Source organism: Streptomyces achromogenes (assembly GCF_030816715.1).
In the GTDB taxonomy this organism is placed as follows: domain Bacteria; phylum Actinomycetota; class Actinomycetes; order Streptomycetales; family Streptomycetaceae; genus Streptomyces; species Streptomyces achromogenes_A.
Genome location: NZ_JAUSYH010000001.1, coordinates 3,376,170 through 3,489,662, shown reverse-complemented (window position 1 = coordinate 3,489,662; position 113,493 = coordinate 3,376,170). Strand labels below are relative to the sequence as shown.

94 protein-coding genes, 3 tRNA genes, 1 other RNA gene and 6 pseudogenes (1 of these 104 cut by a window edge) are annotated in these 113,493 nt (G+C 71.5%); 68 read left to right on the top strand and 36 right to left on the bottom strand.

The window, feature by feature from the left end:
• The first annotated feature begins 7 nt into the window (after nucleotides 1-7).
• The 13 genes from ssrA to QF032_RS15595 all read left to right on the top strand — a co-directional run bounded on the left by ssrA (nucleotide 8) and on the right by QF032_RS15595 (nucleotide 17,525).
• Nucleotides 8-396: a transfer-messenger RNA gene (gene ssrA / locus QF032_RS15655) on the top strand.
• A gap of 730 nt (nucleotides 397-1,126) precedes the next feature.
• On the top strand, nucleotides 1,127-1,942 hold the full coding sequence (locus QF032_RS15650) for a hypothetical protein (protein WP_307056256.1): 816 nt from the start codon (nucleotides 1,127-1,129) through the stop codon (nucleotides 1,940-1,942).
• A gap of 736 nt (nucleotides 1,943-2,678) precedes the next feature.
• Complete coding sequence (locus QF032_RS15645; protein ID WP_307056255.1) at nucleotides 2,679-4,817, top strand: polysaccharide deacetylase family protein; 2,139 nt, start codon at nucleotides 2,679-2,681, stop codon at nucleotides 4,815-4,817.
• Nucleotides 4,814-6,163, top strand: a complete 1,350-nt coding sequence (locus QF032_RS15640; RefSeq protein WP_307056254.1) for an acyltransferase family protein — start codon at nucleotides 4,814-4,816, stop codon at nucleotides 6,161-6,163. Before QF032_RS15645 ends, QF032_RS15640 begins: the two co-directional genes overlap by 4 nt.
• A 213-nt stretch (nucleotides 6,164-6,376) precedes the next feature.
• Nucleotides 6,377-7,408 carry a hypothetical protein gene (locus QF032_RS15635; RefSeq protein ID WP_307060273.1) on the top strand — a complete coding sequence of 344 codons (1,032 nt, stop codon included), beginning with the start codon at nucleotides 6,377-6,379 and terminating at the stop codon, nucleotides 7,406-7,408.
• Between the two features lie 160 nt (nucleotides 7,409-7,568).
• The gene (locus QF032_RS15630) at nucleotides 7,569-8,963 is read left to right on the top strand and encodes a nitrate/nitrite transporter (protein ID WP_307043373.1); all 1,395 of its coding nucleotides are present in this window, start codon (nucleotides 7,569-7,571) and stop codon (nucleotides 8,961-8,963) included.
• A gap of 100 nt (nucleotides 8,964-9,063) precedes the next feature.
• Nucleotides 9,064-10,239, top strand: coding sequence for a uroporphyrinogen-III synthase (locus QF032_RS15625; protein WP_307056253.1), 1,176 nt, complete (start codon nucleotides 9,064-9,066; stop codon nucleotides 10,237-10,239).
• Nucleotides 10,240-10,364: 125 nt separating this feature from the next.
• The gene (locus QF032_RS15620) at nucleotides 10,365-10,961 is read left to right on the top strand and encodes a CGNR zinc finger domain-containing protein (RefSeq protein WP_307043369.1); all 597 of its coding nucleotides are present in this window, start codon (nucleotides 10,365-10,367) and stop codon (nucleotides 10,959-10,961) included.
• Nucleotides 10,962-11,344: 383 nt separating this feature from the next.
• Nucleotides 11,345-11,866 (top strand): sigma-70 family RNA polymerase sigma factor, encoded by a 522-nt coding sequence (locus QF032_RS15615; RefSeq protein WP_010039908.1) that lies wholly within the window; start codon nucleotides 11,345-11,347, stop codon nucleotides 11,864-11,866.
• Between the two features lie 50 nt (nucleotides 11,867-11,916).
• Nucleotides 11,917-12,699 carry an anti-sigma factor family protein gene (locus QF032_RS15610; protein WP_307043368.1) on the top strand — a complete coding sequence of 261 codons (783 nt, stop codon included), beginning with the start codon at nucleotides 11,917-11,919 and terminating at the stop codon, nucleotides 12,697-12,699.
• Between the two features lie 69 nt (nucleotides 12,700-12,768).
• Nucleotides 12,769-15,183: a HelD family protein gene (locus QF032_RS15605; protein WP_307043366.1), complete on the top strand. Its 2,415-nt coding sequence runs from the start codon at nucleotides 12,769-12,771 to the stop codon at nucleotides 15,181-15,183.
• A gap of 330 nt (nucleotides 15,184-15,513) precedes the next feature.
• A complete protein-coding gene (locus tag QF032_RS15600) occupies nucleotides 15,514-16,932 on the top strand; it encodes an NAD-dependent malic enzyme (protein ID WP_306951988.1) in 1,419 nt (472 codons plus the stop codon).
• A 311-nt stretch (nucleotides 16,933-17,243) separates the two neighbouring features.
• Nucleotides 17,244-17,525: an HU family DNA-binding protein gene (locus tag QF032_RS15595; RefSeq protein WP_007382399.1), complete on the top strand. Its 282-nt coding sequence runs from the start codon at nucleotides 17,244-17,246 to the stop codon at nucleotides 17,523-17,525.
• Between the two features lie 116 nt (nucleotides 17,526-17,641).
• On the opposite strand, the gene murA is transcribed toward QF032_RS15595, so the two are convergent.
• The gene (murA, locus tag QF032_RS15590; protein ID WP_306951990.1) at nucleotides 17,642-18,988 is read right to left on the bottom strand and encodes a UDP-N-acetylglucosamine 1-carboxyvinyltransferase; all 1,347 of its coding nucleotides are present in this window, start codon (nucleotides 18,986-18,988) and stop codon (nucleotides 17,642-17,644) included.
• Between the two features lie 344 nt (nucleotides 18,989-19,332).
• On the opposite strand from murA, the gene QF032_RS15585 reads away from it, so the two are divergent.
• From QF032_RS15585 to QF032_RS15550, 8 genes are all read left to right on the top strand, one after another.
• Complete coding sequence (locus QF032_RS15585; protein WP_307043364.1) at nucleotides 19,333-19,905, top strand: YqgE/AlgH family protein; 573 nt, start codon at nucleotides 19,333-19,335, stop codon at nucleotides 19,903-19,905.
• A 42-nt stretch (nucleotides 19,906-19,947) separates the two neighbouring features.
• Nucleotides 19,948-20,247, top strand: a complete 300-nt coding sequence (locus QF032_RS15580) for a DUF3039 domain-containing protein (RefSeq protein ID WP_069773379.1) — start codon at nucleotides 19,948-19,950, stop codon at nucleotides 20,245-20,247.
• 247 nt (nucleotides 20,248-20,494) lie between these two features.
• Nucleotides 20,495-22,114: a beta-N-acetylhexosaminidase gene (locus tag QF032_RS15575; RefSeq protein ID WP_307060271.1), complete on the top strand. Its 1,620-nt coding sequence runs from the start codon at nucleotides 20,495-20,497 to the stop codon at nucleotides 22,112-22,114.
• A 247-nt stretch (nucleotides 22,115-22,361) separates the two neighbouring features.
• Nucleotides 22,362-23,255: an FAD binding domain-containing protein gene (locus tag QF032_RS15570; protein ID WP_306951996.1), complete on the top strand. Its 894-nt coding sequence runs from the start codon at nucleotides 22,362-22,364 to the stop codon at nucleotides 23,253-23,255.
• Complete coding sequence (locus QF032_RS15565; RefSeq protein ID WP_307056252.1) at nucleotides 23,252-25,030, top strand: 2Fe-2S iron-sulfur cluster-binding protein; 1,779 nt, start codon at nucleotides 23,252-23,254, stop codon at nucleotides 25,028-25,030. The genes QF032_RS15570 and QF032_RS15565 overlap by 4 nt, the downstream gene beginning before the upstream one ends.
• Nucleotides 25,027-27,336 (top strand): xanthine dehydrogenase family protein molybdopterin-binding subunit, encoded by a 2,310-nt coding sequence (locus QF032_RS15560; RefSeq protein WP_307056251.1) that lies wholly within the window; start codon nucleotides 25,027-25,029, stop codon nucleotides 27,334-27,336. The genes QF032_RS15565 and QF032_RS15560 overlap by 4 nt, the downstream gene beginning before the upstream one ends.
• The gene (locus tag QF032_RS15555) at nucleotides 27,333-27,518 is read left to right on the top strand and encodes a hypothetical protein (RefSeq protein ID WP_307056250.1); all 186 of its coding nucleotides are present in this window, start codon (nucleotides 27,333-27,335) and stop codon (nucleotides 27,516-27,518) included. The genes QF032_RS15560 and QF032_RS15555 overlap by 4 nt, the downstream gene beginning before the upstream one ends.
• Nucleotides 27,519-27,782: 264 nt before the next feature.
• Entirely contained in the window at nucleotides 27,783-28,913 is a 1,131-nt protein-coding gene (locus QF032_RS15550; RefSeq protein ID WP_307056249.1) for an SUKH-4 family immunity protein, read from the top strand.
• Nucleotides 28,914-29,078: 165 nt separating this feature from the next.
• Here the strand turns inward: QF032_RS15550 and QF032_RS15545 are convergent, their stop codons facing one another.
• Nucleotides 29,079-32,441, bottom strand: coding sequence for an alpha-L-rhamnosidase-related protein (locus QF032_RS15545; RefSeq protein ID WP_307056248.1), 3,363 nt, complete (start codon nucleotides 32,439-32,441; stop codon nucleotides 29,079-29,081).
• 329 nt (nucleotides 32,442-32,770) lie between these two features.
• Between QF032_RS15545 and QF032_RS15540 the strand changes: the two are divergent.
• The 3 genes and pseudogenes from QF032_RS15540 to QF032_RS15530 all read left to right on the top strand — a co-directional run.
• Nucleotides 32,771-33,028 (top strand): annotated as a pseudogene (locus tag QF032_RS15540) (DUF3631 domain-containing protein); the annotation flags it as partial.
• Nucleotides 33,029-33,196: 168 nt separating this feature from the next.
• Nucleotides 33,197-33,415 carry an excisionase family DNA-binding protein gene (locus QF032_RS15535; RefSeq protein ID WP_307043354.1) on the top strand — a complete coding sequence of 73 codons (219 nt, stop codon included), beginning with the start codon at nucleotides 33,197-33,199 and terminating at the stop codon, nucleotides 33,413-33,415.
• Nucleotides 33,416-33,497: 82 nt separating this feature from the next.
• A pseudogene (locus QF032_RS15530) lies at nucleotides 33,498-34,740 on the top strand (tyrosine-type recombinase/integrase); the annotation flags it as partial.
• Between the two features lie 81 nt (nucleotides 34,741-34,821).
• Here QF032_RS15530 and QF032_RS15525 read toward each other — a convergent pair.
• Together QF032_RS15525 and QF032_RS15520 are read right to left on the bottom strand one after the other, a co-directional pair.
• A complete protein-coding gene (locus QF032_RS15525; RefSeq protein WP_307056247.1) occupies nucleotides 34,822-35,691 on the bottom strand; it encodes a hypothetical protein in 870 nt (289 codons plus the stop codon).
• 986 nt (nucleotides 35,692-36,677) lie between these two features.
• A tRNA-Cys gene (locus tag QF032_RS15520) sits at nucleotides 36,678-36,749 on the bottom strand.
• A gap of 248 nt (nucleotides 36,750-36,997) precedes the next feature.
• Here QF032_RS15520 and QF032_RS15515 point away from each other — a divergent pair.
• The 4 genes from QF032_RS15515 to QF032_RS15500 all read left to right on the top strand — a co-directional run bounded on the left by QF032_RS15515 (nucleotide 36,998) and on the right by QF032_RS15500 (nucleotide 42,555).
• Complete coding sequence (locus QF032_RS15515; RefSeq protein ID WP_307056246.1) at nucleotides 36,998-38,455, top strand: MFS transporter; 1,458 nt, start codon at nucleotides 36,998-37,000, stop codon at nucleotides 38,453-38,455.
• A 220-nt stretch (nucleotides 38,456-38,675) separates the two neighbouring features.
• Entirely contained in the window at nucleotides 38,676-40,472 is a 1,797-nt protein-coding gene (locus tag QF032_RS15510; RefSeq protein WP_307043348.1) for a DEAD/DEAH box helicase, read from the top strand.
• 436 nt (nucleotides 40,473-40,908) lie between these two features.
• Nucleotides 40,909-41,559: an IclR family transcriptional regulator gene (locus tag QF032_RS15505; protein ID WP_307043346.1), complete on the top strand. Its 651-nt coding sequence runs from the start codon at nucleotides 40,909-40,911 to the stop codon at nucleotides 41,557-41,559.
• A gap of 204 nt (nucleotides 41,560-41,763) precedes the next feature.
• Nucleotides 41,764-42,555 carry a YlbL family protein gene (locus tag QF032_RS15500; protein ID WP_307056245.1) on the top strand — a complete coding sequence of 264 codons (792 nt, stop codon included), beginning with the start codon at nucleotides 41,764-41,766 and terminating at the stop codon, nucleotides 42,553-42,555.
• A 44-nt stretch (nucleotides 42,556-42,599) separates the two neighbouring features.
• On the opposite strand, the gene QF032_RS15495 is transcribed toward QF032_RS15500, so the two are convergent.
• Nucleotides 42,600-43,121, bottom strand: coding sequence for an Lrp/AsnC family transcriptional regulator (locus QF032_RS15495; protein WP_307043342.1), 522 nt, complete (start codon nucleotides 43,119-43,121; stop codon nucleotides 42,600-42,602).
• Between the two features lie 126 nt (nucleotides 43,122-43,247).
• On the opposite strand from QF032_RS15495, the gene hppD reads away from it, so the two are divergent.
• Nucleotides 43,248-44,393 (top strand): 4-hydroxyphenylpyruvate dioxygenase, encoded by a 1,146-nt coding sequence (gene hppD, locus QF032_RS15490; protein ID WP_307056244.1) that lies wholly within the window; start codon nucleotides 43,248-43,250, stop codon nucleotides 44,391-44,393.
• 129 nt (nucleotides 44,394-44,522) lie between these two features.
• On the opposite strand, the gene QF032_RS15485 is transcribed toward hppD, so the two are convergent.
• Nucleotides 44,523-46,094 (bottom strand): tetratricopeptide repeat protein, encoded by a 1,572-nt coding sequence (locus tag QF032_RS15485; RefSeq protein WP_307043336.1) that lies wholly within the window; start codon nucleotides 46,092-46,094, stop codon nucleotides 44,523-44,525.
• 92 nt (nucleotides 46,095-46,186) lie between these two features.
• Between QF032_RS15485 and QF032_RS15480 the strand changes: the two genes are divergently transcribed.
• Nucleotides 46,187-47,620, top strand: coding sequence for an FAD-binding oxidoreductase (locus QF032_RS15480; RefSeq protein ID WP_373430346.1), 1,434 nt, complete (start codon nucleotides 46,187-46,189; stop codon nucleotides 47,618-47,620).
• A gap of 45 nt (nucleotides 47,621-47,665) precedes the next feature.
• Here the strand turns inward: QF032_RS15480 and QF032_RS15475 are convergent, their stop codons facing one another.
• A complete protein-coding gene (locus QF032_RS15475) occupies nucleotides 47,666-48,142 on the bottom strand; it encodes an SsgA family sporulation/cell division regulator (protein WP_307043332.1) in 477 nt (158 codons plus the stop codon).
• A gap of 310 nt (nucleotides 48,143-48,452) precedes the next feature.
• Between QF032_RS15475 and QF032_RS15470 the strand changes: the two genes are divergently transcribed.
• The gene (locus tag QF032_RS15470; RefSeq protein WP_307056242.1) at nucleotides 48,453-50,096 is read left to right on the top strand and encodes an RDD family protein; all 1,644 of its coding nucleotides are present in this window, start codon (nucleotides 48,453-48,455) and stop codon (nucleotides 50,094-50,096) included.
• An 80-nt stretch (nucleotides 50,097-50,176) separates the two neighbouring features.
• Nucleotides 50,177-50,887, top strand: coding sequence for an RDD family protein (locus QF032_RS15465; RefSeq protein ID WP_307056241.1), 711 nt, complete (start codon nucleotides 50,177-50,179; stop codon nucleotides 50,885-50,887).
• Between the two features lie 131 nt (nucleotides 50,888-51,018).
• Here QF032_RS15465 and QF032_RS15460 read toward each other — a convergent pair whose 3' ends face one another.
• Nucleotides 51,019-51,354, bottom strand: a complete 336-nt coding sequence (locus QF032_RS15460) for a hypothetical protein (protein WP_307043329.1) — start codon at nucleotides 51,352-51,354, stop codon at nucleotides 51,019-51,021.
• A 365-nt stretch (nucleotides 51,355-51,719) separates the two neighbouring features.
• Between QF032_RS15460 and QF032_RS15455 the strand changes: the two genes are divergently transcribed.
• Both QF032_RS15455 and QF032_RS15450 read left to right on the top strand, forming a co-directional pair.
• The gene (locus QF032_RS15455; protein ID WP_266718197.1) at nucleotides 51,720-54,071 is read left to right on the top strand and encodes an immune inhibitor A domain-containing protein; all 2,352 of its coding nucleotides are present in this window, start codon (nucleotides 51,720-51,722) and stop codon (nucleotides 54,069-54,071) included.
• Nucleotides 54,072-54,264: 193 nt separating this feature from the next.
• The gene (locus QF032_RS15450) at nucleotides 54,265-54,621 is read left to right on the top strand and encodes a hypothetical protein (RefSeq protein ID WP_307056240.1); all 357 of its coding nucleotides are present in this window, start codon (nucleotides 54,265-54,267) and stop codon (nucleotides 54,619-54,621) included.
• A 29-nt stretch (nucleotides 54,622-54,650) separates the two neighbouring features.
• Here the strand turns inward: QF032_RS15450 and QF032_RS15445 are convergent, their stop codons facing one another.
• The 4 genes from QF032_RS15445 to clpS all read right to left on the bottom strand — a co-directional run bounded on the left by QF032_RS15445 (nucleotide 54,651) and on the right by clpS (nucleotide 57,962).
• Complete coding sequence (locus QF032_RS15445) at nucleotides 54,651-55,073, bottom strand: M67 family metallopeptidase (protein ID WP_306952033.1); 423 nt, start codon at nucleotides 55,071-55,073, stop codon at nucleotides 54,651-54,653.
• A 152-nt stretch (nucleotides 55,074-55,225) separates the two neighbouring features.
• A complete protein-coding gene (locus tag QF032_RS15440; protein WP_307056239.1) occupies nucleotides 55,226-56,659 on the bottom strand; it encodes an amino acid permease in 1,434 nt (477 codons plus the stop codon).
• 365 nt (nucleotides 56,660-57,024) lie between these two features.
• Nucleotides 57,025-57,633, bottom strand: a complete 609-nt coding sequence (locus QF032_RS15435) for a DUF2017 domain-containing protein (RefSeq protein ID WP_306952037.1) — start codon at nucleotides 57,631-57,633, stop codon at nucleotides 57,025-57,027.
• Nucleotides 57,634-57,644: 11 nt separating this feature from the next.
• On the bottom strand, nucleotides 57,645-57,962 hold the full coding sequence (gene clpS, locus QF032_RS15430; protein WP_057574446.1) for an ATP-dependent Clp protease adapter ClpS: 318 nt from the start codon (nucleotides 57,960-57,962) through the stop codon (nucleotides 57,645-57,647).
• 56 nt (nucleotides 57,963-58,018) lie between these two features.
• Here clpS and QF032_RS15425 point away from each other — a divergent pair, with 56 nt between their 5' ends.
• From QF032_RS15425 to QF032_RS15405, 5 genes are all read left to right on the top strand, one after another.
• Entirely contained in the window at nucleotides 58,019-59,365 is a 1,347-nt protein-coding gene (locus QF032_RS15425) for a nicotinate phosphoribosyltransferase (RefSeq protein WP_307056238.1), read from the top strand.
• A gap of 150 nt (nucleotides 59,366-59,515) precedes the next feature.
• A complete protein-coding gene (locus tag QF032_RS15420) occupies nucleotides 59,516-60,100 on the top strand; it encodes an isochorismatase family protein (RefSeq protein ID WP_306952041.1) in 585 nt (194 codons plus the stop codon).
• Between the two features lie 177 nt (nucleotides 60,101-60,277).
• Nucleotides 60,278-60,373 (top strand): winged helix-turn-helix domain-containing protein, encoded by a 96-nt coding sequence (locus QF032_RS15415; protein ID WP_216825713.1) that lies wholly within the window; start codon nucleotides 60,278-60,280, stop codon nucleotides 60,371-60,373.
• 89 nt (nucleotides 60,374-60,462) lie between these two features.
• A complete protein-coding gene (locus tag QF032_RS15410) occupies nucleotides 60,463-60,741 on the top strand; it encodes a MoaD/ThiS family protein (RefSeq protein WP_057574449.1) in 279 nt (92 codons plus the stop codon).
• 16 nt (nucleotides 60,742-60,757) lie between these two features.
• On the top strand, nucleotides 60,758-61,708 hold the full coding sequence (locus tag QF032_RS15405) for a PLP-dependent cysteine synthase family protein (protein WP_107443741.1): 951 nt from the start codon (nucleotides 60,758-60,760) through the stop codon (nucleotides 61,706-61,708).
• 213 nt (nucleotides 61,709-61,921) lie between these two features.
• Here QF032_RS15405 and QF032_RS15400 read toward each other — a convergent pair whose 3' ends face one another.
• Nucleotides 61,922-62,446, bottom strand: a complete 525-nt coding sequence (locus QF032_RS15400) for a type II toxin-antitoxin system PemK/MazF family toxin (protein WP_307056237.1) — start codon at nucleotides 62,444-62,446, stop codon at nucleotides 61,922-61,924.
• Between the two features lie 260 nt (nucleotides 62,447-62,706).
• Between QF032_RS15400 and QF032_RS15395 the strand changes: the two genes are divergently transcribed.
• Nucleotides 62,707-63,459: an MBL fold metallo-hydrolase gene (locus QF032_RS15395; RefSeq protein ID WP_306952049.1), complete on the top strand. Its 753-nt coding sequence runs from the start codon at nucleotides 62,707-62,709 to the stop codon at nucleotides 63,457-63,459.
• 88 nt (nucleotides 63,460-63,547) lie between these two features.
• Here the strand turns inward: QF032_RS15395 and QF032_RS15390 are convergent, their stop codons facing one another.
• On the bottom strand, nucleotides 63,548-64,855 hold the full coding sequence (locus tag QF032_RS15390; protein WP_307043321.1) for a PTS transporter subunit EIIC: 1,308 nt from the start codon (nucleotides 64,853-64,855) through the stop codon (nucleotides 63,548-63,550).
• A gap of 225 nt (nucleotides 64,856-65,080) precedes the next feature.
• Nucleotides 65,081-66,379 (bottom strand): PTS transporter subunit EIIC, encoded by a 1,299-nt coding sequence (locus tag QF032_RS15385; RefSeq protein WP_307043320.1) that lies wholly within the window; start codon nucleotides 66,377-66,379, stop codon nucleotides 65,081-65,083.
• Nucleotides 66,380-66,569: 190 nt separating this feature from the next.
• Here QF032_RS15385 and QF032_RS15380 point away from each other — a divergent pair, with 190 nt between their 5' ends.
• On the top strand, nucleotides 66,570-66,803 hold the full coding sequence (locus tag QF032_RS15380) for a PTS glucose/sucrose transporter subunit IIB (RefSeq protein ID WP_306952052.1): 234 nt from the start codon (nucleotides 66,570-66,572) through the stop codon (nucleotides 66,801-66,803).
• A gap of 35 nt (nucleotides 66,804-66,838) precedes the next feature.
• On the opposite strand, the pseudogene QF032_RS15375 reads toward QF032_RS15380, so the two are convergent.
• A pseudogene (locus tag QF032_RS15375) lies at nucleotides 66,839-67,468 on the bottom strand (RNA-guided endonuclease InsQ/TnpB family protein); the annotation flags it as partial.
• A gap of 351 nt (nucleotides 67,469-67,819) precedes the next feature.
• On the opposite strand from QF032_RS15375, the gene rph reads away from it, so the two are divergent.
• The 3 genes from rph (at nucleotide 67,820) to rdgB (ending at nucleotide 69,726) form a co-directional block, all read left to right on the top strand.
• Nucleotides 67,820-68,557, top strand: coding sequence for a ribonuclease PH (gene rph / locus QF032_RS15370; RefSeq protein WP_307043318.1), 738 nt, complete (start codon nucleotides 67,820-67,822; stop codon nucleotides 68,555-68,557).
• Nucleotides 68,558-68,669: 112 nt separating this feature from the next.
• Nucleotides 68,670-69,086 carry a hypothetical protein gene (locus QF032_RS15365; protein WP_307056236.1) on the top strand — a complete coding sequence of 139 codons (417 nt, stop codon included), beginning with the start codon at nucleotides 68,670-68,672 and terminating at the stop codon, nucleotides 69,084-69,086.
• A gap of 37 nt (nucleotides 69,087-69,123) precedes the next feature.
• Nucleotides 69,124-69,726 carry an RdgB/HAM1 family non-canonical purine NTP pyrophosphatase gene (rdgB, locus tag QF032_RS15360; protein WP_307056235.1) on the top strand — a complete coding sequence of 201 codons (603 nt, stop codon included), beginning with the start codon at nucleotides 69,124-69,126 and terminating at the stop codon, nucleotides 69,724-69,726.
• Between the two features lie 55 nt (nucleotides 69,727-69,781).
• On the opposite strand, the gene QF032_RS15355 is transcribed toward rdgB, so the two are convergent.
• The 3 genes and pseudogenes from QF032_RS15355 to bcp all read right to left on the bottom strand — a co-directional run bounded on the left by QF032_RS15355 (nucleotide 69,782) and on the right by bcp (nucleotide 70,680).
• Nucleotides 69,782-69,864: transfer RNA gene (locus tag QF032_RS15355), tRNA-Leu, on the bottom strand.
• Nucleotides 69,864-70,145, bottom strand: a pseudogene (locus QF032_RS15350) (HNH endonuclease); the annotation flags it as partial. The pseudogene QF032_RS15350 and the gene QF032_RS15355, both read right to left, overlap by 1 nt.
• Nucleotides 70,146-70,212: 67 nt before the next feature.
• The gene (gene bcp, locus QF032_RS15345) at nucleotides 70,213-70,680 is read right to left on the bottom strand and encodes a thioredoxin-dependent thiol peroxidase (protein WP_307056234.1); all 468 of its coding nucleotides are present in this window, start codon (nucleotides 70,678-70,680) and stop codon (nucleotides 70,213-70,215) included.
• Between the two features lie 93 nt (nucleotides 70,681-70,773).
• On the opposite strand from bcp, the gene QF032_RS15340 reads away from it, so the two are divergent.
• Entirely contained in the window at nucleotides 70,774-71,103 is a 330-nt protein-coding gene (locus QF032_RS15340; RefSeq protein ID WP_057574459.1) for a DUF3618 domain-containing protein, read from the top strand.
• A gap of 148 nt (nucleotides 71,104-71,251) precedes the next feature.
• A complete protein-coding gene (locus tag QF032_RS15335) occupies nucleotides 71,252-71,554 on the top strand; it encodes a GroES family chaperonin (RefSeq protein ID WP_373430472.1) in 303 nt (100 codons plus the stop codon).
• A gap of 121 nt (nucleotides 71,555-71,675) precedes the next feature.
• On the opposite strand, the gene QF032_RS15330 is transcribed toward QF032_RS15335, so the two are convergent.
• Entirely contained in the window at nucleotides 71,676-74,102 is a 2,427-nt protein-coding gene (locus QF032_RS15330) for a transglycosylase domain-containing protein (RefSeq protein ID WP_307056233.1), read from the bottom strand.
• 312 nt (nucleotides 74,103-74,414) lie between these two features.
• Between QF032_RS15330 and QF032_RS15325 the strand changes: the two genes are divergently transcribed.
• The 4 genes from QF032_RS15325 to QF032_RS15310 all read left to right on the top strand — a co-directional run bounded on the left by QF032_RS15325 (nucleotide 74,415) and on the right by QF032_RS15310 (nucleotide 77,948).
• Nucleotides 74,415-75,131, top strand: a complete 717-nt coding sequence (locus tag QF032_RS15325) for an ABC transporter permease (protein WP_307056232.1) — start codon at nucleotides 74,415-74,417, stop codon at nucleotides 75,129-75,131.
• 157 nt (nucleotides 75,132-75,288) lie between these two features.
• Nucleotides 75,289-76,053 carry an ABC transporter permease gene (locus QF032_RS15320; RefSeq protein WP_307050110.1) on the top strand — a complete coding sequence of 255 codons (765 nt, stop codon included), beginning with the start codon at nucleotides 75,289-75,291 and terminating at the stop codon, nucleotides 76,051-76,053.
• Nucleotides 76,011-77,108: an ABC transporter ATP-binding protein gene (locus QF032_RS15315; protein WP_373430345.1), complete on the top strand. Its 1,098-nt coding sequence runs from the start codon at nucleotides 76,011-76,013 to the stop codon at nucleotides 77,106-77,108. The genes QF032_RS15320 and QF032_RS15315 overlap by 43 nt, the downstream gene beginning before the upstream one ends.
• Nucleotides 77,109-77,117: 9 nt before the next feature.
• The gene (locus QF032_RS15310; RefSeq protein ID WP_307056230.1) at nucleotides 77,118-77,948 is read left to right on the top strand and encodes a DUF1707 SHOCT-like domain-containing protein; all 831 of its coding nucleotides are present in this window, start codon (nucleotides 77,118-77,120) and stop codon (nucleotides 77,946-77,948) included.
• 222 nt (nucleotides 77,949-78,170) lie between these two features.
• On the opposite strand, the gene QF032_RS15305 is transcribed toward QF032_RS15310, so the two are convergent.
• Complete coding sequence (locus QF032_RS15305; protein WP_307056229.1) at nucleotides 78,171-79,529, bottom strand: SGNH/GDSL hydrolase family protein; 1,359 nt, start codon at nucleotides 79,527-79,529, stop codon at nucleotides 78,171-78,173.
• A gap of 185 nt (nucleotides 79,530-79,714) precedes the next feature.
• Here QF032_RS15305 and QF032_RS15300 point away from each other — a divergent pair, with 185 nt between their 5' ends.
• Both QF032_RS15300 and QF032_RS15295 read left to right on the top strand, forming a co-directional pair.
• Nucleotides 79,715-81,076, top strand: coding sequence for a DUF445 domain-containing protein (locus QF032_RS15300; RefSeq protein WP_373430344.1), 1,362 nt, complete (start codon nucleotides 79,715-79,717; stop codon nucleotides 81,074-81,076).
• A 65-nt stretch (nucleotides 81,077-81,141) separates the two neighbouring features.
• Nucleotides 81,142-82,665 (top strand): MFS transporter, encoded by a 1,524-nt coding sequence (locus QF032_RS15295; protein ID WP_307043299.1) that lies wholly within the window; start codon nucleotides 81,142-81,144, stop codon nucleotides 82,663-82,665.
• A gap of 116 nt (nucleotides 82,666-82,781) precedes the next feature.
• Here QF032_RS15295 and QF032_RS15290 read toward each other — a convergent pair whose 3' ends face one another.
• Nucleotides 82,782-84,329: an alginate lyase family protein gene (locus QF032_RS15290; RefSeq protein ID WP_307056227.1), complete on the bottom strand. Its 1,548-nt coding sequence runs from the start codon at nucleotides 84,327-84,329 to the stop codon at nucleotides 82,782-82,784.
• 195 nt (nucleotides 84,330-84,524) lie between these two features.
• Between QF032_RS15290 and QF032_RS15285 the strand changes: the two genes are divergently transcribed.
• Nucleotides 84,525-85,583, top strand: coding sequence for a hypothetical protein (locus QF032_RS15285; protein WP_307056226.1), 1,059 nt, complete (start codon nucleotides 84,525-84,527; stop codon nucleotides 85,581-85,583).
• A 158-nt stretch (nucleotides 85,584-85,741) separates the two neighbouring features.
• Here the strand turns inward: QF032_RS15285 and QF032_RS15280 are convergent, their stop codons facing one another.
• A complete protein-coding gene (locus QF032_RS15280) occupies nucleotides 85,742-86,044 on the bottom strand; it encodes a hypothetical protein (RefSeq protein WP_307056225.1) in 303 nt (100 codons plus the stop codon).
• Between the two features lie 112 nt (nucleotides 86,045-86,156).
• On the opposite strand from QF032_RS15280, the gene QF032_RS15275 reads away from it, so the two are divergent.
• Nucleotides 86,157-87,020 (top strand): alpha/beta fold hydrolase, encoded by an 864-nt coding sequence (locus tag QF032_RS15275; RefSeq protein ID WP_307056224.1) that lies wholly within the window; start codon nucleotides 86,157-86,159, stop codon nucleotides 87,018-87,020.
• A gap of 335 nt (nucleotides 87,021-87,355) precedes the next feature.
• Here QF032_RS15275 and QF032_RS15270 read toward each other — a convergent pair whose 3' ends face one another.
• The 4 genes from QF032_RS15270 to QF032_RS15255 all read right to left on the bottom strand — a co-directional run bounded on the left by QF032_RS15270 (nucleotide 87,356) and on the right by QF032_RS15255 (nucleotide 90,375).
• Nucleotides 87,356-88,447, bottom strand: a complete 1,092-nt coding sequence (locus QF032_RS15270; protein ID WP_307056223.1) for a CU044_5270 family protein — start codon at nucleotides 88,445-88,447, stop codon at nucleotides 87,356-87,358.
• Nucleotides 88,444-89,088, bottom strand: a complete 645-nt coding sequence (locus QF032_RS15265; protein ID WP_307060268.1) for an RNA polymerase sigma factor — start codon at nucleotides 89,086-89,088, stop codon at nucleotides 88,444-88,446. The genes QF032_RS15270 and QF032_RS15265 overlap by 4 nt, the downstream gene beginning before the upstream one ends.
• A gap of 244 nt (nucleotides 89,089-89,332) precedes the next feature.
• On the bottom strand, nucleotides 89,333-89,530 hold the full coding sequence (locus tag QF032_RS15260; protein WP_307056222.1) for a DUF397 domain-containing protein: 198 nt from the start codon (nucleotides 89,528-89,530) through the stop codon (nucleotides 89,333-89,335).
• Nucleotides 89,530-90,375, bottom strand: a complete 846-nt coding sequence (locus QF032_RS15255; protein ID WP_307056221.1) for a helix-turn-helix domain-containing protein — start codon at nucleotides 90,373-90,375, stop codon at nucleotides 89,530-89,532. The genes QF032_RS15260 and QF032_RS15255 overlap by 1 nt, the downstream gene beginning before the upstream one ends.
• Before the next feature lie 200 nt (nucleotides 90,376-90,575).
• Here QF032_RS15255 and QF032_RS15250 point away from each other — a divergent pair, with 200 nt between their 5' ends.
• A complete protein-coding gene (locus QF032_RS15250; protein ID WP_307056220.1) occupies nucleotides 90,576-91,238 on the top strand; it encodes an ATP-binding protein in 663 nt (220 codons plus the stop codon).
• An 11-nt stretch (nucleotides 91,239-91,249) separates the two neighbouring features.
• On the opposite strand, the gene QF032_RS15245 is transcribed toward QF032_RS15250, so the two are convergent.
• A complete protein-coding gene (locus QF032_RS15245) occupies nucleotides 91,250-94,327 on the bottom strand; it encodes a DUF3427 domain-containing protein (RefSeq protein ID WP_307060266.1) in 3,078 nt (1,025 codons plus the stop codon).
• A 255-nt stretch (nucleotides 94,328-94,582) separates the two neighbouring features.
• Between QF032_RS15245 and QF032_RS15240 the strand changes: the two are divergent.
• Nucleotides 94,583-95,180: pseudogene (locus QF032_RS15240) on the top strand (SDR family NAD(P)-dependent oxidoreductase); the annotation flags it as partial.
• A gap of 168 nt (nucleotides 95,181-95,348) precedes the next feature.
• Here the strand turns inward: QF032_RS15240 and QF032_RS15235 are convergent.
• The gene (locus tag QF032_RS15235) at nucleotides 95,349-96,377 is read right to left on the bottom strand and encodes a hypothetical protein (RefSeq protein ID WP_307056219.1); all 1,029 of its coding nucleotides are present in this window, start codon (nucleotides 96,375-96,377) and stop codon (nucleotides 95,349-95,351) included.
• A gap of 97 nt (nucleotides 96,378-96,474) precedes the next feature.
• Nucleotides 96,475-97,950 carry a glycoside hydrolase gene (locus QF032_RS15230; protein WP_307043259.1) on the bottom strand — a complete coding sequence of 492 codons (1,476 nt, stop codon included), beginning with the start codon at nucleotides 97,948-97,950 and terminating at the stop codon, nucleotides 96,475-96,477.
• 273 nt (nucleotides 97,951-98,223) lie between these two features.
• Here QF032_RS15230 and QF032_RS15225 point away from each other — a divergent pair, with 273 nt between their 5' ends.
• A complete protein-coding gene (locus QF032_RS15225; RefSeq protein ID WP_307056218.1) occupies nucleotides 98,224-99,078 on the top strand; it encodes a class E sortase in 855 nt (284 codons plus the stop codon).
• A 138-nt stretch (nucleotides 99,079-99,216) separates the two neighbouring features.
• On the opposite strand, the pseudogene QF032_RS15220 reads toward QF032_RS15225, so the two are convergent.
• From QF032_RS15220 to QF032_RS15210, 3 genes and pseudogenes are all read right to left on the bottom strand, one after another.
• Nucleotides 99,217-99,900: pseudogene (locus QF032_RS15220) on the bottom strand (DUF817 domain-containing protein); the annotation flags it as partial.
• Between the two features lie 164 nt (nucleotides 99,901-100,064).
• On the bottom strand, nucleotides 100,065-100,448 hold the full coding sequence (locus QF032_RS15215; RefSeq protein ID WP_307043253.1) for a GntR family transcriptional regulator: 384 nt from the start codon (nucleotides 100,446-100,448) through the stop codon (nucleotides 100,065-100,067).
• Nucleotides 100,441-101,199: a hypothetical protein gene (locus tag QF032_RS15210; protein WP_307043252.1), complete on the bottom strand. Its 759-nt coding sequence runs from the start codon at nucleotides 101,197-101,199 to the stop codon at nucleotides 100,441-100,443. The genes QF032_RS15215 and QF032_RS15210 overlap by 8 nt, the downstream gene beginning before the upstream one ends.
• A gap of 247 nt (nucleotides 101,200-101,446) precedes the next feature.
• Here QF032_RS15210 and QF032_RS15205 point away from each other — a divergent pair, with 247 nt between their 5' ends.
• The 3 genes from QF032_RS15205 to QF032_RS15195 all read left to right on the top strand — a co-directional run bounded on the left by QF032_RS15205 (nucleotide 101,447) and on the right by QF032_RS15195 (nucleotide 103,556).
• The gene (locus QF032_RS15205) at nucleotides 101,447-101,764 is read left to right on the top strand and encodes a DUF6412 domain-containing protein (protein WP_306952109.1); all 318 of its coding nucleotides are present in this window, start codon (nucleotides 101,447-101,449) and stop codon (nucleotides 101,762-101,764) included.
• A gap of 96 nt (nucleotides 101,765-101,860) precedes the next feature.
• Nucleotides 101,861-102,559 (top strand): YidC/Oxa1 family membrane protein insertase, encoded by a 699-nt coding sequence (locus QF032_RS15200; RefSeq protein WP_307056217.1) that lies wholly within the window; start codon nucleotides 101,861-101,863, stop codon nucleotides 102,557-102,559.
• A gap of 139 nt (nucleotides 102,560-102,698) precedes the next feature.
• Nucleotides 102,699-103,556: a fumarylacetoacetate hydrolase family protein gene (locus QF032_RS15195; protein WP_307043248.1), complete on the top strand. Its 858-nt coding sequence runs from the start codon at nucleotides 102,699-102,701 to the stop codon at nucleotides 103,554-103,556.
• Nucleotides 103,557-103,703: 147 nt separating this feature from the next.
• Here QF032_RS15195 and QF032_RS15190 read toward each other — a convergent pair whose 3' ends face one another.
• Nucleotides 103,704-104,210, bottom strand: coding sequence for a heme-degrading domain-containing protein (locus QF032_RS15190; RefSeq protein ID WP_307043246.1), 507 nt, complete (start codon nucleotides 104,208-104,210; stop codon nucleotides 103,704-103,706).
• Nucleotides 104,210-105,298: a Gfo/Idh/MocA family protein gene (locus QF032_RS15185; RefSeq protein ID WP_307043243.1), complete on the bottom strand. Its 1,089-nt coding sequence runs from the start codon at nucleotides 105,296-105,298 to the stop codon at nucleotides 104,210-104,212. The genes QF032_RS15190 and QF032_RS15185 overlap by 1 nt, the downstream gene beginning before the upstream one ends.
• Nucleotides 105,299-105,354: 56 nt before the next feature.
• On the opposite strand from QF032_RS15185, the gene QF032_RS15180 reads away from it, so the two are divergent.
• From QF032_RS15180 to QF032_RS15160, 5 genes are all read left to right on the top strand, one after another.
• Nucleotides 105,355-106,461 (top strand): ROK family transcriptional regulator, encoded by a 1,107-nt coding sequence (locus QF032_RS15180; RefSeq protein ID WP_307056216.1) that lies wholly within the window; start codon nucleotides 105,355-105,357, stop codon nucleotides 106,459-106,461.
• A gap of 530 nt (nucleotides 106,462-106,991) precedes the next feature.
• Complete coding sequence (locus tag QF032_RS15175; protein WP_307060264.1) at nucleotides 106,992-107,885, top strand: hypothetical protein; 894 nt, start codon at nucleotides 106,992-106,994, stop codon at nucleotides 107,883-107,885.
• 124 nt (nucleotides 107,886-108,009) lie between these two features.
• On the top strand, nucleotides 108,010-108,789 hold the full coding sequence (locus QF032_RS15170) for an HAD-IIA family hydrolase (RefSeq protein ID WP_057574482.1): 780 nt from the start codon (nucleotides 108,010-108,012) through the stop codon (nucleotides 108,787-108,789).
• Between the two features lie 104 nt (nucleotides 108,790-108,893).
• Entirely contained in the window at nucleotides 108,894-109,508 is a 615-nt protein-coding gene (locus QF032_RS15165; RefSeq protein ID WP_307043238.1) for a hypothetical protein, read from the top strand.
• Between the two features lie 3 nt (nucleotides 109,509-109,511).
• Nucleotides 109,512-110,183, top strand: a complete 672-nt coding sequence (locus QF032_RS15160; RefSeq protein ID WP_307043236.1) for a class F sortase — start codon at nucleotides 109,512-109,514, stop codon at nucleotides 110,181-110,183.
• A 70-nt stretch (nucleotides 110,184-110,253) separates the two neighbouring features.
• Here QF032_RS15160 and QF032_RS15155 read toward each other — a convergent pair.
• Nucleotides 110,254-110,327 (bottom strand) — tRNA-Lys (locus QF032_RS15155).
• A 190-nt stretch (nucleotides 110,328-110,517) separates the two neighbouring features.
• Between QF032_RS15155 and QF032_RS15150 the strand changes: the two genes are divergently transcribed.
• The 3 genes from QF032_RS15150 to QF032_RS15140 form a co-directional block, all read left to right on the top strand.
• The gene (locus QF032_RS15150; RefSeq protein ID WP_307043235.1) at nucleotides 110,518-111,969 is read left to right on the top strand and encodes a peptidoglycan-binding protein; all 1,452 of its coding nucleotides are present in this window, start codon (nucleotides 110,518-110,520) and stop codon (nucleotides 111,967-111,969) included.
• Between the two features lie 244 nt (nucleotides 111,970-112,213).
• A complete protein-coding gene (locus QF032_RS15145) occupies nucleotides 112,214-113,320 on the top strand; it encodes an SPFH domain-containing protein (protein WP_307056215.1) in 1,107 nt (368 codons plus the stop codon).
• A 124-nt stretch (nucleotides 113,321-113,444) separates the two neighbouring features.
• Nucleotides 113,445-113,493, top strand: partial view of a lytic polysaccharide monooxygenase auxiliary activity family 9 protein gene (locus QF032_RS15140; protein WP_306952120.1) — the 5' portion only. 557 nt of this gene lie beyond the right edge of the window; 49 of the gene's 606 nt are visible here — the first part of the coding sequence; the start codon lies at nucleotides 113,445-113,447; its stop codon lies beyond the right edge, outside the window.

The following is a 113,493-nucleotide window of genomic DNA, read 5'->3' as shown; positions in this document are numbered from 1 at the left end:
TCAACATGGGGATGATCGGTTTCGACAGCGACTGTTGAAGCAGGGGAAGCGTGTCGAGGAAGCGGCAATGATCTCGTAAACCATATGTCGCAAAAAATAATCGCCAATACCAAGAGCGATTCCCAGTCCTACGCCCTCGCTGCCTAATAAGCAGTGAGTGTAGGACCCTTAATGGGTGTCAGCCCGGAAGTGTTCCCGATCCGGATCCTGGCATAATCTAGGGGACTAAACCATTGCGCCCGGTCACGGGGTGCGATGGGAAATCAAACAGTGACTGGGCCCGTCGGCGACTTGTTCGCGTGATCACCGGGGCCGAGAAAATCACAGCGAACTGCACACGGAGAAGCCCTGATTCTGCACCGTTGGACGCGGGTTCGATTCCCGCCATCTCCACTTCATCCCATGTGACATGAAGACCCCGCTCCCTCAGGGAGCGGGGTCTTTTTGCGTGCGGCCGCGCCTGGCGCCCCGGCCTCGACCCCAGCCCCTGCGGCAGCAGCTGTCGGCGCATCCAGGCACCGACGATCGGTTGGTGGCGGTGCGCGGTCAGAAAAGCAGGCAATCCGACATCCATCAAGGTGTACTTTCCGGCCATGCCTGGAGGGGTGCCCCGGTGCGCGCTTCCGTCCGGCCCCTTCGCCCCCTCCCGTCACCGGTGTGACGAAGGGGCTGGTCTCCCCGGCGCTCGCCGCCGGCCTGTGCCGTGCCCGCCGGTTCCCAGGCGCCGGAACGCCGCGCCGACAGCCCGTGCGGGTATGGAAACCAGCCATAGGCATGGGCATGACTTGTGTCCATAAATGACACAACGCGAATGCCGGGCCCATGCCTGCGCTAGGTTCGTGGATCTGAGCGCAATGGGATAAAAGGGGCGCGAGGGCTGGGTGGGGGCCTGGTTCCGTCGACGTGGGCTCGGGGTCGTAGGCGCACCCGGAACAGTTCTGTGGGGGGTAGTGCACACGTGACGAATTGGCGAGAAGAAGCCCAACCGAAGTGGCCCGAGGCCGCATTCCCGACGAGGGACGTGCCGGTCACGGGGGCGGGATCGGCAGGATCTCGGAGCGCTCCCGGGCTCGGGGGGCAGGCCCTGACGCCGACGGCGGGAGGCGGCGGAGGACACGGCTCGCTCATGGACGTACCGCGTGAGAACGGCCTCCCGCCGGCCCCGGCCGTTGCGGACAGGGCGCCCGCAAGCGAACGCCCGATCGATCTCCGGGACCCCTGGGGCGAGAAGCCCGGCGGTCCGGACGGGGAGGGCGCCGATCCCGGCGAGGTGACCGTGCAGCTCGATCCGCTCAAGCAGGGGCGGCCGGACGGCACCGATGCCGCCGGTGACGTCCCGGTCTTCGTCGACGAGTCCGGTCGCCGCAGCCGGACGTTCCGCCGCATCGGCATCTTCGTGGGCATCGCCTGCGGGGCGTACGCCGTCGTCATCGTGGCCGCACTGCTCTCCGGCAACGCCGGCGCGCCCTGGCTGCCGGTACCGGTGCCGGGCCAGGCCGACGACAAGCCGGCGGCCGGCGAGGTGGACAGCTCCTCGGCGCCCGACGACTCCGCCTCCCCGGGTCCCGGGGCGCCGGATTCCGTGCGTCCCGGCGGAACGGGAGCCACGGCTTCCGGGTCCGCCGCCGCACCGGGCAGGCCGGGGGCGAGCAAGGGGCCGGGCGCCTCGGGGAGCGCCGCGCCGACCGGTGCGGCCTCCGCGGCGGTCCGACCCTCGGCGAGCGGGGCCGTCCGGCCCACCGCCGGCCCGACGGCCACCGGGTCCCCGGCGTCGGGTCCGAGCGGCCCGGTGATCGCGCCGCCGGCGTCCACGCCACCGCCTCCGGCCTCCACACCCGCCGAATCCCCCTCGCCGGTCTCGTCCGCGTCCCCGGCCGGCGGAGCCTCCACCACCGTGGCCGGCGGCCCCGCGGAACCGGCCACCTCGCCCCCGGCAGCCTGACAGCCCCGTGAGCACCGCCGCCCGCCGGCGTGCGGGCGGGGCGGAGCCCCGCGGGGAGCGGCGGCCGGAGCCTGAGCGCGGACCCGGGGCAAGGGCGGGAGCGGCGGTCCTGTCCCGCGCGACCGAGGGTTGTGCCGGCCTGGCGTGCCCGGGTCCGGCGCGGCCGCGACGATCCCGCCCGGCCGACTCCCGTCGGCTCCTCATCACCCGCTCGCCCCGTGCCACCACCCGGGGCCCTTCGTCCCTCCCGCTTCCCGCCGTCCGCCGGCGCCCGCAAGCAGTCCCGCTCCGTCCGGCTTTCCGTGTCCGTCCGGCGTCCGCCGCCCGTTCCGCGTCCCGGCCGGCCGTTCGGCCGCCCGCAGTCTGTGCCGCTTCTCGCTCCCGCCTTCCCGCTCCCGTTTCTCGCCGCGCGCCCGGGCCCGGTCGTCCGACCCGGCCGTCAGGCCGGCGCGGCCCGATACCGCCGCCCGGCGGGGCGGCGCGAAACCCTCGTCCGACTCTCGTCCCCGGAGAACCAGCTCTCATGGCACCACACACCAGCCGGCGTTCGGCCCGACAATCCGCCGTCAGGCATTCCGCGCACGCGTCGGGCGGCCGGACCGCCTCCGTCGCCGCCTCACCCGGAGGTGAGCCGGGCGGTGGTCGAAAGGCCGGCCGGCGGTCCGGCGCACGGCGCGGCCGGGCCGCCGGCGGCCCCGCGCACGGTGCTGCCCCGCCGTCCGGACGGCGCCGTCTGATGCCGCCCCTCAGGCTGCGCCGGCTGCTGCCGCTGCTCGTGCTCGTCGCGATGATGGCGATGCTGATGCTGCGCGGCTATGTGCACAGCGAGATCCTCGCCGACCACCGCATCCGCCCCGAGGCGGCCGCCCGCACGGTGCCCGAGAAGATCCTCGACGGCGGCCCGGTCGTCGACACCCGCGGCGGACAGGAGACCAGCCTGCAGGTGCCGGACCACCGGATCGTGCTCACCTTCGACGACGGGCCCGACCCCACGTGGACCCCCGAAGTCCTGGACGTCCTGAAGAAGCACCACGTGCACGCCGTCTTCTTCATCACCGGCACCATGGCCTCCCGTTACCCCGACCTGGTCCGGCGGATGGTGGACGAGGGCCACGAGATCGGCCTGCACACCTTCAACCACCCCGACCTCTCCTACCAGTCGAAGAAGCGCATCGACTGGGAGCTCACCCAGAACCAGCTGGCCCTGGCGGGCGCCGCCGGCATCCGGACCTCCCTCTTCCGGCCGCCGTACTCCTCCAGCGCGGACGCCCTCGACGACGACTCCTGGCCGGTCACCCGTTATGTCGGGACGCGCGGCTACCTCACGGTCTTCACCACCGCCGACAGCGAGGACTGGCGGCGGCCGGGCGTGCGGCAGATCGTCCGCAACGCCACGCCCAAGGACGGAAAGGGCGCCATCGTCCTGATGCACGACTCCGGCGGCGACCGCCGGCAGACCGTCCAGGCCCTCGACGTCTACCTCCCCGAACTCAAGGCGAAGGGCTACGCGTTCGAGAACCTCACCGAGGCCCTGAAGGCGCCCAGCGCGCACACCCCGGTCACCGGGACCGACCTGTGGAAGGGCAAGGCCTGGGTCTTCCTGGTCGGGGCCTCCGACGACATGACCGCCGTCCTGGTCGTCGGTCTCGCCGTCATCGGCGTCCTGGTCTTCGCCCGTTTCGGGCTGATGCTGCTGCTCTCCGCGATCCACACCCGCCGTACCCGCCGCAAGGACTTCGTCTGGGGTCCCGACGCGCCCGTCACCGAACCGGTCTCGGTGCTCGTCCCGGCCTACAACGAGGCCAAGTGCATCGAGAACACGGTGCGTTCGCTGATGGAGAGCGAGCATCCGATCGAGATCCTGGTGGTCGACGACGGCTCCAGCGACGGCACCGCCCGCATCGTCGAGGACCTGCGGCTGCCCGGCGTCCGCGTGGTGCGCCAGCTCAATGCGGGCAAACCCGCCGCCCTCAACCGGGGCATCGCCAACGCCCGGCACGACCTCATCGTCATGATGGACGGCGACACGGTCTTCGAGCCGTCCACGGTCCGCGAGCTCGTCCAGCCGTTCGCCGACCCGAAGGTCGGCGCGGTCGCCGGCAACGCCAAGGTCGGCAACAAGGACACCCTCATCGGGGCCTGGCAGCACATCGAGTACGTGATGGGCTTCAACCTCGACCGCCGCATGTACGACGTCCTGCGCTGCATGCCCACCATCCCGGGAGCCGTCGGGGCGTTCCGCCGCAGCGCGCTCGACCGCGTCGGCGGCATGAGCGACGACACCCTCGCCGAGGACACCGACATCACCATGGCCATCCACCGGGACGGCTGGCACGTCGTGTACGCGGAGAAGGCACGCGCCTGGACCGAGGCCCCGGAGTCCGTCCAGCAGTTGTGGTCCCAGCGCTACCGCTGGTGCTACGGCACCATGCAGGCGATCTGGAAGCACCGCCGAGCGCTCGTCGAGCGCGGACCCTCGGGCCGCTTCGGGCGGGTGGGCCTCCCGCTCGTCTCCCTCTTCATGGTCGTCGCCCCGCTCCTCGCGCCCCTCATCGACCTGTTCCTCGTCTACGGCCTGCTGTTCGGTCCGACCGGCCAGACGATCGCGGCCTGGTTCGGCGTGCTCGCCGTCCAGGCGGGCTGCGCGGCCTACGCGTTCGTCCTCGACCGCGAGCGGCTGACCCCGCTGATCTCCCTCCCGCTCCAGCAACTGCTCTACCGCCAGCTGATGTACATCGTGCTGCTCCAGTCCTGGATCACCGCGCTCACCGGCGGCCGGCTGCGCTGGCAGAAACTGCGCCGCAAGGGGCAGGTGGCCGCCCCGCCGGGCGCGGTGGCGCCGGGCGCGAGCCTGGACGGGGGTGCGGTCCGATGAGCACCGAGCCGAGGACGGAGCCGAGCGGCCGGCCGGGCAGCCGGCCGGCGGACGACCGGCCGGCGGACCGTACGGCGGACAGTACGGCGCGGCTGCCTCAACTGACCGAGCATTCCGAGCAGCCCGGGCTGTCCGAGCAGCCCGGGCTGTCCGGCCGGTCCGGGAAGCCCGGACTGCCCGGGCAGCCGGATGCGGCGGCGGGTGCGGAGGCGAAGAGGAAGAGCGGCGGACGTGACCGCTACTTCGACCTCCTGCGGGCGATCGCCCTCTTCCGTGTCGTCCTCTACCACCTGATGGGCTGGGCCTGGCTCCCCGTCGTGTTCCCCTCGATGGGCGTGATGTTCGCGCTCGCCGGCAACCTGATGGCCCGCTCGCTCACCCGGCGCCCCGCGCTGGAGGTCGTGCGCGGACGCATGCGCCGCCTGCTGCCGCCGATGTGGCTGCTGGGCGCGGTCGGCGTGACGGGCATGCTGGCCGCGGGGTGGGGCCCGGACGAGGAAGGGCACCCCGGCTGGTGGTGGACGCACCTCGCCTACTGGGTCCTCCCGCTGAGCGACCCGCCGTACGGAGAGTCCCTGCCGGGCGTGCAGCACCTGATCGGCGACGACTGGGCCACCGACATGGGTGTGCCCCTGTGGTACCTCCGCGCCTACCTCTGGTTCGTCCTGCTCTCCCCGCTCCTGCTGCGCGCCCTGCGCCGGCTGCCCTGGCCGACCATTCTCGCGCCGGTCGCGCTGTCCGCCGCGCTGGAGTTCGGCGCGCTGTCGCTGCCGGGCTGGCGGTTGCAGGCCGGCCTCACCGACCTCGGCACGTTCGGCGCGTGCTGGCTGCTGGGCATGGCGCACCAGGAGGGTGTTCTGCGCCGGCTGCCCCGCTATGTGGTGCCGTCGCTGGCCCCTGCGGTGGCGGCGACCGGTCTCTGGTACGCCCTCGGCCAACAGCTCAGGGAGGGCCACGACCTCGACGACATGCCGTTCGCGCAGACGCTGTGGTCCTTCGCCGCGGTGCTGCTGCTCCTGCACATCAGCCCGTCCTGGACCGAGTGGCCGGCCCGGCTGCGCCGCTGGGACCGGGTGATCACCCTGCTCAACTCCCGTGCGGTGACGATCTATCTCTGGCACAACGTGTGCATCGGCGTCGTCGAGGCCCTGTGGGACCGGCTGTGGGCCTTTCCTTGGCTGGAGAGCGACGCCCCCTGGGTCCTGGAGAGCCCGTGGCCCCAGCTGCCGTTCGTCTGGCTCCTCACGGCGGCCTGCGTCGTCTGCTTCGGCTGGGTCGAGGATTTGGCGGCCCGCCGCAGGCCCCGTCTGTGGCCGGACGGACGCGTCGGGGCGCACCGGGCGTGACCCGGGGATGTGTTCCGCCCTCGTTCCTCCGCCGGACCGGGGGCCGGAGGAGGGTTCGGACGGAGGTCCGCAGGGGGTAGGGGGCAGGTCGAGCGGGTCGGCTGCCGATCACCGGGGCCGCGGGCGTGTGGAAGACTGCCCGCGTTGCGCGAGTGAACAGTCGTTCGGCTGGTGGGGGAGTGAGTGCCGGTGAGCAAGCGGCAGATGCGAAGCATGCTGAAGTCGATGGCGGGAGGCGGGCCCGTCGAGCTCACCAGTCCTCTGGCCTCGGTGAAGAAGCTGGCCCGGCTCGCCTTCGTGGCCCAGCAGTTCGGGTACGAGTACGCGGACGCCGGGCACGGCGGCTCGCAGGGCAACGCGCTGAAGCTGTTGATCGTCCCCGATCCCAGCCCGCAGGCACGCGCGCGTGCCGCGCAGAACTGGGCGCAGTACCCGAACGCGCACGACGGCTTCTCCCTGCCGCCGCTGGTCCCGGACGCCTTCGAACTCCTGAAGACCCGCATCACCTTCGACCTCACCGGCAGGCAGGCCGAGAAGCGGGTGGGGTACGGCGCGCTGGGCGCCACCGCGGGCTGTGCGGTCCTCGGGGTACGGCTCGGCGGCACGGGCGCCGACTTCGGCGTCGCCGCCGCCGTCTGGGTCGTCCTCATGGCCGTCTGCGGCGCCGGCTTCGCCGTCAACCGGCGTCGCAACGCCGCGTCCGGCGCCCGGCTGAAGGCCGCCGGCTTCGCCCCGGTGACCGACGCGACGGGCCGCCTGCGGTACCTGCCCCCGGGAGTGGGAGCGGGAGCGGGAACGGGGGCCGGTCAGGGCCGGAACCCCTACGGCGCCGGACTCCCGGCCCAGGCACCGCCCCAGGCGCCCGCCCACGCCCCGGCCCAGCCTCCGTACGTTCCGTACGGCACCGCCCCGGCCGCCGCCCCCGGGTACGGCTACCCGCAGACGTACCCGCAGGCCCAGCCCGGCCCTTACGCGCAGGCCCAGCCCCAGCCCGGCGCATACGCCCAGCCCCAGCCCGGCGCATACCCGGACCCCCACCCCCAGCCCGGCGCGTACGCGCAGCCCCACCCCCACGCCCAGCCGCACCCCCAGCCCACCCCTTACGCCCAGCCCCAGCCGTACCCCCCGCAGTACCCGCACTCTCCCCAGGCCTCCCAGGCCCCTCAGGCCGCCCGAGCCCCCCAGGCCCCGTCGTACCCGCAGGCCCAGCCGCCCGCCCCCTATGGCCCGCCGCCCCAGGGCTGAGGCCTTTCCGCGACCTCTCACCGGGCGTCCGCGCAAGGTGAGAGCAACGTTCCTTTCCGGTCACCCACAGCCACAGCCCGGAAACGCGCTCTCCCTACCTTCGGGAGTCATCACCGCTCATCCCCCCGGACCATCCGAGCCCGGAGCACGTGGAGGCGTCATGACAGCCCCGAGTACAGCCCCCGCACCGCCGTCCCCCGCCAAGAAGGGGGGCCGCTGGATCGAGGAGTGGGACCCGGAGAACGAGGCCTTCTGGAACGAGAAGGGCGAGAAGATCGCCCGCCGTAACCTCCTCTTCTCCGTCCTGTCCGAGCACATCGGTTTCTCGATCTGGACGATGTGGTCCGTGCTGGTGCTCTTCATGGGCCCCGAGTACGGCCTCACCCCCGCCGACAAGTTCCTGCTGACGTCGATGGTGACGCTGGTCGGAGCGGTGGTGCGGGTGCCGTACACCTTCGCCGTCGCGATCTTCGGCGGCCGGAACTGGACGATCGTCTCCGCCGCCCTGCTGCTGGTCCCCACGGTCGCCGCCTTCACGGTGATGGAGCCCGGGACCTCCTTCAACACCTTCCTGCTGGTCGGCCTGATCGCGGGCATCGGCGGCGGCAACTTCGCCTCCTCCATGACCAACATCAACGCCTTCTTCCCGCTCCGCAAGAAGGGCTGGGCGCTCGGGCTCAACGCCGGCGGCGGCAACATCGGCGTGCCGGTCCTCCAGCTGATCGGCCTCGCCGTCATCGGCGCGAGCGGCGGCCCGCGCGTGCTGCTCGGGATCTACATTCCGCTGATCGTGCTGGCCGCCACCCTGGCCGCGCTGTTCATGGACAACCTGGCGTCCGTGAAGAACGACACCGGCGCCGCGATCGACTCCGCGAAGGACGCCCACACCTGGATCATGTCCTTCCTGTACGTGGGCACGTTCGGGTCGTTCATCGGCTACAGCTTCGCCTTCGGGCAGGTCCTGACGAACCAGTTCGGCCGGACGCCCCTCCAGGCGGCCTACCTCACCTTCATCGGCCCGCTGCTCGGCTCGCTCATCCGCCCGGTCGGCGGCTGGCTGGCCGACAAGTACGGCGGCGCGAGGATCACGCTCTACAACTACGTGGGGATGGCCGCCGCGACCGGCGTCCTGGTCTTCGCCAGCATGCAGAAGTCGCTCGTACTCTTCGTCACCGCCTTCGTGGTGCTGTTCGTGCTCAGCGGCCTCGGCAACGGATCGACGTACAAGATGATCCCCGGCATCTTCCAGGCCAAGGCCGTCGCGAAGGGCCTGGAGGGCGAGGCCGCGGCCGCCTACGGCCGGCGGCTGTCCGGCGCCTCCATGGGGCTGATCGGTGCGGTCGGCGCGCTCGGCGGCGTCGGCATCAACCTGGCCTTCCGGCAGTCGTTCCTCTCCTACGGCTCCGGCACCGGCGCCTTCGTGGCCTTCCTCGCCTTCTACGCCGCCTGCTTCGCGGTCACCTGGGCCGTATACCTTCGCCGCCCGGCCGGCCGGGTGACCGCCACCGGCTCGACATCCGAGGCGAAGCCGCAGCTCAGCTATGCCGAGGTGTGACGTAACACGGGCGACATGAAGCCGAACCGAGCCTGTCACGCACCGTTGACAGGCTCGTCGGCATGTAGGTCCAACGCGACGTGACTGCGGGACGAGAGCTATGCACCAGGAACAGCAACAACCGGCCACCGGCCATCGGGGCGCCGTCGAACACGGGCCTCTCGCGGGCTTCACCGTGGGCGTGACGGCCGCGCGACGGGCCGAGGAGCTCGGCGCGCTGCTCCAGCGGCGCGGGGCGGTGGTGCTGCACGCGCCCGCCCTGCGGATCGTGCCGCTCGCCGACGACGGCGAGCTGCTCTCCGCCACCAAGGAGCTCATCGACCAGGCCCCCGACGTCGTGGTCGCCACCACCGCCATCGGCTTCCGCGGCTGGGTCGAGGCCGCCGACGGCTGGGGACTGGGCGAGCAGCTGCTCGCCCGGCTCGGCGGCGTGGAGCTGCTCGCCCGCGGCCCCAAGGTGAAGGGCGCCGTGCGGGCCGCCGGGCTGACGGAGGCGTGGTCGCCGTCCAGCGAGTCCATGGCCGAGGTGCTCGACCGGCTGCTGGAGGAGGGCGTCGAGGGGCGCCGGGTCGCCGTCCAGCTGCACGGCGAACCGCTGCCCGGGTTCGTGGAGTCGCTGCGGGCGGCGGGCGCCGAGGTGGTGGGGGTGCCCGTCTACCGGTGGATGCCGCCGGAGGACATCTCGCCGCTCGACCGGCTCATCGACGCCGCCGTCACGCGCGGACTGGACGCGATCACCTTCACCAGCGCGCCCGCGGCCGTCTCGCTGTTCTCACGGGCGGAGGAGCGCGGGCTGCTGTCCGAGCTGCTCACCGCCCTGCACCACGACGTGCTGCCGGCGTGCGTCGGCCCCGTCACCGCGCTGCCGCTGCAGGCGCGCGGCGTGGACACCATCCAGCCGGAGCGGTTCCGGCTCGGGCCACTCGTGCAGCTGCTCTGCCAGGAGCTGCCGACGCGGGCCCGGGCGCTGCCGCTCGCCGGTCACCGGGTGGAGATCCGGGGCCATGCGGTGCTGGTGGACGGGGCGCTGCGGCCGGTGCCGCCGGCCGGGATGTCGCTGCTGCGGGCGCTGTCGCGGCGGCCGGGGTGGGTGGTGCCGCGGTCCGATCTGCTGCGGGCGCTGCCCGGCGCGGGACGGGACGAGCACGCCGTCGAGACGGCGATGGCCCGGCTGCGGACGGCTCTCGGCGCACCCAAACTGATCCAGACCGTGGTCAAGCGCGGGTACCGGCTGGCACTCGATCCGGCCGCGGACGCCAAGTACGCGGACGCCTGAGCGGTTTGCCCGCCCCGGGGCCGCAACTGCCCCGGGCAGTGCCCCGGACGGGCTGGTTATCGGCTTCCCGCGCTGGCACTGTGAGGGGAAGGGTTCTTCCGGGAGAACGCCCAAGGCGGTGGCGCATGGCACTGGGGACGGTCACGGACTTCCACGAGCTGCGGTTCGACGCCGGGCGGTGTTGTCTCGACCTGCTGGCGACCAGTCACCCCCAGGAACATCTCGACGGTGTCGCGCCGTTGTGCGCGTGGATCCGCGGCTGCGGACTCGTCCCGCCGGGCACCCCGCTGAACCACGCCGACCCTTCCTGGCCGCCGGCCTTCAGGGAACTGCGGCGCAATGTAGGACAGTTGGTGCACGGGTGGCTGGCGCATACCGCCGCCGCTCCCCACGACCTCGCGCTGGCCCGGGTCAACGACGCCGCCCGGGTCGCGCCGCCCGTCCCTCGTGCCGTGCGCGGCGCGGACGGCGCGCTGGTGCGCGAGTTGGACCGGCCGCCGGGCTGCGCCGCGCTGCTCGCCGCGGTCGCCCTGGACACGGTGGAACTGCTCACCGATCCGGTCGCCCGGGCCGGGCTGCGGCAGTGCGCGGGGGACAACTGCCCGATCGTGTACGTCGACACCTCCCGAGGGCGTCGCCGGCGCTGGTGCTCCAGCGAGGTCTGCGGGAACCGGGAACGGGTCGCACGGCACCGCAGGCGCGCCGCGCTCGCGCGCGCCTGAGGGTCCGTCGGGCGGCCGTGCGGCCGCGCCCCGGGTGACCGTCCGCCAACTGCCCTGCCGGGTATGCGGCTTTCGTGGAGCCGCGGCCTGGCGGTTGTCGAAGTGATTTCGATTACACACCGTTTACCCGCGGCGGCCGACGGGCAGGCGGCGCGATCTTGTCGGTGTGGCGGATTTGTAAAGAAAAGACGGTGGGAATGTGCCGCCATGTCCCCCTCGTCATGACACCCGGAAGAAAAGTGTCCCCACGGTTTGAACGCTCAACACCCCCCTTGCGTACCCGTCGTCGAGCGACCGAACGGGGGATCCCCCGGACACCGGAGGTGGGCGTGCGCAAAGATGCGGCCGTGGCCAATGAACGTGGATCGAGGGCCCGACATCGCATGTCCCAGCCCTCGGAACCTGACGAGGAGCTGATGCGTGCTCTGTATCGGGAGCATGCCGGACCCCTGCTTGCGTATGTCCTGCGCCTGGTTGCCGGAGATCGGCAGCGTGCCGAGGACGTCGTGCAGGAGACGCTCATCCGTGCCTGGAAGAACGCCGGTCAGCTCAATCGGGCGACCGGATCGGTACGCCCCTGGCTGGTGACGGTCGCACGTCGCATCGTCATCGACGGCCACCGCAGCCGGCAGGCCCGGCCGCAGGAGGTCGACCCGTCGCCGCTGGAGGTCATTCCTGCGGAGGACGAGATCGACAAGGCGCTGTGGCTGATGACGCTGTCCGACGCGCTCGACGACCTGACCCCGGCCCACCGGGAGGTGCTCGTCGAGACGTACTTCAAGGGGCGTACCGTCAACGAGGCGGCCGAGACGCTCGGCATACCCAGCGGCACCGTGCGCTCACGGGTGTTCTACGCCCTGCGGTCGATGAAGCTGGCTCTGGAGGAGCGGGGGGTGACGGCGTGATGAGCATTTACGGGGGGTTCGGAGCAGGTGGGCCGGGTATGTCTGGCCCCATGCAGGGATCTGTGGGATCTCCGAGCCCGAGCGAACACGAGACCGTCGGCGCCTACGCCCTCGGCATCCTCGACGACGCCGAGGCGACCGCCTTCGAGGCGCATCTCGCCGGCTGTGAATGGTGCGCCCAGCAGCTCGACGAGCTGGCCGGGATGGAGCCGATGCTGGCCGCGCTCGCGGACCTGCCCGGTTCCGGCACCCCGGCGATCGGCGACTCCCTGTCCGCCCGTCCCAGCCCGCGCCTCGCCGAGCGGCTGGTCGACGAGATCTCCGAGCGCCGCGCGCTCAAGCGCCGCCGTTCCTTCTTCCTGGTGGCGGCCGCGGCCGCGCTGATCATCGGCGGTCCCCTCACGGTGCTGGCCGCGACCGGCGGCGACGGCGGGAGCAAGGGCGTCCAGGCGGGCTCCACCAAGTCCGCGAACTCCGCCAAGGACGCCTTCGACGCGCTCGCCCAGCGGGTCTCCGCGACCGACTCCGCCAGCAAGGTCTCCGCGACCGTCGCCATGGGCGAGAAGGCGTGGGGCACGGAGATCGGCGTCGAGCTGAAGAACGTCAAGGGTCCGGAGAAGTGCTCGCTGATCGCCGTCGGCAAGAACGGCGAGCGCGAGACGGTCTCCTCCTGGTCGGTCCCCGACTGGGGCTACGGCCTCCCCGGCGCCAAGACCGAACAGGCCAAGAACCCGCTCTACGTGTCGGGCGGCGCGGCCTTCAAGACCAACGAGATCGACCACTTCGAGGTCATGACCTTCGACGGCAAGAAGCTCGTCCAGGTCGACGCGTAGGCACGCATGGCTTCGAGGGCCCCCTTCGCGTACGGTTGACGGCTGCCCAGCACGTCAGAAGGGGGCCCGGTGGCCGCTCAGGCACAGCAGGAGACCTTGGTCGGATCGGTCGACGAAGCCGCGCAGGATTCCGTGGGGGATTCGGTGCGGGACCGAGAGATCAGCGTCGAACAGGTACACCTCGACCGGGTGTACCGCCGCCTCGAGGAGAAGATCCACGAGGCCGAGTTCCTCATGAACGACGCGGCCCAGCGGGGCCAGGTCGGCACGCCCGGGGCTCTCGCCGAACGGGACGCCCAGGTCTTCCGGGCCGGCGTCCACCTCAACCGGCTCAACAACGAGTTCGAGGACTTCCTTTTCGGGCGGATCGACCTGCTGCTCGGCAAGGACGGCAAGAAGGGCCCGGACGGCGCCTACACCGCCGTCGAGCCCGCCGAGGGCGCCGTCCGCCCCGACAACACGGCCGACATCGCCGAGACGCTGCACATCGGCCGGATCGGCGTCCTCGACTCCGAGTACGCGCCGCTGGTCATCGACTGGCGGGCGCCCGCGGCCGCCCCGTTCTACCGCTCCACCCCCGTCGACCCGGGGCGCGTCGTGCGCCGCCGGGTCATCCGCTCCAAGGGACGGCGCGTCCTCGGCGTCGAGGACGACCTGATGCGTCCCGAGCTGCGGGCGACCCTGGACGGCGGCGAACTGCCCGTCATCGGCGACGGCGCCCTCATGGCCGCCCTCGGCCAGGCCCGCAGCCACACCATGCGCGACATCGTCGCCTCCATCCAGGCCGAGCAGGACCTCGTCATCCGCGCCCCCGCCGCCTCCGTCACGTACGTCGAGGGCGGGCCGGGAACCGGGAAGACCGCCGTCGCGCTGCACCGCGCCGCCTATCTGCTCTACCAGGACCGGCGCCGGTACTCCGGCGGCATCCTGATCGTCTCGCCCACGCCCCTGCTGGTGGCGTACACCGAGGGCGTGCTCCCGTCCCTCGGCGAGGAGGGCCAGGTCGCCATCCGCGCCATCGGCTCCCTCGTCGACGGCGCCGAGGCCACCGTGTACGACTCCCCGGCGGTGGCCCGGGCCAAGGGGTCGTACAGGATGCTGAAGGTGCTGCGCAAAGCCGCCCGCGGCGCCCTGGAGAACGGCGACGGCGGGGGTCGCGGCGCGACGCGGCCGACACAGCTCGGCTTCGACGGGCTCGATGGGCCCGACGAGCCGGAGGAGACCCCCGCGCCCGCGACGACGCCCAGTCGGCTGCGCGTCGTCGCGTTCGGCCGCCGGCTGGAGCTGGAGGCCTCCGACCTCCAGCGAATCCGGCACAACGCGCTCAGCGGCACCGCCCCGGTGAACCTCCTGCGCCCCCGCGCCCGCAAGCTGCTGCTGGACGCCCTGTGGGAGCGCTCGGGCGCGTCCGGTCGGCACAGCGACCCGGAACTCGCCGCCGAGCTGCGCTCCTCCTTCGACGAGGACGTCAGCACCGAGGACGCCTTCATCGCCTTCCTCGACGCCTGGTGGCCCGAGCTCACCCCGCAGGCCGTCCTGCGGGCCATGGCCGACGAACGGCGGCTGGGCCGCTGGGCCCGCCGGATCCTCAACCCCGGCGAGGTCCGCAAGGTCGCCCGCTCCCTCAAGCGGGACGGGCTCTCCGTGCACGACATCGCCATGCTCGACGAGCTCCAGGCGGTCCTCGGCGCCCCGGCCCGCCCCCGCAAGAGACGCGAGCTCGACCCGCTGGACCAGCTCACCGGCCTCGAGGAGCTGATGCCGACACGCGAGGAGACCCAGCGCGAGCGCGCCGAGCGGCTCGCGCAGGAGCGCACCGAGTACGCGCACGTCATCGTCGACGAGGCGCAGGACCTCACCCCGATGCAGTGGCGCATGGTCGGCCGCCGCGGCCGGCACGCCACCTGGACGGTCGTCGGCGACCCGGCCCAGTCCTCCTGGTCCGACCCCGACGAGGCCGCCGAGGCACGCGACGAGGCCCTCGGCACCCGCCCCCGCCGCCGCTTCCAGCTGACGGTGAACTACCGCAACCCGGCCGAGATCGCCGAACTGGCCGCCAGGGTGCTGGCCCTGGCCATGCCCGGCGCCGAGTCCCCGTCGGCGGTCAGGTCGACGGGTGTCGTGCCCCGCTTCACGGCCGCCCGCGGCTCCCTGGCGCCGACCGTGCGCGCGGAGGCCGAACGGCTCCTCGCGCGCGTGGACGGCACCGTCGGCGTCGTCGTCGCCATGAACCGCCGTGAGGAGGCCAGACGCTGGCTGGCCGGTCTCGGGGACCGCGTGGTGGCGCTCGGCAGCCTGGAGGCCAAGGGCCTGGAGTACGACGCCACGGTCGTCGTCTCGCCGGCGGAGATCGCCGACGAGTCGCCGGCCGGCCTGCGGGTGCTGTACGTCGCCCTCACCCGGGCGACGCAGCAGCTCACGGTGGTGTCCGGGGAACGGGACGAGCCGGACGCCCACGGGGTGCCGGACCTTCTGCGGGACTGATCGAGGTGAACTGCCCGCACGGGAATGGCGTTCGGGCATCCGTTTGTTAGCCTGGTCGTGACACCGGCTCGATCCAAGCCCCCGGGCCCAACCTTCGTCGCTACGAGCGACCACTTGCCGCGAGGCGAGCATGGCGGGTCGGTGTCATGAACGAGGGGAGAGGCCCGCATCACCTGTGATGCGGGCCTCTTTCCTGCGCCGGGCACGGCCGCGCCCGCCCGTTCCTCGAGAACAAAACGATCGCAATTCGGGGCGGCTTTCCCGTACTCGTCGGTAGGTGCGACGATCGGACCGCAATCCCGCGACCCAGCAGTGCAGAGGAAGTCGGCCATGGCAACGGCGCCCAGCGTCTCCTACTCGATGACGGTCCGGCTGGAGGTGCCCGCCAGCGGCACCGCGGTCTCCCAGCTCACCGGAGCCGTCGAGTCCCACGGAGGCTCGGTGACCGGCCTCGACGTCACGGCGTCCGGCCACGAGAAGCTCCGCATCGACGTCACCATCGCCGCCACCTCCACCTCCCACGCCGACGAGATCGTCGAGCAGCTGCGCGGCATCGAGGGCGTCACCCTCGGCAAGGTCTCCGACCGTACGTTCCTGATGCACCTCGGCGGCAAGATCGAGATGGCGTCCAAGCACCCCATCCGCAACCGTGACGACCTCTCGATGATCTACACGCCGGGTGTGGCCCGGGTCTGCATGGCGATCGCCGAGAACCCCGAGGACGCCCGGCGTCTCACCATCAAGCGCAACTCCGTTGCGGTCGTGACGGACGGTTCCGCCGTGCTCGGCCTCGGCAACATCGGCCCGAAGGCCGCGCTGCCCGTCATGGAGGGCAAGGCGGCCCTCTTCAAGCGGTTCGCCGGCATCGACGCCTGGCCGCTGTGCCTGGACACCCAGGACACCGACGCCATCGTCGAGATCGTCAAGGCGATCGCCCCCGGCTTCGCGGGCATCAACCTCGAGGACATCTCCGCCCCCCGCTGCTTCGAGATCGAGGCCCGGCTGCGCGAGGCGCTCGACATCCCCGTCTTCCACGACGACCAGCACGGCACCGCGATCGTCGTCCTCGCCTCCCTCACCAACGCCCTGCGTGTCGTGGGCAAGGGCATCGGCGACGTGCGCGTGGTCATGTCCGGCGCGGGCGCGGCCGGCACGGCCATCCTCAAGCTGCTGCTCGCCGCCGGGGTCAAGAACGCGGTCGTCGCCGACATCCACGGCGTGGTCCACGCGGGCCGCCCGGACCTCGTCGACGCGGCCCCCGACTCGGCGCTGTGCTGGATCGCCGACAACACCAACCCCGAGGGCCTCACGGGCACGCTGAAGGAGGCCGTGCGCGGCGCGGACGTCTTCATCGGCGTCTCCGCCCCGAACGTCCTCGACGGCGACGACGTGGCCGCGATGGCCGAGGGTTCCATCGTGTTCGCGCTCGCGAACCCCGACCCCGAGGTCGACCCGGCGGTCGCCCGCCAGACGGCGTCGGTCGTGGCCACCGGCCGCTCCGACTTCCCCAACCAGATCAACAACGTGCTGGTCTTCCCGGGCGTCTTCCGCGGCCTGCTGGACGCGCAGTCCCGCACCGTCAACACGGAGATGATGCTCGCGGCCGCGAAGGCCCTCGCGGACGTCGTGAGCGAGGACGAGCTCAACGCGAACTACATCATCCCGAGCGTCTTCAACGACAAGGTCGCGGGCGCGGTGGCCGGCGCGGTGCGCGAGGCCGCCAAGGCCGCCGGGGCGTCGGCCTCGTAGCCTTTGTAGGCTCTGTCGTGCAGCACGCGGGGGCCGGGGCGGTCTGTGACGATCGCCACGACGGCCCCCGCATCGGCGCGTCGTGGAACGTCGCGCCGTGGACGGCCCTCTAGGGTTGCGCCCGAGCCAAGCGCTCTCGTGTGACTCCCAAGGGTTGTCTCACGACTCCGAGCGGGTGCCGGATTGGCTTTCCCGCCGCAGGTAGGGGCAGGATGCGTCCCTGGGCGCGAGCACAACGACTTCGCTGTGCCCCACAGGCGGCTCTGCCGCGTGGCACGCCTCAACGGCAAGAAGAACACGGGAGTAAGAACATGAACCGCAGTGAGCTGGTGGCCGCGCTGGCCGACCGCGCCGAGGTGACCCGTAAGGACGCCGACGCCGTTCTGGCCGCGTTCGCCGAGACCGTCGGCGAGATCGTCGCCAAGGGCGACGAGAAGGTCACCATCCCCGGCTTCCTGACCTTCGAGCGCACCCACCGTGCCGCTCGCACGGCGCGCAACCCGCAGACCGGTGACCCGATCCAGATCCCGGCCGGCTACAGCGTCAAGGTGTCCGCGGGCAGCAAGCTCAAGGAAGCCGCCAAGGGCAAGTAGGCCTTCGCGTACGCGACGGGATCTGCGTACGAGGCTCAGCAACGCGAATGGGGCGGCTCCCCCGGGGGAGCCGCCCCATCGTCGTACCCGGACGGCGCGCGGGCCGGCGCTGTGACCTAGCCGAGTGCCTTGCCCGGCAGTTCCACCTTCGCGCCGAGCTCCATCAGCTTCTCCATGAAGTTCTCGTAGCCGCGGTTGATGAGGTCGATGCCGTGCACGCGGGAGGTGCCCTGGGCCGCGAGGGCGGCGATCAGGTACGAGAAGCCGCCGCGCAGGTCGGGGATGACCAGATCGGCGCCCTGGAGCTTCGTGGGGCCCGACACGACCGCGGAGTGCAGGAAGTTGCGCTGCCCGAAGCGGCAGTCGGAGCCGCCGAGGCACTCGCGGTAGAGCTGGATGTGGGCGCCCATCTGGTTGAGCGCCGAGGTGAAGCCCAGCCGGGACTCGTAGACCGTCTCGTGGACGATCGACAGGCCGGTGGCCTGGGTGAGGGCGACGACCAGCGGCTGCTGCCAGTCGGTCTGGAAGCCGGGGTGCACGTCCGTCTCGAGGGCGATGGACTTCAGGTTGCCGCCGGGGTGCCAGAAGCGGATGCCCTCGTCGTCGATCTCGAAGGCGCCGCCGACCTTGCGGTAGGTGTTCAGGAACGTCATCATCGAGCGCTGCTGGGCCCCGCGGACGTAGATGTTGCCCTCGGTCGCCAGCGCCGCCGACGCCCAGGACGCGGCCTCCAGACGGTCCGACAGGGCGGCGTGGTTGTAGCCGCCGAGCTTGTCGACGCCGGTGACGCGGATGGTGCGGTCGGTGTCCATCGCGATGATGGCGCCCATCTTCTGCAGCACGCAGATGAGGTCCTCGATCTCCGGCTCCACGGCCGCGTTCGAGAGCTCGGTGACGCCCTCCGCCAGGACGGCCGTCAGCAGAACCTGCTCGGTCGCGCCGACCGACGGGTACGGCAGCCGGATCTTCGTGCCGCGCAGCCGCCGCGGCGCCTCCAGGTACTGCCCGTCCTCGCGCTTCTCGATCGTCGCGCCGAACTGCCGCAGCACCTCGAAGTGGAAGTCGATGGGCCGCCCGCCGATGTCGCACCCGCCGAGGCCGGGAATGAAGGCGTGGCCGAGACGGTGCAGCAGCGGACCGCAGAGGAGGATCGGGATGCGGCTGGAGCCCGCGTGGGCGTCGATGTCGGCGACGTTGGCGCTCTCGACGTAGGTCGGGTCGAGCACCAGCTCGCCCGGCTCCTCGCCCGGACGGACCGTCACCCCGTGCAGTTGCAGCAGACCGCGCACGACCCGCACGTCACGGATGTCCGGAACGTTGCGCAGCCGGCTCGGCTCACTGCCCAGCAGGGCGGCGACCATGGCCTTGGGTACGAGGTTCTTCGCACCGCGGACCCGGATCTCGCCCTCGAGCGGGGTGCCGCCGTGGACAAGCAGTACGTCGTCAGAGCCGTTGACGGTCATGTGTCTCGCGTTCCATGGATGGTGGATCAGGGCAGGGCCGTTGGGGTGGGGGCAGGGCCAGATGAAACAGAGTAATCGCCGTCGGCCCCTGCGCCGTAAGCCCGAGGACGCCTCAGGATCGTCATGGCTGTGTCACAACACGTACGGTTCCCCGGCGGGCACACAAGGTCACCGTCGCCCGTCCGTGCGGCGCGTGCGCCCGGTCCGCGTCCGTGCGCCGGTCCGGCTCCCCGCCGCCCCTCGGCCGACGTCCCACCGGCCCGCACCTCCTCGTTCCGCCGCGCGCGCTCTCGCCCCCCGCGTTGCCTCCCCACTCCGCGGGAAGATGCGGGATCATGTCTGGCATGACCGAGGTGTCCTCGCTCACAGGGCGGCTGCTCGTGGCCACGCCCGCCCTGGCGGACCCGAACTTCGACCGTGCGGTGGTGCTCCTCCTCGACCACGACGAGGAGGGCTCACTCGGCGTCGTCCTCAACCGGCCCACCCCGGTGGGCGTCAGCGACATCCTGGAGGACTGGGCGGAGCTCGCGGGCGAACCCGGAGTCGTCTTCCAGGGCGGGCCGGTGTCCCTCGACTCGGCCCTCGGGATCGCCGTCATCCCGGGCGGCGCGGCCGTCGACGGCGCCCCGCTCGGCTGGCGCAGGGTGCACGGCGCGATCGGCCTCGTCGACCTGGAGGCCCCGCCGGAACTCCTCGCCGCGGCGCTCGGCTCCCTGCGGATCTTCGCCGGGTACGCGGGCTGGGGGCCCGGCCAGCTGGAGGACGAGCTCGTGGAGGGCGCCTGGTACGTCGTGGAGTCCGAGCCCGGCGACGTCTCCTCGCCGTCCCCCGAGCGGCTCTGGCGCGAGGTGCTGCGCCGCCAACGCAGCGACCTCGCGATGGTCGCGACCTATCCGGACGACGCCTCGCTGAACTGATGCGCGTGAGCATCCCGGCCCGGCTTCAGTACGCTTGGCGCCATGAGCACTCTTGAGCCTGAGACCCAGCCCCAGCGAGGCACGGGGACGGGGACCCTCGTGGAGCCGACGCCGCAGGTGTCGCACGGCGACGGGGACCACGAGCGCTTCGCCCACTACGTCCAGAAGGACAAGATCATGGCGAGCGCCCTCGACGGGACGCCCGTCGTGGCGCTGTGCGGCAAGGTCTGGGTGCCGGGTCGCGACCCGAAGAAGTATCCGGTGTGCCCCATGTGCAAGGAGATCTTCGAGTCCATGGCGGGCGGCGGGGACGACAAGGGCAAGGGCGGCGACAAGAAGTAGCCCGCGGAGCTTCCAGAGCCCCTGAGGGCGCGTTTCGGCGCGCCCCGGGGGCTTTCGGCGTGTGCGGTGCCGCACGGGGTGCGCCCGGCGTCCCGGGACGTCCCAGATTGGTCCAGACCTCTTGTCGGGGTGATCTCCCGGCCCTAGCCTCCGGTGTGTCGTGAGCCTCCGGCGTGTCGTGCGAAGCGGTGCGAGAACGGTTCCGGAGCCCCTGAACGGACTGGACTGGACTGACGTGACGTCTGCGATGGATCTCGTCCCCGCGCCCCGCACCGTCGAGGGCCCCATGCGCTGCGGTGTCCTGTTCGACGACGACACCACCCTGTGGGCGGCCCCCGGCACGGAGACCACCGAACGCTGGCTGCGCGCCACGCTCGGCGCGGCGCTCGGCCTGACCCTGCGGCCAGGACCGCGGGACGCGCCCGGCGGCGTACGGCTGTGCCTGGACGACACGCTGGAGCCCGAGGCGTACCGGCTGAGCGTCGTCGCGAACCGGGGCGTCGAGATCCGCGGCGGGGGCCCCGCCGGCGTCTTCTGGGGCGCCCAGACGCTCCGGCAGCTCCTCGGTCCGGAAGCCTTCCGGCGCGCCCCCGTCCGGCCCGGGACCAGGTACGGCGTCGCGCACCAGACCATCGCGGACGCCCCCCGGTTCCGCTGGCGCGGCCTCATGCTCGACGTCGCCCGGCACTTCATGCCCAAGGACGGCGTCCTGCGCTGCCTGGACCTGATGGCGGCGCACAAACTCAACGTCTTCCACTTCCATCTGACGGACGACCAGGGCTGGCGGATCGAGATCCGCCGGCACCCCCGGCTCACCGAGGTCGGCTCCTGGCGGGCCCGCACGAAGATCGGCCATCGCGCCTCGCCGCTGTGGGAGGACAAGCCGCACGGCGGCTTCTACACCCAGGACGACATTCGGGAGATCGTCGCGTACGCGGCGCAGCGGCACATCACCGTCGTCCCCGAGATCGACGTGCCCGGCCACTCGCAGGCCGCGATCGCCGCGTACCCCGAACTCGGCAACACCGACGTCGTCGACACCACCGCCCTCGCCGTCTGGGACACCTGGGGCGTCAACCCGAACGTCCTCGCCCCCACCGACCACACCCTGCGCTTCTACGAGGGGGTCTTCGAGGAGGTGCTGGAACTGTTCCCCTCGGAGTTCGTCCACGTCGGGGGTGACGAATGCCCCAAGGAGCAGTGGCGGCTCTCACCGGCCGCGCAGGCCCGCATCGCCGAACTCGGCCTCGCGGACGAGGACCAGCTGCAGTCCTGGTTCGTCCGCCACTTCGACACCTGGCTCGCCACGCGCGGGCGGCGGCTCATCGGCTGGGACGAGATCCTGGAGGGCGGGCTCGCGGACGGGGCGGCCGTGTCCTCCTGGCGCGGATACGCGGGCGGGATCGCCGCCGCGCGGGCCGGGCACGACGTGGTGATGTGCCCGGAGCAGCAGGTGTACTTCGACCACCGGCAGGCGGCCGGCGCGGACGAGCCCGTGCCGATCGGCTACGTCCGCACCCTGGAGGACGTCTATCGGTTCGATCCCGTTCCCACGGAGTTGACGCCGGCACAGGCGCGGCACGTGCTCGGCACGCAGGCCAACCTGTGGACCGAGGCGATGGAGGACCACGCGCGCGTGGACTACCAGGCCTTCCCCCGGCTCGCGGCCTTCGCCGAGGTCGCCTGGAGCGATCTGCCCGCCCCGCGGGAGCGGGACTTCGCCGGCTTCGAGCGACGGATGCGGGCCCACTACGCGCGGCTCGACGCCCTGGGCGTGGGCTACCGCCCGCCGGGCGGACCCCGGCCGTGGCAGCGGCGCCCCGGCGTCCTCGGGCGGCCCCTCGAGGGACGGCCCCCGAACCGGTGATCCGGGGCGTCACACCGAAACCCCGGCAGGGTCACCGAAGAGAGGCAATTCGCGCGCACCGGTGATGCCGTGTGAAAACGGACCATCTCCGTGACGAGGTGGGCGAATGCCTCCTAGCGGACCCCCGCGCTCGGGTGTTGCGAAGATGTGCCAGAGTTGCCACGTCCGCCCTGTCAGCACGTACCGTACGGCTTCACAGGTGGGACCAGGTGGGACCAGGTGGGGCAGCGGGAAGGGGCAGCCGGTTTTGAGCACGCACGCACCGCAGGCGGCGCAGGCCGTCACGCTGCCCACGACACTGGACGACGCCGTGGCGGCCCTGGCGGCCATGCCCGCGGCCGTCCCCGTGGCCGGCGGCACCGACCTCATGGCCGCCGTGAACTCGGGTCAGCTGCGCCCCGCCGGGCTGGTGGGCCTCGGCCGGATCAGCGAGATCCGCGGCTGGCAGTACCAGGACGGCCACGCGCTGCTCGGCGCCGGACTCACCCACGCGCGCATGGGCCGCCCCGACTTCGCCGCCCTGATCCCGGCGCTCGCCGCGGCCGCCCGCGCCGCCGGTCCGCCGCAGATCCGCAACGCGGGCACCCTGGGCGGCAACGTCGCCTCGGCCGCCCCCACGGGCGACGCGCTGCCCGTGCTGGCCGCGCTGGAGGCGACCCTGATCGTCGCGGGCCCGGGCGGAGCCCGCCGGGAGGTCCCGGTGTCGCACCTGCTGGCCGGCATGGAGATGCTGCGCGGCGGCGAGCTCATCGGGTACGTGCGCGTGCCCCTGCTGCACGCCCCGCAGGTCTTCCTGAAGGCCACCGGCCGCACCGGTCCGGGACGCGCGGTGGCCTCCGTGGCGCTGGTCCTCGACCCCGCCCGGCGCGGGGTCCGGTGCGCGGTGGGCGCCATAGCGCCGATGCCGCTGCGGCCGCTCGAGGCCGAGCAGTGGGTCGCCCGGCTGATCGACTGGGACAACGGCCGCACGATCGTCCCCGAGGCCCTCACGGCCTTCGGCGAGTACGTCGCCGCCGCCTGCATCCCCGACCCGACGCCCGGCGTGGACGGCTCCGTGCCGGAACTTCCACCCGCCGTACTGCACCTGCGGCGCACCGTCGCCGCACTGGCCCGACGAGCACTGGGGAGGGCGCTGTCGTGACCGACGACCAGCACGGACCCGGACACGGACAGGAGAACGGGCGGGACCAGGGCGCGCCGCAGGGCGCCGGCCGCTGGGACCCGTTGCCGCACGGGGACTACGACGACGGCGCGACCGCCTTCGTGAAGCTTCCCGAAGGCGGCATCGACGCCCTTCTCGCGGGCCGCGGCGACAGCCCGCTCGCCGCGCCCGGCCACGGGTACGTGCCGCCGCAGATAGCGGTGGCGCCCCCCGCGGACGACGCCGCCACCTGGGCGGCCCCGGCCGGCGGCGACTGGCCCGTCGCGCAGGACACCCCGCAGACGGTGGGCGACGACCGCTTCAGGTACAACCCGGGCGCGACCGGCCAGTGGACGTTCGAGGACGCCTCGGCGGGCCCGGGCGCACCGTCGTCCGCTCCCGCCCCGGGCCACGACGTGACCGGCCAGTGGTCGATCCCCGTGGCCGGCGGCGACCTTCCCGACGAATCGGGCGAGTTCACCGCGTCGTCCCTGGTCGAGCAGTGGGGCAGCACGCCCCCCGCCACCCTGCCCGGCGGCGCGTCCGCACCCTGGGCGACGGAGCCGCCCGACACGGCGCACCAGACGTGGGCGCAGCCCGCCGACGAGGCCGGTCAGCCCGTCCCGCAGGCGACGGACCCGGAGCCGTACGGCCACGCGCCCGCGCAACTGCCCCCGCACGGGACGGGGACCCCGTTCGCGCCGGAGCACGACCCGTCGGCCGCGGCCGACGACCGGGTCCGCCCCGACGCCGAGCCGGCCGCCCCGCACTCCCACCCGAGCGGCGCGTTCGGCCCGGAGGTCTCCGCCGAGGCCTACACGGTGCCCGCCGACGGCCCCGCCGCAACCGCCCGCCAGGCCACTGAGGCCGAGGGAGCCGCCGGGACGCCCGGGGAGCCGGAGTCCGCCCGCGAAGCCGCCCACGGCCCCGCGGGAGCCGTCCACCGGCCCGCGCGGCCGCCGGCCGGGCAGGCCGCCGCGGACGACGACGCCCCCGCCGGCGACGCCCCGCAGCCCCACGCCTCCGACCCGCACGCCCCGGACCCGCACGCCCCGGACCCGCACGCCCCAGACCCGCACGCCTCCGACCCGGAGCCGGCGGCGGACGAGGTCGCCGGCGACGTCCCGCCGCCGTTCCACGAGGAACACCCCCTCGCCGGTTACGTGCTGCGCGTCAACGGCTCCGACCGCCCCGTCACCGACGCCTGGATCGGCGAGTCCCTGCTCTACGTGCTGCGCGAGCGGCTCGGCCTCGCGGGCGCCAAGGACGGCTGCTCGCAGGGCGAATGCGGCGCCTGCAACGTCCAGGTGGACGGACGGCTCGTCGCCTCCTGCCTGGTCCCGGCCGTCACCACCGCCGGCAGTGAGATCCGCACCGTCGAGGGGCTGGCCGTCGACGGACAGCCCTCGGACGTGCAGCGGGCCCTCGCCGCCTGCGGGGCCGTGCAGTGCGGCTTCTGCGTGCCCGGCATGGCGATGACCGTGCACGACCTGCTCGAGGGCAATCCGGCGCCGTCCGAACTGGAGGCCCGCCAGGCCCTGTGCGGCAACCTGTGCCGCTGCTCCGGCTACCGGGGCGTCCTGCAGGCCGTCCAGGACGTCGTCGCCGAACGCCAGGCGCACGCCGACGCCGAGACGGACGGGGACGAAGCACGTATCCCCCATCAGGCGGGCCCGGGCGCGGGCGGCGTGCACGCGTCGGCGTTCGAGAACCCGGCGCAGCCCCACCCGCATGACCCCGCCTACGGACAGGGCCAGGACGGAGGTCAGGCGTGACGAACGAGACAGCCACCGCGACGACTCCCGTGGAGGCCGCTGTGGCCCCCGAGCCGGTCCCGCACGGCCTCGGCGTGTCCCTGCAGCCCGCCGACGCGCGCGCCAAGACGGAGGGCACCTTCCCGTACGCGGCCGACCTGTGGGCCGAGGGCCTGCTCTGGGCGGCCGTCCTGCGATCACCGCACCCGCACGCGCGCATCGTCTCCATCGACACCTCCCACGCGCGTGAGATGCCCGGCGTGCGGGCCGTCGTCACCCACGAGGACGTCCCGGGCCGCGCGCTGCACGGCCGGGGCACCGCCGACCGGCCGGTGTTCGCCTCCGACGTGGTCCGCCACCACGGCGAGCCCATCGCGGCCGTCGCCGCCGACCACCCCGACACCGCGCGCATGGCCGCGGCGGCCGTCATCGTCGAGTACGAGACGCTCGACCCGGTGATCGACCCCGAGCAGGCCTTCGAGGCGGCGCCCCTGCACCCCGACGGCAACCTGATCCGGCACATCCCGCTGCACCACGGCGACCCCGCCGCGGCCGGCGTCGTCGTCGTCGAGGGCCAGTACCGCATCGGGCGCGCCGACCCCGCCCCCATCGGCGCCGAGGCCGGCCTCGCCGTGCCCCGCCCCGACGGCGGCGTGGAGCTCTACCTCGCCTCCACCGACCCGCACACCGACCGCGACACGGCCGCCGCCTGCTTCGGACTCGACCCCGAACGGGTGAAGATCGTCGTCACCGGCGTGCCCGGCGCCACCGCCGACCGCGAGGACCAGGGCTTCCAGCTCCCGCTGGGCCTGCTGGCTCTCAGGACCGGCTGCCCGGTGAAGCTCACGGCGACCCGCGAGGAGTCCTTCCTCGGCCACGCCCACCGCCACCCCACGCTGCTGCGCTACCGCCACCACGCCGACGCCGACGGCCGGCTGGTGAAGGTCGAGGCGCAGATCCTGCTGGACGCGGGCGCCTACGCCGACACCTCCGCCGAGGCGCTGGCCGCCGCCGTCTCCTTCGCCTGCGGTCCCTACGTCGTGCCGAACGCCTTCATCGAGGGCTGGGCGGTGCGCACCAACAACCCGCCGTCGGGCCATGTGCGCGGCGAGGGCGCGATGCAGGTGTGCGCCGCCTACGAGGCGCAGATGGACAAGCTGGCGAAGAAGCTCGGCGTCGACCCCGCGGAGCTGCGGCTGCGCAACGTCATGGCGACCGGGGACGTCCTGCCGACCGGCCAGACGGTGACCTGCCCCGCCCCCGTCGCCGAACTCCTCCAGGCCGTCCAGGAGTTCCCCCTCCCGTCGCTGCCCAAGGACGCGCCCGAAGAGGACTGGCTGCTGCCCGGCGGCCCCGAGGGCGCGGGCGAGCCGGGCGCGGTGCGCCGCGGCGTCGGCTACGGCCTGGGCATGGTCCACATGCTGGGCGCGGAGGGCGCCGACGAGGTCTCCACCGCCACCGTGAAGGTCCAGGACGGCGTCGCGACGGTGCTGTGCGCGGCGGTCGAGACCGGCCAGGGCTTCACCACGCTGGCCCGTCAGATCGTCCAGGAGACGCTGGGCGTCGACGAGGTCCACGTGGCCCCCGTGGACACCGACCAGCCCCCCGCCGGGCCCGGCTGCCGGGGCCGTCACACCTGGGTCTCGGGCGGCGCGGTGGAACGCGCGGCGAAGATGGTCCGCACGCAGTTGCTCCAGCCGCTCGCGCACAAGTTCGGCATGTCCACGGAACTGCTGCAGATCACCGACGGCAGGATCACCTCCTACGACGGCGTCCTGTCGACGCCCGTCACGGAGGAGATGCAGGGCAAGGAACTGTGGGCGACCGCACAGTGCCGCCCGCATCCCACCGAGCCGCTGGACGCGGCAGGCCAGGGCGACGCCTTCGTCGGCCTCGCGTTCTGCGCGATCCGCGCGGTCGTGGACGTCGACATCGAGCTCGGCTCGGTGCGGGTCGTGGAACTCGCCGTCGCCCAGGACGTCGGCCGGATCCTGAACCCGGCCCAGCTCGCCGCCCGCATCGAGGCGGGCGTCACCCAGGGCGTGGGCATCGCGCTCACCGAGAACCTGCGCACCCCCCGCGGCCTGATCCGCCACCCCGACCTCACCGGCTACGCGCTGCCCACGGCCTTGGACGCCCCGGACATCCGGATCGTCAAACTGGTCGAGGAGCGGGACGTGGTCGCGCCGTTCGGGGCGAAGGCCGCCAGCGCGGTCCCGGTCGTCACCTCGCCGGCGGCGATCGCCTCCGCCGTCCGCGCCGCGACCGGCCGCCCCGTGAACCGCCTCCCGATAAGGCCGCAGGCCGCGGTGGTGACGGACCGGTGAGCGACCCGGCGCCGGTCGACCCACCGGGCGATCTTCGGCCCGAACCCCCGCAGTACGAACCCCCGCAGTACGAATCCCGGCAGTACGAACCCCCGCCGAGCGCGGGCAAGCTGCTGCTCTGGATCCTGCTGTTCGTGACGGCGGCGCTGGCCGTGGTGCTGGGCGGCGTGTACTTCACCTGAGCGGCGAACACGAGCGGCGAACACGAGCGGCGCACACGAGCGCCGCGCCCCGTGAGCACGGGTGGCACCGGGCGATCCGGGCGATCCGAGTGGGAAGGCAACGCATCGGGTCGCCGTGACGTCTTCCGTTGAGGACCGGTGCCGGCGCTACGGGCGGAACCCCCGGCGCGGACGGGCGTCGCCGCTGGTCGGAGCCGTTGTCAGTGGCACCGCATAGGCTGCGGAGCAGTGGGACGGCGCACGCGACTTTCGCCAGGGGGACCGATGAGCACGACCAGGACCACCACCGCCATGACGACGATCACTTTCACCGAGGACGAGCTGAACACGTACGTCGCACACCCCCCGGCCCGCCGCCGGCCGGCCGGACCGGGTCTGCGGGGCCTGCCGGGCGACGGCACCCTGATGACGATGGACGCGCCGCGCACCGGCGCTCCGGCCACGGTCGCCGGCGCCCGCCGGGAGACGGAGTCGGTCCTGCTCGACGGGATGACGGGAGAGATCTCGACGACGTACTTCTTCCACGACCGCCTCGACCTGATGGACGCCCCGCCGCTCGCCCCGTCCCTGGAGAAGCTGCTCCGCCGTGCCACGGCCGTGGACGAACTGGCGGCCCTGCGCGGGCAGTTCGCCTGCTACGCCGGCCGGCTCGGGCCGAAGGCGGTGGCCGGGGCCTCCCGGCGGCTGCTGGCGGTGTTCGAGGCGGGCGCCGAAGGCCCGGGCGACGCCTTTGCCCTGTTCTGGAAGCTGGCCGCGGTGATCCGTCCGCTGGCCCTGGTGGCAGGTCCTGTCACGACGTCCGGCCTGGCCCTGGATCTGCCGGTCCGGTTGCTGGACGAGGAGTTCGGCTCCGCCGGCGTCGTCCGCTTCGAGGACATCGACCTGCCCGACGCGCTCGCGCACGCTCCGACCCGGCGCTTCCTGCGCGGGACGGGCCTGCCGGAGGAGACCGTCCCGTTCTCGCTGGAGACGGAACTGCCGCTGCGGACCCTCGCCGAGCACCTCGCCGACCTCCGCACCGACGACTCGGTCGGCGGCGGTGCGGGAAACCGGCTTCCGGCGCACGCCGACCGCCTCATCCGGCTGGGGAGCCTCGCCGAGGACACCAGCCTCGTCGTGGACGGCGCCACGGGCGCGGTGCTGAGCTGGAGCGAGCCGGACCACACCCCGCGTCCGCTCAACGCCGACATCTCCACCCTCGCGTTCACCCTCTGGCTGCTGAGACACGAGCAGGCCCTGGACGCGGTACGCGAACTGACCGACGCCTACGGCCGGCTCGCCGACACGATGTCCCGCACCCTGGCCGCCGTCGACCCGGCCGGCCCGGTCGCCCCGGCCGACATGGTCGCCCCGGTGGCCTGTGACGCCACTCCGGCCGACCCCGCGGACGCCTGACGAGCCACCACGCACCACCCGCCACGCACCGCGCCGCACGCCACGCTCTGTGCGGCAGGGCGACGGCGGTCTCCCGCCGGCCAGGTCCGGCCGTCCGCCGTGACTGCCCGCCCGCCCGGCGTACGGGTGCGTGCGGGGCGGGCGGGCAGTCACGGCCTCGGAGGGTCAGGTGACGGTGATCTCCGCCAGCTGAAGGCGGAACTTGGCGGTCTCGTCGGATGCCGGAGTGCCGAGCCGGGTCGCCGTCAGACGCAGGTAGCGGCCGGTGACGGAGGTGAGCGGGTAGGTCTGGGCGGCCCCGTTCGGGTTGGCCTGGCCGGTGACGGTGCGGGCGGTGGTGTAGGTGCCGGATCCGTCGGGGCGGGTCTGCACGGTGAAATCGGCGGGGAAGCCCGCCGAGCCGCCGCCGGTCCCACTGGCGTCGGTGCGGGGGTGGAGGGTGACGGAGCCGATGGACCGGTCGGCGCCGAGGTCGACCTCGATCCACACGGGTGTGGCGCTGACGTCGGCGGCGGCGAAGTCGATGCTGGTGAAGCCCTTGGCGCCGGTGACGCTGGTGGTGGTGCCGTCCAGGAGGCGGGTCTTGCCCCAGTCGCTGTTCTCCAGTGTGCAGTTGGCCTTCACGGTCGTCGCGGAGGTCGGGACGGTGAGTTCGGCGAGCTGAAGGCGGAACTTGGCGGACTCGTCGGACGCGGGGGCGCCGAGCTTGGTGGCCTGGAGGCGGACGTGGCGGGCGGTGGTGGTCTTGAATCCGTACGTCTGGACCGCGCCGTTGGGATTCGCCTGCCCGGTGACGGTGCGGACGGTGGTGTAGGCGCTTCCGCCGTCGGGGCGGGTCTGGACGGTGAAGTCGACGGGGAAGCCCGCGCTGCCGCCACCGGCCGCGGGGGTGTCGGTGCGGGGGAAGAGGCGTACGGCGTCGAGGTCGGTGTCGGCGCCGAGGTCGATCTCCACCCAGACGGGGTTCGCGCTGACGTCGGCGGAGGTGAACTCGTTGCTGGTGTAGCCCCTGGCGCCCGACACGCTGGTGAGCTTGCCGTCGGTGAGCCGGTTCTTGCCCCAGCTGCTGTTCTCCAGGCTGTTGTTGCTGGTGACCGGGCGGTTCAGGGCCAGGTTGTCGAGGGGGCCGGTGCCGGCGGCCGTGAACGTCCACGTGCCCGGCTGGACCTTGAAGTAGACGTACGAGGAGTCCTTGCCGTCATACGCCAGGCCGCTGACGCTGCCCGTGGAGGAGCCGCCGGTGAACACGGTGGTGCCGTTCGCCTTGATGACCGGCTGGGAGCCGCCGTAGGTGGGCACGCCCACCCGGGCGGTCGTGCCGTCCGGTGAGGTGAGCGTCAGCGTGGCCTGGGTGCCGTCGCGGGTGATGCCGAAGCGGATGTCACCCGCGACGGTCGGCGTCACTGTGTTGATCTTCGTGAGGGTGCCGGTCTGCGGGATCACCTCGTACGTCTCCCAGCCCGCCGTGGTGGGGCGCACACCCGCGGCGTAGGCGGACAGCGCGTACAGCGGGCCGCCGTTCCAGGCGTGGTTGTCGGTGCCCTGCGACTTGACCCACACCTCCCACAGGGTGTGGCAGGCGGGGTCGGCGACCTGGGCGGCGAAGCGGTTGCGCATCCGCTCCTCGGCGACGGTGGCCGCGCCCATCAGGTACAGCGCCTCCAGGACGTAGAACTCCATGTAGGGGCTGGCGTTGAGATGGGTGCGCAGCACGTTGGTGATCGCCGGGTAGTGGCTGGGGGCGGCCAGGCCCGCGACGACGGCGAGGGCGTTGCCCCGGTCGTCGGTGTCGCCGCTGTAGCCGGGCGAGCGGTACTCGTTCTTGGTGGAGTTCCACAGCAGGGTGTCGAAGTTGGCCTTGATGCTGGCGCGCTGGGCCTGCCATCCGGCGACGTCGCCGGTGTTGCCGCTGAGGGCGGCGAGCTTGGCGGCGGTGTCCAGGGCCAGGTAGTACCAGCAGTTGTTCAGGACGCGGGTGTCGATGTTGCTGCCCCAGTCCTGCCAGTCCCAGTCACCGGCGCGGTGGGCCACGAGGCCGTCGCTGCCCAGGCCCCACAGGTCCAGGTACTTCTTCACCGCCGGGTAGGCGCCGGTGACCGTGCTCGTGTCGCCGGTGTAGAGGTGGAACGTCCAGAACGACCACACCGAGGCGAGCATCTGGTTGGGCAGTTCGGCGGTCCAGATGGTCGAGGGCATCGGGGAGTAGAGCGCCCCGGTGTCCTTCTGCCAGGAGGCCAGCTGCGAGATGGCCTTCTTGCCGAGGGCGTGGGAGTTGGTGTCGAAGGTGTAGAAACCTTCCTTCAGCTGGTTGACCACGTCGCCCCACCACTGGGCGCGTTCGCGGGTGGGGCAGTCCATGTAGTTGTCGCGCATGTTGACGTACATGGTGCGGGCGGCCTTGGTCCACACGGTGTCGAAGAGGGCGTCGCTGCTGGTGAACGACCCGGCGAAGTCGGTGTCGTATCCGCTCTCCCGGTACTTGAGATCGACGATCGTCACGTTCGCCGGGATGGTGTACCGCACTGCGGTGCCGCTCATCCAGCCCAGCGCCTCGAACTCCTGCACCCCGCCGGTGCAGACGTAGGTGGCGCGGACGTTGAAGATGGTGGCCTGGTCGATGCCGACCAGGCCCTTGCCGTCGTCGTAGTGGTCGGTCTGGACGCCGATCACCGCGCCGGCCGGAGCGTCGACCTTCAGGTACGGCGTGACCTGGATGTTGGACGGCAGGGTGGCCGAGATGGCCGTGGAGCCCTGGCCGACGCCCGGGAGCGAGGCGGCGTTGGTGTACGACTTCAGGCCGGAGTAGCGGAACTGCGGGATCGGCCGTTGGACGAGGCCGTTCCAGGGGGCGGCGCCGGCGGCGCCGAAGTCGGTGGGCGCGCTCCAGGCGCTGTCGTCGAAGCCGGCGGACTGCCAGTCGGCCATGGCGGTGGCGCTGCGGGCGTCGTAGTAGACGTTCGATTCCGGCAGCCGGAAGTTGACCTGGGTGCCACTGGTGTTGTTCGAGTAGCCCGGGTGGACGGTGTGCTTCCAGCCGGTGTCGCTGACCAGCCGGGTGGTGGTGGAACCGGTCGTGATGTCGGACTGGAACAGCAGACCGCCCTTGCCGCTGCTGCTGTGCGAGAAGCCCTGCTTGCCGAAGTACCGAACCAGCAGGGCCACCGTGTTGGTGCCGCTGGTCAGGTACGGGGCGAGGTCGATCTCGTCGTAGTAGGTGTCCGTACGGTTCGGGCCGCGCTTGAGTCCGCCCTCGAAGACCACGAGTGTGCCGTTGACCCACAGCCAGTACTTGGAGTCGGCCGCGATCTGGGTCACGGCCTTCGAGGGCGCGGAGCCCAGGGTGAACGATCTGCGGAAGGCCACCCACTGGTTCGTGGAACTGGACGGCGCCCAGATCCACTTCGCGGTCCAGGAGACCGCCGCGGACGCCGCGGGCGCGAGCCCGGGCAGCATCACGGAACCCAGAGTGGGGGCAAGGGCCACGGCTATGGCCGAGCGCAGAATGTTCCGGCGCGTCACATCGTGCATCGCGGGCTCCTAGGGGCTGTGCGGAGAGCGGAGGGGGCGGCGAACGCGTCGGCAGCCCGGGGGGTCGAGACGGCGCGGAATTGTTGCTTCCGGAATTCTGAATCGTTTCAATCCGGTGTTTGCAGGCGAGATCCTGACCCTGGTGCAGGCGTCGTGTCAATGGCCGCGCCACCGGAACTTGCGGGAGCGGCCCGAGTGGTGTCGGGGGTCTGCGCAGTTCAGGGGGGCGAAGCGCGGAGGTTTCCACCGCGGTGAGAGGTCAGGTGATGGGGTCGGGACCGAACCGGTCAGTTCCATTGACGTACTCTCGGCCGGCATTTATTTTCTGCATCCTCGACCGGCTCAACGCCCTCGACGACGCCCCATGGGCCGACCTCGGCGGCAAGCCACTCGACAACCGGCGTCTGTCCAAGATGCTCGCGGAGTACATGACGGCCGACAACGAGCCGATCGCCTCCCGCAACATCAAGGCCGCTGGCAGTGTCCTCAAGGGCTACTACGCCGCCGATCTCTGGGACGCATGGGCCCGCTACTGCCCCCCCGACAGTCCGCTACCTCCGCTACCCGGCATGGAAAACGCTGCCTGACCAGCAGTTATGAGGTAGCGGCAAGCGTCGGAATCTGCCGCTACCCATCCGCTACCGCTATCCCTTCCCGCTACCTCGAACAGGCCCCTGACCTGCGCGGTAGCGGCGGTAGCGGAAGTAGCGGCCCTCAGAGATACCCCCGAAGGATTGCCACCGAGGAGACTCCGCATGGACACCGTCCGACCCGCCGGAAGTAACAGCCCGGCCCCTGTCTTTCTGACTGTTGAAGAGGCCGCTTACTGCCTCCGCATCGGCCGAACGACCTGCTTCGCCCTCATCCGCACCGGGGAGCTGGAATCCCTGATGATCGGCGGGCTGAGGCGCGTCCCCGCTGACGCCCCGGCCGCGTACCTCGCTCGTCGCTGTGCTGAGCAGCAGGCGGCCTGAACCACCCTTCTCCGGAGCGCTGCCCCATCCTTGGGGCGGCGCTCCGTCGTTTCCACCTGCCACAACGTCAAGGAGTCCATCCGTGGCGGAAGACAAGAAGCGCACCCGACAGTCCAACGGTCGTAGCTCGATCTACCTAGGCAAAGACGGCAAGTGGCACGGCCTCGTCATGGTCGGCATCCGAGACGACGGCACCCCTGATGTCGCCACGTCGAACGCAAAACTCGCGCCGAAGCGACGTCCGCTGTTCGCGAGTTGGAGAAGCAGCGCGACGCCAAGACCGTTCGGAAGCCGGGCAAGGCGTGGACGGTCAAGACATGGCTGACGCACTGGATTGAGAACGTTGCCCCCCTCGCCGTCAAAGACAACACGATGGTGGGGTACCGCGTCGCCGTGCGGAAGCACCTGATCCCCGGCTTGGGGGCTCACCGTCTCGACAGGCTCAAGCCCGAGCACATCGAGGTGTTCTACGCGAACAACATGCAGGCCAACGGCAGCAAGCCCGGGACCGCCCACCAGGTGCATCGCACCTTCCGTACCGCCCTCAATGAGGCCGTGCGGCGAGGGCATCTCGGCAAGAACCCCGTTCAGTTGGCCAAGGCCCCGAAGACGGGGGGTACGAGGTGGAGCCCTACAGCGTTCATGAGGTCCAGCGGTTGCTCAAGGCCGCTGACCAGCACCGCAACTCCGCTCGCTGGGCCGTTGCCCTCGCCCTCGGACTGCGCCAAGGGGAGGTGCTGGGGCTGAAGTGGGAGGACGTGGACCTTGATGGTGGGTTCCTCGTTGTCCGCCGTAGTCGCCATCGGCCGCAGTACGCCCACGGGTGCCCGGAGCCCTGTGGACGCAAGGCCGCCGGGTAGTGCCCGCAGAGGCGACGAACCAATCCCGAGTTGTCCAACACCAAGTCGCGCGCCGGACGTCGCGCGGTCGATCTCCCCGAACAGCTCGTTGACCTACTCCGTGCGCACCTCAAGGCGCAGGAAGCGGAGCGAACGGAGGCCGGGAAGCGCTGGGAAGACCACGGCTTGGTTTTCCCGGATGAACACGGTCGGAGCCCGTCCCACCGGCGAGACTGGACTGAGTGGAAGGATCTTCTGGCAGAGGCGAAAGTTCGGGACGGGCGTCTGCACGACGCGCGTCACACGGCCGCCACGGTGCTGCTCATCCTCGGTGTTCCCGAGCGCGCCGTCATGGGCCTCATGGGGTGGTCGACCACGGCTGTGGCCGCTCGCCATCAGCTCATGATGGATGCCGTTCGGACGGACATCGCAAGGCAGGTGGACGGCCTGATCTGGAAGCCGGAGGTGGACCGGCAGGGCGACGATGGGGCGCTTGCGTCAACCATTCGAAAGCGGGGCGGAGGGCAGGTCTTCAACGGACCGACCCTCCGACGGTGGGCGGGCGCGTCACCCGAGCACAAGCCTGAGGTTGTCGCGAAATTCCACAAATCCGGGGGATGTGATCAGGCCCTTGCGTTGCATCAGTTGATCCATGAAATCAAGCATCTTCCTTTCGCAAGAAGTGTCCGGGTTGTTCGATTCTTGCCTTGCTGTAACTGACAAAGCTCGATCCATGGCATTCATCGGGGTTACGATGACACTCCTTGGGATGGCGACCCTTTTACCTGAGTCGTACTCTAGCAATCCGTCGAACTCGTACACCCAGACGGTAGCCGAATCTCCTTCCTCTTCCGGGCCAATGGTAACTCCGATGGTTTCAATTTTGTGTGCTGCGACCTTAAAATCGATTGGCCGATCGATCTGAACCCCTGATTTGGTATCCGTGGGGATGGCGAACTTGTATGCTGGATACACAAAACCTGGTCCACCGCCGTCACAAACGGGAAGATTTTTAATCTGGTGAAACTTTAGGTTGATGGAGGTTACCTGCGCATCGACATTACTTGCGTTCTTCAGGGATATCCTAAAAGTAGATGCCTCCTTGTAGAGAATCTTACTCTTCTCGCCTGTTGCGGCGTTCAGTCCGTCTGCGGTAACTGATGCATCGTATCCGATCCTGTAGCTGCTCACCGCAAGCTCGTTATCGTTTCCTGAATCTTTCTCCGGCTGAACCCCCGGGAAGAACGTGAAAAATAAGGCCACCGCGGCACCTAAAGCGGCAATCACGCCTCCGATTACCGTGACCTTAACCCCGAACCGATCCCATTTCCCGGGTGGCGGGGTGGCCGGGTCGGGCGGAGGTGGCGGGGTGGCCGGGTCGGGCGGAGGTGGCGGGGTGGCCGGGTCGGGCGGAGGTGGCGGGGTGGCCGGGTTCATTTTTTCTCCAGACCGGAAATCATGCGCAACCTGCGATCTGCATGGTTCGCGCCTTCGAAAGTTGCATCTTGGCGGGAGTCCAATATGCGGTTCGGAAATACAATATCGAGGGACATGCGATGGCATCGGAATCCCGGCGAATGGCGCCCATAACAGTAAGTCTAGAACCTTCGAAGTGAATCCTCCTCACTGTGACCCATTGGCTCGCACTCACGACTCTACCGATGCTCTTCGGGTCTCGGTCGGCAGTTTCCCCGCTAAATACTTCCAGCTGAGTCGGTGCGCTTGAGTCTCCGGTGTAACACATGTATTGAACGATGAAATCATTAGCTCCATCGCCGTTGAGGTCGGCTCTCTGGACGGGAAATGGATAGATCTCAACTCCGAGGCCCGGGATGTGGCAGTCAACTAATGGAGCGACGATTCGTTTCCACTGGGATAGTGGGAGGTCGGCGCGAGACTCTGTGCTCGATGATTGCTCGGCATGAGGTTCTGTGGTCGATGATTGCTGTACGCAGCTGGATATCAAGCAGAGTGCACCAAAGGTCGCCAGTGAGCGCATTATCCCTTTAAGGTTTTCGTGACTTCTGGTTGGGTGCATCGGTGGCATGGCGGCATCCTGCCATATGACGCATCTGAGTGCTTAAGGGAATCGCATACTGGCGATACAAAATATCCTCAGCATCCCCAATAGGCGCTCCCGTAACCTCTGTCACAGCAATGTGATCTTGTCGGGAGTGGTGTGCGTCCTGGGTGGTTGATCACCGCGCGGCGAGGCGAGGGCGACCGTAGGTGTGCAGGGCGTGGTCGCGGTGTCTGCCGCTGGAGGACCGGACGCAATGGGCGCTGCCGAATTGGGCCGCAGTCGCTCAGCCCGTTCGCAATTCGTCTACACCTCTCAACTGAGACGCGAACTGAGACGGCAGCCAAAAGGGCGGCACCGGTTCGAGGGCGCCGCCCTTTCCTTCTGCCTGGTCGTACACCAGAGACCGCGACGGGATTCGAACCCGTGTAACTCGCTTTGCAGGCGAGTCCCTGAGCCTCTCGGGCACACGGTCGTCGGTGGCGGGGATGGCGGCCCCGCCGGACCTGATGTGACGACCGTACGGGCGGGGCCGGACGGGGCTCAAGCAACCGGCCGGTGCCGCAACGGGACTGCCATACGCCGTTCATGAAAGGGGGTCGGGAGGCGGTTGGAGGGGTGGGTGGAAAGGCAGGTGCCGCGTGGGGCCTAGTGCCGAGGTCCCGGGTCAGATCCGTCTTCCGACAGGGGTCAAACCCGATTGCGCACCTTACGCTGGCGGCCATGGCTGCCCTCGAATCCCGCGACGCCGTCGTCGCCGACGCCCCGGAGAACCCCGACACGTCACCGGGACCCGACGAGACCGTCCTCGGACGTTCCTACCGCGCCCTCAGCATCGGCATCGTCTCCGTCGTGCTGCTCATCGCCTTCGAGGCGACCGCCGTCGGGACGGCCATGCCCGTCGCGGCGCGGGAGCTCGACGGGGTGTCGCTCTACGCGTTCGCGTTCTCGGGGTACTTCACCACGAGCCTTTTCGGGATGGTGTTCGCCGGGCAGCTCTCGGACCGCCGTGGCCCGCTCGCGCCGCTCGCCGGCGGGATCGCGGCCTTCGCGGCGGGCCTCGTGCTCTCCGGGAGCGCCGGGACGATGTGGGTGTTCATCCTCGGGCGGGCCGTGCAGGGCCTCGGGGGCGGACTGGTGATCGTCGCGCTGTACGTCGTCGTCGGACGCGCCTACCCGGAGCGGCTGCGGCCCGCGATCATGGCAGCGTTCGCCGCGTGCTGGGTCGTGCCGTCGGTGGTCGGGCCGCTGGCCGCAGGTGCGGTGACCGAACGGCTGGGGTGGCGCTGGGTCTTCCTCGGGATACCGGTCCTCGTCGTGCTGCCGCTCGCGCTGGCGCTGCCGCAGATACGGCGTCGGGCGGGCGGCCCCGTGGCGGGCACGGCCGTCGCTGTCTTCGACCGGCGGCGGATCCGCCTCGCGCTCGGCATCTCCCTCGGGGCCGGACTCCTGCAGTACGCCGCGCAGGATCTGCGGCCGCTCTCCGCGGCGCCCGCCGTCGCGGGATGCGCGCTGCTCGTTCCCGCCGTGCTCGGACTGCTGCCGCGCGGCACCTGGCGGGCGGCCCGCGGGCTGCCCTCCGTCGTGCTGCTGCGCGGCCTGGCCGCCGGATCCTTCATCGCCGCCGAGTCCTTCGTGCCGCTGATGCTCGTCACGCAGCGCGGGCTGAGCCCCACCCTCGCCGGGTTCTCGCTCGCCGCCGGCGGCGGGACCTGGGCGCTGGGGTCGTGGGTGCAGTCACGGCCTGGGGTGGAGCCGTACCGGCAGCGCCTCACCGCGCTCGGGATGGTGCTGGCCGCCGCCGCCATCGCCGCCGCCCCCGCTGTGCTGGTGGCTCCCGTGCCCGTCTGGACCGTGGCCGTCGCCTGGGGCTTCGGGTGTTTCGGGATGGGGCTCGTCATCTCCTCGACCAGCGTGCTGCTGCTGCGGCTCTCCGCACCCGAGGAGGCCGGCGCCAACTCCGCTGCCCTGCAGATCTCGGACGGGCTCTCCAACGTGCTGCTGCTCGCCGCCGGGGGCGCGGCCTTCGCCGCGCTCGGCGGCGGCAGCGTCGCGCACGCGGCCGACGCCGCCGGCGGCTCCTCCCACCCGGCCGCCTTCGCCGCCGTCTTCCTGCCGATGGCCGCGGTGGCGCTCGCCGGCGCCTGGGTGGCCACCCGACTGCACGAGCGGCCGGCCTGACCGGGCATACGGCCCGCTGACCGACGGGCCGTCCGGCACGGGCAACGGGGCCGCCGCGACCGCGCGGAGGTCCCCTTCTCCGCGCCGGACGCTGTGAGCTGGGTCCCACCCGTGGGCGACGCGGCCTCGTCGGCGCGTTGACATCCGGGCCGCCGGTAGGGTGGCCCGGTTGTCATACGTAGCCGAGTAACGAGCAGCCCGACCCCCCGAACCGGAGACCGTGACTACCACCGCCGCCACCTCCACCTCCCACCACCTGTCGCCCGCCTTCCCCGGCCGCGCCCCATGGGGCACCGCCGGCAAACTGCGGGCCTGGCAGCAGGGGGCGATGGAGAAGTACCTCCAGGAGCAGCCGCGCGACTTCCTGGCCGTCGCCACCCCCGGCGCCGGCAAGACGACGTTCGCGCTGACCCTCGCCTCCTGGCTGCTGCACCATCACGTCGTGCAGCAGGTGACCGTGGTCGCGCCGACCGAACACCTGAAGAAGCAGTGGGCGGAGGCGGCGTCCCGCATAGGCATCCGGCTCGATCCCGAGTACAGCGCCGGACCGCTCAGCAAGGACTACCACGGCGTCGCCGTGACCTACGCGGGCGTCGGCGTGCGTCCGATGCTGCACCGCAACCGCAGCGAGCAGCGCAAGACCCTCGTCATCCTCGACGAGATTCACCACGCCGGCGACAGCAAGTCGTGGGGCGAGGCGTGCCTCGAGGCGTTCGAGCCCGCGACCCGCCGCCTCGCGCTCACCGGTACGCCGTTCCGCTCGGACACCAACCCCATCCCGTTCGTCACGTACGAGGAGGGCGACGACGGCATCCGGCGGTCCGCCGCCGACTACACCTACGGGTACGGGTCGGCGCTCGCCGACCACGTCGTGCGGCCCGTCATCTTCCTCTCCTACAGCGGCAACATGCGCTGGCGGACGAAGGCCGGCGACGAGATCGCGGCCCGGCTCGGCGAGCCGATGACGAAGGACGCGATCAGCCAGGCCTGGCGCACCGCGCTCGACCCGCGCGGCGAGTGGATGCCGAGCGTGCTGCGCGCCGCCGACCAGCGCCTGACCGAGGTCAGGAAGGCCATCCCGGACGCCGGCGCGCTCGTCATCGCCTCCGACCAGGACTCCGCCCGCGCCTACGCCAAGCTGATCCGGGAGATCACCGGCTCGAAGGCGACCCTCGTCCTGTCCGACGACACCGGCGCGTCCAGCCGCATCGACGACTTCAGCGGCAGCACCGACCGCTGGATGGTCGCCGTGCGCATGGTGTCCGAGGGCGTCGACGTGCCGCGCCTCGCGGTCGGGGTGTACGCCACCACCATCTCCACACCGCTCTTCTTCGCCCAGGCCGTCGGACGTTTCGTGCGGTCCCGGCGGCGCGGCGAGACCGCCTCCGTCTTCCTGCCGACCGTGCCCGATCTGCTCGGTTTCGCGGGGGAGATGGAGCGCGAGCGCGACCACGTCCTCGACAAGCCCAAGAAGCAGGGCGAGGAGGATCCGTACGCCGAGTCCGAGAAGGAGATGGACGAGGCGAACCGGGAGCAGGACGAGGACACCGGCGAGCAGGAGCAGTTCGCCTTCGAGGCGCTGGAGTCCGAGGCCGTCTTCGACCGGGTGACGTACAACGGGGCCGAGTTCGGCATGCAGGCCCACCCGGGCAGCGAGGAGGAGCAGGACTACCTCGGCATCCCGGGGCTGCTCGAGCCCGACCAGGTGCAACTGCTGCTGCAGAAGCGGCAGGCCAAGCAGATCGCGCACAGCAGGAAACGGCCGGACGCCGAGGCCGACCTGCTGGAGCTGCCCGCCGAGCGGCGGCCCGTCGTCTCGCACAAGGAGATGATGGAGCTGCGCAAGCAGCTCAACACCATGGTGGCCGCGTACGTGCACCAGAGCGGCAAGCCGCACGGGGTGATCCACACCGAACTGCGGCGGGTGTGCGGCGGACCGCCGAGCGCGGAGGCGACGGCGGGACAACTGCGCCAGCGCATCGCCAAGGTGCAGGAGTGGGCGACCCGGATGAGGTGAGTCCGGTCGCCGGGGCGCGGGAGTGCGCGACCCGTACGAGGTGGGTCCCGCCGGGACCGCGCCGGCGGCGGTGGCGCGTCCCCGCGGTCCCGTCCGGCTCACAGGCCCTGTCCGGCTCACAGGCCCCGTCGGTCCCGAGGGGCGCGTGCCGCGCTGCCACGCTCCGTACGTATCGGGATAAATGCAGGTAGTCCCTACCGGTCGTTGACCGGATTCTGGACGGAGACTTCCGCTCAGCGAACCGGCTTCGCTACTGTCCCGCTACGCACACGCCCCGTGGCAGCGCCGCCGCGGAGCGCAGCCGTGAAGCGACCAGGCCCGGACACGCCGGGCCCGTCTGTCGATCGGCTGCCTCTGTCGCGCGTCACCGACGGGACTCGGTGACGCCATCGCCGCGACGGAGGCAGCCGACCTCACCACTTAAGGAGTGGGCGTCGTGACCGCGGAGACCTCTCAGACGCTCGACCGGGGACTGAAAGTCCTCAAGCTGCTGGCCGACACCGACCACGGACTGACCGTCACCGAGCTGTCCAACAAACTGGGCGTCAACCGGACCGTTGTGTACCGGTTGCTCGCCACGCTGGAGCAGCACGCGCTCGTACGGCGTGACCTGGGCGGACGAGCCCGGGTCGGCCTCGGCGTGCTGCGACTCGGCCGCCAGGTGCATCCGCTGGTACGGGAGGCCGCGCTGCCCGCGCTGCGCTCGCTCGCCGAGGACATAGGCGCGACCGCGCATCTGACGCTGGTGGACGGGACGGAGGCGCTCGCCGTCGCCGTCGTCGAGCCGAGCTGGACGGACTACCACGTGGCCTACCGGGCCGGGTTCCGGCATCCGCTGGACCGGGGGGCGGCCGGCCGGGCGATCCTCTCCGCCCGGCAGAAGACGTCGCGTCACGTGGACGAGCCCGGCTACACGCTGACGCACGGGGAGCTGGAGGCGGGGGCGAGCGGCGCGGCCGCCCCGCTGCTGGGCGTGACCGGCGTCGAGGGCAGCGTGGGCGTGGTGATGCTGGCCGATGCCGTGCCGGAGCGGGTCGGCCCGCGCGTCGTGGACGCGGCACGCGAGGTGGCGGAGGCGCTGCGCTGACCGCGGCCGGACGCGCGACCCGTGCCGCCCGGGTCCGGGTCGTGCCGCCCGGGTCAGGGCGCAGCCCGGGTCCGGCCGTGCCGCCCGGATCCGGGTCGCGGTGCCGCACGATCGGGTCGCGGTGACCGCGTGCGGTCGCGCGGGCCGGGGTGTGGGCGTCGTCCGGCCGCGAGCCGCGGCGCCTCGTCACGTTAGATTGACTCCGTGCTCTCTCGCCTCTCACGCCCCCGGGCTCTCGCCGTCTGCGCCCTGCCCCTCGTGGTGCTGCTCGCCACGGCCGCGTTCGCGCCGCTGCCGTTCTCGGTGGCGCAGCCGGGGATGACGGCGAACGTCCTCGGCGACAACCAGGGCGCCCCGGTGATCACGATTTCCGGCGCGCCCGTGCGGGACACCAGCGGGCAGCTGCGCATGACGACGATCGAGGCGACCGGACCCGACGCGCGCGTCATGCTCGGTGACGTCCTCGACGGCTGGTTCCGCACCGACCAGGCGATCATGCCGCGCGACGCGGTGTACCCCAGCGGGGAGAGCACCAAGGAGATCGAGCGGCACAACACCGAGCAGATGGAGGACTCCCAGGACGCGGCGACCCAGGCGGCGCTGGCGTATCTGAAGCTGGGCGAGGACGACGTCGAGGTCACGCTGAAACTGGCCGACGTGGGCGGGCCCAGCGCCGGGCTGCTGTTCTCGCTCGGCATCGTCGACAAGCTCGACGGCGACGGCGCCGGCGGCGACCTCACCGGTGGCCGCACGATCGCCGGCACGGGCACCATCGACGCCGACGGCAAGGTCGGCGCGGTCGGCGGGGTGGCCCTGAAGACGCAGGCCGCCCGGCGGGACGGCGCGACCGTGTTCCTCGTCCCGAAAAACGAGTGCTCCGACGCGAAGTCCGAGCTGCCCAAGGGGCTGCGGCTGGTCCCGGTCACCACGCTCAAGGGCGCGGTGAGCGCGCTCGTCGCGCTGGAGAAGGGCAAGGGCCCGGTCCCCGGCTGCTGAGCGGCGGCACCGGACGGACGACGACCCCTGGAAGGCCGTCCGCCTCACCGCCCCCGGTCGGCCGCGTCCTCTCCCGGCCGTCCCGGCGCCTGCTCCGCCGCATGTTCCGCCGCCTGTTCCACGAGCGGGATGACCCGCAGCGGGACGGGGTTCTCCATCACGATCGCGGTGGAGGCCCGGACGATGCCGTCGAGGCCGACGACCCGGTCGATCACCCGCTGGAGATCGGCGTTGGAGCGGGCCACCAGCCGGCACAGCATGTCCCCGCTGCCGGTGGTGGTGTGCAGCTCCAGCACCTCCGGCACGGACCCCAGGTGCGCCCGCACGTCGGCCCCTTGGCCCTGCCGGATCTGCAGCGTGGCGAACGCGGTGACCGGGTAGCCGAGGGCCGCAGGATCGACGTCGGGGCCGAATCCCCGGATGACCCCGTTCGACTGAAGCCGGTCGAGCCGTGCCTGCACGGTCCCGCGGGCCACGCCCAGCCGCCGGGACATCTCCAGCACCCCCAGGCGCGGCTCCCGTGCCAGCAGCACGATGATCCGGCCGTCCAGACGATCGATTCCCATGCCGTCCGCCTCCACGATGGTCACCCTGTACAGAAAGCTCGCCGAAACCGCCGAGCAGCTGGACAGACTGCTCAGTCGATACACGAACTATTGCGCACCTTGCAGGGCGGGCGCGAGGCTTTCGTTATGACGCAGACCACACACCTCACTCCCGACACCGCGCGGCAGGCAGACCCCTTCCCGGTCAAGGGAATGGACGCGGTCGTCTTCGCCGTGGGCAACGCCAAGCAGGCGGCGCACTACTACTCCACCGCCTTCGGCATGAAGCTGGTCGCCTACTCCGGACCGGAGACCGGCAGCCGCGAGACCGCGTCGTACGTGCTGACCAACGGCTCGGCCCGCTTCGTCCTCACCTCCGTCATCAAGCCCGCCACCACCTGGGGCCACTTCCTGGACCGGCATGTGGCCGAGCACGGCGACGGTGTCGTCGACCTCGCCATCGAGGTCCCGGACGCCCGGGCCGCCTACGCCTACGCCGTCGAGCACGGCGCGCGCTCCGTCGCCGAGCCCTACGAGCTGAAGGACGAGCACGGCACGGTCGTCCTCGCCGCGATCGCCACCTACGGCGAGACCCGGCACACCCTCGTCGACCGCTCCGGCTACGACGGCCCCTACCTCCCGGGCTATGTGAGCGCCGACCCGATCGTCGAGCCCCCCGCCCAGCGCACCTTCCAGGCCATCGACCACTGCGTCGGCAACGTCGAGCTCGGCCGGATGAACGAGTGGGTCGGCTTCTACAACACGGTCATGGGCTTCACGAACATGAAGGAGTTCGTGGGCGACGACATCGCCACCGAGTACAGCGCGCTGATGTCGAAGGTGGTGGCCGACGGCACACTCAAGGTCAAGTTCCCGATCAACGAGCCCGCCGTCGCCAAGAAGAAGTCCCAGATCGACGAGTACCTCGAGTTCTACGGCGGCGCCGGCGTCCAGCACATCGCGCTCAACACCAACGACATCGTGCAGACGGTCCGCACGATGCGGGCGGCGGGGGTGCGGTTCCTCGACACCCCCGACTCCTACTACGACACCCTCGGCGAGTGGGTCGGCGACACCCGCGTCCCCCTCGACACCCTGCGCGAGCTGAAGATCCTCGCCGACCGCGACGAGGACGGCTACCTGCTGCAGATCTTCACCAAGCCGGTCCAGGACAAGCCGACCGTCTTCTTCGAGATCATCGAACGCCACGGCTCGATGGGCTTCGGCAAGGGCAACTTCAAGGCCCTCTTCGAGGCGATCGAACGGGAGCAGGACAAGCGCGGCAACCTCTGACCGGCAGACCACGGCAGACCACGGCAGACCACGCCAACCCCGTGACCGGCAGAGCGCGCCACGCCGTGGACCCGGCCCGTCGCAGACCCGGTCCGGCCCGCCCCCGGTGAGGTGAGGTGACAGGTGGCCCTAGTCGGGCAGTTCGGCCGGGGGCGGCTCCTCGCCGAGGCCGGCGAGGGCGGCCCGGGCCGCCGGGCCGAACAGGGGCGAGAAGTAGGGGTTGATCCGCAACGCCTCCTGAAGGTGCCGCCGCGCCGGGCCGTCCTTCCCCAGCCCTCGCTCGATCACCGCGAGGTGGTGGAGGTACGGCGCGCTGTACACGGCGCCCCCGTGCACCCGGTCGGTGGCGATCGAGGCGAACCTCAGCGCCTCCTCGTCGTTCCCGGCCCGGTGCAGCGCCCAGCCCAGCGCGTCCGCGACGGCGATGCCCGGCTGGCGCCGCCACTCGGCCCGCAGCCGCCGCACCGCCGTCGCCGGGTCCCCGTGGTCCGCCTCGAACCGGCCGAGCGTCAGCTGCCCGTCGACGCCACCGGCAGACTCCTGCCGGACCAGCGTCCGCAACCGGTCGTACTGCACCCGCGCCGCCTGGGCCAGCCCCAGTGACTCGTACAGTTCGCCCAGCTCCAGCGCGTACTGCGGCAGCGGCTGCCGTTCCAGCGCCACCCGGTAGGCGCTCAGCGCCTCCGTCGTCCGCCCCAGTGCCGCCAGCGCCCTGCCCTGCCCGGCCTGCGCCGCCCGCTGGTCCGGGTCGAGCCGGACCGCCTCCTGGAAGTGCCGCAGCGCGTCCTCCCGCTCTCCACGCTCGAAGGCGAGCTGCCCGGCCCGCTCCAGCCACGCCGCCTGCTCGGCGGGGGAGACGGCGCCGACCGCCGCGTCCGCCAGCGCGGCCTGCGCGTCCTCACGCCGGCCCCGGTCCCAGTAGACGCCCGCCGCACGCCCCCGCACGGCAGGACCGGAGTGCAGCGCCGTCAGCGCGTCCAGCGCCTTCAGCGCCTTCTTGTAGTCCCCCATCCCGGTGTACGCGTCGATGAGCTGCGGATACGTCGTCCAGCGCTTCGGCGCCGCCTTGCGCGCGGCCTCACCCCAGCGCAGTGCGGCGGGGAAGTCCCGGCGGGCGTTGGCCAGCGCGGCCAGACCGCCGAGGGCGTCCGCGTTGCCCCGGGGGCGTGCCTTCAGCGAGGCCCGCAGCGCCCGTTCGGCCTTCGGATACAGGACGGCGACCCCGGCGGTGCGCCGGCCCTGCTCGAGGTACGCCGTGCCGAGCACCGCCCAGGACCGCGCGTCCTCGGGACGCTCCCGCACCGCGCGCTCCCGCTCCTCGACCAGCGCCGCCAGATCGGACAGCGCGGCCGCCACCCCCGCCCGCACCGCCGAGCCCGCCTGCGCCCCCGGAGCCGCCGCCGGCACGCCGCGTCCCGCCGGCCCCTCGCCGGGCAGGCACACCAGCACCCCGCCGCCCAGCACCAGACACCCCACGAGCGAGCCGACGACCAGACGCCGTCGCCGACGCGCCCGGACGACGTCCCCGGAAACCTCCTCGGCTGCCTCGCCGACGGCCTTCCCCGCGGCCTCCCCGGCGGCTTCGCCGACGGCCTCCGCGGCGGTTCCTCCGGTGGCTGCCGCGACGGCCCCGCCGGCGGCCTCCGCAGGAGTCCCGTCGGGGGCGGTGCGCTCTTCGGCGGCGCGCTCCTCGTTCTCCATGGCGCTCACTGTGCGTCAGTACGACGACCGTGCGACGTCAGCCGGAGGGTCCCCGGACGGGGGTTCACACCGATGGCCCCCGGTGCGAACCTTTGATCATGAGCCGTTGGGAAGCACCCCCCGAAGACGACGCCGCGGCCACGCACGACGCCGCGGCGACCGACGTCCTGCTCGGCCGGCTGCGCGCCGGCCTGCCCCCCGGGTCCGTCCTCACCGACCCCGACGTCACGGCCTCCTACGCCAACGACATGGCGAGCTTCTGCCCGGCCGGCGCCCCGGCCGTCGTCGTACTGCCGCGCACCGTCGAGGAGGTGCGGCACGTCCTGCGCACGGCGAGCGAGCTGCGCGTCCCGGTCGTCCCGCAGGGCGCCCGCACCGGCCTGTCCGGGGGCGCCAACGCCTCCGACGGCTGCATCGTCCTCTCCCTGACCCGGATGGACCGCATCCTCGAGATCAACCCGGTCGACCGGATCGCCGTCGTCGAACCCGGCGTCGTCAACGCGGCCCTCTCCCGTGCCGTGGGCGAGCACGGCCTGTACTACCCGCCCGACCCGTCCAGCTGGGAGACCTGCACGATCGGCGGCAACATCGGCACCGCCTCGGGCGGCCTGTGCTGCGTGAAGTACGGGGTGACGGCCGAATACGTCCTCGGACTCGACGTGGTGCTCGCCGACGGACGGCTGATGTCCACCGGCCGCCGCACCGCGAAGGGCGTCGCCGGGTACGACCTCACCCGCCTGTTCGTCGGCTCCGAGGGCTCGCTGGGCGTCGTCGTACGGGCCGTCCTGGCGCTGCGGCCACGGCCGCCGCAGCAGTTGGTGCTGGCGGCCGAGTTCGCCTCCGGCGCCGCCGCCTGCGACGCGGTGTGCCGGATCATGGCGGGCGGGCACGTCCCGTCCCTCCTCGAACTGATGGACCGTACGACCGTCCGCGCCGTCAACGCCCTGACCCGCATGGGCTTGCCGGAGACCACCGAGGCCCTGCTGCTCGCGGCCTTCGACACCCCCGACCCGGCCGCCGACCTCGCCGCCGTCGGCGCGCTCTGCGAGACGGCCGGCGCCGTCCGGGTGGTCCCCGCCGAGGACGCCGCAGAGTCCGAACTCCTGCTCCAGGCACGGCGGTCCTCGCTCGTCGCGCTGGAGGCCGTCAAGGGCGCCACGATGATCGACGACGTGTGCGTGCCCCGCTCCAGACTCGGCGAGATGATCGAGGGCGTCGAACGCATCGCGCGCGGACACGGGCTGACCATCGGGGTCGTCGCCCACGCCGGCGACGGCAACACCCACCCCACGGTCTGCTTCGACGCGGCGGACCCCGACGAGTGCCGGCGTGCCCGCGCCTCCTTCGACGAGATCATGGGCCTCGGCCTGGAACTCGGCGGCACCATCACCGGCGAGCACGGCGTCGGCGTGCTCAAGAAGGAGTGGCTGGCCCGCGAGATCGGCCCGGTGGGCGTCGAGATGCAGCGCGCCGTCAAGGCGGCCTTCGACCCGCTGGGCATCCTCAACCCGGGCAAGCTGTTCTGAGCCCCGGCCCGCTGTTTCGGTCACCCCGGCTCCCGCGCCGGCGGCTCACTCACCGTCCCGGGACTCGTCCGACGGCCACGGGTCGCTCAGCCACAGGTCGTCCGCGGGCGTCGGGGCGAGCAGCTCGGCCAGCCCGTCGTCGATGCCGAGCCGGTCGCCCTCGGCGCCCGGGGGCACCACCCGCAGCGTCCGCTCCAGCCAGGCCGAGACCTGCGCCGCCGGCGCCTCCAGCAGGGCGTCCCCGTCGGGCGAGCTCAGCGCCATCAGCACCACACCGCGCCCCTGCGACTTCGTCGGCCACACCCGTACGTCCCCGTAGCCGCACGGCCGGAACACGCCCTCCACCAGCAGCTCACGGGCGAACGTCCAGCCCACCGGCTGCGCGGAGTTGATGTGGAAGGTCACATGGACGGCGAACGGGTCGTCGCTGCGGTAGCCGAGCCGGGCCGGCACCGGGACGGCGCGCTCCGGCGACAGGATCAGTCTGAGCTCCAGCTCGCGCTCCACCACGGTGTGCTGCATGTCGTTCTCCTCTCGTCGACGGGCCCCGATCGCGGCCCGTGGGCGGGCCCGTGAGCGGGCTCGTACGAGGGGAGAGGGGACAGCGCCGCAACCATTACGCGGGTCTGCGGAATTTTTTTCGGCGGACTTTCCGCACCGGCCCCCTCCGTCGGCCCTCCGAGTCCCCTGCGGACGGTTCCGAACGTGTGAAGAGCGTGCACGGGGTTGCCCGGAAAGGGGCGGGTCCGGCAGGACTGGCCGTGGGGCTTGCGTCCGTCTGATAGATGTGGAGCCCCCCATCCCACCCCCGAGCAGATACGGGACGACGGACATGAGCGCCCCAACCCCGGCACCCGGTGACGACAGGCCCCGCGAGGGGTATTACCCGGACCCCTCCATCCCTGGATACGTCCGGTACTGGAACGGTTCCGCCTGGGTACCGGGCACCAGCCGGCCGGCGCCGTCCGACGGCCGCCCGCTCACGGTTCCGTCCGGCGCGCCGGCCTTCGTGGAGGAGACCGGCCCGCACTTCTTCGACGAGGACCCCGCGCAGGCCGGCCCCGTACCGGCGAACCCGTACGGCGGTCACCCCGAGTCGGCCTCCGCGTGGGGCGCCGACCGCTCCCACCAGTCCGGCTTCGGCGGCGACCAGGACCGCCGGGTCTCCTGGGGCGCCCCGCCGGCCGCCGACCCGAGGGTGTCCTCGCCCGCCCAGGTCCAGCCCGAGGGCGTCTCGACGAGCACCGACGGCATGACGACGATCCCGCCCGCGGAGCCGGAGGCCTGCGCCGGGGAGGTGGTCTCCGGGGGCACGTTCGTCTTCCGCCGGCCCACCGCGGGCGGCGGGGGAGCGGGGCAGGCCGCAGCACCGGCCGGCCCGGCCCCCTCCGCTCCCGCCGGCCACACCCCCGACCAGGGCACGGTCACCTTCCGCCCGCCGGCCCCGCGCACGGGCGGAGCCGACGGCCACCACCCGCCCGGCGTTCAGGGCCCGACGACCGCGCCCGCCGCCGGCGCGGCCCCCGCGCCCCCCGGATTCGGAGCCGGCAAGGCGGCGGCCGACCGGGTGTCGTCCGCACCGGGACCGGGCGTCCGGGCTCCGCAGGGACCCGCGCGGATCCCGTCCCCGCAGAACCCCGCGCAGGCCGCGGCGACCCCCGCCCCGCAGGGCCCCGGGTTCCCGCCCGCACCCTCGGCGGCTCGGCCCGCCCCCGCGCCGTCGTCCGCCCCGTCCGCGCCTCAGCCGCCCGCTCCGGGCGCGCCCCACCAGCCTGCCGGCCCGGGCGGCCCCGGCCTCGGCGCCGCTCAGCCCCGGCCGGGCACCGGCGCGGTAGCCCCCGCCGGCTCCGTCCCGATGGCCGCGGGGGCCGGGGGCGGCCAGCCCTCCTGGGCGCAGCAGGTGCACCGGCTCACCGGCGCCGAGGACGGTCCCGTCGCGCCCTGGAAGCCGCCGGTCGACGACGTCTTCCAGGCGGCCGCCCGGCGGCAGGCCGAGGCCCGGCCCGCGGGCCTGGGCAAGCGGCTCGCCGCCCGCCTCGTGGACACGCTCGTCCTCGCGGCCGTCACCGCCGGCGCGGCCCTGCCGCTCGGTGTGCGGGCCCTCGACCACGTCGACGAGAAGATCGACGCGGCCAAGCTGAGCGGAGAGACCGTCACCGTCTGGCTGCTGGACGGCACGACGTCGGTGTACCTGGGGATCGTCCTCGCCGTCCTGCTGGTGTTCGGGATCCTCTACGAGGCGCTGCCGACCGCCAAGTGGGGCCGCACCCTGGGCAAGAAGCTGTTCGGTCTCCAGGTGCGCGACATCGAGGGCGGTGAGCCGCCGTCCTACGGGGCGGCCCTGCGCCGCTGGCTGGTCTACAGCGTGCCCGGTCTGCTCGCCGTCGGCGTGGTGGGCCTCCTGTGGGGCCTGTTCGACAGGCCGTGGCGCCAGTGCTGGCACGACAAGGCGGCGCACACGTTCGTCGCCGGCTGACCGGCGCCCCGGCGGACCGCTACCCCGGACGGCCGCTCGCCGGATGCGGAGCCGAGGGGGTTCGCGGTCGACTCGGGGGCATGACCAACGAACCGCCTCCCGGCTCCGGCGGCGAGCCGCCGGAGGACGACCCGCTCAGGAAGCGGCCTCCGCAGCGGCCTCCGCACGACCAGGGGCTGCCCCCGTACGGCTCGGGGCAGGGCTCGCCGTACGACGCCCCGCGGGACCCGTACGCGGGCGCGCCCGGCGGCGGACCCTACGGGGGCGGACCCCACGGCGGTGGACCCCCTGGCGGCGGCGGGGACGACCCCTACGGCGGTTACCCCGCGGACCCGCTCGCCGGGATGCCCCCGCTCGCCGACAGCGGCCGGCGCACGCTGGCCCGGATCATCGACATGGTCCTCGTCTTCGTCGTGGTGTCGCTGCTGGCGTGGGCCTTCGGGGTGGCGCAGTACACCGTGGACGCGGACCGGATCGAGTTCGGCAAGTCCTTCGGACGGGAACTCGTCGCCGCGATCCTGTACGTCGCGTACGACACGGTCCTCACCGCCAGGACGGGGCAGACGCTGGGCAAGAGGTGGCTCGGTATGAGGGTGGCCGATCTCGACGACGGCTCGACGCCCTCCGTGCAGACGTCCCTGGTGCGCGCCCTGGTGCTCTGGGTGCCGTTCGCGTTCTGCTGTGCCTGTCTGTGGACGGCGGTCTGCGGCGGCTGGAGCTACCTCGACAAGCCCTACAAGCAGGGCCTGCACGACAAGGCGGCCAAGACGGTGGTGGTCGGCACCCGTTGAGGCGCGCTACGGCGGAGCGCCGGACGCGGTCCGTGCGACGGCGACACGGCGGGACGGCGACGGCGGGACAGCGGCACGGCGCAGGGCCCGCGGCCGAAACGTGGGCCCTGCGCCGTGTCGCCGGGTGCGGGTCAGGGAGCCGTGGGCTCCCGGACGGGCTCGGGCGCCGAGGCGACCGAGGCCGGGACGGGCAGGGTCACGGACCTGGTTGCGGACGTGGGCGCGGGAACCGCGACGGGCGCGGGCCGGCTCACGGACCGGGTCGCCGCGGAACGGGCGACGGGGGCTCGCGGGGGCTTCGGCGTCGGCACCGTCATGGCGACGAGTACGCCGAGGGCGACCGCGGCGACCACGACGACGACGATCCCGGGGCCCGAACTGGTCTGCGACAGCAGCAGCATGGCGAGCGTCGAGAAGATGACGGTGCAGGAACCGTACGTGAGCTGTGCGACTGTCGGACGAGGCATGGCAATCGTGTCCTCGGGAGCGGGGGCGGTCTCGACTCTATTCGGCTGCATGCCCGAGCGGAACGAACGGTAAGCGTGACCTAACCCACGGTGCCGGAGCACAGGGGGCGCACGGAGTCATGACGTCCACCACGTGGACTGCCCCGCGCGCCCGCGAGGGGCAGCGTCAAGAAACCGTCACATGTCCGCAATACGAACACCGGCTCCTAATAATGCACTTGACCTGTCCAAGTCAAGGTCTGTCTTTTCTTCTAAACCAGTAGTCAAATGGCGTCACTTGACTACACGCGTATAACAGCGCGCGGACTTTCCTTGACAGGAATCCCCCTACCGCGCGGGCTGACGCGTGCGTGGGAGGACATCAAGTGACCAGTAGATCCTGGACGTTCCGCACGGCCGCCACGGTCGTCGCACTCGCGGCGGCCACGGCGACGTTCACGACGTTCGCCGTGGCGCAGGCCGCCGAGAACAACTCGGCGCAGTCCCCGGCAGCGGGCCGGCACGACCCGCAGCCGGCCAAGGCCCGCGAGCACGACTTCGACGGGCCGCTCAGCAAGACGCAGGAGGCGCAGCGCGAGGAGGCGCTCAAGGAGGTCATAGCCGGGCGGTCGACGGTCAAGAACCGCGACGGCTCGAAGGTCGTCCAGCTCAAGAGCAAGAAGGGCGACAGCAAGTTCGTCGAGCTCGGGCGCGAGAAGACCGACAAGATCTTCACGATCCTCGTCGAGTTCGGCGACCAGGTCGACAGCCGCTACGGCGGCACGGCCGGCCCGCTGCACAACCAGATAGCCAAGCCGGACCGCAAGCAGGACAACTCCACGGCCTGGCAGGCGGACTACGACCAGAAGCACTTCCAGGACCTGTACTTCGGCACCGGCAAGAACACCGAGTCGCTCAAGAAGTACTACGAGAAGCAGTCCTCGGGACGCTACTCGGTCGACGGCGAGGTGACCGACTGGGTCAAGGTCCCCTACAACGAGGCCCGCTACGGCTCCAACAAGGCCTCCACCGGAGCCTGGTACGCGGTCCAGGACGGCGTCAACGCCTGGGTGGCGGACCGCGAGGCCGCCGGTGACACGGCCGCCGAGATCAAGGCGGAGCTGGCCCAGTACGACCAGTGGGACCGCTACGACTTCGACGGCGACGGCGACTTCAACGAGCCCGACGGCTACATCGACCACTTCCAGATCGTGCACGCCGGCGAGGACGAGTCCGCGGGCGGCGGCGCGCAGGGCGAGGACGCCATCTGGGCCCACCGCTGGTACGCCTTCGGCACCGACGCCGGCTCCACCGGCCCGGACGCCAACCGGCTCGGCGGCACCCAGATCGGCGACACGGGCGTCTGGGTCGGCGACTACACCATCCAGCCGGAGAACGGCGGACTCGGCGTCTACGCGCACGAGTACGGCCACGACCTCGGCCTGCCGGACGAGTACGACACCTCCGGCGGCGGCGAGAACTCCACCGGCTTCTGGACGCTGATGTCCTCCGGTTCCTGGCTGGGCACCGGCAAGGAGACCATCGGCGACCTGCCCGGCGACATGAACGCCTGGGACAAGCTGCAGCTGGGCTGGCTCGACTACGACGTCGCCACGGCCGGCAAGAAGTCGAAGCACACGCTGGGCGTCGCGGAGTACAACACCAAGAACCCGCAGGCCCTCATCGTCCAGCTGCCCGACAAGACGGTCACCACCGAGGTGGTCGCCCCGGCGCAGGGCAAGACGCAGTGGTGGAGCGGCAGCGGCAACGACCTGCGCAACTCCCTGTCCCGTTCGGTCGACCTGACCGGCAAGTCCGCCGCGAGCCTGACCCTCGACGGCTGGTGGGACATCGAGGCCGACTACGACTACCTCTACACCGAGGTGTCCACCGACGGCGGCGCCAACTGGACGCCGATCGACGGCAAGCTGGCCGACGGCAGCGCCATCACCCGTGACGGCAGCGGCAAGCCCGCCCTCACCGGCTCGGTCGCGGCCTACCAGAAGCTGACCTACCCGCTGGACGCCTACGCGGGCAAGAAGGTCGACCTGCGCTTCCGCTACCAGAGCGACGGCGGCGTGGCGCTGAAGGGCTTCGCGGCCGACGAGATCACGGTGACCGCCAACGGCGCGACCGTCTTCTCCGACAACGCCGAGTCCCAGGACAGCGCCTGGACGACGAACGGCTTCTCCCGCATCGGCGCGTCCATCACGGACGACTACCCGCAGTACTACATCGCCGAGAACCGCCAGTACACGTCGTACGACAAGACCCTCAAGGTCGGCCCGTACAACTTCGGCTTCTCGACGACCCGTCCGTCCTGGGTCGAGCACTACCCGTACCAGAACGGTCTGCTGATCTGGAAGTGGGACACCTCGCAGGCTGACGACAACACCAGCCAGCACAACGGCACGGGCCTGATCCTGCCCGTCGACGCGCACCCGACGCCGATGAAGTGGGCCGACGGCACGTACATGAACAGCCGGATCCAGTCCTTCGACTCCACCTTCGGCCGCGCCGCGACCGACGCGTTCACGCTGCACAAGGCGGGCGTCGCGACCAAGGTCAAGTCGCGGATCGGCATCCCGGTCTTCGACGACGGCACGTCCACGTACTGGGACCCGAAGACCCCGCTCGCGGGTGTGAAGGTCACTGACACCAACACCCGCATCAAGATCGTCAAGGAGCCGTCGGACGGCTCGACGATCAGCCTGCAGGTCGGACCGTCGGCGAAGTAGTCGACGTTTCAGCAGGTCAGACGCGCATCGGCGGCAACCCCCTGGCGGGTTGCCGCCGATCGTGTTTAGGTGCCTCCTGTGCTCTTCTTATTGACAGTCCCCTGGACACCAGCACCGACACGGACTCTGACCAGCGCATCGGCGCCGCCTTGGGCGCCCATGCCGATACCGACGCGCACGGGGGTGTGACCGCATGGCCGCAGGAGGCTTCTGCAAGCTGCCCGACGGCATGGTGGTGGTGGCGCTGAACCTGCCCCGCCCCGCGGCCCGGGAGGGCCTTCCAGGCCCCTCCACGGACGTCCGCTTCCTCGTCCACGCCCACAACCGCGCCCGCGCCCTGACCCGGCTCCGCAACCTGGGCCTGCGGGCGGTCTACCTGCGCGGCAACGCGGCGCCCCCCACCCCGGACGAGATCACGGCCGTCCTGCACCACCCGGACGGCCTCGTCTGGCGCACCACCCCTGACAACGGTGTCCCCGTGGCCGACGGGCCCGCGGGCCCCCAGCTGTGGCGCCCCGTCCGCGCCCTGCTCGACTCCGCGGCGGCGTAGCGACCCGGCCGGCGCCCCGCGGGGGCGGCTCAGTACGCCTCCACCACCCGGACGTCCTCCTCCGTGACCACGCCGTCCACGATGCGGAACGAGCGGAACTGGAACTCGCCGAGGCCGTCGGTGTCGGCGGTGGAGACCAGGACGTAGTGCGCGCCGGGCTCGTTGGCGTAGGAGATGTCGGTGCGGGAGGGGTGGGCCTCGGTCGCGGTGTGGGAGTGGTAGATGACCACCGGCTCCTCGTCGCGGTCGTCCATCTCGCGGTACAGCTTGAGCAGGTCGCCCGAGTCGAACTCGTAGAACGTGGGGGACATGGCCGCGTTCAGCATCGGGACGAAGCGCTCGGGGCGGTCCGTGCCCGCCGGGCCCGCGACGACGCCGCACGCCTCGTCGGGGTGGTCCTTGCGCGCGTGGGCGACGATCCGGTCGTGCAGGTCCTGGGTGATGGTCAGCATGGTCGCCAGGATAAGCAAAGGGGCCGTTCCGTACCGAGGGGTGGTACGGAACGGCCCACATCGCGGACGGCCGGGCCCGGGCGTCCCGCCGCGGGGGGCGCCACGAGAGCTCCCTGGGGGCGCAACGCCCGGGCGGCGATTCCGGCCGGCGGTCAGCCGACCTTCTCGAACTCCGGCTCGCGCCGGCCGGTGACCTGCGGGTTGCGGCTCTTGAGGACCGCCCAGCCGACGCCGAGGGCGGCAGCCCAGCCCGCCATCACGTACAGGCAGACCCGCGAGTCGGCGTCGTACGCGATCAGGCCGGTGACGAAGAGCAGGAACACGATGGCCACCCAGCTGAACGCCGAGCCGCCGGGGGCCGGGAAGCTGGACGCGGGCAGCCGGCCCGCGACCACCGCACGGCGGTACCGGACGTGGCTGATCAGGATCATCAGCCACGTCCAGATGCCGGCCGCGGTGGCGACGGAGGTGACGTAGCCGAAGGCCTTCTCGGGGACGACGTAGTTCAGGATCACGCCGATGCCCATGAAGAGCACCGAGACCGTGATGCCGAAGGCCGGCGCCTTGGACGCGGACAGCTTGCGGAAGACCGCCGGGGCCTCGCCGCTGTCGGCCAGGTTGCGCAGCATGCGGCCGGTCGAGTACATGCCGGAGTTGCAGGAGGACAGCGCGGCCGTCAGCACGACGAAGTTGACGATGCCCGCGCCCGCCGGGATGCCGATCTTCGCGAAGGCCACGACGAACGGGGAGGCCCCGGCGGTGAACTCGGTCCACTTCACCACGCACAGGATGACGGTGAGCGCGCCGACGTAGAACAGCGCGATGCGCCACGGCAGCGTGTTGATGGCCTTCGGCAGCGTCTTCTCCGGGTTCTCCGACTCACCGGCGGTCACGCCGACCAGCTCTACCGCGAGGTAGGCGAACATGACGCCCTGCAGGGTCATCAGGGACGAGCCGACGCCCTTGGGGAAGAAGCCGTCGAAGGCCCACAGGTTGGAGACGGCGGCGGTGTCGCCGGCCGAGCTGAAGCCGAAGGTGAGGACGCCCAGACCGATGACGATCATGCCGATCAGCGCGGTGACCTTGACCATCGAGAACCAGAACTCGAGCTCTCCGAACACCTTCACGGAGATCAGGTTCACCCCGAAGAGGATCACCAGGAAGACCAGGGCCGTGACCCACCGCGGGACGGCCGGGAACCAGAACTGGACGTAGATCGCGGCGGCCGTCAGCTCGGCCATGCCGGTGACGACCCACATCAGCCAGTACGTCCAGCCGGTGAAGTACCCGAAGAACGGGCCGAGGAACTCGCGGGAGTACTCCGCGAACGAGCCCGACACCGGGCGGTACAGCAGCAGCTCGCCGAGCGCCCGCATGATGAAGAAGACGATCACGCCGGCGAGGGCGTACATCACGATGAGGCTGGGACCGGCCTTGGCGATGTTCGCCCCGGCGGACAGGAAGAGGCCGACGCCGATGGCGCCGCCGATCGCGATCATCTGGACCTGGCGGCTGCCGAGCCCGCGTTCGTACCCCTCTTCGGGAGTGTCAGTGACGGCGGCGTCAGTGACCTTCTCGGAGGACATGTGTGGTGCGCCTTTCTCCATGCCGATCCGGACCTCTCGTCGGCCTCGGATCGGGTTTCGATCCCCCCGGACTGATGGAGCGATGCCTGGCCGGCGATCAACCGGCTCGGTGGCGCACCCGGCGGAACATACGGGTGGTGTTCGCCGGGCGGTCGTGAAGATCTATCACGCCCGCACTATCGAGCAGCGGCCGGACGTGTGGCGCACGACACCAGAAGAAGCGGATGAACGTGACACAAAGAGGACACTCCCGGCCGTCGCGGTGACGCGATCGTTATCCGGATTTGAGCGCCCTCTGAGCGAACGGGAAATGCGGAGGAACCTCCGCGTAACGGCTACGGAGGCAACGGCTACGGAGGCAAGGGCTACGGCATCAGGGTCGTCACCAGGGTCTCCTGGAGTCCGCCCAGCCACAGGTACGCCATCACCATCGGCTTGCGCGGATCCTCGTCCGGCAGCCGGTAGAGAAGGTCGGTGTCCTCCTCGTCGGTGATCTCCAGCCGGGCGCCGATCGCCAGCCGCAGGTCGTTGAGCGCCCGCAGCCACTGCTGGGACTCCTGCGGCGTCAGCTTCAGCACCGCCCCGCCCGCGTCGGCCGCCTCGGAGGCCAGCGCGTCCAGCGAGCGGACCACCGCGAGGGCGTTCTCCCGCTTGCCGGCCCGCAGGTCGTTCTCCGTGTACCGGCGGAACTCGGCGGAGTGCGCCTTCTGCTCGTCCGCCTCCCGCGGGCCCGGTGTCGCCTCCGGGTCGGTGTAGGCGTCCGGGAACAGTCGCCGGAGCACGGCATCGGCGGGCGGCTCGCTCGGACCCTCGGCGAAGAGCTCGGCGAGCGGGTCGTCGGGGGCGTCCTCGGCGGGGCCCGGGCCGATCAGCTCCAGGAGCTGCACGGCCAGCGACCGGATGATGGAGATCTCGACGTCGTCGAGCGCGACGGCCGCGCCGCCGCCGGGGAGCGGTTCGAAGTGTCCAGGCATATGAGGGGAGGCTACTTCCGGTCCTGCTGGAGGGTGGCCCACAGGCCGTACCCGTGCATGGCCTGCACGTCGCGTTCCATCTCCTCGCGGGATCCGCTGGAGACGACCGCCCGGCCCTTGTGGTGGACGTCGAGCATGAGCTTGGTGGCCTTGTCCTTGGAGTAGCCGAAGTACGCCTGGAAGACGTACGTCACGTAGCTCATGAGGTTGACCGGGTCGTTGTGCACGATCGTGACCCAGGGGACGTCCGGCTCGGGTACGGCGAAGACCTCCTCCGCCGACTCGGTGCGTTCGATCTCAAGGGGAGCGGGTGACGTCACAAGGCCCATGCTGCCACGCCGCACTGAAATCGTCACACCGACGAAAAGGGGGTAGCATCCTCGTCATGAACACAGCGGACCTTGGGCTGCCGGTGCGAGTCCCGTCGACGGCGCTCTTCACGGACCAGTACGAGCTGACGATGCTGCAGGCCGCGTTGAAGGCGGGTACCGCCGAACGCCGCAGCGTGTTCGAGGTCTTCACCCGCCGACTGCCGGACGGCCGCCGCTACGGTGTCGTCGCCGGCACCGGCCGGGTCCTCGACGCGGTGGAGAACTTCCGCTTCGGCACCGACCTCCTCGCCTTCCTGCGCGAACGCGACATCGTCGACGAGACGACCCTCGACTGGCTCGCCGGATACCGCTTCTCGGGTGACGTCAGCGGCTACCCCGAGGGTGAGGTCTACTTCCCCGGCTCGCCGATCATGCGCGTCGAGGGCTCCTTCGCCGAATGCGTCCTCCTCGAGACCGTCATCCTCTCCATCCTCAACCACGACTCCGCGATCGCCGCCGCGGCCTCCCGCATGTCCTCCGCCGCAGGCGAGCGCCCCCTCATCGAGATGGGCGCCCGCCGCACCCACGAACTCGCCGCGGTCGCCGCCGCCCGCGCCGCCTACGTCGGCGGCTTCACCACCACATCCGACCTCGCCGCCGGCTTCCGCTACGGCATCCCCACCGTCGGCACCAGCGCCCACGCCTTCACCCTCCTGCACGACACCGAGCGGGACGCCTTCCGGGCGCAGATCGACTCCCTCGGCCGGGGCACCACCCTCCTCGTGGACACCTACGACGTCGCCGAAGCCGTCCGCACCGCCGTCGACGTCGCCGGACCCGAGCTCGGCGCCGTCCGCATCGACTCCGGCGACCTCCTCCTCGTCGCCCACCGGGTACGCCAGCAGCTCGACGACCTCGGCGCCACCGGCACCCGCATCATCGTCACCTCCGACCTCGACGAATACGCCATCGCCTCCCTCGCCGCGGCCCCCGTGGACGCCTACGGCGTCGGCACCCAGCTCGTCACCGGCTCCGGACACCCCACGGCCTCCATGGTCTACAAGCTCGTCGCCCGCGCCGAGTCCGACGACCCGGCCGCCCCGCTCGTCCCGGTGGCGAAGAAGTCGACCGGCGGCAAGACGTCGGTCGGCGGCCGCAAGTGGGCCGCCCGCCGCCTCGACGCGTACGGCGTCGCCGAGGCCGAGGTCGTCGGCACCGGCGACGTCCCCGCCGACCTGGCCGACCGCCAGCTGCTCGTCGACCTCGTCAGGGCCGGCGAGGTCGTCGCCCGCGAACCCCTCGACACCGTCCGCGACCGCCACACGGCCGCCCGCGCCGGCCTGCCCCTGTCCGCCACCCAGCTCTCCCGCGGCGAACCCGTCCTCCCCACGGAGTATGTGCACTGCCCGTCGGGTAACTAGGACACGACCCGGGCCCCGGAACCGGCGTGCGGGAGCGCGCCGGGCCCGCCCCCGCCCCCTCCCGTACCGCCGGCAAAGTCTCTAGGCTCAATTACTTCACCCTCCTCCGGCTCGCAAGAACCGGTGGACCCCCACCGAAGGACACCGCCCATGCGCCGCGCCTTGATCGTCGTAGACGTGCAGAACGACTTCTGCGAGGGAGGCAGCCTCGCGGTGGCCGGCGGCGCCGACGTGGCCGCCGCCATCACCGAACTGATCGGCCAGGCCCCCGCCGGGTACCGGCACGTCGTAGCCACCCGCGACCACCACATCGCGCCCGGCGGCCACTTCGCCGACAACCCCGACTACGTCCACTCCTGGCCCGCGCACTGCGTCGCCGGCACCGAGGGCGTCGGCTTCCACCCCAACTTCGCCCCGGCCGTCGCCTCCGGCGCCGTCGACGCCGTCTTCTCCAAAGGCGACTACTCCGCCGCCTACAGCGGCTTCGAAGGCGCCGACGAGAACGGCGTCGGCCTCGGCGACTGGCTGCGCGACCGGCAGATCGACGAGGTCGACGTCGTCGGCATCGCCACCGACCACTGCGTGCGGGCCACCGCCCTGGACGCCGCCCGCGCGGGCTTCCGCACCCAGGTCCTGCTGTCCCTCACCGCCGGCGTGGCCGAGGACACCACCGACCGGGCCCTGGAGGACATGCGCGCGGCGGGCGTCCACCTGACGGGAAAGCCCGTCGTCTGACCTGCCCCCGCGCCGCGACGGGCCGCGACGGGCCGCCCGAGGCGAACCCGGCACCCGCCGAGCGGGCCGACCCCGCGGGAAGGCCCCGAACGGCGCAATCCCACCGCCTGGACACAATCCGTCCGCCATATGGGATCACACTCCGGACACCTGACCGGGAATCGATACGATGAGCCCATGGTTCTGAACGACGTGAGCGACAAGACGCCGGGCGCACTGCTCGTGGCGCGGCTGCACGTCGACCTGTGCAGGCTCGCCAGCGCCATCTGTTGACGCAGGCCCTGCCGCCGTGGGCCGTGAGCCGCGGCGTCCCACACGCACGTTTCCGCGCTGCCCACACCTTCCGACAGGAGCCCTCAGCCATGGCCATCGAGGTCCGCATCCCCACCATCCTCCGCCAGTACACCGACGGTCAGAAGGCGGTGGAGGGCAGCGGTGAGACCCTCGCCGACCTGTTCACCGACCTCGAGACCCGGCATGCGGGCATCCACGCCCGCATCGTGGACGACGGCAAGCTGCGCCGCTTCGTCAACGTGTACCTGAACGACGAGGACGTCCGCTTCGTCGACGGCATCGACACCAAGCTGACCGACGGCGACACCGTGACCATCCTGCCGGCCGTCGCCGGCGGCATGGCCTGATCGGCCGCCGCACCCCATGCGTTACGACTCCCCGCTGGCCGCGGTGGGCAACACCCCGCTGGTGCGCCTGCCGCGGCTCTCGCCGTCCGCCGACGTCCGCATCTGGGCGAAGCTCGAGGACCGCAACCCCACCGGCTCCGTCAAGGACCGCCCCGCCCTGCACATGGTGGAACAGGCCGAGAAGGACGGCCGCCTCACCCCCGGCTGCACCATCCTCGAGCCCACCAGCGGCAACACCGGCATCTCCCTCGCCATGGCGGCCAAGCTCAAGGGCTACCGCATCGTCTGCGTGATGCCCGAGAACACCTCGCAGGAACGCCGCGACCTGCTCGCCATGTGGGGCGCCGAGATCATCTCCTCCCCGGCCGCCGGCGGATCCAACACCGCCGTGCGCGTCGCCAAGGAACTCGCCGCCGAGCACCCCGACTGGGTGATGCTCTACCAGTACGGCAACCCCGACAACGCGGGCGCCCACTACGCCACCACCGGCCCGGAGATCCTCGCCGACCTCCCCTCCATCACCCACTTCGTCGCCGGTCTCGGCACGACGGGCACGCTGATGGGCGTCGGCCGGTTCCTCCGCGAGAACAAGCCGGACGTGAAGATCGTCGCCGCCGAGCCACGCTACGACGACCTCGTCTACGGCCTGCGCAACCTCGACGAGGGCTTCGTGCCCGAGTTGTACGACGCCTCCGTCCTCACCACCCGCTTCTCCGTCGGCTCGGCCGACGCCGTCACCCGCACTCGGGAACTCCTCCAGCAGGAGGGCATCTTCGCCGGCGTCTCCACCGGCGCCGCCCTGCACGCTGCGATCGGCGTCGGCAACAAGGCGCTGAAGGCGGGGGAGAGCGCCGACATCGCGTTCGTCGTCGCGGACGGCGGCTGGAAGTACCTGTCGACGGGCGTCTACACCGCGGCCACCACGGAGGAGGCGATCGAGACCCTCCAGGGCCAGCTCTGGGCGTAGGCCGCAGGCCGGCAGCCGCGCGGGACCGCGGGCGGCAGGCCGCCTACGCGCATACAGGCCGCAGGCGGGCAGGCCCGTGCCGGGACCGCGGGCCGCCTGGGCATACCGGCCGCGGGTCCGCAGGCCGCGGAGGGATCGCCGGGAGCCGTACCGGGCCCGGGGGACCGGGGTACCGGCCAGGGCCCGGGGGACCCGGCCAGGTCACGGCACGGCTCAGGCGGTCAGATGACGGACCTGGTCCCACAGGGCCGGGTCCACGACCCCCACCCGGCGCCGGAACTCCCGCACCCGGACCTGGCGCAACTCCTCCGTCTCCAGGAAGCTCGGCCGCCCCTGCGCGTCCCCGACCGCGCCCGGCGGCAGCCGGATCACCCCGGGCCGCTCGTCACGGTACTTACTGGTGATCTTCGCGACCGTCACCCGGTCGCCGCGCACCGCCAGCACCAGACACGGCCGGTCCTTGGCCCGCCCGTCTCCCGCCGTCGCTCGTCGCCCGGCCCCCCGCGGCTCCGGCCCGTCCTCGTACGGCACGTTCGCCCACCAGATCTCCGCCGGCTGCGGCCGCCCCGCGCGATCACGCCCCCGCGCCGGCCGTCCCGTCGGCGGACGCTTCGGCCGACCCGGCGGCCGGGTCCCGCCTCCCCGCGGACGCCGCCCGCGACCCCAGCCGTCCACGAGCGCGGCGACCAGCGCCAGCAGTACCACCGCGGCGAGCGCGAGCCACCAGGACGTGTCCATACGACGACGTTACCGGCGGCCCCACCAGCGCGCGACCATCCACGCGCGCCCCCTCCTGCACCCTGCACGCCCCTGGTCCAGCCGAACCGGTGACAGCACAGGTGAGTTCGCCCACAACGGCCCCTGGCGGAGGAGCGACCCGGGGTTTTGCGCCTTACGCTCGACGAACCGCACGACCCCTGTTTCCCCATGTGGCGATCATTCGTTCACGGTCCCTCCCGGACCCTTCCCGGTTACCCGCCAGCGGAGGTTTCTGCTTTATGAAGCTCACCGTCGTCGGCTGCTCGGGGTCGTTCCCCTCCGCGGAATCGGCCTGCTCGAGCTACCTCGTCGAGGCCGACGGCTTCCGGCTGCTTCTCGACATGGGCAACGGCGCCCTGGGCGAGCTGCAGCGCCACTGCGGTCTCTACGACCTCGACGCGATCTTCCTGAGCCATCTGCACGCCGACCACTGCATCGACATGTGCGCGTACTTCGTCGCGCGCTACTACCGGCACGACGGCGGGCGCTGCGACCCCATCCCGGTCTACGGCCCCGAGGGCACCGAGCACCGCCTGACCACCGCCTACGCCGACACCCCCTCGGCCTCCTCCATGAGCGAGGTCTTCGACTTCCACACGGTCAAGCCGTCCACCTTCGACATCGGCCCGTTCACCGTGCACACGGAACGGGTCGCCCACCCGGTGGAGGCCTACGGCATCCGTGTCGAACACGGCGGCAGATCGCTGACGTACTCCGGCGACACCGGCGTCAGTCCCGCACTGCTGGAACTCGCCCGCGACACGGACCTGTTCCTCTGCGAGGCCGCCTTCACCCACGGCAAGGAGAACATCCCCGACCTGCACCTCAACGGGCGCGAGGCCGGCGAGACGGCGAGCCGGGCGGGCGCGCGCAAGCTCGTGCTGACCCACATCCCGCCGTGGACCGACCCCCAGGTCAACCTCGAGGACGCCCGCGCGGTGTTCGACGGCCCGGTGGAACTGGCCGCGCCACGGCAGACGTACGAGATCTGACCCCCCGCACGCAGACGAAGACCCCCGGAGCGGTTCAGGGCTCCGGGGGTCTTCGCGTGTCGCGTCCGCGTGGACGGGGTTCTCCCGCCTACGCCTTGGTGAGGTCCTCGACCTCCTCCTCGGGCTCCCGGCCCGGGGTGGGGAGGTTGAACTTGGTGATCGCGAAGCGGAAGACGACGTAGTAGATCGCGCCGAAGACCAGACCGACCGGGATCATCAGCCAGGGCTTGGTGGAGATGCCCCAGTTGATGAACACGTCGATGAAGCCCGCCGAGAAGCTGAAGCCCATGTGTATGCCCAGCGCCCACGTCACGGCCATCGAGATCGCGGTGAGGACCGCGTGGATGGCGTAGAGGACCGGCGCGATGAACATGAAGGTGAACTCGATCGGCTCGGTGACACCGGTGATGAACGACGTCAGGGCCATCGACATCATCATGCCCAGCACGGCCTTGCGGCGCTCCGGACGAGCGGAGTGCGCGATGGCGAGGGCCGCGGCCGGGAGACCGAACATCATGATCGGGAAGAAGCCTGTCATGAACATACCGGCGTGCGGATCACCAGCGAAGAAGCGCGGCAGGTCACCGTGGAAGACGGTGCCGGCGGAGTCGGTGAAGTCGCCGATCTGGAACCAGGCGACGGAGTTCACGAACTGGTGCATGCCGATCGGGATCAGCGCGCGGTTGATGAGACCGAAGAGCGCGGCGCCGAAGGAGCCGAGACCGGTCATCCACTCGCCGAAGTCGGTGATGACGTCACCGATGGGCTCCCAGCCCAGCACGACCAGCACACCGAGGGCGGTGCCGACGACGGAGGTCATGATCGGCACGAGCCGGCGGCCGTTGAAGAAGCCGAGCCAGTCGACGAGCCTCTTGCGGTGGTAGCGCTGCCACAGCACGGCGGTCAGCAGACCGAGGATGATGCCGCCGAGTACGCCCGGGTTCTGGAAGCTCGCCGTCTGCGCGGCTTCGTTGCCCTTCTGCCAGAAGCCGCCGAAAAGGCCGGTCGACGTATAGGCGGCGCCCTCGTGGCCGTCCTTGATCGGGTACTGGTGGATCACCGCGTAGTAGGTGAGGAAGCCGACCACGGCGGCCAGCGCGGTCGAACCGTCGGCCTTCTTGGCGAAGCCGATGGCCACGCCTATGCAGAACAGCAGGGGCAGCCCGAAGGAACTGTCCAGCAGGGCGCCGCCGGCCCCGGCGAACACCTTCGCCACGTCCGCCGGGATGTGGAACCGCTCCTGGGAGTCCGGCTGGCCCAGCCGCAGCAGCAGACCCGCCGCCGGCAGCACGGCGATGGGCAGCTGAAGGCTTCGGCCGACCTTCTGGAGGCCCTGGAAAAGGCCGGATCCCCACTTCTTCGCAGGGGCCGCCGTGGGCGCGGTGGCGGTGCTCATAGACTTCCTCCATCGGTGATGGTCTACACCACTCAGTGGTGTAGACCATGTTCTAGCACGATGGTGGCGATATAAGGAACCCGTCAAACACGCAACGGATGAACTACGCCCCGTGCCGGATCTTGGACGTTCGTTCCGTCGCCCACCGCGCACGGGAAGGGCCCCCGGAACCGAAGTTCCGAGGGCCCTTCGCCCAGCACCGCAACCGACGCCGCCGACCTCCGCTCAGGCTTTCGTGACGTCCTCCCGCTCCTCCTCCGGCTCCCGGCCCGGCGTCTTCAGATCGAACCTCGTGATCGCGAACCGGAAGATCACGTAATAGACGGCCGCGAAACACAGACCGATCAGGACGATCGCCCACGGCCGCGTCGCCAGGTTCCAGTTGATGACGTAGTCGATCAACCCCGCCGAGAAACTGAACCCGTCATGCACCCCCAACCCCCACGTCACCGCCATCGACACACCCGTCAGCACCGCATGCACCGCATACAACAACGGCGCCACGAACAGGAACGAGTACTCGATCGGCTCGGTGATGCCCGTCACGAACGAAGTCAACGCGACCGACAGCATCAGCCCCCCGACCTCCTTACGGCGGCCCGGCCTCGCACAGTGCGTGATCGCGAGCGCCGCCGCGGGCAACGCGAACATCATGATCGGGAAGAAGCCCGAGGTGAACTGCCCCGCGTCCGGGTCGCCCGCCAGGAACATGTTGATGTCACCGTGCACCACCGAACCGTCCGGCTTCGTGAAACTCCCGAACTGGAACCAGATGGGCACGTTCAGGAACTGATGCAGACCGATCACCAGCAACGCCCGGTTCGCCACCCCGAAAATGCCCGCACCCCACGCGTCCAGCCCGTCCAGCCAGTCGCTGAAGTTCTCCAGAGCGTCACCGATCGGCGGCCACACCCACAGACACAACGCCGCGAACGCGATCGCGACGAACGCCATGATGATCGGCACCAGCCGCCGCCCGTTGAAGAACCCCAGCCAGTCCACCAGCTTCGTCCGGTGGTACCGCTGCCAGAAGAACGCCGTCAGCAGACCCATCACGATCCCGCCGAACACCCCCGGATTCTGGTACGCGAACGCCCCCACCGTGTTGTCCGTCGCCTGACACCCGATGTTCGGGATCACCTTCGAACCCGGCGCACAGTCCTCCGGGAACTGCCGCAACACGTTGTAGTAGACGAGGAATCCCGCCACCGCCGCCAGCGCCGTCGAACCGTCCGACTTCTTCGCCATGCCGATCGCCACACCGATGCAGAACAACAGGGGAAGACCGAGAGCGCCGTCGAGCAGCGCCGCGCCCGCACCCGCCATCACCTTCGCCACGTCCGTCCAGCCCAGCCCGTCGTCCCCGAACACATCAGGCTGACCCAGCCGGTTGAGGATGCCCGCGGCCGGCAGCACCGCGATCGGCAACTGCAGACTCCGGCCCATCTTCTGCAGACCCTGGAACGCGCTCTGCCAGCGCCTGCGCGCAGGACTGACCTCGGACCGGGCGCTCTCGGCACTCATCGTTTGGCGACCGCCTGTCAGGTGGTGTAGACCAGCTACGGACGACTGGGTTGCGGCGACGTCATCACTGACGTCATCCTTCGCTACACCCGACACAATCGCTCGCGAAGTTGGGCCGACTGTGGGTTACTGCCACCAGCGGTCCGACACGCAATCACGGCCGGCACCAGGGAATTCAGGGAGACCGAACATGGCCACCAAGGCTGAGAAGATCGTCGCCGGACTCGGCGGGCTCGACAACATCGAAGAGATCGAAGGCTGCATCACCCGCCTGCGCACCGAGGTCAGCGACGCCTCACTCGTCGACGAAGCCGCCCTGAAGGCCGCCGGCGCCCACGGCGTCGTCAAGATGGGCACCGCCATCCAGGTCGTCATCGGCACCGACGCCGACCCCATCGCAGCGGAGATCGAAGACATGATTTGAATCCTCCCCTCCCTGAAGGGAAGGGGATTCCCGGCTCAGGCCGCCTCCTGGAGCAGTGCTCCAGGAGGTCTGGCACCATCGGCGCCAGCCGGGTTGAGACCAGCCCGGACGAGCCGGACGTGTGCGGAGTTCTTGTCCCGTGGGGACGTGTTTCCGCACGCGGTGCAGGTGTAAATGCGCTCACCCAGCGGCAGGCGATGCTTGGCTCTCGCATCGCAGTGCGCGCAGTCCCTCGTGGTGTGCGCGGGATGGACGAGACGGATGTCCCGCCCGTGTTTGCGGCCCATCTCGATCAGCGCGGCCTTGGTGGCGCCGATGGCGGCGTCAGCGGCCTTGCGGGCCATGGTGCCCTTGGCGAGGAACCTGGGACGGAAGTCCTCGACAGCGATGGCGTGGTGGTCGCGGACGACCTTCTCGGCCCACTTGCGGCCGGTGTCCTCACGCTGCCTGGCAACCTTCTTGTGTGCCTTCGCCCGCAGTCTCTTCGCCTCGCGGTAGCCCGTCGATGCGGGCCGGCCTTTCTTCGGTCTACGGCGGGCCATCATCCGGTCGTACCGCGTCAGCTTCGTCTGGGCCTTCCTGCCATGCCCGGGATGGGGGAGGTCGTGGGCATCGGATGTGGTGGTCGCGGTCTCCTTCACACCCCAGTCGACGCCGAGTACGCGGCAGGGACGGCCGGGACGCCGTGCCGTCCCGAACCCTCCGAAAGACCATACGTACGACAGCCGCACAAACGCCCCCGAATCACCAGCCATCACCCCGACCGGTGATCATGGGTACACGCGTTCGCATCGCCTTGGCGATGGCTACGACGGCACGGGCACTCCGCGCCCTGAACCTGATAAGGCGACGCTCCGCGACACGACACCCGGATGCGATTCCTCCCCGGCGTGAACGCCGGGCCTTCTCGCAAGAAACAGGTGAGCCCAGCGCTCACACCCAGCGGCTGGCTTCCCGGGGGCAGGCTCCACCCACCACGGGAGGAGCCCCTTCGCGGTACGGCTAGGCTCAGCGCCATGTCTCGCATCGACGGCCGCACCCCCGAACAGCTCCGCCCCGTCACCATCGAACGCGGCTGGAGCAAGCACGCCGAAGGCTCCGTCCTCGTCTCCTTCGGCGACACCAAGGTCTTCTGCACCGCCACCGTCACCGAAGGCGTCCCCCGCTGGCGCAAAGGCAGCGGCGAAGGCTGGGTCACCGCCGAATACTCCATGCTCCCCCGCGCCACCAACACCCGCGGCGACCGCGAATCCGTCCGCGGCAAGATCGGCGGCCGCACCCACGAGATCTCCCGCCTCATCGGCCGCTCCCTGCGCGCCGTCATCGACTACAAGGCCCTCGGCGAGAACACCATCGTCCTCGACTGCGACGTCCTCCAGGCCGACGGCGGCACCCGCACCGCCGCCATCACCGGCGCGTACGTCGCCCTCGCCGACGCCGTCTCCTGGGCCCAGGGCAAGAAGCTGATCAAGGCAGGCCGCCAGCCCCTCACCGGCACCGTGTCCGCCGTCTCCGTCGGCATCGTCGGCGGCATCCCGCTCCTCGACCTCCGCTACGAGGAGGACGTCCGCGCCGAGACCGACATGAACGTCGTCTGCACCGGCGACGGCCGCTTCGTCGAGGTCCAGGGCACCGCCGAGGCCGAGCCGTTCGCCCGCGACGAACTCAACTCCCTGCTCGACCTCGCCGTTTCCGGCTGCGCCGAACTGACCGCGCTGCAGCGCACGGCACTTGATACCGTCCTCGAAAAGTAAAGGGAACACCAAGAACGGTGGCGGACACGGGCAACCGGTCCGCCCGCCGTCGCGTCTAGGCCAGTACACCGACGGGGGCCTCCTGGGCCTGGCAAGGGGAGGAACACAAGTTATGTCCACGGCCGCGAGCCGACGCCCACTCCGGCGTCGCCGAACCGTCATCGCCGCCACCACGGCGGCCGTCGCCCTCACCCTGGGACTGACGGCCACCGGCTGCGACGCGGTCAACAAGGCCCTCGACTGCGTCCAGACCGCGGACTCGATCGCCGACAGCGTCACCGACCTCCAGCAGGCCGTGGAGAACGCCGCGAACGACCCGACCCAGACGCAGGAGTCGCTGACCTCCATCGAGAACAACCTCGACAAGATAGGCGACAAGACGGACAACGCCGACGTCGACAAGGCCGTCGACGACCTCCGGAAAGCCGTCGCGAACGTCCGCACCGCCGTCGAGAACGGCGACAGGACCCCCGACGTCAGCCCCGTCACCGACGCGGCCGGCGAACTGACGAAGGTCTGCACCCCGTAGGACCGGACCGGCCGGGGCGGCCGGGATACTGGTGGACATGACCCGCCTGATCCTCGCCACCCGCAACGCCGGAAAGATCACCGAACTCAGGTCGATCCTCGCCGACGCAGGTCTGCCCCACGACCTCGTCGGCGCGGACGCCTACCCCGACATCCCCGACGTCAGGGAAACCGGCGTCACCTTCGCCGAGAACGCCCTCCTCAAGGCCCACGCCCTCGCCCGGGCCACCGGCCACCCGGCCGTCGCCGACGACTCCGGCCTGTGCGTGGACGTCCTCAACGGCGCCCCCGGCATCTTCTCCGCCCGCTGGTGCGGCACACACGGCGACGACAAGGCCAACCTCGACCTCCTCCTGGCCCAGCTGTCCGACATCGCGGACGAACACCGCGGCGCCCACTTCGCCTGCGCGGCGGCGTTGGCCCTGCCGGACGGGCGGGAACGGGTGGTCGAGGGCCGGCTGACGGGCGTCCTGCGCTTCGCGCCCACGGGCACGAACGGCTTCGGCTACGACCCGATCCTCCAGCCCGACGGCGAGACGCGCACGTGCGCGGAACTGACGGCGGAGGAGAAGAACGCGATCAGTCACCGAGGCAAGGCGTTCCGAGGGCTGGTACCGGCGGTACGGGAGTTGCTGGGCTGAGGCTGCCCGCAGAAACGGCCTGTGAATCATTCTTTCGATTCACAGGCCGTTTATGTGCGGCGGAAGGGATTCGAACCCTCAAACCCCGTCGGGGTCACAGATCCTAAGTCTGCTGTGTCGCCATTGCACCACCGCCGCTAGCCGTCTGTCATCGTACCGGGAGTTGCTTCCCGACTTCTGCCTCCCCTGCACCAGGTGCTGGTGGGGGCGTGGCAGTTGGGGCACGGCAACCGCAGATTCTCCCGTCGATCGTCGCTCCGGTCCCCGTTGATGTGATCGACCTCCAAGGTCATGGGCTCGCCGAGCCACTCGGGGTGGGTTCCGCACCGGGCGCATTGTTCGGGTACGCCGATCGCGCCGAGTGCTCGGCGTAGGCGTTTGGCCGAGGTTCGACGCTTGCCTTCGTGCTGGACAGTCACGCGCGAAACGTGAAGCGGCCCGCGTCGGGGTGTTCCGATGCGGGCCGTCTGTCTGCGGGGAGGGGTGTCAGATGCCCAGGTCCTTGATGATCTTGGCGACGTGGCCGGTGGCGCGGACGTTGTAGAGGGCGTGTTCGACCTTGCCCTCCTCGTCCACCACGATCGTGGAGCGGATGACGCCCATGTACGTCTTGCCGTAGTTCTTCTTCTCGCCGAACGCGCCGTACGCGTCGAGGGCGGTCTTCTCGGGGTCGGCCAGGAGGGTGACCTTCAGGGACTCCTTGTCGCGGAACTTGCCCAGCTTCTCGGGGCTGTCCGGGGAGATGCCGAGGACGTCGTAGCCCGCGGCGGTCAGGAGGTCGAGGTTGTCGGTGAAGTCGCAGGCCTGCTTCGTGCAGCCGGGGGTCAGGGCGGCCGGGTAGAAGTAGACGATGACCTTGCGGCCCTTGTGGTCCGACAGGGACACCAGGTTGCCGTCGGCGTCGGAGAGGGTGAAGGCGGGGGCCACGTCCCCGGGCTGCAGTCGCTCGCTCATCGGTCCAGCGTAACCGGGGGTCCTGGCGGTGCGGGCGAGGGTGGAGCTGACAGACTGTCCGGAACAGGACCCAGGTGACTTCGGAGGCTGACCGTGGCGGAGACGTCGGACACCAGGACCCCGGCGCAGATCGAGGCGGACATCAGGGCCCGTCGCGAGGTGCTGGCGGAGACGCTGGACGAGATCGGGGTGCGGGTGCACCCGAAGACCATTGTCGGGGACGTCAAGGCCAAGGTCGTCGCCAACGTCGATCACACCCTCGGCCGGGCGTATGTGCAGGTGAACCGGGTGGTGAGTGACGTGAAGGCGCAGTTCGTGGACGAGGAGGGCGCGCCGCGGCTGGAGCGGGTGGTGCCGGTGGCGCTCGTGGTCGTGGGGGTCGTGGGCCTGCTGGCCTTCGGTCCGCGCCGCCGCAGGGGCTGATCGGCTCGGGCTGATCGGCTCGGGTGCCGGCGTTCGGCCTCTTCGCGGCCCCCGCTCGCTCACGGACGTGTCGCGGGCAGGTAGGTTCAGTGGTGTGAGCGCCAAGAGAGACGACCTCGATCCGCAGCACGACAAGCTGCCCATCCGGATGCTGCACGACCGTGTGCTCGTGCGGCAGGAGGCCGGTGAGGGTGAGCGGCGTTCGGGTGGCGGGATTCTGATTCCCGCCACCGCGGCCGTCGGTCGTCGGCTGGCGTGGGCGCAGGTGGTCGCGGTGGGGCAGAACGTGCGGACGGTGGAGCCGGGTGACCGTGTGCTGTACGACCCGGAGGACCGTGCGGAGGTGGAGGTGCGGGGCGTGGCGTATGTGCTGATGCGGGAGCGCGATCTGCACGCCGTGGCCGCGGACCGGTTCGAGGGGTCGCAGGACTCGACGGGGCTGTATCTCTGATTGCGGGACCGGAAAGGGCTGGTGACTGTCGTCACCAGCCCTTTGTGTTGTGTCCTTGGTCCGGCCCCGGCGGTCACCGACCGGCCGCCGCGGTGCGGTCACCGGGCCGGCGGGGCGGCGGTCATTCGCGGCGGGTGGGAGTGAGCTGGGGGCCGACGGTGGTGCCGGTGGAGTTGCCGGCGTCGCCGCCTCCGCCGTCGGCGCCGCCGTTGGAGGTGCTGCCGTCGGTGGTGCCGGAGCTGCTGCCGTTGGTCGTCCCGTCGGTCGTCGTGCCGCCGTTGGTGGTGCCGGTCGACGTGCCGCCGTTGGTGGTGCCGCCTCCGGTGGTGCCGGTGGTGCCTCCGGTGGTGTTGCCGTTGGTCGTGCTGCCGCCGCCGGTCTGGCCCTGGCTCTGGCCCTGGGTCTGGCCCTGCGTCTGTCCCTTGGTGCCGGCGCTCGGCGTGCTGCCGCCGGTGTCGTCGTCGGAGGGCTCGTCCGGGTCGTCGGCCGGGTCGGAGGGGGAGGCGGTGTCGCCGCCGCCTTCCTGGAGGGTGAGGTCGAAGTCCTTGGCGGAGCTGCCCTTGAGGGCTTCCTCGGTGAACTGGGCCCAGATCTGGGTGGGGGCGTCGCCGCCGTTGATGCGGGGCAGGCCGAGAGCGCCCTTGAGGGACTTGTGGTGTGCGGTGACCGGGTCCTGGCCCATGACGGCGACGACGGTGGCGAGGTCGGGGGTGTAGCCGGCGAACCAGGCGGCCTGGTCGTCTTCGGCGGTGCCGGTCTTGCCGGCGGCGGGGCGGCCGACGGCCTGGGCCTTCCTGGCGGTGCCGTTCTGGACGACGCTGCGCAGGACGGAGGTGGTGGTGTCGGCGGCTTCGCGGCTGACGGCCTGGGAGGCCTTGTACGCGGGCAGTTCCACGACGTCGGAGCCGTCCTTGGTGACCTTGCTGATCATCGTGTACATGCCGTGCTTGCCGTGGTTGGCGAGGGTGGCGTAGGCCTGCGCCATGTCGAGGACGCTGGCGTTGGCGGTGCCGAGGGCGATGGAGGGGTAGGGCTGCAGGTCGGGGGTGTCGGTGGGCAGGCCGAGGGCGATGGCGGTCTGCTTGACCTTGGCCGGGCCGACGTCGACGGCCATCTGCGCGTACACCGAGTTGACGGACTTGTCGGTGGCGGTGCGCACGTTGATGTCGCCGTAGTTGACGTAGTCCTCGTTCTCGGGGTCGTAGACGGGGCCTGACCAGCCCTGGACGGGGCGTTTGTTGGTTCCGTCGTAGATCGTGTTGGGGGTGATCCGGCGGTTGTCCTGGGTGGTGGAGTCGTTCTGGACGGCGGAGGTGAAGACGAACGGCTTGAAGGTGGAGCCGACCTGGAAGTCCTGGCGGGTGGCGTTGTTGGTGTACTGCTTGACGTAGTCGACGCCGCCGTACAGGGCGAGGATCTTGCCGGTCTTGGGCTCGACGGCGGCTCCGCCGGCGCGGACGTAGGTGTCGACCTTGCGGTTCTTCTTGTCGAGCTTCTTCATCAACTGGTCGTTGACGGCGTCGACGAAGGCGTCCTGCTTCTTCTTGTCGAGGGTGGTGGTGATGCGGTAGCCGCCGGCGTCGAGTTCCGCCTGGGTGACCATCTTGTTGTCGCGCAGGTAGTCCTTGATGGCGTTGACGAGGTAGCCGCGCTGTCCGGACATGCCGTTGTCGGCGCCGGAGGTCTCCTTGGGGCCGGGGAACTTCATGCCGGTGCGCTGGGACGCGGTGAGCCAGCCCTTGGTGACCATGCCGTCGAGGACGTAGTTCCAGCGGGCTTCGGCGGCCTTGCGGTTCTCGGGGTGGGCGATGACGTCGTACTCGCTGGGCGCGTTGACGAGGGCGGCGAGGTAGGCGCCCTGGGCGGGGGTGAGCTTGAGGGCGTCGACGCCGTAGTAGGCCTTGGCGGCGGCCTGGATGCCGTAGGCGTTGCGGCCGAAGTAGCTGGTGTTGAGGTAGCCCTCGAGGATGTCGTCCTTGGACTTCTCGCGGTCGAGTTTGATCGAGATGAAGAACTCCTTCACCTTGCGCGTGGCGGTCTGTTCCTGCGCGAGGTAGTAGTTCTTCACGTACTGCTGGGTGATCGTGGAGCCGGACTGCTTGCCCTTGCCGGTGGCGGTGTTCCAGCCGGCCCGCAGCATCGCCTTGGGGTCGATGGCGGACTCGGTGTAGAAGTCGCGGTCCTCGGCGGCGAGGACGGCGTGCTGGGCGTCCTTGGAGATCTGGGCGAGGCCGACGTTCTCGCGGTTGACCTTGCCGTCGCGGGCGATCTCGGTGCCGTCGGCGTAGAGGTAGACGTTGGACTGCTTGGTGGCGAGGGCGTTGGCCGGCGGGATCTTGACCATGGAGTAGCCGAGGAAGAACAGGCCGGCGAGGAGCAGGACGCCGAGTACGAACGTGCTGAGCACCATCCGCCAGGTGGGCAGCAGGCGGCGCCAGCCGGTGCGCTTGGGTCGCTTCACCTTCTTGTCGCTCCCTCCGTCACCCGCCTCGGGCTCTCCGGGGGCGGTGCCCTCGGTCGGCTGTTGCGGCTGCGGCTCGTCGCTCATGTGTTGCCGGACTCCTGTTTCGCGTCGTACGTGCCCGTACGTCTCGTACGCCTCGTTATTTCTCTGCGCCCCTGTTGAAGACTCTCGCACCGTGCGTTCCGTTCCCGACAATCCGCGCGTGTTGTGCCGGAAAACGCGTGGCATGCGGCGGGGGCGGCGCACTAGGCTCCTGCGTTTCGGTGTCGCAGGGGGCACCCAGGTGACTACTGGGCGAGGAGGAGGGTTGCCTTGGGAACGGCGCGGTTGTACGCGGCCGTCGCGGCGGGGGGCTTCCGAAGGTACGCGACGTACCGGGTGGCGACGGCTGCGGGGGTGTTCACGAACACTGTTTTCGGCCTGATCCTCGTCTACACATATCTGGCGTTGTGGGACGAGCGGCCGCACCTGGGGGGTTATGACCAGGCGCAGGCGGTGACGTACGTGTGGCTGGGGCAGGCGTTGTTCGCGACGCTGGCGATCCAGGGCGGCGGTTTCGAGACGGATCTGATCGAGCGGATCCGCACGGGTGAGGTGGCGGTGGACCTGTACCGGCCGGCCGATCTTCAGGCGTGGTGGCTGGCGACGGATCTGGGGCGGGCGTTGTTCCAGTTGCTGGGGCGCGGGGTGATCCCGTTCGTGTTCGGGGCGTTGTTCTTTCCGACGGCGTTGCCGGACGAGGCGGGGGTGTGGCTGGCGTTCCTGGTGGCGGTGGCGCTGGCGATGGTGGTGAGTTACGCGATCCGGTTCCTGGTGGCGTTGAGCGGGTTCTGGCTGCTGGACGGGACGGGGGCGTTGCAGATGTTGATGATCATGGGGTTGTTCTGTTCGGGGATGGCGTTGCCGTTGAACGCGTTTCCGCAGCCGTTGGGGGACATCGTGATGCTGTTGCCGTGGTCGGCGTTGTTGCAGACGCCGGCGGACGTGCTGATGGGGCGGGTGGGCGTGTGGTCGGCGTTCGCGTTCCAGGCGGGGTGGGCGGTGGTGCTGCTGGCGGTGGGCCGGTGGGTGCAGGGGGCGGCGACGCGGCGGGTGGTGGTGCAGGGTGGGTGAGGGCGGCGGTGTCGCGGAGCGCGGGCGGCCGGCGGAGGGCGGCAGGCCTGCGGAGGGTGCCCGGCCCGCGGAGGGCGGCAGGCCCGCGGAGGGTGCTCGGCCGGCGGAGGGCGGTCGGCTGGTGGAGGGGTTGCGGGCGTACCGGTTGATCGCCGGGATGTGGGTGCGTTCGACGTTGACGTACCGGGTGTCGTTCGCGGTGACGGTGCTGACCGGGCTGCTGGTGACGGGGCTGGACTTTGTCGCGATCTTGTTGATGTTCTCGCGGGTGGAGGTGTTGGGCGGGTACGCGTTGCCGGAGATCGCGTTGCTGTACGGGTTGTCGGCGACGTCGTTCGGGGTGGCGGATCTGGCGATCGGTTCGGCGGGACGGCTGGGTACGCGCGTGCGTGACGGGACGCTGGACATGTTGCTGGTGCGGCCGGCTCCGGTGTTGGCGCAGGCGGCGGCGGATCGCTTCGCGTTGCGCAGGGTGGCGCGGATCATGCAGGGCGGTCTGGTGCTGGGGTGGGCGCTGGTGTCGCTGGATGTGGCGTGGACGCCGGTGAAGGTGCTGCTGGTGCCGGTGATGCTGGTGTGCGGTGGGGTGATCTTCTCGGCGGTGTTCGTGGCGGGTGCGGCGTTCCAGTTCGTGGCGCAGGACGCGGCGGAGGTGCAGCACGCGTTCACGTACGGCGGGCAGACGTTGTTGCAGTATCCGCCGACGGTGTTCGGCAAGGAGTTGGTGCGTTCGGTGACGTTCGTGCTGCCGTTGGCGTTCGTCAACTGGGTGCCGGCGGCGTATGTGCTGGGGCGGCCGTATCCGTTGGGGTTGCCGGGGTGGGCGGCGTTCGCCTCGCCGGTGGCGGCGCTGGCGTGCGCCGCGGCGGCGGGGCTGGCGTGGCGGGTGGGACTGAGGTCGTATCGGAGTACGGGGAGTTGAGTGTGACCGAGGACGCTTTCATCGAGGTGGACCGGGTCGAGAAGGTCTTCGACGTGCGCAGGAGGACGGGGTTCCTCAGGCGTGAACGGCGGCAGGTGCGGGCGGTGGACGGGCTGTCGTTCACGGTGGCGCGGGGGGAGATGGTCGGTTACATCGGGCCGAACGGTGCGGGGAAGTCGACGACGATCAAGATGCTGACGGGCATCCTGACGCCGAGCGGTGGCCGGCTGCGGGTGGCGGGGATCGATCCGTCGCGGGAGCGGACGCGGCTGGCGCACCGGATAGGAGTGGTGTTCGGGCAGCGGACGACGTTGTGGTGGGATCTGCCGCTGATCGATTCGTACCGGCTGATGCACCGCATGTACCGCATCCCGGACGGGCGTTACCGCGAGAACCTCGACCGGCTGGTGGAACTGCTGGATCTGTCGGCCCTGTTGGAGGTGCCGGTGCGGCAGTTGTCGCTGGGGCAGCGGATGCGCGGTGACATCGCGGCGGCGTTGCTGCACGATCCCGAGGTGCTGTATCTGGACGAGCCGACGATCGGTCTGGACGTGGTGTCGAAGGCGCGGGTGCGGGAGTTCCTGCGCGAGCTGAACGTCGAGCGGGGTACGACGGTGCTGCTGACCACCCATGATCTGCAGGACATCGAGCAGTTGTGTTCGCGGGTCATGGTCATCGACCACGGGCGCCTGGTGTACGACGGCGCGCTGGCGGGGCTGCACGAGGTGGGTGAGAGCGAGCGGACGCTGGTGGTGGATCTGGAGCGGGAGTCGCCGCCGATCGACGCCGGGGACGCGGCGCGGGTGGTGCGGGTGGAGGGTCCGCGTCAGTGGCTGGCGTTTCCGGCGTCGGGGTCGGCGGCGGCGCTGGTGGCGCGGATCGCGGCGGAGTATCCGCTGGTGGACCTGTCGGTGCGGGAGCCGGACATCGAGGCGGTGATCGCCAGGATGCTGTACGGGGCTGGGGACGGCGGTGGGGCGGACGCCGGGGACGGGGGCGGCGGCGGGGCCTCCGGGGAGCGGGAGACCGTAGTGCCGGGGGCCGGGAACTCGTAGGCTGCCGGTATGACCGACGACGCAGTCCCGGACCGTTCGGACCTCCGTGCCTCCGACGCCGATCGTGAGCGGGTCGCCGAGGTGTTGCGCGACGCGGTCGCCGAGGGCCGTCTGGACATGGCGGAGTTCGAGGAGCGGCTCGAGCAGACCTACGCGGCGCGCACGTACCGGGAGTTGGCGCCGGTCACGCGTGATCTGCCGGTGCCCGGGGCGGTTGCGCCGCCGCCTGTGGTGTCGTTGCACAAGGAGCCGTCGCAGGACGGGAGTTGGGCCGGGCGGATCGTGGGCGGCGAGGGTTCGTCGACGTGGGCGGTGGCGGTGATGTCGGGCTTCCAGCGCAAGGGCCGCTGGACGGTGCCGCGGCGGTTCACCTGCGTCGCCTTCTGGGGCGGCGGGGAGATCGACCTGCGGGAGGCGGACTTCTCGGCCGGGGAGGTCGAGATCAACTGTTTCGCCGTCATGGGCGGGGTGCAGATCACGGTGCCGCCGGGGGTGGAGGTCGTGGTGCGCGGCATCGGTGTGATGGGCGGTTTCGACCAGCGGGAGAGCGGTGTGGTGGGCGAGCCGGGGGCCCCGCGGGTGGTGGTGACCGGGTTCGCTTTCTGGGGCGGGGTCGGCGTGGAGCGCAAGAGGACGCGGGCCGCCCGGCGGCAGGAGAAGCTGGACCGCAAGGCTGCGCGGCGCGAGGTGCACGCAGCCTTCCGCGACGACGTGCAGGAGGCGCACCGGCGGATGCTGGAGGGCCACAAGGACCTGCTGCGGGGACACGGGCACGGTCGCGGGCTCGGGCAGGAGCGCGGCCGCAGGGAGGAGCGGCGGGAGCGCCGCCGCGAGGAGTAGGCGGGGCTGCGCGGCGTCGGCGCCGCCTGCCGTGGAGGCCGGTCGTATCTGTGGCAGCGGGTGGCGGCGACAGCCGCCGGTCCCCGTGACAGCCGGTGGCAGTGGCAGTCGGCCGCCGTGGCGGCCGTTCGTCGTGGTGACCGGAAGGGCGTGGTGACCGGAAGGGCGTGGTCACCGGAGGGCGTGGCGAGCGCCGGGGCGCCGGCTGGGCGCCGGTGGTCGTCAGAGGCGGGCGGGGGCGGCCGGGCCGGTGAGTTCGCTCAGGTCGAGGGTGCGCGCCATCGTCCGGTAGCCGCGGTCGCTGGGGTGCAGATGGTCCCCGGAGTCGTACTCGGAACGCAGGCTGCGCGGGTCGTAAGGGTCGCGCAGCGCCTTGTCGAAGTCGACGACCTCGTCGAACAGGTCGCCCGCCCGGATCGCCGCGTTGACCGACTGCCGGACGCGCTCGCGGGCGTCGGTGTAGCCGCGGTGGCCGCGGAACGGGGTGAGGGTGGCGCCGACGACTCGGACGCCGCGGGCGTGGGCGCGGTCGACGAGGGTGCGCAGGCCGGCCACGATCGCCTGCGGGCCGGCGGGGTTCGGGTCGCGCAGGATGTCGTTGATGCCGAGGTCGATGACGACGGCCTTCACGTTCGTCCGGTCGAGGACGTCCCGGTCGAAGCGGTGGAGGCCGCTGGCGCCGCGCAGCGGGTCGTCGACCAGGACCCGGTTGCCGCTGATGCCCGCGTTGACGACGCCGTAGCGGGGAATGTCGCCGTCGGCGGACCCGCCGGTGGTGAGCGCCGTGCGCAGCCGGCCGGCGAGGACGTCGGGCCAGCGGCGGTTCTCGCCTGCGGTGGAGGTGACGCCGTCGGTGATGGAGTCGCCGAAGGCGACGACGGTGCCGTCGGCCTCGTTGCTGAGCACGTCCAGCGCGGTCAGGTAGCGCCAGTAGAGGCTGGTCGAGGTGAACGTGGCGCCGGTGACGTCCTCGGTGGACTCGCCGGCGGCGACGTAGCTGGTCTGCCGGGCGCGCGGGTGGTAGGTGACCGGGCCGGCGGAGGTGGGGGAGTAGGTGCTGACCAGGATGTCGGCGTCGTGCGGGACGGCGACGGCGACGGCGTCGCTGACGGCCTGCCCGCCGGCCGGGACGACGACGGTGGTGGATCCGCCGAAGGTGAGCCGGCGCAGGGTGGCGGGGTCCGCGGCGGCGCTGTCGTCGGCGGCGGCGGCGACGGCGAGCGTGGCGTGGGTGACGCTCAGCGGTCCGCTGCCGTACAGGTTGGAGAGCGTGATCCGGGCGCTGGTGCCGCCGACGCCGGTGTGCACGACGTTGCGGACGGTGCGGCCGGCCATGCCGTCGGTGTCGGTGCCCGGTTCCCCGCCGGCCGGGGCCGCGGCCCAGGCCCCGACCCACACGCCGGTGGAGACGGGCGCCGCGTTGCCCGGGCCGGGGCCCACGGCGACCGTGTTCCCGGCGGAGCGGCTCCCGGAGCCGGCGCCGTCGCGGGAGGCGACGCTGACGTATATGGCGGCGGACACGCCCACGACGAAGGCGGCGATCGCCGCCAGCAGGGCATAACCATGGTGCTTGGCGGTCATGCGGGTGTGGTTCTCCTCGTGAGGGGAGCGGTGCTGCTCCGGATGATGCGTGCGTGCGCCGACGGGGCACGCGTTCATGCAGGAGTTCACCGTCGAGCTCCCCCGTCTGACAGACGACGGGAACTCTTGTTCCGTTCCAGGAGTCGGTCAGGCAGGGACCATTATCAGTGTGCGGAACGCCGGCGGTGCACGGCCGATCGGAACGGGTGGAGCGGATGGATCGTACGGAGGAACCGGCGGGACCGGCGGGCGGCGGGGCGGCCGGTGCCGGGGCGGCGCGCGCGATGACCGTGTTCAGCGCCGCCGACGAGGAGAAGCGGCGCGGGGTGCGCCGGATGAAGCTCACCGCGGCGGGGCTTCTGCTGTTCGTGGCCGTGGTGTACGTCCTCGCCGAGTGGGCCGCGCATCGGGGGGCGGGCCCGTGGGCGTCCTATGTGGCGGCGGCCGCGGAGGCGGGCATGGTCGGTGCGCTCGCCGACTGGTTCGCGGTGACCGCCCTGTTCCGTCATCCGCTCGGCCTGCCCATCCCGCACACGGCGATCATCCCGAACAAGAAGGACCAGCTGGGCGTCTCGCTGGGTGAGTTCGTCGGGGAGAACTTCCTCTCCGAGGACGTGGTGCGGCAGCGGCTGCGGTCGGTGGGCATCGGCACCCGGCTGGGCGCCTGGCTGGCCGAGCCGGAGCACGCCGACCGGGTGACGGCGGAGCTGGCGACGGCCCTGCGCGGCGCGCTGACGGTGCTGCGCGACGCGGACGTCCAGGCGGTGGTCGGCGAGGCGATCACCCGGCGCGCCGACGCGCAGGAGATCGCGCCGGGCATCGGGAAGCTGCTGGAGCGGATCGTCGGGGACGGCGGCCACCGGCGGGCCGTGGACCTGGTGGTGTCCAGGGCGCACGACTGGCTGGAGCTGCACGCCGACTCGGTGATGGACGCGGTGCAGGGCGGCGCGCCCGGCTGGACGCCCCGGTTCGTCGACAAGCGGATCGGTGAACGCGTCTACAAGGAGTTGCTGCGGTTCTGCGCGGAGATGCGGGACATGCCCTCCCACCCGGCTCGGGGCGCCCTGGACCGTTTCCTCGGGGACTTCGCCACCGATCTGCAGTCCGACACGGACACGCGTGCGCGGGTGGAGCGGCTCAAGGGCGAGGTGCTGGGCCGGGGCGAGGTGCAGGACCTGATCGCGTCGGTCTGGACGGCCGTCCGCTCCATGATCGTGGCGGCCGCGGAGGACGAGCGCAGCGAGCTGCGGCTGCGGGTGCGGGCCTCGCTGCTGTCGCTGGGGGCGCGGATGGCGACCGAGCCCAAGGTGCAGGAGAAGGTCGACAGCTGGGTGGAGGGCGCGGCCGTGCACGTCGTGACGACGTACCGGCGTGAGATCACCTCCCTGATCACCGACACCGTGGCGGGCTGGGACGCGGAGCACACGACGCGCAAGATCGAGGCCAACATCGGCCGTGACCTGCAGTTCATCCGGATCAACGGCACGGTGGTGGGTTCGCTGGCCGGGCTGTTGATCTACACCGTGGCGCGCTCGCTCGGGGCTTAAAGGCGTCGGCCGCGGGCACCCGCACCGCGTTCCGCTCGATGAGGAGCATGCCGAGGAGGGAGCCCATGACCAGCGCAGAAGCGGCCGTGCCGACCGAGAGAGACCGCACGATCACCACCGACATCCCCGCCCGCCTCGACCGGCTGCCGTGGTCGCGCTGGCACTGGACCATCGTCTTCGGACTCGGCACGGTGTGGATCCTGGACGGCCTGGAGGTCACCGTCGTCGGGAACATCGCCGCCCGGCTGTCGGAGCCGGGCAGCGGTCTGCCCATCACCTCCGGTCAGGTCACCGGCATCGCGGCGGCGCTGTATGTGGCCGGCGCCTGCGCGGGCGCCCTGTTCTGGGGCCGGCTGACCGACAAGTGGGGACGCAAGAAGCTGTTCATGATCACCCTCGCGGTGTATCTGGCGGCCACCGCCCTGACCGCGATCTCCTTCGACACCTGGTGGTTCCTGCTGTTCCGGTTCCTCACCGGCTTCGGCATCGGCGGCGAGTACGCGGCCATCAACTCGGCGATCGACGAGCTGATCCCGGCGCAGTACCGGGGCCGCGTCGACCTGATCATCAACGGCAGTTTCTGGCTGGGCGCGGTCGCCGGTTCGCTGCTGTCGATCGTCGCGCTGAACACGGACATCTTCGCGGCGGACGTGGGCTGGCGGCTGACGTTCGCGCTGGGCGCCGTCCTCGCCCTGGTGATCCTGCTCGTACGGCGGCACGTCCCGGAGAGTCCGCGCTGGCTGCTGATCCACGGCAGGGACCGGGAGGCCGAGGACATCGTCGGTGCGATCGAGCGGCAGATCGAGTCGGACCGGGGGGAGCGGCTGCCGCGGGCCGAGGGCGAGCTGACCATCCACCAGCGCCGCAGCGTGTCCTTCGTCGAGATCGCCCGCACGGTGTTCTCCGACTACCGGCGCCGCTCGGTCCTCGGCTTCTCCCTCTTCATCGGGCAGGCGTTCCTCTACAACGCGATCACCTTCGGCTTCGGCGCGATCCTGACCAGGTTCTTCGACGTGCCGAGCGGCAACACCGGCTACTACTTCGCCGTCATCGCGATCGGCAACTTCTGCGGCCCGCTGCTGCTGGGCAAGCTGTTCGACACGGTCGGCCGACGGGTGATGATCTCCTCGACGTATCTGCTGTCCGGTGCGCTGCTGTTCGGCACGGCCTGGCTGTTCGACCAGGGTGCGCTCAACGCGACGACGATGACGGCCTGCTGGTGCGCGGTGCTGTTCTTCGCTTCGGCGGGCGCGTCGAGCGCCTATCTGACGGTGTCGGAGGTCTTCCCGATGGAGACCCGCGCGATGTCCATCGCCTTCTTCTACGCCCTCGGCACCGCCGCCGGCGGCATCAGCGGCCCCCTGCTGTTCGCCAAGCTCACCGACACGGGCAAGGTCGGCGACACGGTCCTCGCCTTCTCCATCGGCGCGACCCTGATGTGCCTGGCGGGCCTGGTCGCGGCGTTCCTCGCGGTCAAGGCCGAGCGACGCTCCCTGGAGGACATCGCCCAGCCTTTGACGGCGGCGGCGACGAAGGCCCACGAGGCCACAAAGTCGGGCGACGGCGGCGCGCGGAAGGCGACCGCCTGAGCCGCGCCGGAGCTCCGACCGGGTGAACCCCGGCGGGCCGGGCGGGGGCGGCCCGAGCTGCCCCGCCCGGCGCCCGGCCTCGCGGTGGCTGACCTGCGGGTGCATGGCCCCGCGAGCTACTCGGCCGACTCCCGTGCGCGTCCCCGGCGGCGCAGCAGCAGCAAGCCGCCGGCCACGGCGGTGATCCCGGTGGCGGCGCTCCAGGCGGCGAGGTCGGCGGCGCCCGTGGTGGCGAGACCGCCGCCGCGCCCTGCGGCGGCGGTGTCGTTCGCGGAGGCGCGGCCGTCGGGGGACGCCTGAGCGCCGCGGCCCGCCGCGCCCGCCGGCGACGTCGTGGCGGACGAGCCCGCCGCCGGGGCCGGGGCCCCGCCCGATCCGCCGGAACCGGACGCCCCGGCCGCTGCTGACCGGCCCCGGCCCCCGTCCGGGCCCCGGTCGCGGGTGAACGTCAGGGTGCCGAAGCCGAGTTGGTCGTATCCGCCGCTGTTGGGGCCGTAGTCCCCGCCGCCGCCCTCGGGCGCGGCCTTGGCGGCGGCACGGGTGAGGTAGGGGGCGGAGAGTCCCCGGCGCTTGGTGTAATGGTTGGCGATCATCGCCCAGATCGGCCGGCTCATCGCCGGGTCGACGCCGGCCGCTCGGTGCGCGGTCTCCGTCCCCGACCAACCGCCGACCGCGCCCTTGCGGCGGGTGTTGGCGGTGTAGCCGACGTCGCCGCCGAGGCTCCATCTGGCCACGTACTGGGCGCCTTTGAGGAAACGGCTGTCGTCGTAGCCGTACAGGTCGATGCCCTGGTTCCAGGCCATCTCGCAGAACGTGCCCATCAGACCGACGCCGAGCAGCGCGTGGCCCTGGTCGCGCCCGGCCTCCAGCCACTCGCCGAGGCCGTCGTCGTGCACGACCGGGATGGCCTTCCGGACGGCGCCGAGCCCGGAGCCGTTCTTGAAGTACTCGACGGCCTGCTCCACCCTGGCGCCGTCGTCGCAGAAGATGCCGGCGGCGAGGACGCAGGCCATGGCGGCGAGATCCCAGTTGGGCCAGTAGTTGGTGACCACGGCGCCGTTGTGCCCGACGAGGAAGCTCTCGCTGAGCGGGGAGAAGACGGTGGTCAGCGTCTTCTGGAAGCGTTCGAGCTCGAAGCCGGCGTGGTCGCGCACGAGTTCGGCGGCGTTGGCGGCCTGGTAGCCGTAGAGCCCGGCCGCGAGGAACCGGTCGGCGGAGCCCTCGAGGGACGTCAGTGTCGCGGACCAGGCGTTGAGGATCGCGACGGCGGTGTCGGCGTAGGCGCGCTCGCCGCTCACGTGGAACCGCAGGCCGTTCTGGTAGGCGGCGTGCAGGTCGTGGTAGAGGGCCGCGTAGTTCTGGGGTGAGCCTCCGCCGCGGTACACGGTCGCCTGCGGGTTGGCCGTCCAGCCGCTCTGCGCATGCCGGTTGGCGGTGAGCCGGGCGTATCCGGCCGTGTAGGGCGCGACGCCGGCCTTCACCTTGGCGGCCATCCGGGCCAGGTCCGCGCCGGTGTGCAGGAGCCCGGGGTGGATGTAGCCGGCCGCGGTCGCCGACGGGGCCGCGGCGACACCGACGGCGGCCGCCCCGGCGACCACGCCCGCGGCCTTCAGCATGCTCCGGCGGGTGACGACGCCGTCCTGTCGAGGTCGGTTCAGATGCATGCAGCGGAGACGGGCGAGGACGGGCCCGATAACGAAAACCGGACCTCGGGCAGCCGCCCGAAAGGCCGTCGCGGGCTGATCCGGTGAAGGCCGGCGGGGGTCTGATCACCGGGCGGGTAAGGGTCGGATAAGGTGTCCCGCCGTGGCACGTGCGAACACGTGAACCACCGTCACGTACTCGGGGGAGACGTCACCGTGCACACCCGTCAGCCGACTCTGTCGTCCAGGCTGCGCGCCGCGCCCAGCCCGCTCGCCGCCGCCGCCGCGCTGGCGGCCGCGTCCCGCCCCGACCGCGTCGGGGACCCGGTCGTCCAGCGCCTCCAGTCCGGTCGCACCTGGGCGGGCGTGGCGGCGTCGGCGGGACTGCTGTTCGCCTACCCGCTGGCCGAGAGCGGCGAGGACATCCTCCTCGGCAAGGTGATGGACGTCGTCGTCGGCTGCGGGATCGCCCTGGTCGCCGGACTGATCACCCTGAGCGTCTTCATCGGCATGGCCCGCCCGTCGCTGCGCGGCGTCTACGTCCGGCGGCTCACCGGCCCCGGCACGGCGCTCGGCGTCATCGCGCTCGGCGCGGGCGTGTGCGGCGGCGGCGTCCTGCTGGGCGTGAAGCTGCTGCACGCGGAGATCATCCCGTGGGCGGACCTCCGGGACGCCGGTTTCCTCGCCTGGCTCGCGTCGTTCCTGGTGTTCGTCATCGTGATGCTGATCGGCGGGATCGTCCTGGCCGTGGTGGCGGTGTTCACGTTGGCCGCCGGGGTGTTCGCGCTCAACTCATGCTTCCGGGTCGGCGACGTCCACGATCTGCTGCCCGCGCTGATCTCGCCGTTCCTGGTGTGGGCGCTGTTCGCGCTGAGCTACTCCGACGGCCCCGAGGTGGCCGCCCCGCCACTGGTCCGCCTCGCCTTCCTGCTGGGCGGCCCGCTCTCGGTGACGGCCCTGTCGGTCTGGGAGATACGACGGCTGAGGCACCGCTACGGCGTGACGATGGGCTCGGCACTGGGCCGAGGCGGGATACCGGAGCCGACGTACGCGCCGGAGCCGACGTACGTGCCGGAGCCGACGTACGCGCCGGAGCCTGCGCAAGCGCCGGTATCTGGATACGCACCGGCGCCGACGTACGCACCGGGAGCGCCCCACTTCCCGGTCCCGCCCGCTCTCCCGGGGCAGACCCACCTCACGGGGCAGACCTATGCGCCGGTGCCGCAGTACCCGTCATACCCGTCGCCCGCCCCGAACTCGCCGTACTCCCGGTAGCACCGGTAGCACCCGTAGCACCCGTAGCACCCGTAGCACCCGTAGAGCTCAGGAGGCTGTGCCTCCGGCGGCCGGTCGGCGCCGACCGGTCGGCCGGCGTCGGTCGGCGGGCTGCGGACCGGCGGACAGCCGGCCCGGTGGTCAGGCGGCCCGGCACCTCACCCGCGGCGGTCGGCGACCGCCCACGAGGCCAGCGCCACGGCCCCCGCCACCCCGAACACCGACGGCCAGGCGCCCACCCTCTTCGCCAGCGGATGCGACGCCGCGAAGGCGGCCACGTATGCGGCGCTCAACGCCCCCGCGGCCTTCCCGCCGGCCTGCTGCCGCCACTGCCGCGCGGCCGCGGCCCCCGCGACGGCGAGGACGGCCCCGCCCAGCGGCCGCTGCCGCGTCCACCGGGCCACGGCGTACCCGCCGACCAGCCCGCCCGCCGCGATCACCGCACTGGGAACCTTCGCCATGTCTGCCGCCTCCTCGCCCTGAACGTCAAGCTCGCCCCCGAGGCTAACCCGCCCCGTCCCACCGCCCGAAGCCCGAGCCCGTCGCCCCCCCCCAGCGAGAACGGACCCCGAGTTGCCCGCCCTTAGCACCCTCACCACGCCCGACGGCACGACGCTCACGTACGCCGACGAGAAGCCCCCTGCCTCCACCGTGCCGGACGCAGCGGACACGGCGGAGGCCGCACCGCCACCCCCCGTCCTGCTTCTGCACGGCCTCGCGGGCCACCTCGGCGAATGGGACGACCTGACCGCCCGTCTCCTCGCCGACGGACACCGCGTGGTGCGTCACGACGCCCGGGGCCACGGGGCGAGCACGCGCGTCCCGGCGGACATGACGAGGGCGGCGGCCGTACGGGACGTCGTGACCCTCATGGACGCGCTCGCGCTGCCCCCGGCGATCCTCCTGGGCCAGTCCCTTGGCGGCCTGACGGCTCTGCTGGCGGCGGCGGCCCACCCGTCCCGCGTCTCCGCCCTGATCCTGGTGGAGGCGGGTCCGCAGGGCCGGAACCCGGAACTGCCGGCGCAGATAGGAGCCTGGCTGGACAGCTGGCCGACCCCGTTCACGAGCTTCGGCCAGGCTGCCGCCATTCTGGGCCACGAGGCGTGGGCACGCGGCCTGGACTGGCGCGAGGACGGCACCGGCCACGCCCGGGTGGACCGCGGCACGATGGTCGCGGCGGTCGCCGAACTCGCCACGGAGGACTACTGGGAGCAGTGGTCCCGGGTGACCTGCCCGACCTTGGTCGTGCGCGGCGAGCGGGGCACGATGCCGGCGGCGGAGCACACGGAGATGCGCACCCGCAGACCGTCCGGGACGAGCCTGACCGTCCTCCCGGACGCCGGCCACGACGTCCACCTGGACCGCCCGGCCGCCCTGCACGAGAGGGTGACCGCCTTCCTGGCCGCTGGACGAGCGGTCGATGACCGCACCCTTTGACGCGAGGCGTCAGCGTCACGACCGGCCACGGGGAAAGGCTTCGCCACGGAAACCCGTTCCCGGCATGCGTCCCCCGTGCCGGGACAAGGCCCGCCCGTCCCGGAGCGCGAGGCTGCCCGGGTCACGCCCCTCCAGGATCGTGAGTCCGGTCCCGGTCGTGCGCGTCCAGGATCGTGAGTCCGGTCCCGGTCGTGCGCGTCCAGGATCGTGAGTCCGGTCCCGGTCGTGCGCGTCCAGGATCGTGAGTCCGGTCCCGGTCGTGCGCGTCCAGGATCGTGAGTCCGGTCCCGGTCGTGCGCGTCCAGGACCGTGAGTCCGGGCCCGGTCGTGCACGTCTAGGACCGTGAGTCCGGTCCCGGTCGTGCGCCCTTCCGGTCGACGACGGCCCGTTCCAGGACGGCCCGGGTGTCGAACACCGTTCCCGCCGCGCCCATCGCGGAGTTCCGGCTGAGGACCGTCCGCTCACCGAGGTACTCGAGGGTGCCGGGGTCGAAGATCCACTCGGTCCGCAGGCCCGTCTTCGTGTCCTCCCGGGCGATGGCGATGCCGTACCGGCCCGCCGCGTCCACGGCGTCGTCGACCTCGGTCACGCCGGGAATCCGCGCGGTGGCCCGGTAGATCGCGGCGGCCGTGGCGGACGGCATGACCTGCTCCCGGACGAGCCCGCCGATCCGGTCGAACACGGCCTGGTCGCGGTCCTCGCCGTCCCCGACGGGCGTCTCGGCGTAGATCCGCCGCAGCAGCGCGGCCGGATCGGTGGGCAGGGAGGCGAGCCAGGCGTAGGTGGGCCGGTCGATGCCGGCCGCCTCGCCCGCGGAGCCCTCCGGCACCAGAATCCTGATCGGGTAGTCCTTCCCGTTCTCGCGCGTCATGCCGTACTCGGTCAGCGGCTTCCGGTCCTGCGAGAACCACGTCTCCCGGTCGTGCAGGGAACCGGGCCGCACCGGCTGCTCCCAGTCGGCCTCGTTCTCGGCGACCCGGGTGCGCACGTACACGTACTGGCTGTCCCGCACCGGCTCGACGTCCGTGCGCAGGGCGACGGCGGCGATCCGGTCGAGCGTGACGACGGCACCGCGACCGCTGTCCCCGCCGGTGCCGCGACCGCCGTCCTCGCCGTGCCCGCCGCTGCCGGGGGTGGCGGTCGCGCTGTGACCGCGCCCCGCCTCCTGCCGCCCGTCGGCCAGCCCCACGGTCAACGTGGCGGCCACCGCGACGGCGACGCAGGCGGTGAGCAGCACGGGCCGGGAGAGGCGGCGGGGTCGCGAGAAGGGGTGGGGCCGGGACGGAGCCGCGGCGGTCGCGTCGCGATCGATGAGCTGCATCAGTAGATCCTTGTGGTGGGAGTGACGCTCAGGCGGCAGCCCCCGCTCGACGGGGTCGGACGGCAACAGCCGTGCCAGCTCCTCGAGTTCCTCCGGGGAGTTCATCGGGCTTCCTCCTGAATGGGCAGGACCGCGAACGCGGTCTCACTCTCCACCTCTCCGCGACGCCCCCGGAGTTCCGCCCGCCGTTCCACTGATCCGGAACGCCGCGCCTCCCCGTCGACGATCTCCCGCAGCCGCTTCCGCGCCCGGGACAACCGGGACCGGACGGTCCCCACCGGCACCCCGAGCGCCTCGGCGGCCTGCGCGTAGTCGAGCCCGCCCCACACGCACAGCGCGATGACCTCCCGCTCCTGCCGCCGCAACCGCCCCAGCACCCGCCGCACCTCGGCGAGCCGCCGCGCGTCGTCGATCCGCCCGACGAGACCCTCGGCGAAGTCCCCGACGACCTCCTCGCCCCCGGCCTCGGCCCGGCGCGCGAGAAACGCCAGCCGCCGCCGCAGACTCCGGTCGGCGTTGCGCGCCTTGTTGGTCGCGATCCCGAACAACCAGGGCCGCAACGACCCCCCGTCCGCCTCCACGGCCTCCCGCCCCCGCCAAGCGGCGAGAAACGTCTCCGACATGACCTCCTCGGCCACCGACCAGTTCCCGGTCAACCGCAGGGCATGCTGATAGACGACGGTGGCGTACCGCTCGTACAGCTCGGCGAACGCCTCCCGCTCCCCACCTCGCACCCGCACCCGCAACCGACGGCCGTCGTCGTCCTCGGCCCCTTCGACGTCTTCGCTGGAACTCACACAGAAACCTCTCCGAACGGAGGAGCCAGTTCCCGTGGCGTCGATCACACCCCCATGATCCAGGACCGCCGAGTCGGCGGCGTAGCGGCGTCGCCCAACCCGCTGGCCGGCCGGTCAGGATTTGTCCTGCGCCGTCCTATTGCCTGACAGGGAGCGCCTCAACCGTGGTGTCGCCGGGGCGTTGGTGCCAAGCTCAAGCCCAATTGCCCCGCTGGAGGGCCCGCAGAAAGGCGAGCCAGGCCCGGTGCTGTACGGCTATGAGCGGGCCGCTTTCCTGCTTGGAGTCGCGAACGAGGGTGCCGTCCTCCCTTTGCACGCACTCAACGCACTCGGTCCCGCTGCCGCCGCTGTAGGAGGACTTGAACCATTCGTGCGGGGAGGGCGAGGTCATCAGGACTCCTTGCTTATGCGGTCAACCATCTCGGCTGAAGACTCCAGGTCGAGCGCCTGCGCGCTGAGGTACTCGAACGCCAACCTATAGCGCTCCAGTTCTCGCGGCTTCTCCATGAACAGTCCACCGCCGATCAGGTCCACGTACACCACGTCCAACTCCCTGGACGGGCCTCGGAGTATGGCGAAGCTGCCGACGGCTGCTGCGTGCGCCCCCTGGGAGAACGGCAGTACCTGGACGGTCACATGGGGACGTTGGGATGCGGCAAGTAGGTGGCGGAGTTGGTCCCGCATGACGTCGTTGCCGCCCACCCGGCGTCGTAGCGCGGCCTCGTCAACTACGCACCAGAGGTGAGGCGGCTCCTCCCGGTCCAACAGTTCCTGCCGCTTCATGCGGATGTCGACCATGTGCTGAACCTCCTGCTCTGAGCACCGCACCTCCGAGGCCCGATGTACGGCCTCGGCGTAGGCGCGCGTCTGGAGAAGGCCCGGGATGTACATGCAGGCGTAATGGTCCTCGCGGACGACCTCGTCCTCGAGTGTCAGCATGAGATTCATGGAATCCGGGATGGGGTCGGCCAGTGATCGCCACCAACCCTGGATCTTGGCTCCCTTGGCGAGTTCGACCAAGGCCAGCCGTTCTTCCTCGGACGCCTCGTACTCGCGGCACAGGGCATCGACCGCTGGCCACTTGACGATGCCCTCCTTGGTCTCGTAACGGCTCAGAGTCGCCTTGGAAATCCCCACGCGTGCGCCCGCCTCTTCCAGGGGAAGTCCCTTTGCCTCGCGCAGACGACGCAGGGCGGCACCGAGTTGGCGTCTGCGGGTAGTGGGTCCAACTGCCATGTCCAAGGCCCTTCGTGTGGGTCGGATAGATCGTGCTGGTTGTCGGAGCGCGGGGACAAGACGGCGTGCGCGGGGGCGCGTTGCCGGGTTCCGCACTCCTTCCCGCTTGAGATGAGAGTTCCATTTTGAGAGTTTCAATGCAACTCTCGGTATGTAGCCGATTGCATGGAGCAATCGGCGTCTCGTCGGGAGGTCTCGCCATGGTGCACAACGACCAGCGCACGCTGAGGAAGCCGTGGAGCATCGCCTTCGTGGCGGAAGCGGAGGAGGCGGCGTCGCTCCGTCGGCTGATGCGCCTCCATCTGGGGCTGTGGGGGCTCCCTGGAGTGATCGAGACCGCTCAACTCTGCGTGACCGAGATGCTTTCCAACGTCATCACGCACGTGGGGCCGGGGACGCCCACGACTCTCTCGGTCGCCATGAACGGTCGTCATGTTCGGATCGAGATCCAGGACCCGGACACTCGAGCTCTCCCCACCCTGCTCCAGGCGGGAGCTGAATCCGAAGGCGGCCGTGGGATGGCCCTCATCGACGCCATGGCCGTTCGCTGGGGTGTCGAGCCCCGCGCCAATCGGAAAGTCACCTGGTGCGAGTTGGCGGCGGAGCCGGACCTGTCGCCCTCGACGCACGACGATCCACGCGTGAATGGAGCCGAAGGGCTGTTGGACGTCTATAGGGGAGAGGAGACACGGGACGCCATGCTCGTCGGCTCCCAGCGGCTGAGCCTGGCCCGAGCGGAGGAAGCGGCGATCGACATCATCGCCGACCTCCTCCACTGGCTTCACACGCACGGCCGGGACGCGGACGACTTCCTCGACCGGGTGCAGACGCACTTTGAGGCAGAAGCCAGGAGTTCTGCCTGAGCTGCGGCAGGTCAGCTCGTGATGGATGCGTAGGAGCTCACATCGGCAGGAAGCTCGTGTTGGAGATCCCAGGTGATCGCCATCGGCTTGCTGCCGGTGTGGCCGGCGTAGGTGGCTGGCCCAAGTAGCATCCAGGGCTCGGCCTTGCCGATGCTGTTGTTCGTGTAGCGGCGGAGGAACAGCAGGACGTGACTGCCCCGCTCGGCGTGGTGCTGGTACCGCAGGCCGGTCACGGAGTCTGCCGGAGTGGTGCTCTGAGACTCCCAGTGGAAGCGGGTCGGGCTGAGCGCGTAGTCCTTGTAGCGGACGGTCGGCGAGAAGTCCCGCTCGCTCTTCTCCAGGGTGATCAGAAGGGCGTCGGTGTTGAACTCCTCCACCCACCGCACTCCCTGTCCGAAGGCCCGCGGCATCTGGCCGCCAAGTTTGGCGATCCCCAGCGCAGAGAGGATCTCGGAACGGTTGTAGGAGCTGTGGATCTTCAGCGGGATGGGAGCCAGCGAACCCTCCAGCGGGAGGGGGAAGTGGTCAGCCTTTTCCCGGGCGTACGACAGGACCTGCTCCAACTCGTCACGCAGCGACGGCTGGCCGCGCAGCGATTCAAGCCCTTGGCGGTAACTGGAGAAGCCGCCCGCGTTGTCCCACAGGTTGAAGAAGAGCATGCGGGCGTATCCCTGGTCCTGCACGGACAACGAGTCGTAGTCGGGGGCGTCATCGGCGACTAGGCGCAGGTACGCGTGAATCCGGTCCGGGTCGTCGACGTGCAGGAAAGCGTGAACTCGCTTGAGGAGCTCAGCTTCGCCCGGCGGCTCTTCCTCGTGGATGAACCCTGCCCTACGCAAGACCTTGGTCCAGGAGTTGTCGCTCTTGTAGAGCTCCTGGATATCGCGTCGGCTCTCGCGGAGGTAGTCGGCCAGCCGCGGGGTGTGGTAGTCCCTCACTTCCTTGGCCAACGTGGTGATGGTGGCCTTGAGTTGGGTGCGAATGTTGGCGAGGACGAGGTCCTTGGACTTGCCTTCCAGGATGATTTGGCAGCCCGAGGGCAACTGGGGGAAGCCCTGCTCGATGTTGTCGACCAGACGGTTGCGCGAGAGGTTGGTCAGGGCGCGGAACTGCTCTTCGAAGCGGAACTCGGCGCGGTGCTGGCCGATGAAGTCGAGGACTGTGAGGACCGGCTTGTTCGCCGTGCGACGCAGTCCGCGTCCGAGTTGCTGGAGGAAAACCGTGGCGCTGTTGGTGGGGCGCAGGAGCAGAAGGGTGTCGACGTCGGGGATGTCCAGGCCCTCGTTGAACAGGTCGACGGAGAAGATCACCTGGATGCGACCTGCTTTGAGGTCGTCGAGTGTCCGTTGGCGCATCTCGCGTTTGGAGTCACTGTCGAGTGCCGCTGCCCGGAAACCTACTCGGCGGAAGCACTCCGCCATGAAATGCGCATGGTTCTTGTTCACACAGAATCCCAGCGCGCGCATCGTGGCAGGGGCCGAGATCTTGTCCTCGACCTGCTTGATGACGATGCGGGCCCGAGCCTCGTCACCTGTGTAGAGGCGGCCGAGCTGATCCCGGTCGTAGACGCCCGACCGCCAGTCGAGGCGGGTTAGGTCCGTGCCGTCCGGCAGCCCGAAGTAGTGGAAGGGACAGAGCAGATCGTTTTCCAGTGCCTCCCAGAGTCGTAGCTCGGCGGCGATCCGTCCCTTGAAGAACTCGTCCTGCACATTGCACCCGTCCATCCGCTCCGGCGTCGCCGTGAGACCCAGGAGCTCGGCCGGCCTGAAGTGCTCGATGACCCGCCGGTAGGTCTCGGCGGTGGCGTGGTGGAACTCGTCGATGACGATGACGTCGAACCACTCCGGGTCGAGTTTCTCCAGGCGCTGGAGGTTGAGGGACTGGACGCTGGCGAAGACGTGCGTCCCCTCGCGCGGCTTCTCGCCGCTGTGAAGGAGTTCGCCGAAGGAGGCGTTGTCGAGTACCTCTCGGTAGGTGCGCAGAGACTGTTGCAGGATTTCCTTGCGGTGGGCGACGAAGAGCAGACGGGGAAGTTGCCCACCACGGGCGTCTCGCATCCTTCGGTAGTCGAGTGCGGCCATGACGGTCTTGCCCGTCCCCGTCGCCGCGACGAGCAGATTCCGATGGCGGCCTCGGACGTCGCGCTCAACGCGAAGGCGCTCCAGCATGTCCTTCTGATGCGGGAGCGGATGCACCTCGAGACCAGAGAGACTGATCTTGATATCTCCGGCAGGTCCGGTGCCGCCCGCCTGGGCGAGTGCCCGAGCTAGCCGCTCGCCATCGCGATCGGGGTCGTATGCCTCGAAGGCCGTGTCTGCCCAGTACGCGTCGAAGGTCGCCTCGAACTTGTCGAGCACCCTGGGAGTGGCCACCGAGGACAGCCGTACGTTCCACTCCAAGCCGTCAAGCAAGGCTGCCTTGGAAAGGTTGGAGCTGCCCACGTACGCCGTGTCGAAGCCGGTGTTGCGGCGAAACAGCCAGGCCTTGGCGTGCAAACGCGTCGACCTGATCTCATAGTTGACCTTGACCTCTGCGCCGAACTCACGCACCAGCCGGTCCAGGGCGTGGCGATCGGTGGCACCGATGTACGTCGTCGTGATGACCCTGATCGGGACACCACGTTCCTTGGCGGCGCGGAGCGAGTCCTCAAGGACTCGTATCCCGTACCACTTCACGAACGCGCAGAGCAGATCGATACGGTCGGCGGTGGCGAGCTCTGCCCGCAACTCCGCGCCCAAGCTCGGATCGTCCGGCGCGTTGGTGATCAGCGCCGTCTCGGAGAGAGGCGTCAGGGGCCTGATCGCGTACACGCCAGGAGCTTCCTGCTCGGCAAGCGCGAGAAGCTGACGGGGACCATCGACGATGGCGGTTCCGGCCGCGTCCACGTCCGGATCCGGCATGTTGCTGACCAGGGACCGCATGATCTCGTTGGCTGCGGCCACCTGTTTGTCATGGGAGAGCTGACTCAACCGCCGTTCGACGGCCTCACCGATATGGCGCGCAAGAACATGCGGTGAGGACTCGGCACTTACCTCCGCGTGGATCGGCTTCCAACCGGCCGCGTGCAGTTGCTCGATCTGTGCCTGCATGCCTTCGGTGATGAGCTCCTCGTACACACCCGGGACAGGTTGCGACAGATCTCCTGGCTGAGCCACGCGGGTCCCCCTAGATCGCTAGTTGCGCCACGAACAGTTTTAACAGGGACCGCTGGCACAAGAGGGCTGAGCGCTCGGACGAAGGCCGATGGGGTAGCGCGGAACGTGGGTTGTTACTTGGCGCAGCTAACTTGGCCGCCATGAATACCCCCCCAGGGCACCCCCAGACCCCTCACCGGCAAGGTCGTCGTGGTCACCGGTGCCGCCCGAGGCCAAGGTGCCGCCGAAGCCGGGGCTCTCGCCCAGGCCGGTGCCACCGTGATCGCCACTGACATCCGTCAGGAAGGCGACTGCCGGCCTCTTGACGTCGCCCGTGAGAGCGACTGGGCCGAGCTCGCCGCCGAACTGCGGGAGACGTACGGGCACGTTCACGGGCTGGTCAACAACGCGGGTGTCATTCACCGGGCCCGGCTCGGGGAGGTGCGCGCGGAGGACTTCGAGCGGGTGCACGCGGTGAACGCCACCGGGCCGCTGCTTGGCATCCAGTACCTCTCTCCGCTGATGCCGCCGGGGTTCGTCCATCGTCAACGTGGGGTCGTCCACCGCGTACACCGGCTACTACCCGGTGGCGTACACGGCCAGCAAGTGGGCGCTGCGGGGCGTCTCGAAGATCGCGGCCACAGAGCTGGGTCCGCGCGGGATCCGGGTCAACACGGTCCACCCCGGCTACATCGAGACGGAGATGACCGCCGCCGCGACCCCGGCCTTCCGGGAGACGACCATCCGCGAGACGCCCCTCGGTCGCAGCGGCACCGTCGACGACGTCGCGCCCCTCGTCGTCTTCCTGCTCGGTGACGCGTCCTCCTTCATCACGGGAGCGGAGATCCCCGTCGACGGGGGCTTCAGCGCGCACGGCGGCGTCAAGTCCATCTCGGACGCGTTGCGGCCCGACGGGCCGGGTGTCGGCTGAGTAGTCCGTCACCCGAGGTGGGGTGACGGTGAGGGCGGGGCGGTGCTACGCGGTTGCCCCGTGGCACCCCTCGTAGGCCGTACCCGACCCGCACCAGCACCCCGCCCCCCGCTCCGGCGGCCAGCCGACAGCCCGGCCCCTTGCCGCCAGGGTCGTCGCGTACTGGGGGAGCAGGTTCGCGTCCCCCGGTGATGAGGCCTCCGAGGCCGCGAAGGCCTCGTAGGAGGGGACCGTGCCGGTCACGATGCCGAGGTTGGCCGTGCCGGAGGCGGCGAGTTCGCGCAGGGACGCCTCTATGGTCGCCAGGTGCTCCTCGTGCGAGGGGTATTCGGCCGACAGCGTCGGGTACGCGCCGAGCAGCTCCGCCAGCTCTCCCGTGGGCCAGTGCAGGACCGCGACCGGGAACGGGCGGGACAGTTTCTCCCGGTATGCGCCGAGTTCGGCGCGCAGGCGGGAGATCTCCGCCCGCAGTTCGGCCGGATTGTCCGAGCCCAGGGACCAGACGCGCTTGGGGTCGTGCAGCTCGTCCAGGGGGACGGGGGAGGAGTGGAGGGTGTCGGCCAGCACGTCCCAGTCGTCGTGGGCGGCTCCCAGCATGCGGCGTACGCGGTGGCGGCCGAAGAGCAGGGGATGGCAGGAGTGCGGCGGGGGTTCCGGGACGTCGGCCAGGAGCAGGGTGACGCCCTCGGTGAACGTCTTCTGCGCGGCCTCCAGCTCGTCGTGGGCCTCCAGTGACTCCGCGACGATCACCCAGGGGGCCGGGTCGCGGGGGGCGGCGGCGCGGATGCCGTCGATGATCGCTCTGGCCTCGGCCTCGTGACCGTACTCCCACAGGTTGGAGGCCTTCAGGGCGCGGATCAGGTGGGGGCTCTCCAGGGTCTCCGGTCCCTCCGAGGAGGACAGGAGGCGGTCGTACAGGGTCGTCGCGGCGGGGCGGTCGCCGGCCAGTTCCAGGTGTGCCGCGGCCTGCAGCAGCAGGGCTTCCGCGTCCTCGGGATACAGGCCGGCGGTCCGCTCCAGGCGTGCCGCTTCGGCGGTGTGGTCGACGTTCTCGGCAGGCGTGTCGGGGCGCATGGGTGACACCGTAACGCCGCCCGCCGACAAAGGAGAGATACCTGATGGCCGGCGACCACATCGCCGCCCCGCCCACCCGGAATCCGTGCCGGACGTCCTAGATCGTCACCCCGTCCACCTGGAGGGTCTGCACCGCGCCCGCCGCGAACGGGACGCTGATCGACTTGCCGCTCAGGCGGGTGTCCGAGTGGGAGGCGTAGAGGTCGCCGGAGCCGTTGGTCACCGTGTTCCAGCGCGGGACCAGTCCCCCCGATCCGCCGCTCACCGTGGTGAAGCGGGAGAGGTCGAAGGTGAGCGTCTGGGCCGACGACGACGTGTTCGCCGCGACGATCACCAGGCGCTTCGCCGTCCTGTCGATGGCCGCCGCCGCGTAGCTCACGCCCGTGTCGAGGATCGTCATGCCGGGCCGGATGTGACGGCTGAACTGGGCCATCACGTAGTACTTCGTGGTGACCGCGCCGGCCGCCAGCGTGTTCGGGTCGTACCGGATCATCGCCCAGCCCGCCGACGGGTCCATGACCTGCCAGTAGACCCACGCCGTCGGGTGCAGCCAGCGGAAGTCGTAGAGCAGGTTGCTCGCCATGGTGAGACCGGTGCCGTCCTTGTCGCCGGTCTCGGAGTTCCACAGTGCCTTCTTGGCCGTCGTCACGACGTCCGTGTACAGCAGGTCGCGGCGGCCGCCGGAGCCCTGGTAGCCGTGGACGTTGACCCGGTTCACGTACCCCTTCGTCGTCGCGGAGAAGGAGTTCCAGGTGGTGCGGGCGAGGTCGTAACTCGTCTCGTCCGAGGCCGAGATCTTGGTCGCCGTCAGGCCGCGCGCGTCCAGCTCGCTGCGCATGTACGGCAGGACGGCCGCCTGGACGGTGGCGTCCATGTGGCAGCCCTCCTGCGTCCCGGTCGCCGTCCACCAGGACGAGGACGGTTCGTTGAAGGGGTCGACCGTCGCGAAGTTCACGCCCCAGTTGTTCTTGGCGCGCAGGGCGACCGCCGCGAGGTGGGAGGCGTGCTGGCGGTAGTTCCAGGACTGGAGGTTGTTGCCGCCGCCCGACGCGCCCGACGGGTTGTGGTTCAGGCACATCCACCACATGGGGGAGTTGGCGAACAGCTCCGACGTCGCGCCGCGCGACGCGGCCTTCTGCAGCATCGCGCGCTGGTTCGCGTCCGCCGTCCAGTCCCAGGCCGAGGACGTCGGGTCCTCGTTGTTCCAGTCCTGCCAGTAGCCCTCGATCTGCTTGAACCCGGGGATGTTGGGGGAGACCGCCATCGACGCGCCGCCCACGGTGTTCCAGCTGCACGCGCCCAGGTTGTAGCGGGCGATGTTGAGGCCGAGGCCGGGCAGGGTGCTGCCGTTGTAGGACACCGACTTGGTCGTGAAGAAGATGTCGGCGAAGTCGTCCCGGGCGCCGAAGACGTTCGCCCACCAGGCGAGGGAGGTGCCCCAGCCTTCCCAGGTGCCGTACGTCGTCGCGGGATTGACGGCGATCGTGGAGTCGGCGCGGGCGGTGCCCGTCGCGAGGGTGCTCCCGAGGAGCGCGCCGCCCGTGGCCGCCAGCAGTGTTCTGCGTCGGATCATGACTTCTCCGCTTCATGACAGCGATCGACCGCCGGTCGTCCCCGCCGGCGTCGTCGGAGTGCGTCAATGCGTCAAATCGTCAATGCGTAGGTGCGTCAATGCGTCACGAAGCATCGGGTGTGGTCCGTGCGGTTGTCGAGAGTTCTGACAGCCCTTTCTCAAACCTGTGGAGAAAGGGGCGGAAGGGGTTCGAGGGGACGAACGCGCGGGGTGGGGACGGTCCGTGTATGTACGGGTCTGGAGACCTTGTCCCCCTCCCCTTATCGTGCCCGCGTGCAGACTTCCCCCGGGCGGTGGACTCCCCTCGGCCGGCGCGTCCCCGTCGTTCGGCACGGCACCCGGCGGCGGCGCGCCCGGTGCCGGCGGGCGCTGTGGACCGGCGCCGAACTCCTCGTCACCGCCGGGGTGCTGGTGCTTCTCCTCGTCGTCCACCAGCTGTGGTGGACCAACCGGGAGGCGAAGGACGGCGCCGAGCGCGGGGTGGCGGCCCTGGAGCGGGAGTGGGGGAGCGGCGAGGCGGACGGTCCGCAGGGCGCCGCCGGTGACGGGGGCCCGGGCGCCGGCACCGCCGCCGGCGGCCCGTCCGCCGGCGACGAGGACGGCGCCGGCCCCGACGGCCGTACCGGCTCGTCGGCAGGGGGCGCGGGCGACGCCGGGAGCGGCGTCCCGCGTCCCTCCCAGGCCTACGCCGTGCTGCGCATCCCCCGGATCGGCCTGCGGGTGCCGGTCGGCGAGGGCACCAGCAAGCGGAAGGTCCTCGACAAGGGGTACGCGGGTCACTACAGCGGCAGTCAACAGCCGGGGCAGCAGGGCAACTTCGCGCTCGCCGGGCACCGCAACACGCACGGTGAGCCCTTCCGGTACCTCAACCGCCTGGGGAAGGGCGACAGGGTGGAGGTGGAGACCCGGGACGCCACCTACACCTACCTCGTCGACAAGGTCCTGCCGCAGACCTCACCCCGCGACTCGGGCGTCATCGGGCCCGTGCCCCGCTCCCTCGCGAAGCCCGGTCACGGTTACGGCGTCCCCGGCCGCTACCTCACCCTCACCACCTGCACTCCCGAGTACACCTCCCGGTACCGGCTGGTCGTGTGGGGCGTCCTGGTCGCCGCGCAGCCCCGCGGATAGGACGCCGTCGCGCCGGCGCTCGCGGGGGTCTCGGTGCTCCCGGGGTTCGCGCCGCTCCCGGCGGGCCCCGCAGATGACGAAGGTGACGCTGATCAGCAGCGCCCACGAGACCCACTTGGAGAGGGCGACGGGCTCCCAGCCGTGGAGCTGGTACGGGTAGGTCCAGGCGCCGAGGTAGGTGGCGATGTTCTCGGCCAGCCAGAGGAAGAAGCCGATCAGCGTGAAGGCGAGCGCCAGCGGCATCCGGTGCCGCAGCCTGCCGACCGTGAAGTGCGCCCACGTGCCCGCCGTGGCGGCCAGCAGCAGCGCGCCGAGCGGCAGCCGCAGGTCCGGCAGCCAGTGATGGGTCAGGAAGTTCACGTACAGGCCGACGGCGAGCACGGCGGTGGAACGGGCCCGGTAGCGGGTCAGGGACAGGCCGAGCAGCCGCCAGGACCGGCAGACGTAGCTGCCGACGGCCGCGTACATGAAGCCGCCGTACAACGGCACTCCGGCGATCTTGGTGAGGCCGGGCTCGGGGTAGCTCCACGAACCCACCCGCACCTTCACCAGCTCGAAGGCGAGCCCCAGGACATGGCAGACGGCCACCACCGCGACCTCCCTCCGGGACTCCCAGCCCAGGAGCCACGCGAGAGCGGTGAGCAGCACGCCGTAGGCGAGGAGGAGGTCGTAGCGGGCCACCGGGAGGACCGGGAGCAGCCTGGAGACGGCCATGCCGCCGAGCAGCGCGACCGCGAAGGCGCAGCAGCGCGCCTGGACCCAGCCGAAGCGGGCCAGCTGACCGGCGAACGTCCTGACCCCGCGGGCCACTCTCCTGTGCATGTCGTGCCCATCGTGCCCGTCGTGCCCGTCGTGCCCGTCGTGCCCGTCGTGCATGTGGTGCCCATCGTGCATGTGATGCCTGTCCTGCAGGTGCATGGTCATGTAGAGCCGCCGGGCGGGGCGGTCGGTTGCGGACCGCGTCGCGGTGTTCCGGCACCAGGCCGCTACGCCCCCTCCTCCAGCGCCTCTCGGACGGCGGTCAGGACGGCTTCGGTGTCGGCGCCGAGGGCGCGGGCGGACGCGGTGAAGTCACGTGCCAGCGTCGCCAGTTGCTCGGGATCGGGGCGGCCCGGACGGGCCCGGGGAGCCGCCACCCGGGAGCCGGCGCCGCGCCGGGTGCGGATCAGCTCGGCGGCCTCCAGTTCCCGGTAGGCGCGGGCCACCGTCCCCGGCGCCAGACCCAGGTCGGCGGCGAGCTGGCGGACGGTCGGCAGCCGCTCGCCCTCCGTCAGCCGGCCGGTGACGATCAGCGCGGCGAGCTGGGACCGGATCTGGTCGTACGGGGGCACCTGGCTGGTGGTGTCGACGCGTACCGCGGGCTCACTCATCGCCCACGGCCCGGGGTGCGACGACGGTGAACAGGCACCAGCCCAGACTGAACAGGGCGAGCAGCCCCAAGGGGTAGATCACCAGCGCGGTGACGTTGCCCAGCATGCCGGCGCAGGTGGTGTACGACAGCACCCGGCCGATCATGCCGAGGACGATGAGCAGTTGGCTGGAGACCAGCAGCCCCCAGGCCCCGGTGATCGCCCAGCTGCGGTCGTGGCGTCGCAGGTTGTCGCCGGGGCGGTGGGCGATGCGGCGCAGTGCCCAGACGCAGGCGGCGGTGCCGAGGGCGAGGGCGGCGAGGGCCGGGGCGGCGTAGTGGACGCCGGGCCAGGGGCCCAGGAGCCGGGGTCTGTGGCCGGTACAGGTGACGGTGAGGGTGCGGCCGATCCGGCCGTGGGCGTCGGGGGATGCCATGAGGGTCCCGATCGTCAGCAGGACGGCGATGCAGGCCGCCTCGAAGACCAGCAGCGGCGCCATCCGGGGCGGGACGTGGTCCCGGACCCGGCGCGGGGCGAGGCCGGCGGTGCGGACCGCCTCCAGGGGGGCGGGGGTGAGGGAGTCGCCGAGCAGGACCCCGCCCACGACGCACAGCCCGAACGCGGTGACCGCGCTGAGGAAGCGCATGGCGAGGTCGTCGCTGTCCATGGCCGCCAGCGGCTGCGCGACGACGACGCCCAGGGCGAGGCCCGCCCAGCGGGCACAGAGGTCGGCGCGCGCCAGCAGCCGCTCGGGCGGGACGGTGTCGAGCATGGCGGACCCCCGGTCGGTACTTGTATCAAGTAGTGAGTACAAGATGCCGTGAGCCGAATCTTGTGTCAAACAACTGATACAAGCTGCCTCACCGGCGGGCTCGGCGGGCTCGGCGGGCTGGCGGGCTCGGCGGCCTGGCGGGAGTTGCGGCCGAAGGTGTGGTTGCGGCTCCGGCTCCGGTTGCGGTTGCGGCTCCGGAACCATCGCCGTCTCCCGGACGTCCTCTTGGGAGCAGGGAAGGAGAGGCATGCCGCACAACCGGTTCGACGCGCGTCGCGCCGTCATGCCCTTCCTGCTCCTCCTCGTCCTCGACGTCCTGCTTCTCGACTCCGGCAGTCTCACGGCCGCCGTCGCCCTCGCCGCGACCGCCGCCGCCTCCTCCGCGCTCGTCGTCTGCACCGTCGTCGCCGCGCGCAGCGCGCCTCGCGTGCCGCCCACCCGGGTGCGCACGGCGATCAGGGACCGGGCCCGGCGCACGGCCTTCCTGTCGCAACGCGATCCGGACGCGTCCGGCCGGCCGCGCCCGCGAGCGCCCGGTCAGCCCCTCCCGGCGACCGCCGCGTAGGGCACGTCCGACGCCGTCCTCGTGACCCCGCGCGGGTCGTCATGCCGCCAACCCCGTTGTCCCGGCACGACGAGACCCCCGGAGGGCTCCTCACCCATGTCCGTTTTCGCCAGCCTGGTCGAGCACCTCGCCGACCTGCTCCACCCCCTGTTCGGCGCCGCCGCCGCGGCCGCCGCGATCGTCCTGTTCACCGCGCTCGTACGGCTCCTCGTCCACCCGCTCTCCCGCGCGGCCGCCCGCGGGCAGAAGGCCCGCACCGCCCTGCAGCCGAGGATCGCCGAACTGCGCAGCAAGCACGCGAAGGACCCCGAACGGCTCCGGAAGGCCGTGCTGGAACTGCACGCCGCGGAAGAGGTGTCGCCGCTCTCCGGCTGCCTGCCGAGCCTGCTCCAGGCACCCGCGTTCTTCGTGCTCTACCACCTCTTCTCCAGCACCTCGGTCGGCGGTGAGAGCAACGGGCTGCTTAGCCACCGGCTGTTCGCCGCACCCCTCGGCGATCACTGGGCGGACGCGCTCGCCGAAGGCGGCCCGGTCGGCGGGGCCGGTCTGGTCTACCTCGCGCTGTTCACCGTCGTGGCCGTGGTCGCCACTTTCAACTACCTGCGCGCCAAGCGGACGCCGCTGCCCGTGACCGGCGGCCAGGACGTGCCCGGGGCCGGCGCCCTCACCAAGGTCATGCCGTTCATGTCGTTCCTCACCCTGGTCACCGTGGCGGTCGTGCCGCTGGCCGCCGCGCTGTACGTGATCACGTCGACGACCTGGAGCGCGGTCGAACGGGCCGTCCTGTACCGATGACGTCCGCGCACGTCCGTCCGGTGACGGTCCAGTACGTGAACCGGGTATTGCGGAGCGGACGCCGAGCTTGGACGATCGACCAGTCCTCCGATGGCTGCACCCGTCGGAGGACGACCCGCGATCCAGGGAGACGGTCATCATGAAGTTGCTGCGAGTCGGTACGAAGGGAACGGAGCGTCCCGCGCTGCTCGACTCCGAGGGGGTTCTGCGGGACCTCTCCGGGATCGTCCAGGACATCGACGGAGCGCTGCTCGCCGACGACGCGGCGCTCGGCCGGGTCCGGGCCGCCGCCGAGTCCGGGACACTGCCGGCGCTGGACGCCGCCGGGCTGCGGATCGGGCCGCCGCTGGCACGGATCGGCAAGATCGTGTGCATCGGGCTGAACTACCACGACCACGCCCGGGAGACCGGGGCCGAGCCGCCCGCCGAGCCCGTGATCTTCTTCAAGGCGGCGGACACGGTCGTCGGGCCGCACGACACCGTGCTGATCCCGCGCGGGTCCGTCAAGACCGACTGGGAGGTGGAGCTGGCCGTCGTCGTCGGGCGCACGGCCCGCTACCTGGAGTCGGCCGAGGAGGGGCTCGCCCACGTCGCCGGATACGCGGTGGCGCACGACGTGTCCGAGCGGGAGTTCCAGATCGAGCGCGGCGGGACCTGGGACAAGGGCAAGAACTGCGAGACGTTCAACCCGCTGGGGCCGTGGCTGGTGACGGCGGACGAGATCGCCGACCCGCAGGACCTCTCCCTGCGGCTCTGGGTCAACGGGGAGCTCAAGCAGGACGGCACGACGGCCGAGCAGATCTTCGCCGTCGGGGAGGTCGTGCGGTACGTCAGCCAGTTCATGACGCTGTACCCCGGGGACGTGATCAACACCGGGACGCCGGCCGGGGTGGCCCTCGGGGCCCCCGACCCGAAGCCGTTCCTGCGGGGCGGGGACGTGGTGGAACTGGAGATCTCGGGGCTGGGGCGGCAGCGGCAGGAGTTCGCCGTCGCGTAGCGCTCCGCGGGATCGGTGGGGGACTGCGGGGTCGGAGCAGGGGTGCGGTTGCTCGTCGGGCGCGGGTCGGGAGTGGCTGGTCGCGCAGTTCCCCGCGCCCCTGGGGGCCTTGACGAAGGACATAGAGGCACCCCCGCGCTCCCCTGGCTACAGGTATTTCTCCAGGAACTGTTCCAGGGCTGCCACCACGAAGCGGTGGTCCTCGAGTTGGGGGAGGCCGGAGACCGTCACCGCGCCGACGATCCCCACGCCCTCCACGTTGATCGGGAAGGAGCCGCCGTGGGCCGCGTAGGTGTCCGGGTCGAGGCGGGAGGCCTCCTCGAAGGTCGTCCCCTTGGCGCGGAAACGGGAGCCGACCAGGTACGACGAGGCACCGAAGCGTTCCACCACCCGGCGTTTGCGGGCGATCCAGGCGTCGTTGTCGGGAGCCGAGCCGGGCAGGGCGGCGTGGAAGAGCTGCTGGCCCGACCGGTGGATGTCGACGGCCACCGGCGCCTGGCGCTCGCGGGCCAGTTCCACCAGCAGTGAGCCGAGCGCCCACGCGTCGTCGTGGGTGAACTGGCGGAAGACCAGCCGGCGTTCCTGGGTCTGCAGTTCCTCCAGGGTCGGGGTGATCTCCGGAGTGAACTTCGGGGTGATCTCGTGGGTGCCCATTACAGCGTCACCGCCACCTTGTCTCGTGCCGAACGGCGGGCCGCCTCCAGGACGTCGAGGGCGGCGGCCGCCTCGACGGCGGTCACCGGGCCCGGGCCGCCGTCGATCAGTGCCTTGGTCACCGCAGCGTAGTAGGCCGGGTAGTCGCCGGGGAGGGTCCGTTCGGGGCGTCCGCCGCCGGTCAGCGGGGATTCCCCGGCGCCGACCCGGCCCCACAGCTCCTCCGGTTCCGTGCCCCAGCCGGCCGGGCCGCCGGGCCGCAGACCCTCGCGAAGCGCCGCCTCCTGCGGGTCCAGCCCGTACTTCACATATCCCGCCCGCGAGCCCAGCACCCGGAAGCGCGGGCCGAGTTGGGCGGTCGTCGCGGAGACGTACAGGTGGGAGCGGACGCCGTTCGCGTGGGTGAGCGCGATGAACGTGTCGTCGTCGGTCTCCGCACCCGGCCGGCGGACGTCCGCCTCGGCGTACACGAGGACCGCCGGGCCGAACAGCACCAGCGCCTGGTCGACGACATGGCTGCCGAGGTCGTAGAGCAGACCTCCGATCTCTGCCGGGTCGCCGGACTCCCGCCAGCCGCCCTTCGGTAGCGGACGCCACCGCTCGAACCGCGACTCGAAGCGCCGGACCTCGCCCAGCGCGCCCTCGTCCAGCAGTTTGCGCAGGGTCAGGAAGTCGTTGTCCCAGCGCCGGTTCTGGAAGACGGACAGGAGCAGTCCGCGCTCGTCGGCGAGAGCGGCCAGCGCACGGGCCTCGGCCGCCGTGCCCGCGACCGGCTTGTCGACGACGACCGGCAGACCGGCCTTCAGCGCGGCGGTCGCCAGCGGCACATGGGTCTTGTTCGGGGACGCGACGACGACCAGGTCCAATTCGCCGGCCCGGGCGAGGAGGTCGTCGGGGCCGGCGACGAGGCGCACGTCCGGGAACTCGGCGCGGGCCTGCTCCCGCCGCTCCGGGTTCGAGGTGACCACGGTGTCGAGCACGAGGCCCTCGGTGGCGGCGATCAGCGGGGCGTGGAAGACGGAGCCCGCGAGGCCGTAGCCGAACAGGCCCACGCGGAGAGGAGTCTCGCCAGTCTTGCGTCCAGTCATGAGCCCCACTTTCGCAACACTGTTGCCAAAGTGCAAGCAGGGGGGAGAATGACGGCGTGAACAGGACGAACGGCGGCGGCCGCCCGACCGGTGTGAACCTGCCGGGCCTGCGCAGCCACAACACCGCGCTCGTGCTCGACCTGCTGCGCACGGCCGGCCCGGACGGCATCAGCAGACTCGAGCTCGCCGAGCGGACCGGCCTCACCCCGCAGGCCGTCAGCAAGATCACCGCCCGGCTGCGGGAGGAGGGGCTGGCGGCGGAGGCGGGCCGGCGGGCGTCGACCGGCGGCAAGCCGCGCACGGTCCTGCGGCTGGTCCCCGGCGCCGGTCATGCCGTCGGCGTCCACCTCGACCGCGACGAGCTGAGGGCGGTGCTGGTCGACCTCGACGGGACGGTGGTGGGGGAGCGACGCGTGCCGCTGGACCTGGGCGCGGGCGCGGAGGCGGTGCTGGGGGCGGTCGTCCGTGAGGCCGGGCCGCTGGGCCGGACCGCGGGCGGCACCCTGTTCGGCGTCGGCGTGGCGCTGCCCGGGCCGCTCGACCACGCCCACGGGGTGCTGCACCGGATCACCGGCTTTCCCGAGTGGGACGGCTTCCCGCTGCGGGACGCGCTGGCGACGCGGCTCGGGGCGCCGGTCGTCGTCGACAAGGACACCAACGCCGTCGCGCTCGGCCTCGCCGTCGGCGGGGAGCGCGGCTCCTTCGCCTGCCTGCACCTCGGCACCGGCCTCGGCGCGGGCCTGGTCATCGGCGGGACCGTGCACCGGGGCGCGCGCACCGGCGCGGGTGAGTTCGGGCACCAGGTCGTGCAGCTTGACGGACCGCCGTGCCCGTGCGGCAACCGGGGGTGCGTCGAGGCGCTGTGCCTGGCCGCCCTCGCCCGGGGGGACGTGGGCGAGGCGGCGCGCGTGCTGGGGGTGGCCGCCGCGAACCTGGCCGGACTGCTCGACGTCGACGCCGTCCTGCTCGGCGGCCGGACCGTCGCGGCCGACCCCGAGCCCTTCCTGCGCGGCGTGGCCGCCGTCCTCGACACGCACGCCCGCCGCGAGGGCGCCCCGCAGAACGCCGTGCCGGTGCGTCTCGCCCCCGGCGGCCCGCGCAACGTGGCGGAGGGCGCAGCCCAGCTCCTCCTGGCCCCGCTCTTCGGCCGCGAGACCGGCTGACCGGTGCGCCCGGTGCGCCTCGTGCGCCTCGTGCGCCCCGTGCGCCCGGAACCCCTGGTGCGCCCCGTGCGCCCGGTGCCCCTGGCGTGCCCGGCCCGCCGGAACCCGCCGCGCCCGCTGCGCCCGCTGCGCCCGCTGCGCCCGCTGCGCCCGCTGCGCCCGCTGCGCCCGCTGCGCCCGCTGCGCCCGCTGCGCCCGCTGCGCCCGCCGCGCCCGCCGCGCCCGCCGCGCCCGCCGCGCCCGCCGCGCCCGCCGCGCCCGCCGCGCCCGCCGCGCCCGCTGCGCCGGGGGCGTCCCGGTCCGCACACCCGACCGGCTCTCCTCTGCCGGCCTTCCGCCGAGCGGGCTCCCTCCGACCGGTTCCCCTCCGCCGCGCGGGCTCCCCCCGACCGCCTCCCCTCCGCCGAGCGCGCTTCCCCTGATCGGCTCCCGCGCCCGGCGGGCTCCCTCCGCCGAACGAGGGGGATGTGTGTCGTCGGGCGGTGTGGCGGGGGCCGTCCGGTCGGATCATCGTGCAGGGTCACGTGTTCATGCGACTGTGCCCGCCTGTCTCCCTCTGTCTCGCCGCGGCCGCCGCCCTCCTCCCCGTGCCCGCGTACGCGGAAGCCGGACCGGGTTGTGCCGGGTCCGGCGCCGACGGCTTCCCGCTCACCACCCGTCTGCACGGCGGTCCCGACTCCTACCGGCCCGGCGGCGGATTCGGCGCCTGGTACCTCGACCTCACCAACACCACCCGCCGCACCTGCGACGGCGTCCACCCGGTCGTCGTCCTGGTCGACACCGGGCACCAGCTGAAACCGGATCAGCCGCGCCTGGAGTTCTACGCCGACGGACGGGCGCACCCGGTTCGCTTCGAGCCCACCGACGACGACGAACTGGTCGGCGTCTTCGCCGACGAGAACGCGGCGAACGGCTTCTCCGGGTTCCGTGTGGGCCCGGGCCGGACCCTCACGGTGAAACTGCGGCTGGCCCTCGCCCCGGACACCGCCCCGAACGTCGTCACCGCCAACGCGGCCGTCGTCCAGCGGCACGGTGACGACGGCGACTGGGTCGGGCAGTCGAACGACTACCGCTTCACCGTCGGGACCGCGCCCGGCACCCCGCCCGAAGCGGAACCCGGACGCGACACCGAACCCGGGGCCGACACCGGACCGGGCACCGACCCCGGGGCCGACACCGGACCGGGCACCCAACCCGGGGCCGGGAAGGCCGAGGCGGGCTCCGGTTCGGCCGCCCCGCGGACCGCGCCGCCCGCCACACCCTCTCCCCGCCCCTCCGCCCCCGGCACCGGGGCGCTCTCCCTCGCCGACGAGGCCGCCGAGCTGGCCCGCACCGGCCTGTCCTCGCCCGCCGCCCTCGGCGCCGTGGGCGGCGGCTTCCTCATCGCCGGCGCGGCCCTGCTGGTGGCCCGCCGACGGCGCTGACCCCGAGGGGCGCGTCCCAGCAGGTGGACGGCCCGGAAGCGGCCATTCCCCAAGATCGGCCCTGTGATTAGGCTGGGGCGCACGCAGCGACTGCGTCCTCGCGCACGGCAGGGAGATCCCGCACATGGCAGACCGCAAGCCCATCGAGTCGTGGCTCACCGACATGGACGGTGTGCTCATCCACGAGGGCGTGCCGATCCCCGGCGCCGACGCCTTCCTGAAGAAACTGCGGGAGTCCGGCAAGCCGTTCCTCGTCCTCACCAACAACTCGATCTACACCCCCCGCGACCTGCACGCCCGTCTGCGGCGGATGGGTCTGGACGTGCCGATCGACAACATCTGGACCTCAGCGCTGGCCACCGCCCAGTTCCTCGGCGACCAGCGGCCCGAGGGCACGGCGTACGTGATCGGCGAGGCGGGGCTGACCACCGCGCTGCACGACATCGGTTACGTCCTCACCGACCACGAGCCGGACTACGTGGTGCTCGGCGAGACCCGCACCTACTCCTTCGAGGCGATGACGAAGGCGGTCCGCCTCATCAACGACGGCGCGCGCTTCATCTGCACCAACCCGGACGAGACGGGCCCCTCCGCCGAGGGCGCGCTGCCCGCCACGGGTGCGGTCGCCGCGCTGATCACCAAGGCGACCGGCAAGAACCCGTATTTCGCGGGCAAGCCGAACCCGCTGATGATGCGCACCGGGCTGAACGCCATCGGCGCGCACTCCGAGACCAGCGCGATGATCGGCGACCGCATGGACACCGACGTCCTTGCGGGCATGGAGGCCGGCATGCAGACGTTCCTGGTGCTCACCGGCCTGACCAGGCCCGAGCAGGTCGAGGACTTCCCGTACCGGCCGTCGAAGATCGTGGACTCGATCGCGGACCTCGTCGACCGGGTCTGAAACCCGCGGCGACCTGCCTGCCACCCGTACGGAGCAGTGAAAACCCGCCAGGGGATGCGCCGGGCGGCCCGGCGGGGGACTCTCCAGAGAGCTGGAGGTTCACGATGAGTTCACTGAAGGTCACTCTCTGTACGGGTGTCGCGGCCGCCGTCGCGGCGCTCGCCCCCGCGATGCTCGTCCCCATGGCGTACGCCCCCACGGCGCACGCCTCCGACGGCGGCGGCAGCGTCTCGGTCACGCCGTCCAAGCCCGCGCCCGGCGCCGAGATCACGCTGAAGGTCGCAGGCTGCGGGGGCCGCACGGCCACCGCGACCTCGGACGCGTTCGTCTCGGACGCGCGGCTCAGCGTTTCGGGCGGCTCGCTCGTCGGCGACACCCGCGTCCGTTCCTCGGTCGCGGCCGGCGCCTACGACGTGCGGATCACCTGCGTCGACTTCACGGTCAAGGGCCGGATCAGCGTCGTCGCCCCGTCGCCCGTCGAGCCGTCGCGGCCGCGGGAGTCTTCGGGCCCCCCGACGCAGGACGCCCCGACGGTCCCCGCCTCTCCCGTCGCCCCGGTCCGCGCGGGCGGCGGCGGGGCGGCTCCGCTGGCCTCCGTGGAGGAGGCCCGGGTGGACGGCCCCGGCGCGGTGCAGGCGGTCATCGGGCTGGTGCTGGCGGGCGTCGCCGCGGCCGCCGTCGTCTTCCGCGGTGTGCGGCGGAGACGCAGGACGGACTGAGCCGTGTCCGAGCGCGAGCGCGTTTCCGGCCGCTTCCTGACCGGCCTGGCCTGGGCGGTGCTGCTGTTCGGGCTGTGGCTGTGGGGGCGCGAGGTGACCGACGTGCGGCACGGCGGATCCGTCCCGGCGACCGGCGACATGGCCGCGGTGGGCCGTCCGCCGGTCCGGCTCCCGCCCGCCGCCGAGCCGATGGGGCAGGCGCTGCCGCGACGCGTCGACATACCCGAGCTGGGCGTGCGGGCCCCGATCGTCGCCCGCGGCCTCGACGGGGACGGAGCCGTCGACCCGCCGCCCTTCGACCAGGCGGGCGTCGTCGGCTGGTACGCCGGCGGCGCGAAGCCCGGTGCGCGGGGCGCCGCCCTGCTGGTGGGGCACGTCGACACCGAGACCCGGCCCGCCGTCTTCTACAAGCTGAGCACGCTCAGGGGCGGCGAGACGGTCCGCGTGGTCCGGGACGACGGGAAGGTCGCCGAGTTCACCGTGGACGACGTCGAGGTCGTCCGGCGCGACCGCTTCGACGCCCGGCTCGCCTACGGCGCCCGCCGGGCGGGCCGCGCCGAACTGCGCCTCATCACCTGCGGCGGAGTCTTCGACCGGGCCGGCCACAGCTACACGGCGAACGTGATCGTGTCGGCGTACCTCACCGGCACGGGCGCCGGTCGTGGTGTGACGTAATGTGGCGTGCTGTGACGTGAACGCGGACGAACGAAGGCCCCTCGCTCTCGCGAGGGGCCTTCGTCGTCTGTGCGCCGCCAGGGACTCGAACCCCGGACCCGCTGATTAAGAGTCAGCTGCTCTAACCAACTGAGCTAGCGGCGCTCGCACTGACGTCGTAACTCTACAGGACGCCGGAGGGTGCGTCCGACCGCCCGGGGCTCCCGGGCGGTCGGGCCGGGAGCGCGCGGCTTACATCATTCGGACCGTCAGCATGCGCGTCGACAAGACGGTTGAGAAACTGGCGAACGTGAGCAGTCGCGGACATTTCCAGCTGAGGTGTGAGGGGAATCGCATGGAGCCTCCGGCATTCGAGGAATTCGATCCCGAGAGCGACTGCGACTGCCCCGGATGCGCGGCACGCCGACGGGCGGCCCGGAATTCCCCGACCGGCCCGTTCGGCGGCTTCCCGCCCGCTCACCGCGCCCTGGTCGTGGCCACCGCGACGGCCGCGGCGCTCGGCGCGGCGCACGCGACGCCCGCCACCGCCGCCGCTCCGCGGGCCCCCGACCGCCCCGGCGTTCCCGCAGGCGACGAGCCCGAGACCCCCCAGGGGGTGAGGGCCCCGCTGCACGGCCCCGCGGGGCAGTCGACGCGTCCGGGCGGAACGGCGGGACCGGTCGTGACGCCCGCGACGACCCGGGCCGACATCATCGGACGGGCCGGGGAATGGGTTTCGGCGCAGGTGCCGTACAGCATGAGCGCCTACTGGTGGGACGGCTACCGGCAGGATTGCTCCGGCTTCGTCTCCATGGCCTGGAACCTGCCGCGGAACGAGTGGACGGGCAGTCTCCACCAGTTCGGGACGAGGATTTCCAAGGAGGAACTCGGGCCCGGCGACATTCTGCTGTTCCACAATCCGTCCGACCCCGAGAAAGGCTCGCACGTCGTCCTTTTCGGCGGCTGGACGGACTACACGCACAGTTACTACGTCGTGTACGAGCAGACCCGTCCGACCACGCGCCGCCAGGCCACTCCCTACGCCTACTGGAGCAATTCCGACCGCTACGTCCCCTATCGCTACAAGGGCCTGCGGCCTGCCGCGCAGAGCACCGGGGAGGAGTCCGGCGCCAGGGGCGGGAACCCGCAGGCGAGCGCGAGAGGGGACGGGGACAAGCCCGGCGGGCAGCGGACCGAGCTGCCGGCGTTCCCGGGGCGGGCGGCGTTCGGGCCCGGCGCGGACAACAGGTACGTCACCCTGCTCGGCCGGCTCCTCGTCGAGCGCGGCGCCGAGCGCTTCTGGGGCTCGGGGCCCGGCCCGCGCTGGTCGGCCGCCGACGGCAGGGCCACCCGGGCCTTCCAGCGCGCCCAGGGCTGGAGCGGCCCCGACGCCGACGGCCTGCCCGGCCCGCGGACCTGGGCGCTGCTGGTCACCGGCGGGGGCGGGGACATGCCACAGGTTCCGCCCGCCCTGCACAGGCCGCGGACCCCGCAGGTCCCGCAGGTCCCCGGGTCCGGGTCGGGCGCCGCGGGGCCGCCCGTCGCTCCCGCCTCCTCGGCGCCGCGCGTGCCCGCCTACCCGGGCCGGGGCGTGTTCCGGCCCGGGGCGCAGAACGCGTACGTCACGCAGTTGGGGCGGCAGTTGGTGAAGAAAGGATTCGGCAGGCACTACACGACGGGTCCGGGGCCGCGCTGGGGCGAGGCGGACCGGCGAGCGGTCGAGGCCTTCCAGCGCGCCCAGGGCTGGCGCGGCGGTGCGGCCGACGGCTATCCGGGCCCCGAGGCCTGGCGGCGGCTCTTCACGTAGCACCGCCGCCCCGCCCGGGCGACCCCGCCCACGCCCGGGCAGTCCCCACCCACGAGGTCTCGCCCACGAAATACCACCCACAGGGGTCTCGCCCACGAGATCCCACCCACTGGGTCCCACCTACCCGGTCGCGTCCACCCGGTCCCCATCACCCGGTCCCGCCCACACCGTTCCCCTCGCACCGTCCATCCACACCGTCCCCCCACTGTCATGGCGTATCTGGCGCGGAGGCTGGAGGCACGCAATGCACACGACCACTTCTCCCACACCCGAGTCCGAGGGGCCGTCCAGGCCCGCACGGCTCATCCAGAGCGAGGCGACCACCGAGATCCCCGTCCACCTTCTGTTCCGCGACGAGCCCGAGCCGCGGCCGGTGCCGCTGAGCCCCGCCGTGGTGGGCAGCCGGGCGGGCACCGGGGAGCAGCCGAGGCTGCGCCGGCCGATGCTCGCGCAGCCCCGCCCGGGACCGCGGCCGGACCCCGAACTGGCGGAGCGGCCGGCGCGGGTGCTGCCCGGCGCGGCGGGGGTGCTCGGCGGGGTCTGCGGGGCGGCCGGCTGTGTGGCCGCCTCGTGGTGGGCCGGCGTCCTGCCGCCGCTCGCGGTGGCGGCGCTGCGGCTGCCGGAGATCGCGGGCGCCGGCCTCGGTCCGGCGCAGTGGGCGGCGTACGCGGGCGCGGGCACGCTCGCCCTGTTCGGCTTCGGCGGCCTCGCCCGCGGACGCACCGGACGGGCCTGGGTGCTCGGCCTGTTCGGCCGCTACCGGGGCACGGTGCGGCGCACCGGCCTGCTGTGGGTGAACCCGCTGCTGCTGCGCCGCCGGGTGGACGTGCGGCTGCGGCACTGGCGCAGCGAGCCGATGTTCGCCGCCGACGGCAGCGGGGTCGCGCTGCGGGTGGTGGCCCTGGTGGTGTGGCGGGTGCGGGACACCGCGCGGGCCACGCTGGGGGTGGAGGACCACGAGACGTATCTGCGTGAGTGCGTCGAGGCGGCGCTGGCCCGGATCCCGGTGGAGACGCCGGGCGCGGGCCGGGGTTCGGTGGAGGCGGCGGGGGAGGCGCTGACCCGGCTGGTCGCGCGGGACGCGGGGGTGGTCGGCCTCGAGGTGTTCTCGGTGCAGCCGGTCCGGGTGGAGTACGCCCCCGAGGTCGCCGCGGCGATGCACCGCCGACGGATCGCCGCGCTCGACGCCCAGCACCGGGCCACCGTGCTGACCTCGGTCGTCGACTCGGTGGAGGACACGGTGACCCGGCTGACCATGCGCGGGCTCGTGGAACTGGACGACTACGAGCGCAAGGCGCTGGTGAAGGACCTGACCGTGGCCTTCTGCGCGGGCCGGGAGCAGTCGCCCTGACGGCCCGTCGAACAGCACCCGCGACGGGTATGGACATGTTCCGCGCACGCCCATAATCTCGAACTTGGTCTAGACCTGCACAGCTCGGCTCAGTGAACTCCCCACGTTCTCCAGGAGCGGCAGCATGCGCAAAAAGACCAGGTGGTACGCCGCCGCGCTCGGGCTCACCATGG

Bases quoted from the DNA above. Each gene is read 5' to 3' on its own strand.
- QF032_RS15650 (WP_307056256.1), top strand. From the start codon at position 1,127: ATGGACGTACCGCGTGAGAACGGCCTCCCGCCGGCCCCGGCCGTTGCG.
- QF032_RS15645 (WP_307056255.1), top strand. From the start codon at position 2,679: ATGCCGCCCCTCAGGCTGCGCCGGCTGCTGCCGCTGCTCGTGCTCGTC.
- QF032_RS15640 (WP_307056254.1), top strand. From the start codon at position 4,814: ATGAGCACCGAGCCGAGGACGGAGCCGAGCGGCCGGCCGGGCAGCCGG.
- QF032_RS15635 (WP_307060273.1), top strand. From the start codon at position 6,377: ATGCTGAAGTCGATGGCGGGAGGCGGGCCCGTCGAGCTCACCAGTCCT.
- QF032_RS15630 (WP_307043373.1), top strand. From the start codon at position 7,569: ATGACAGCCCCGAGTACAGCCCCCGCACCGCCGTCCCCCGCCAAGAAG.
- QF032_RS15625 (WP_307056253.1), top strand. From the start codon at position 9,064: ATGCACCAGGAACAGCAACAACCGGCCACCGGCCATCGGGGCGCCGTC.
- QF032_RS15620 (WP_307043369.1), top strand. From the start codon at position 10,365: ATGGCACTGGGGACGGTCACGGACTTCCACGAGCTGCGGTTCGACGCC.
- QF032_RS15615 (WP_010039908.1), top strand. From the start codon at position 11,345: ATGTCCCAGCCCTCGGAACCTGACGAGGAGCTGATGCGTGCTCTGTAT.
- QF032_RS15610 (WP_307043368.1), top strand. From the start codon at position 11,917: ATGCAGGGATCTGTGGGATCTCCGAGCCCGAGCGAACACGAGACCGTC.
- QF032_RS15600 (WP_306951988.1), top strand. From the start codon at position 15,514: ATGGCAACGGCGCCCAGCGTCTCCTACTCGATGACGGTCCGGCTGGAG.
- QF032_RS15595 (WP_007382399.1), top strand. From the start codon at position 17,244: ATGAACCGCAGTGAGCTGGTGGCCGCGCTGGCCGACCGCGCCGAGGTG.
- murA (WP_306951990.1), bottom strand. From the start codon at position 18,988: ATGACCGTCAACGGCTCTGACGACGTACTGCTTGTCCACGGCGGCACC.
- QF032_RS15585 (WP_307043364.1), top strand. From the start codon at position 19,333: ATGACCGAGGTGTCCTCGCTCACAGGGCGGCTGCTCGTGGCCACGCCC.
- QF032_RS15580 (WP_069773379.1), top strand. From the start codon at position 19,948: ATGAGCACTCTTGAGCCTGAGACCCAGCCCCAGCGAGGCACGGGGACG.
- QF032_RS15575 (WP_307060271.1), top strand. From the start codon at position 20,495: ATGGATCTCGTCCCCGCGCCCCGCACCGTCGAGGGCCCCATGCGCTGC.
- QF032_RS15550 (WP_307056249.1), top strand. From the start codon at position 27,783: ATGAGCACGACCAGGACCACCACCGCCATGACGACGATCACTTTCACC.
- QF032_RS15545 (WP_307056248.1), bottom strand. From the start codon at position 32,441: ATGCACGATGTGACGCGCCGGAACATTCTGCGCTCGGCCATAGCCGTG.
- QF032_RS15535 (WP_307043354.1), top strand. From the start codon at position 33,197: ATGGACACCGTCCGACCCGCCGGAAGTAACAGCCCGGCCCCTGTCTTT.
- QF032_RS15525 (WP_307056247.1), bottom strand. From the start codon at position 35,691: ATGAACCCGGCCACCCCGCCACCTCCGCCCGACCCGGCCACCCCGCCA.
- QF032_RS15515 (WP_307056246.1), top strand. From the start codon at position 36,998: ATGGCTGCCCTCGAATCCCGCGACGCCGTCGTCGCCGACGCCCCGGAG.
- QF032_RS15495 (WP_307043342.1), bottom strand. From the start codon at position 43,121: ATGGGAATCGATCGTCTGGACGGCCGGATCATCGTGCTGCTGGCACGG.
- hppD (WP_307056244.1), top strand. From the start codon at position 43,248: ATGACGCAGACCACACACCTCACTCCCGACACCGCGCGGCAGGCAGAC.
- QF032_RS15485 (WP_307043336.1), bottom strand. From the start codon at position 46,094: ATGGAGAACGAGGAGCGCGCCGCCGAAGAGCGCACCGCCCCCGACGGG.
- QF032_RS15475 (WP_307043332.1), bottom strand. From the start codon at position 48,142: ATGCAGCACACCGTGGTGGAGCGCGAGCTGGAGCTCAGACTGATCCTG.
- QF032_RS15470 (WP_307056242.1), top strand. From the start codon at position 48,453: ATGAGCGCCCCAACCCCGGCACCCGGTGACGACAGGCCCCGCGAGGGG.
- QF032_RS15465 (WP_307056241.1), top strand. From the start codon at position 50,177: ATGACCAACGAACCGCCTCCCGGCTCCGGCGGCGAGCCGCCGGAGGAC.
- QF032_RS15460 (WP_307043329.1), bottom strand. From the start codon at position 51,354: ATGCCTCGTCCGACAGTCGCACAGCTCACGTACGGTTCCTGCACCGTC.
- QF032_RS15450 (WP_307056240.1), top strand. From the start codon at position 54,265: ATGGCCGCAGGAGGCTTCTGCAAGCTGCCCGACGGCATGGTGGTGGTG.
- QF032_RS15445 (WP_306952033.1), bottom strand. From the start codon at position 55,073: ATGCTGACCATCACCCAGGACCTGCACGACCGGATCGTCGCCCACGCG.
- QF032_RS15440 (WP_307056239.1), bottom strand. From the start codon at position 56,659: ATGTCCTCCGAGAAGGTCACTGACGCCGCCGTCACTGACACTCCCGAA.
- QF032_RS15435 (WP_306952037.1), bottom strand. From the start codon at position 57,633: ATGCCTGGACACTTCGAACCGCTCCCCGGCGGCGGCGCGGCCGTCGCG.
- clpS (WP_057574446.1), bottom strand. From the start codon at position 57,962: ATGGGCCTTGTGACGTCACCCGCTCCCCTTGAGATCGAACGCACCGAG.
- QF032_RS15425 (WP_307056238.1), top strand. From the start codon at position 58,019: ATGAACACAGCGGACCTTGGGCTGCCGGTGCGAGTCCCGTCGACGGCG.
- QF032_RS15420 (WP_306952041.1), top strand. From the start codon at position 59,516: ATGCGCCGCGCCTTGATCGTCGTAGACGTGCAGAACGACTTCTGCGAG.
- QF032_RS15415 (WP_216825713.1), top strand. From the start codon at position 60,278: ATGGTTCTGAACGACGTGAGCGACAAGACGCCGGGCGCACTGCTCGTG.
- QF032_RS15410 (WP_057574449.1), top strand. From the start codon at position 60,463: ATGGCCATCGAGGTCCGCATCCCCACCATCCTCCGCCAGTACACCGAC.
- QF032_RS15405 (WP_107443741.1), top strand. From the start codon at position 60,758: ATGCGTTACGACTCCCCGCTGGCCGCGGTGGGCAACACCCCGCTGGTG.
- QF032_RS15400 (WP_307056237.1), bottom strand. From the start codon at position 62,446: ATGGACACGTCCTGGTGGCTCGCGCTCGCCGCGGTGGTACTGCTGGCG.
- QF032_RS15395 (WP_306952049.1), top strand. From the start codon at position 62,707: ATGAAGCTCACCGTCGTCGGCTGCTCGGGGTCGTTCCCCTCCGCGGAA.
- QF032_RS15390 (WP_307043321.1), bottom strand. From the start codon at position 64,855: ATGAGCACCGCCACCGCGCCCACGGCGGCCCCTGCGAAGAAGTGGGGA.
- QF032_RS15385 (WP_307043320.1), bottom strand. From the start codon at position 66,379: ATGAGTGCCGAGAGCGCCCGGTCCGAGGTCAGTCCTGCGCGCAGGCGC.
- QF032_RS15380 (WP_306952052.1), top strand. From the start codon at position 66,570: ATGGCCACCAAGGCTGAGAAGATCGTCGCCGGACTCGGCGGGCTCGAC.
- rph (WP_307043318.1), top strand. From the start codon at position 67,820: ATGTCTCGCATCGACGGCCGCACCCCCGAACAGCTCCGCCCCGTCACC.
- QF032_RS15365 (WP_307056236.1), top strand. From the start codon at position 68,670: ATGTCCACGGCCGCGAGCCGACGCCCACTCCGGCGTCGCCGAACCGTC.
- rdgB (WP_307056235.1), top strand. From the start codon at position 69,124: ATGACCCGCCTGATCCTCGCCACCCGCAACGCCGGAAAGATCACCGAA.
- bcp (WP_307056234.1), bottom strand. From the start codon at position 70,680: ATGAGCGAGCGACTGCAGCCCGGGGACGTGGCCCCCGCCTTCACCCTC.
- QF032_RS15335 (WP_373430472.1), top strand. From the start codon at position 71,252: ATGCTGCACGACCGTGTGCTCGTGCGGCAGGAGGCCGGTGAGGGTGAG.
- QF032_RS15330 (WP_307056233.1), bottom strand. From the start codon at position 74,102: ATGAGCGACGAGCCGCAGCCGCAACAGCCGACCGAGGGCACCGCCCCC.
- QF032_RS15320 (WP_307050110.1), top strand. From the start codon at position 75,289: ATGTGGGTGCGTTCGACGTTGACGTACCGGGTGTCGTTCGCGGTGACG.
- QF032_RS15310 (WP_307056230.1), top strand. From the start codon at position 77,118: ATGACCGACGACGCAGTCCCGGACCGTTCGGACCTCCGTGCCTCCGAC.
- QF032_RS15305 (WP_307056229.1), bottom strand. From the start codon at position 79,529: ATGACCGCCAAGCACCATGGTTATGCCCTGCTGGCGGCGATCGCCGCC.
- QF032_RS15295 (WP_307043299.1), top strand. From the start codon at position 81,142: ATGACCAGCGCAGAAGCGGCCGTGCCGACCGAGAGAGACCGCACGATC.
- QF032_RS15290 (WP_307056227.1), bottom strand. From the start codon at position 84,329: ATGCATCTGAACCGACCTCGACAGGACGGCGTCGTCACCCGCCGGAGC.
- QF032_RS15280 (WP_307056225.1), bottom strand. From the start codon at position 86,044: ATGGCGAAGGTTCCCAGTGCGGTGATCGCGGCGGGCGGGCTGGTCGGC.
- QF032_RS15270 (WP_307056223.1), bottom strand. From the start codon at position 88,447: ATGAACTCCCCGGAGGAACTCGAGGAGCTGGCACGGCTGTTGCCGTCC.
- QF032_RS15260 (WP_307056222.1), bottom strand. From the start codon at position 89,530: ATGACCTCGCCCTCCCCGCACGAATGGTTCAAGTCCTCCTACAGCGGC.
- QF032_RS15255 (WP_307056221.1), bottom strand. From the start codon at position 90,375: ATGGCAGTTGGACCCACTACCCGCAGACGCCAACTCGGTGCCGCCCTG.
- QF032_RS15250 (WP_307056220.1), top strand. From the start codon at position 90,576: ATGGTGCACAACGACCAGCGCACGCTGAGGAAGCCGTGGAGCATCGCC.
- QF032_RS15245 (WP_307060266.1), bottom strand. From the start codon at position 94,327: ATGCAGGCACAGATCGAGCAACTGCACGCGGCCGGTTGGAAGCCGATC.
- QF032_RS15235 (WP_307056219.1), bottom strand. From the start codon at position 96,377: ATGCGCCCCGACACGCCTGCCGAGAACGTCGACCACACCGCCGAAGCG.
- QF032_RS15230 (WP_307043259.1), bottom strand. From the start codon at position 97,950: ATGATCCGACGCAGAACACTGCTGGCGGCCACGGGCGGCGCGCTCCTC.
- QF032_RS15215 (WP_307043253.1), bottom strand. From the start codon at position 100,448: ATGAGTGAGCCCGCGGTACGCGTCGACACCACCAGCCAGGTGCCCCCG.
- QF032_RS15210 (WP_307043252.1), bottom strand. From the start codon at position 101,199: ATGCTCGACACCGTCCCGCCCGAGCGGCTGCTGGCGCGCGCCGACCTC.
- QF032_RS15205 (WP_306952109.1), top strand. From the start codon at position 101,447: ATGCCGCACAACCGGTTCGACGCGCGTCGCGCCGTCATGCCCTTCCTG.
- QF032_RS15200 (WP_307056217.1), top strand. From the start codon at position 101,861: ATGTCCGTTTTCGCCAGCCTGGTCGAGCACCTCGCCGACCTGCTCCAC.
- QF032_RS15195 (WP_307043248.1), top strand. From the start codon at position 102,699: ATGAAGTTGCTGCGAGTCGGTACGAAGGGAACGGAGCGTCCCGCGCTG.
- QF032_RS15190 (WP_307043246.1), bottom strand. From the start codon at position 104,210: ATGGGCACCCACGAGATCACCCCGAAGTTCACTCCGGAGATCACCCCG.
- QF032_RS15185 (WP_307043243.1), bottom strand. From the start codon at position 105,298: ATGACTGGACGCAAGACTGGCGAGACTCCTCTCCGCGTGGGCCTGTTC.
- QF032_RS15175 (WP_307060264.1), top strand. From the start codon at position 106,992: ATGCGACTGTGCCCGCCTGTCTCCCTCTGTCTCGCCGCGGCCGCCGCC.
- QF032_RS15170 (WP_057574482.1), top strand. From the start codon at position 108,010: ATGGCAGACCGCAAGCCCATCGAGTCGTGGCTCACCGACATGGACGGT.
- QF032_RS15165 (WP_307043238.1), top strand. From the start codon at position 108,894: ATGAGTTCACTGAAGGTCACTCTCTGTACGGGTGTCGCGGCCGCCGTC.
- QF032_RS15150 (WP_307043235.1), top strand. From the start codon at position 110,518: ATGGAGCCTCCGGCATTCGAGGAATTCGATCCCGAGAGCGACTGCGAC.
- QF032_RS15145 (WP_307056215.1), top strand. From the start codon at position 112,214: ATGCACACGACCACTTCTCCCACACCCGAGTCCGAGGGGCCGTCCAGG.